Raw genomic sequence first — 115343 nt, 5'->3', positions numbered from 1 at the left:
CAAACAGGCATTGGTATAAAAATGTCAATCAAAAAGAGTTAGAATTCTATTTTTTAAACAGAAACACAAAACAAGGATTAGCCATGAAACTAATTTTAAGAGAATACAATCTAAAACTAAAACACACTTTTACGATTTCTAGAGAATCTATAGATTTTCAGCCTTCCTTAATTGTAGAATTACAAAGTGATGGTTTTTCTGGTTTTGGAGAAGCTACTTCAAATCCATATTATCATATTACGGTTCCAATGATGATCGCTGATTTGGAAAAAATTAGATCGATTATTGAAAACACAGAAAATGAAACTCCAGAAGTTTTTTGGTCAAAAATTCATCCGTATTTAAAAGAGGATATGTTTGCTTTATGCGCTTTAGATTTAGCTTATAATGATTTGTATGCTCGTAAAAAAGGAAAGAAATTATACGAATTATGGAATTACAAAACCGATCATAATCCGTTGACTGATTATACGATTGGAATTGATACGATTGAAAAAATGGTTTTTAAAATGCAAGAACTGCCTTGGCCTATTTATAAAATTAAATTGGGAACAAAGGAAGATATTGCTATTGTAAAAGAACTTAGAAAACATACCAATGCCATTTTTAGAATTGATGCCAATTGTGGATGGACGGTTGACGAAACCATCAATAATGCGGCCGAATTGAAAAAATTGGGAGTTGAATTTCTAGAACAGCCAATGAAGGCTGATAATTGGGAAGGCCACAAAGAAGTCTTTAAACATTCTGTCCTTCCTGTAATTGCTGATGAAAGCTGTATTATTGAAGAAGATGTGGCGAAATGTTTTAACCATTTTCATGGCGTAAATGTAAAACTCGTAAAATGCGGCGGACTAACCCCAGGAAAACGCATGATCGAAGAAGCCAAAAAACTAGGTTTAAAAACAATGGTAGGCTGTATGACCGAATCTACTGTCGGTATTTCTGCTATTGCACATTTACTTCCTCAATTGGATTATGTTGATATGGACGGTGCCTTGCTTTTGTCTGAAGATATTGCAACTGGTGTAACAATTGAAGACGGTGTGGTCAATTATTCAAATCTTAACGGAACAGGAGTTACATTGCTGTAAAATGATAGTCGAAAAATTTCCAGATCGAATCATTGAAATTGACCAAAAACAGTATCTGTATTTTGGAGGAACAGCCTATTTGGGACTTCCAACAAACAAGAAATTTCAAGATTTAGTAGTTCAGAACATTTTAAAATGGGGAACAACTTACGGAAGTTCGAGAACTGCGAATATTAAATTGAGCGCTTATATTGCTGGCGAAAATTTTTTAATTCAACATATTGGTTCTGAAGATGCTGTAACCGTTTCTTCTGGAATGTTGGCTGGGAAATTGGTTCTAGAAAAATTGAAAAAGCAAACCGATTGCTTTTATCATTTAAACGAAATTCATTCGGCTATTCAAATTGAGAATAGTTTTCCTGTTTTTATAAATGAAAAATTGAATGAGCGCTTATTAGATCCTAAATCAGAAAAAATAACCATTTTGACCGATGGCGTTCCTTCCTTCCAAACCAAACCTGTTGATTTATCTTTCTTAAAACAGATTTCAAATCATAAAGAAATTACCTTGGTTGTTGATGAATCACATTCGTTGGGAATTATTGGCAAAAATGGTTCTGGAATCTATTCCTCAATTGATTTTCCAATTAAAAGAAAAATCCTAGTTTCGTCTCTAGGAAAAGCTTTCGGATTGACAGGCGGAGTGATTGCTTCAGATTCGGAATTCATCAAAGAAATAAAAGAAATTGAAACTTTTACAAGCGCCGCAGGAATGAATCCCGCTTTTGTACAAACACTCTTTGATGCTTCTGAAATTTATAAAATACAGCATCAAAAACTGAAAGATAATTTGAGCTATATCGATTCTATTTTAATAAGAAACAGCAATATACTATTTGATAAAAATTATCCTTTAATTTATCTTTTATCGAATGAATTAGTTGAAAAACTAAAACAAGAAAAGATCATTATTGCGAGTTTTAGATACACAAAAGAATCCGAACCATTAAATCGAATTGTAATTACAGCCAATCATCTCGAAGAAGACTTAGATAAAATTGTAAACGTTTTAAATGATTTTAATTCTCGTTTTTAATCATTTTAAAAAACTACCTTTGCAAAAAGTAAATAATGAGTTTTAGATTCAAGTAAAGATTTGAAAACTTGAAACTTTAAACATGAAACAAAAATTATGACAAATAACGATATACTTAAAAAACTTCGCGTGGCTTTGATGCTCCGTGATGACCAAATAATTGAAATTTTAGAATTAGTAGATTTTAGAATTTCAAAATCAGAATTGGGCGCTTTTTTTAGAGCAGAAGATCATCCAAATTACATGGAATGTGGCGATCAGGTTTTAAGAAACTTCTTAAACGGATTGGTTATTCATTTAAGAGGAACTAAAGAAAATCCTAAAAACCCTACTGATGTTTTAGCAAAACATAAATCTGAAATTCCAAAGAAGGAAACTTCTAAAGAAAGACCAGAATTTAAAGCTGCTCCAAAAGATTCAGAAAAATACAGAGGTGATCAAAGTTCATCAAAGTCAGGTTCATCAGCTGGAAAACCTAAAAAGAAAGCATTCCCAAAAGGAAATGGAAAACCAGTTGTGGTAGAAAAAGTAGTTTTCAAAAACGGCAATAAGAAAAAATCGTAATTGAGGATTTAACCGCAAAGAACGCTAAGATTTACGCAAAGTTCGCAAAGTTTTATTCACAAAGCTTTGCGAACTTTGCGTTTGAAATAGATTCTAATTACGGTCTGACTCTCAAATATAGCCAGCGGTTTCAACCGCTGGAACGCCCAGAAATACATTTTATGATATACGTTGCGTCCCCGTGGTTGAAACCACGGGCTATGCTGAAATAAAAACTCGTAAAATTTTATTGATTTAGCTTAGCGAACTTTGCGTTTGTATTCACAATACTTAGTCAAAAATCCTTGCGGACTTTGCGGTTAAAAAAAATCAAATTTTATTCTCTTCTATTTTATCAAAAAAAGCATCTTTAAAAGTAGCTCCAATTGGCAATTCTTTTCCATTTATAAAAACCGAAAAATTATCTGTCGATTCTATATGCTGCAATGAAACCACATACGATTTATGAATCTGAATAAAGTCATTTTCTGGTAATGATTCAATAACATTTTTCAAAGATGAATGCGTTATAATCTGTTGCTTTACAGTATGAATGCAAACATAATTCTGTAAACTTTCTACGTATAAAACTTCGTTCAAAAATACTTTCTGAAATTTATTTTTCCCATCTGTTTTTATAAATAAAAAATCTGGTACGGTGCTGTTACTGGTGCTCGAAACTTCTATTTTCGGTTCAGAGTTTAATTTAGAAACAGCTTGATAAAAACGTTCGAATGCAATTGGTTTTAATAAATAATCGACTGCATTCAACTCAAATCCTTCTAAAGCAAAATCTGGATAAGCCGTTGTAAAAATGACTTTTATATCTTTAGAAATAATTTTAGAAATCTGTAAACCTGTTAATTGAGGCATTTGAATATCTAAAAAAATAACATCTACAGATTGTGAGTTTAGAAATTCTAATGCTTTTAACGAATCATTAAAAACGCCAACCTTCTCCAGAAAATTCACTTTTCCGATGTAATTTTCCAATATTCGAGTTGCAGGCGGTTCGTCGTCGACAATTATGCATTTAAAAGTCATAAATTATTTCTTTAGCGGTATTTTTAAGTAAGTTTTAAAGATATTATTTTCTTCTGTTTTTTCCAGAATAAATTGACCTTTATAAGTGTATTCCAGCCTTTTTGTCAAATTATCAAAACCAATTCCTGTTGAAGAATAATTTTCTCCTTCAATGAAATAATTGAAAGTTGAAATTTCTAGAAAATCGTCCTTTATTCGAATAGAAATAATGGCTTTTTCGTCTTCATTATTAAATTTTCCATGCTTGAAAACATTCTCAACAAAGTGAACCAAAGCCGACGAAATGATTTTTTCGTTTGAATAATTTCCCTCAACCGAAAAATCTAAAAACAACTGATCTTCAAATCTTTTCTTTTGCAAATGAATATAGTTTTGAATGAATTGAATTTCTTTTGAAAGGATCGCTTCATCTTTGTCTGTTTCTGTTATAACATATCGAAGTAAATCAGAAAGAACCAAAATATCATCAGCCATTTCATCTTCCTTTAAAACCAACTGGCTATAAAAAGAATTCAGCGTATTAAACAAAAAATGAGGGCTAACTTGTGCTTTCAACATTTGAAACTCTGCTTTTTTATTCTCCAGAAGCAATTCCTGATTTTGATGTTGCGTAGTATGAAACTGCCAAAATAAAAAAGTCAGTGCGCTTAAAAGTACAGCTGGTAATCCGAAGAAAAAATTGTCTTTTATGTAATAACCTATTTCTCTGGCTTCTTCGTAGTAGTTGTGCATTCCGGTAATATTAAACATAACCACTTCTTGCAAAAAATAGCGAACAGCTGCAAAAAGCAGTAACGAAACTGGAATTGTCAGAATATAAAAAACTAGTTTCTTCCTGTTTAAAAACCATTCACAGAAGTAATAAAAATTGAGAATGTAAATACAAAATATTGCTAACAAATGAGTTGGCGTAATTCCATAACATATTGCTTTTATTACAATTTCTATTTTTTGATCATTAAGTCCAATATCCCAGAAAATATACGTTAGAAATAATAATAAGAAAAAGACAATGTGATAGTAAAAAGGGATTCTTGATTTCATAGTTTTATGATAATTGGCTCAAAAATACAATTAAGCCTGCAATCGAAAATGACATTTATTTAAAACATGCTTTTTTAGGGATGAACTATCAAAAACGTTACACGAAATTATTACTCTGCAAATTTCAGGTGTTTATAAAATGAAATCCTAGGTTCATCAAAAACAAAAAATAAAGGTGAAAAGACGGAATACATTTGTCATGAATTTAAAAACAAAACGTCATGCACAAAATCATTTTATTACTCGCAATTATTACATTAAACTTAACTTCTGCTCAAACTAAGAAAAAACAAATTTTATTAATTGGAACTTTTCATTACGCCAATCCTGGTCTTGATGTTGCTAAAGTAAAAACTTTTAATGTAATGTCTGAGAAAAGCCAAAAAGAGCTCGAAATTATGAGTGACAAAATCAAGAAATTTGGACCAGATAAAATATTTGTAGAATGGAAATTTAGCAAACAAGCTGAGTTAGACAAGTATTACAGTAAAAACACCGACAGTTTACTTAAAAAAGATCTAAATGAAATTACTCAATTAGCATTACGTACAGCTAAAAAACTGAATCATAAAAAGATGTATGGAATTGATTATCGTACCCGTTTTCCTTATGATAGCTTGATGATGTCAATGGAAAAAGCAAATCAGAAGGATTTAATGAAAAAAAATACGGAGTCAACAGAAAGGTTTGTAAAAGATAATAACGAAAGAATGGCTAAAAGTTCTTTAACAGATCTTATGCTTTACTACAATGAAAAAGCGTCTAATGAAGATAACATCCAATGGTATTTGGAAGTAGCAAACAGAGCTGGAAATCCAGATGATTTTACTGGTGCTTCTTTAGTTTCAAATTGGTACAAAAGAAACTTATACATGTATTCTTTAGTTCAGAAATTAACCGAAAGCTCAGATAATAAAATCATGGTTTTACTTGGAGCCGGACACGCTGCAATGCTAAGAGAATTTCTAGCACATGACCCAGAATTTGAAATCGTAGAATTATCGACTGTTTTGAAATAATACTTTTTTAACCATATCATTAAACTTTGCGTAGACTGCAGTGTGCCTCTACGATATACATTATCCATAAAAACAAAAAATCATGCAAAAAATTATTCTATTACTAGCTCTTATAACATTTAACATGGCATCTGCTCAAACTAAGAAAAAGCAGATATTATTGGTTGGAACATTTCATTACGCCAATCCTGGTCTTGATGTTGCTAAACTAAACAGTTTTGATATCTTGTCTGAGAAAAGCCAAAAAGAACTCGAAATAATGAGTGACAAAATCAAAAAATTTGGTCCTGATAAAATATTTGTAGAATGGGAATTTAACGAACAGGCCGATTTAGACAAATTTTACAATAAAAATACCGACAGTCTTTTTAAAACTAACAAAAACGAAATAACACAACTGGCACTTCGGACGGCTAAAAAACTGAATCATAAAAAATTATACGGAATGAATCTCTATACTTCTTTTCGTTATGACAGTTTAATGATGTCAATGGAAAAAGCAAACCAACAGGATTTATTGAAAAGAAATAATGAGTGGAAAAAAAGAAATGAAAAAGATCATAATGAAAGAATAGCAAAAAGCTCGTTACAAGAACTCATGCTACATTACAATAAAAAAGAAACCGAAAATAGCAATATCCAATGGTATTTGGAAGTAGCCAATAGAGCTGGAAATCCAGATGATTTTACAGGAGCGCATTTAGTTTCAAATTGGTACAAAAGAAACTTATATATGTATTCTTTAATTCAGAAACTAACTGAAAGCACAGATAACAAAATAATGATTTTAGTTGGAGCTGGTCATGCTGCATTGATAAGAGAATTTATAACACATGATCCAGAATTTGAAATTGTGGATTTGGCGACTGTTTTGAAATAGTGTTTTTTAAACCGCAAAGCACGCAAGGATTTTTACATATAAGAATCTACATAAACGCAAAGTTCGCAAAGCTTTATCCATATAGCTTTGCGAACTTTGCGTTTGTATTAAGTTTTGCAGGATAGAATCCTTGCGTGCTTTGCGGTTAAATCACAAAAAAATCCACTCCTTTCGGAATGGATTTCTATATAAATTGATTTCTTATTTAATTAAGAAAGAGCAGCTTTAACTTGGTCAGCAGCTTCTTGGAATTGAACTGCAGATAAGATTGGCATACCAGAGTTGTCAATTAATTCTTTTGCAATTTCAGCATTTGTTCCTTGCAAACGAACGATAATTGGCACTTTAATAGCGTCTCCCATGTTTTTGTAAGCATCAACAACACCTTGAGCAACACGGTCACAACGAACGATTCCTCCGAAGATGTTAATTAAGATAGCTTTTACGTTTGGATCTTTCAAGATAATTCTGAAAGCTGTTTCAACACGTTTTGCATCAGCAGTTCCTCCTACGTCAAGGAAGTTAGCAGGCTCAAAACCAGCATATTTAATTAAATCCATAGTTGCCATTGCAAGACCAGCTCCGTTTACCATACATCCTACAGTACCGTCAAGGTCAACATAGTTCAAACCAACTTCTTTAGCTTCAACTTCGATTGGATTCTCCTCACGGATATCTCTCATTTCAGCATATTTAGGTTGTCTGTATAAAGCGTTATCGTCGATGTTAACTTTAGCATCAACAGCTAAGATTTTGTTATCAGAAGTTTTTAAAACTGGGTTGATTTCAAACATAGAAGCATCAGAACCAATGTAAGCATTGTAAAGTGCATCGATGAATTTAACCATTTCTTTGAAAGCATTTCCAGAAAGACCTAAGTTGAAGGCAATTCTTCTAGCTTGGAAACCTTGTAATCCAACAGATGGATCGATTTCTTCAGTAAAGATTAAGTGTGGAGTATGCTCAGCAACTTCTTCGATATCCATTCCACCTTCAGTAGAATACATAATCATGTTGCGTCCTGTACCTCTATTCAATAAAACAGAAACATAGAATTCAGAAGTTTCGCTTTCACCTGGATAGTAAACATCTTCTGCAACTAATATTTTGTTTACTTTTTTACCTTCAGGCGGAGTCTGAGGTGTAATCAACTGCATTCCGATGATTTGTTCTGCTAACTCTTCAACTTGTTGTAAGTTTTTTGCCAGCTTAACTCCACCACCTTTTCCACGACCACCTGCGTGAATTTGTGCTTTTATTACATGCCATCCTGTACCAGTTTCGGCAGTTAATTGTTTTGCAGCAGCTACAGCTTCAACCGCATTGTTAGCCACAATTCCGCGTTGTACGCGTACTCCGTAACTCGCTAAAATTTCTTTTCCTTGATATTCGTGTATGTTCATAATATAGAATTTGTCTGGTTCTGAATTTATTTCAGAATAAAAGTGCGACAAAAGTAACAAAATACAACTTAATAGTAAAATCTTTTTCAATTAAATAAATGTTATATATAGGTATTAGCAGTTGATAATTCTTCAAAGCAAACAAATCGTTAACGGAACAATTTGTTAATGTTAACACAATTCGCATAAAACGTTTGATATTTAACAAAAAATTCATTGGTTTTATTGGCCTACCGACGATTTTTCCTAATATATTTTAAGAGTAATTATATTTTTAGCAATTCGGGATGCTTAATATCATAATATTAATAATTAAGAATGCTTTTTCTAATATTACAGCAAAAATGAAAGCAAAAGCACTAATTCACTACATTATGTTTAACGAAATCTTTATTTTTGTAAAAAAAATATCAAGAATGAGAGTTAAAGAACAAGGGCTTTATCTGCCTGAATTTGAACACGACAATTGTGGTGCAGGATTTATTTGTAATTTGAATGGTATTAAGTCAAATGATATTATTCACAAAGCATTAGACATCTTAATTAAATTAGAACATCGTGGTGCCGTTAGTTCTGATGGAAGAACTGGTGACGGAGCCGGAATTTTATTCGACATTCCTCATGATTTTTTTAAGAAAGTTTGTGACTTTGAAATCCCAGAAGCGCGTGAGTATGCAGTAGGAATGGTTTTTTTACCAAAAAGCAAAAACCAGGTTTCTTTTTGTATTAATGCATTTGAAGCTACAATCAAAGACCAAAACTTAAAAGTTTTAGGTTGGAGAGATGTACCCGTTGACGTTGAAAATCTAGGTAAAATTGCCGCAGAAAAAGAACCAACTGTTAAACAAGTTTTCGTTTCTAAAAACGGACAAGATTTAACTGAACAAGAATTTAATGCAAAACTTTTTGCAGCTAGAAAAATTGCTGAACATGCCGTAAGAGGATCAAAAACTTCTGAAAGCCACATGTTTTATTTTACTAGTTTATCGACAACTACTATAATATATAAAGGTCTATTGATGCCAGAAGACATCAGCCGTTATTATATAGATTTGAAAGATCCAGACTTGGTGACTCGTTTAGCGCTTGTACACCAACGTTTCTCTACCAATACATTCCCATCTTGGGACTTAGCTCAACCGTTTAGATACATGTGTCATAATGGTGAGATCAATACACTTCGTGGAAACGTAAGCCGTATGCGTGCTCGTGAAGAGCTTATGCAGAGCAAAGTTTTTGGCGAAGACATTAAAAAATTATTTCCAATTATCTTAGAAGGAAAATCAGATTCTGCTTCTATGGATATGGTAATTGAACTTTTATTAATGACAGGTCGTTCATTGCCAGAAGCAATGATGATGGTTGTTCCTGAAGCTTGGGAAAAACACCAGACAATGTCTGCTGAAAAAAGAGCATTCTACGAGTTCAACGCTTGTATCATGGAGCCTTGGGATGGTCCTGCTTCTATTCCTTTTACAGATGGTAATGTAATTGGAGCTTTACTAGACAGAAACGGATTGCGTCCGTCTCGTTATACTTTAACACATAGCGGATTCGTAATTATGTCATCTGAAATTGGTGTATTAGACATTGATCCAGAAGATGTAATTCAACACGGTCGTTTAGAGCCAGGAAAAATGTTCTTAGTTGATATGAATGAAGGACGTATCATCGAAGACGAAGAAGTTAAAAAAGCGATCGTTACAAAACGTCCATACAAACAATGGGTTGATGAAAACTTATTGCCATTGGCTAGCGTTCCTTACACCAACAACCCTACTCCTGTTGAAAAATTAGATTTCTTAACAAGACAGCGTTTGTTTGGTTATACTATTGAAGATTTAAAAACAATCATTAACCCAATGGGTAGCGACGGAGCTGAAGCAATTAGTTCTATGGGTAATGATACACCTTTGGCAGTTCTTTCAGATCAGCCTCAGTTGCTGTACAATTACTTCAAACAATTGTTTGCTCAGGTTACAAACCCGCCGTTGGATGGTATTCGTGAAGAAATCATTACTGATATTAGTTTAGCGATTGGTGGAGATTTCAATATTTTCGAAATTGAATCGAAACAATGTAAAAAATTAAAAATCCAAAATCCAGTCGTTTCGAATGAGGATTTGGATAAAATTAGAAATATCGATCACCCAGATTTCAAATCGGCTACTATTTCTACTTTATACAAAATAGAAAAAGGAGTTAACGGTTTAGAACGTGCGCTTGAAAAATGTGTTCAGGCAACTTTTAAAGCGGTTGAAGAAGGATGCAACATCATTATCTTATCAGATAGAGGCGTAAGCGAAGAATTAGCTCCAATTCCAATGTTATTGGCTTGTTCTTATATTCACCACTCATTAAACATTTTACAAGTTCGTTCTAAATTCGGAATCATCATCGAATCTGCTGAACCTAGAGAACCTCATCATTTTGCTTTATTGTTCGGATATGGTGCAAGTGCAATCAACCCTTACATGGTAAACGAAATCATTCACGATCAAGTTGAAAAAGGTTTCATCACAAAAGTAAAAGCTGATTATGCTGTTGTAAACTACAACAAAGCGATTGCAAAAGGAATCGTGAAAATCATGAACAAAATTGGTATCTCTACTTTACATTCATACAGAGCTGCTCAGATTTTCGAGATTTTAGGTTTAAACAAAACATTTACTTCGAAATACTTCCCTTACACTCCATCAAGAATTGAAGGTATTGGTTTAATGGAAGTGGAGAAAGAGGTTAAAAAACGTTTCCAAAAAGCTTTCCCAAATTCAAAAGTTGCTAGTTTGCTTTCTCTTGAAATTGGAGGTATTTACAGATGGAGACGTGGTGGAGAAAAACACATGTTTAACCCAACCACTATTTCTAAATTACAACAAGCGGTTCGTTTAAACAGCCCAGAAAGTTATAAAGAATACTCTAATGCAGTAAACGAGCAAAGCTCAAACTTAATGACTATTAGAGGTTTATTTGAATTCAACAACTTAGATCCAATTTCTATTGATGAAGTAGAGCCTTGGACAGAAATTGTAAAGAAATTCAAAACGGGTGCCATGTCTTACGGATCTATTTCTAGAGAAGCACACGAGAATTTAGCGATTGCAATGAACAGAATTGGCGGAAAAAGTAACTCTGGAGAAGGTGGAGAAGATCCAAAACGTTTCCAGAAAGAAATTAACGGAGATTCTAGAAACTCTGCTATCAAACAAGTTGCTTCGGGACGTTTTGGTGTTTCGATCAACTATTTGACAAATGCTAAAGAGATTCAAATCAAAATGGCTCAGGGAGCAAAACCTGGAGAAGGTGGTCAGTTACCTGGAGAAAAAGTAGTGCCTTGGATTGCTGAAACTAGAAACTCTACACCTTATGTAGGTTTGATTTCGCCTCCTCCTCACCACGATATTTACTCAATTGAGGATTTATCTCAGTTGATTTACGATTTGAAAAACGCAAACCGTGAAGCTCGTATTAACGTAAAATTAGTTTCTGAAGTTGGAGTTGGAACCATCGCTGCCGGTGTTGCCAAAGCAAAAGCAGACGTTATCTTAATTTCTGGTTATGACGGAGGAACGGGAGCCGCACCATTAACATCTTTACAGCACACAGGTATTCCGTGGGAACTTGGTTTGGCTGAAGCTCAGCAGACTTTGATCTTAAACGATTTAAGAAGCCGTGTAGTTCTTGAGTGTGACGGACAGTTAAAAACAGGTCGTGACGTTGCCATCGCTGCTTTATTAGGAGCTGAGGAATTCGGTTTCGCAACTGCACCGCTTGTAGCTTCTGGATGTATCATGATGAGAGCTTGTCACTTAAATACTTGCCCAGTTGGTATTGCAACTCAGGATCCTGAATTGAGAAAAAATTTCAAAGGAACTCCAGAGCACGTAATCAACTTCATGTATTTTATTGCTGAAGAGTTAAGAGAAATCATGGCGCAGTTAGGTTTCAGAACGTTAAAAGAAATGGTAGGCCAATCACAAAAATTAAATGTGAACAAAGCCATCAAACATTACAAAGCAAATGGTTTAGACTTGTCTACAATTCTATACAAACCGGAAAAAGCAAAAACAGAACCAATTCACAATACAACTACACAAGATCACCAACTTGAAAATGTATTGGATTTTGATATCATCAAAGAAGCTATTCCGTCTATCTATAGAAAAGAGAAAACAAGAGTAACATTTAAAATTAAAAATACAGACCGTTCTGTAGGTGCTATTTTGAGTAACGAAATCTCAAAAATTTATGGCGCACAAGGATTACCTGATGACACTATTTTAGTTGATTTTGAAGGTTCTGCTGGACAAAGTTTTGGTGCTTTTGCAACAAACGGATTGTCGTTTAAAATTCACGGAAACTGTAATGATTATTTAGGAAAAGGTCTTTCTGGAGGAAAATTAATTGTAAAAGTACCTCCTACTGCAACTTTCAAACCTGAAGACAATATCATTATCGGAAACGTTGCCCTTTACGGAGCTATTACCGGAGAGGCTTATATTAATGGAATTGCCGGAGAGCGTTTCTGTGTTAGAAATTCTGGAGCAACAGCAGTTGTTGAAGGAATTGGAGATCACGGTTGCGAGTACATGACTGGTGGTACAGTAGTAGTTTTAGGAAAAACAGGAAGAAACTTCGCAGCTGGTATGAGCGGTGGTGTAGCTTATGTTTACGATCCAAATAAGAAATTCGATTCTACAGTTTGTAACATGGAAATGGTTGCATTCGATCCTTTAGAAGAAGAAGATCTTACGAAACTAAGAAAACTGATCAAAAATCATTCATTGTATACAAGCAGCCCATTAGCAAAAAGAATTTTAGCAGACTGGGAAAACCAACAACAGCACTTCGTAAAAGTAATGCCAACTGATTACAAAAAAGCATTACAAAGAATTGCAGAAGAGAAAAAAATAGAAGAATTAATAGCGGGATAAATGATTTTAGAATTCAGATTTTAGATTTTAGATTGAAATCAACCTCAAAGCTTTGAGAACTTAAAACTCTCAAAGAATTTAAAAAAGCCTTTGCGCTCTTTGCGGTTAAAAAAATTGGAATTTGGAATTTAAGAATTGGAATTTTAATCATTTAGATTTAATTAAAATGTCATGGGTAAAATAGGCGGATTTAAAGAATATAACAGAGCCGATGAAAGTAATTTAGCAGTAGCAGAACGTGTTTCTAACTACAACGAATTTACTATTCCGGTACCAAAAGATAAATTAAAAGAACAAGGATCAAGATGTATGGACTGTGGAATTCCTTTTTGCCACAGTGGTTGTCCGTTAGGAAATTTAATTCCTGACTTCAACGACATGGTGCATCAGGAAGAATGGCAAAGCGCGTTAGAGATTTTACAATCTACTAATAACTTCCCTGAATTTACAGGACGCTTATGCCCTGCTCCATGTGAGAAATCATGTGTATTAGGAATCATCAAAGATCCAGTTTCTATCGAAAACATCGAAAAAAGCATCGTAGAAAGAGGTTTTGCTGAAGGATGGATTAAACCACAAGCACCAAAAACAAGAACTGGAAAAACAGTTGCTGTTATCGGTTCTGGACCTGCAGGTCTTGCAGCGGCTCAGCAATTAAACAGAGCTGGTCACACGGTTACTGTTTTTGAAAGAGACAACGCTATTGGAGGTTTATTACGTTACGGAATTCCTAATTTCAAATTAGAAAAAGGAATTATTGATCGCCGTGTAGCAATTCTTGAAGCAGAAGGAATCACTTTCAAAACTAACGTAAACGTTGGTGTAAACTTCAGTGTTGAAGAATTAAACCAATTTGATTCTATCGTTTTATGCGGAGGAGCAACTGAAAGAAGAAGCTTGCCAACTAAAGGAATCGAAAGCAAAGGCGTTGTTCAGGCAATGGATTTCTTAACACAACAGACTAAAGTTTTATACGGAGAATCAATTCCAGATCAGGTTAAAGCAACTGGTAAAGATGTAATCGTAATTGGTGGTGGAGATACTGGTTCTGACTGTATTGGAACTTCAAACAGACACGGAGCTAAATCGGTAACTAACTTTGAGATTTTACCAAAACCTCCAGTTGGAAGAAGCGAGTCAACTCCTTGGCCTTTCTGGCCGTTGCAGCTTAAAACATCTTCTTCTCACGAAGAAGGTTGCGACAGAAACTGGTTGATTAATACTAAAGAATTCATTTCTAACGATAAAGGCGAATTAACTGGATTAAAAACAGTTGAAGTGCAATGGAAAATGACTCCTGGTCAGCGTCCAGAACTAATCGAAAAAGAAGGTTCTGAGAAAATCTGGCCTTGCGATTTAGCTTTATTAGCTCTTGGATTTACAGGTCCAGAGAAAACATTAAGCGAACAATTAGGCATCGAAACTGATATGAGAAGCAACTATAAAGCGCATAACTATCAGACAAACGTTCCTCACATTTTCACTGCTGGTGATATGAGAAGAGGACAATCATTAATCGTGTGGGCTATTTCAGAAGGTCGCGAAGCAGCAAGAGAAGTAGATTTGTTCTTAATGGGCTCTACCAACTTGCCTACTAAAGGAAAAGGAGATCTTCCTAGCCTATAAAAACCGAATAAAAATACAACACATACTACTAACAAACCCTTGAATTAATAATTCAGGGGTTTTGTTTTTGCTATAATTTTTTTCGCCACGACCCGAGCGATAGCGAACAGGCGAAGCAATTCACGAATTACTCTAATTCATATATGATGTTAAAAACTATTCTTTCCTTTAAATTTCACGAATTTCTATTTTTTTAATTTCTCTTAATTCGTGAAATTCATGACAAAACAATTCAACAGCATTTTAGAATTAGTCAAAAATTCGTGAATTCGTGGCGGAAAAATTTTCTCATTTTAAAGCATCACAATAGGCATTTTAATAAACATGGTTCCCGCTTTCGGCTATATCTCTCCGTTCCACTGCGAGGATACCGCCTCAAACGAAGTTCACTGAACACAAATCAAAATATATTTTTAGTGAAGTAATCGGGGCTAAATCCAAACATTTGGCTTCTTTTAAAAAATTGGAATAAAAATCCATCTAATCAGTGCAATCAGTGGCAAAAAACAATTTCAACAGCATTTAAGAATAAGTTAATTCGCGAATTCGAGACAAAAAAACTTAGTAACTTAGCATCCTAGAACCTTAGCACCTTTAAAAAGGTTATAAAATCTCAAAAACAGCAACTTTTTGTTTGAAATAAAACAATTTGTTATAATTTGTTATTTTTCTACAAATTATTTGCTGATAGATAAAAGTGTAATAACTTTGCCCAAAATGATTTAAAAATGCAAGCAAAAGATTTACTGCAGTTAGCAGACCAATTTGGCAGTCCATTGTATGTTTACGATGCTGAAAAAATCCAATTTCAGTACAACAGATTAACTAAAGCTTTCTCTAAGGTAGAAAACTTAAGAGTTAATTACGCCATGAAGGCATTGTCAAACGTTGCGATTCTACAGTTATTAAAGAACATGGGGTCTGGTTTAGACACTGTATCAATTCAGGAAGTTCAGTTAGGACTTCATGCTGGCTATGAACCCGAAAGAATTTTCTTTACACCAAACGGCGTTTCTCTAGAAGAAATCGAAGAAGTTGCCGCAATGGGTGTACAAATCAATATCGACAATTTATCTATTCTGGAACAATTCGGAACAAAACATCCACATATTCCGGTATGTATTCGTATCAATCCACACGTAATGGCGGGCGGAAACGCTAACATTTCTGTTGGACATATCGATAGTAAATTCGGAATTTCTGTTCACCAGATTCCGCATATTTTGCGAATTGTTGAAAACACAAAAATGAGCATCGTAGGTATTCACATGCACACAGGATCTGATATTTTAGATATCGAAGTATTCTTGTATGCTGCTGAAATCTTGTTCGATACAGCAAAACATTTCAAAGATTTACAATTCTTAGATTTCGGAAGCGGATTCAAAGTGCCTTACAAAAAAGACGATATCGAAACAGACATCGAAGAATTAGGTAAAAAATTATCTAAAAGATTCAATGCTTTCTGTACAGAATACGGTAGAGATTTAACCTTGATTTTCGAACCAGGAAAATTCTTGGTAAGTGAAGCAGGTCATTTCTTAGTAAAAGTAAACGTAGTAAAACAAACAACATCAACAGTTTTCGCTGGAGTTGACAGTGGTTTCAACCACTTAATTCGTCCAATGTTATACGGATCTTCACACCATATTGAAAACATCTCAAACCCAAAAGGAAAAGAGCGTTTCTATTCTGTTGTAGGTTACATTTGCGAAACAGATACTTTTGCAAACAACCGCAGAATTCAGGAAATTACTGAAGGAGACATTTTATCTTTCAGAAATGCAGGAGCATATTGTTTCTCAATGTCATCCAACTACAATTCAAGATACAAACCGGCCGAAGTTCTTTGGATGAACGGACAAGGAATCTTGATTCGCCAAGCTGAAACATTTGAAGATTTACTTAAAAATCAAATTCCGTTGCCAGAAGAAGTTGCTGCTACGGTTTAACAATAGAAAAAAAAGAGAATATCACTTTAATCCCGTTTCTTAATTGAGGCGGGATTTTTTTATTTCAGATTTTTGAGTTCAGATTTTAGATTGGTTTACATAATTAAGTTAATCTTCGCTTTTCACACAAATAAAAAAGTCATCTCAATTCATTATATTTGTACGAAATTTTTTATTTAAATGAATTACTGTAAATATGACCTTACGAAAGATGAATCATCCACAATATTTAATTTTGTAAGTGTTGGAATAAAAGGAAGTTTTAGAAAAGTGGTTGCTTACACTCCAACTAAAAACCCTTCTATCTATAATCTTGGTTTTGGAAACTTAAAATACGCCCCATCAATAAAAAAGTATATTATAGATGATCAAGTTATAAATGACAATGGAGACATTAGGATTGTTTTGGCAACTGTAGCCCAAACTGTATATGAATTTACAAAGACAAATCCAGAAATAGCAGTGTTCTTTAAAGGCAGTGATGTTAGAAGAACAAATACTTACAAAAGAGCTATAATGTTAAATCTTGAGGAATTATCAGAAACTTTTGATATATTTGGTGCCCGAATAATTGATAATGAGCAGATCATAGACGAACCATTTGATTATACAAAAGACTTTGATGGATTTTTAATTAAAAGGAAAAAAATATGAAACGTATAAAAAAAATAGTGAAGCTAAAAAGGATTACAAGTAAAAATCCAAAAATTGTAATTGACCCATCACTTAATGAACTTAAAGATATTAAGTTTAAATCTGGAAAACCAGACGAAATAAGTAAACTAGAGTTTAAATTAAGTTTTTAATCTCCTTAAAATATTATAAAAATCCCGTTTCTTAATTGATGCGGGATTTTTTTTGTTCTTCAATTTTAGATATTAAAATTCATCTTCAGTATTTGATACATTTATGCTTATAAATAAGTTAATAAATCAATATCCAATATTTAAAATTAATAAGAGTAAAATTATATTTTAGCAAACAAGTTTAATTAATTCTTCAATGAAAAACATAAAATTTATTTTGATATTTGGCATTATATTAATTCTAATTTCGCCTATAATTTTTACACAAATATCTAGCTTTATTGACTTTACAAAAGCTGAAACTAACAATATTGGAGGAACAATTGGAGGAATTACAGCACCTTTTGCCAGTCTTTTAGGCTCAATTCTAGTGTATTATGCTCTTAAAACTCAAATAGATGCAAATGCATTAATTCAAGAACAGCTAAAAGAACAAAAAGAAACTGAATTTGAATCAAAAGTTATAACATATTTAAAACAACAATTAGAGATTATCCGAAATGATATCGAGAGATTCCATTATATTGAAAAAACAAAAAAAAATGTTGGTAATGAAAAGATTGATATTGAAATAGTAAAAACTGGAAGTGATGCGATTTATAAATATCTTAAAATTTACGTTGTAGTAAAATCACATCACAATAGTGAAGATTTAGAGAGTGATGTTTATCAATTAAAACAACTAAAAAATTTGATCTTTTTTATCGATGATTTTATAAAATCAGTTATTTCTGAAAACATCCCAGAAAAAGACAAAACCTTATTAACCGCAAATATCAAATATTTATATGAAAGTAAAATAAAACTTCATTTTGATTATTTAGAAGAACACAAAAGTAGCAATCTGCAGAAATGCGAATTATGTGGAAATTATCATCAGGGAATTCCTGACGAAATTTATGAAATCATCTATTCAATAAATAATAATCTAATATCAACAACATAAAAATTTTGTAGAAACAAGCGATATACTCAGTTGACTGAGTGCAAACTTTAGTATCCACTTTAAGAATTATATAATTATTAAAAAACATACATTATGCTTACACCCCAACAAATGCTTGATGATTGGTACGAACGAATAAAAGTTACACAATTAGCGCACTATGGTTCTGCCGAACATTACGGCAAAAGAAAATTCCATCTTGGTGTTCCCGCCGTCATACTTTCTGCTCTCGTAGGAACAACTGTTTTTGCTACCTTACAAAAGCAACCTGAATTATGGTTACAAATAACTGTCGGTTTAGCGAGTGTAGCTGCTGCATTATTAACTAGTTTACAAACTTTTCTAGGTTATTCTGAAAAAGCAGAAAAACATAGGATAGCAGGCGCAAAATATGGAGCTTTAGGTCGAGAGCTTGAACAATTGAGAGCAGAAGGAATAACTGACAGTGAAATATTATCTAATGTACGCGCTAAACTTGATAATCTTGCTGAAGAATCTCCAAATAATCCTAAAAGTATTTATTATGGAGTTGGTGCAGAAAAACTTATTTAAAAGCCTATAGCCAAGTAAATTTACAACATAAAAACTTTGCGGGCACGAGCGAGACGCTCGCGCTAGCAACAGAGGGTAAACTAATTTTATTCATTCACTTTGTATCAAAAACTGTAAATCCATGCTAGGAACTTTAAGAAAGTTAATCTTTATGATTTATTTTTATAAGAAAAAACATATTTTTGTTTCGATAAAAATTAAATACCTTTGAAATTATGAGCACAACATCAAAACCAAAACATATCGGCAGAAACATCAGCCGAATCAGGGAACTTCGAGGTATGAAGCAGGAAGCGCTTGCGCAAGCAATTGGTACAAATCAGCAGGCAATTTCTGGTATTGAAGGAAGTGAAGCTATTGATGATTCTAAACTTTCAAAAATTGCAGAAGCACTTGGCGTTACGGTAGAAGCGATTGAGAGTTTTTCTGAAGAAAATGTATTTAATTATTTTAATACATTTAATGATTCAGTTTCAAACAGCAATTTTGGTCATAATAATATTTGCAATTTCAATCCACTCGATAAAGTTGTAGAACTTTACGAGCGTTTGGTTCAGGCTGAAAAAGACAAAGTGGAGTATTTAGAAAAATTACTAAAAGGAAAATAATACCTTAGAAATATAAATTTTACAAAAGCACAGAGATTTACTTTGTGCTTTTTTTAAGCCCAGAAACAAAATGTCATATCTTCTTCTTGCCCTTTTTATCGTCCTACTAAATTGCTCCATTTTTTATTTTCTAAAACCTGAAAATGGCTTAAAAAAAATACTTTTGTACGCATTAGCCTATTTTGTAATTGCAATAGTTTTTACCAAAATTTATACTTTACTAAACATCGAAGGAATGCCAAATGGCTTTGCGTTTTTTATCCTTTTAATGTTTAGCTGGTCAATCGTATTAATGCATTTCTTAAAAACCTTAAATAACAGAAGAGTAAATATTGCAAAACAATTACAGATAGAAAACAATAAACTTATTAATTCTTCTGCTTATCTCACACTTATTACGGTCTCTATAACTGCTTTTCAGTTGTATTTAATTTTATCAAAAACTATTAATGTTTTTAGAAGTTAGTTAGAATTTTAAAATAAACTCGTAAATAAAAAATGCTGGCACAAACGGAACACTAAATAGTGAAGTATAAAATTGACAAGAATTAAATATTAAAAAAAAATGCTAAAAGGAAAATAATTCCTAAAAAATAAAATTTTGCAAAAGCCCAAATATCTTTTTATTTTGTTCTTTTTTTTAGCAAAAAAATCAGTTAAATGACGGATAAAAACAAACCAAAAATTTATAGTGGAAATTATATTTTAACTTCTTCTGGAATTATGCTTATCGGATTTTTTATTTTCACTTGTTTTATGATCCATCAATGCATTCAACAAGGAAATAACAAATATTGGATGATTATATTTAGCTATGTGCTACTTTTTGCATTTTTTACATATCAAATGAATTATTTTATTTTAACTGATGAAAAATTGATAGTAAAAAATCCTGTTTGGTATTCAAAACTTATAGAATTCGATTTGAATCAAATCAAAGATATTACTATTATTCAGTCTTATCGCTCACCAAGATGCTTATATATTAAAACTGAAAGCGAAACGCAACTAGTGCGCGCAAGCAGTTTAAAAGATAAAACCTGGAAAAAATTAAAAAGAGATTTAGAAAACAAAAGCATTCTTATTCATGATAAAGTAGGTTTGCTCGAGAGTCAATAACTAGCAATCCCAAATCCTAAAATAAATGAAAATTACAATTCCCCTATTTACACTATTCCTACTATTCACAACAAATTCATTCAGCCAAACCCTAGCCGATTTAAAACTAAAACCAAAAGAAATTCCAAAAGGCGGTTATATGGTAAGCGATGGTAATATTTGCATAACGCCACAAGCTTGCAGTTTTTATAATGATATTGAAACGTACAGCAACATTGTTGGAACCATAAAAAGTAAAGCCATTCAGAGTTTTAAAAGCAAAGCAGATCGCGGTTCTATTATGTATTTTGAGTTTGATCATGTTTTTAAAGGCGATAGATTTCTGCAAGGTTTACTTTGGGGAAAAGCTGGTGAACCAACGCCTGAACATCCAGAAGAATATATAGCAAAAGGTCGATTTCTAGTAATTTGGAGTCTGCAGCCAGATAGTCCGTTAAAAGAAAAATCGGAAACTAAAGTCGAAGCACTTTTAGAATAAAAAAAATCCCGTTTCAATAAAGAAACGGGATTTTTTAATATATCTTAAAAACAGTTATTATACATTTTTTCGCAAAAACTTGAACAACAAATACAACAGATAAAATAAAAAGATGCAAAATGCAATATTTAAAAACTGCCAAATAAATAACCCAAACTGAAAATCATTAATTAATTTATCCATAATTTTATCTTTTTAAAGCTTTCATTTTCTGATAAGCAAATAAACAAAAAAATCTTACACTTTTAAAAATAAAAATTACAAAAAATGAAACCACAAGTACGAATCCTGATTTACTCTATTCTTTTCTTTTTATACCTTACTTCTACGCATTTTTTTCTTGAATTAAATGAGAAATTTAAAGGTGATGGATTTGTAACTCTTGGAGCTGGCTTTGGTATCCTGAATCTTATTTATGCTTTTACAGCCCTAAAATGGAAACCTTTACTTAATGTACTTTGCGCTGTCGGAATTGCGGCTTTGGCTATGTTTCTAGCTTTACAGTTTACCAATTTGCATCTGCTTGTAGATTATGATCCGTATCAGGTAAAAACGGCCATATTTGCGAATGCTGTTCTTTCTATTATTTTTTGGGAGATTGTGTATCAGGTAAAGATTAGAAAATCTAAATAAATATATTTTTCAATTGCCTCCAGCTTTAGCTGGAGGTTAATAATAAAGTCTTTCTCATAGGGCTTTAGCCAAATCTTTTTTTGGCTAAAGCCTTTTTTACTTTTATCAAATATACCTCCAGCTAAAGCTGGAGGCAATTCATCTACAATTACTAATATTACTTAAATACTTAAAAAATAATTCATTAGATTTACCCTTAAGTATTTAAAAATCAAACCCATGAAACGACAGCCATCAATCGACATTGTCCGCGGAATTGTAATGATTATTATGGCGCTTGATCATGTTCGAGATTTGATGCATGTTGATTCTATTACGCAAAGTCCAACCGATTTAACAACTACTTCACCTTTACTGTTTTTTACGCGTTTTATAACTCATTTATGCGCGCCTACTTTTGTTTTTCTGGCCGGAACTTCGGTTTATCTTTCGCTTCGAAACAAAAATAATGTTTCTGAAACCAGAAAGTTTTTACTCAAAAGAGGAATTTGGTTAGTTGTCCTTGAATTTACAATTGTCAATTTTGGTTTATTCTTCGATATTGGTTTTCATTCTCTTTTGTTTGAAGTGATTGCAACAATAGGTTTTGGTTTTATCATTTTAAGTGCATTACTGAAAATCCGTTCACAGACATTAGGAATTATTGGACTTCTTATACTCTTTTTTCACAATCTCACACCGCTTATTCCATTTGCAGAAAATTCGATTTTAAAAACTGCTTTAACACCGCTATTTAGTCCAATAGTATTTCCGTTTTCAGGAAGAGCTTTTATAATGGGTTATCCACCGATTCCGTGGCTTGGAATTATGCTTGTTGGTTTTGCAACTGGTAAATTCTTTGAATGGACTGAAGAGAAAAGAAAACAACTATTTACAAAAATTGGTTTAACCGCATTAGTCTTATTTATCATAATTCGTTTTGTAAACATTTATGGAGATTCAGCTTTATGGACCACACAAAAAAATGTCGTTTTTACTTTTTTGTCATTTATTAATGTGACAAAATATCCACCTTCTCTCCTATTTTGTTTAGCAACTTTAGGAATTATGTTTTTGCTTCTAGCATTTGCAGAACAATTCACAAACAGAATCAAAAAAGTGTCTTTGGTCTACGGAAAAGTACCTTTATTTTATTTTGTCGTTCATTTTTATGTTATTCATTTTCTAACACTTCTTATGCTTTTTGCTCAAGGTTTCAACTTTTCGCAATTTGAATTTGCAACCGGAACTTTTGGAAGGCCAAAAGGCATAGAAAGCGGTTTATCTCTTTGGTTAATTTATCTAATTTGGATTTTTGTTGTTGTCCTACTTTATAAACCTTGCCAATGGTTTGGAAAATATAAATCGGAACATACATATTGGTGGCTACAATACATTTAAAATTTATCAAAAGTCAGCGTATAAAATTCATTACGTCATTTAAGAACTACTAAAAAACACTTTAGATTCTGTACGTATTTTTTTATATTAGCCTTGAATTTTTCAAAGCCAAAATAATAAAATAATGAAAATCCAAACTTTATTGCTTTTGTCCCTAATTGTAATTTCATGTAAAAATGAAACTAAAACCGAAACACCCTCAACTACCCAAAAAGATATTTTAGAAGTCGCATTAAAACCGAAAAATAATGCTGAAATTAACATTGAGGAAGCTGATACATTGGTAATTTCTAAAAAACATAAAACCAACCAAATAAGTTGCGATTTAGACGGAGATGGAAAAAACGAACTCGTAGAAATTATCAGAAGTACAAAAAATGACAAAAGCGGCCTAAAAATAACTTTTGGAAATAATAAAAGAACAGATTATTTCGGTTTTGGAAAAAATGTTTTAGGTCAAGGATTTGACGAAATTGACTGGGTCGGAACATTTGAGAAAGCACCAAAAGGAGAAATCGTCTGGAACAATGTAAACGATGACGGTGAAATTATGGGCGAAGAAGAAGTTAAAGAAGAAGATAAAATAAAACTTCCAAATGATGGGATTTTTATTCATGCCGAAGAAAGCTGTGGAGGCGGAATTATTTATCTAAAAAACGGAAAATACGAGTGGATTCAGCAGGAATAAGCTCATAAATATAAACTCCTAAATTATTGAATATGAAAAGTACAGTAGAAATTGCCAATCGTTTTAGAGAAGTCATTTTAAACGGAACTTGGATTGCGAACACCAATTTTAAAGATCAGCTTGAAAACCTGGATTGGAAAATTGCAGTTAGTCCCATTCAGAACTTAAATACAATTGCGGTTTTGGCGCAGCATATTCATTACTACATAAACGGAATCAATCAGGTTTTTAAAGGCGGAACATTAGATATAAAAGACAAATTTAGTTTTGATTTTGCGCCAATTCATTCTCAAGAACAATGGACTTCTTTTCTAACTCGATTCTGGAATGATGCTGAAGAATTTGCGTCTTTAGTACAACAAATGCCAGACGAAAAACTGGATGAAGGTTTTGTAGAAGTCCAGTACGGAACCTATAAAAGAAATATCGAAGCTATGATTGAACATAGTTATTATCATTTAGGGCAAATTGTTTTGATTAAAAAACAGCTTAACAACTTAACGTAAAATTTTCTTTCAAATCATTAAAAGTCATTAAATTAGAGTTCAACTTTAAAAATTTAAAAAATGAAAAAATTAATCTTAGCATTTCTGTTTTTAATTGGCTTATCTGCATCAGCGCAAACTTCTAAAGAACTTATTGGAAAATGGCAATTGGTAAAATGGACTAAAAACGGGAAAGAAAAAAGCATTGAAAAACGTTTTAAAACAGATCAGGTTTTTCAGGTTTTTAAAGAAAATGGCGATTTTGAAAGCGTTATTGGCGAAGAATCGCACAAAGCAAAATGGAAATTATCTAAAGACAATTCTCAATTGACCATTGTTTCTGTTATTCTGCCAGTTGTGTTTACGATAAATTCTTTTGACAGTCAGAAACGTGTTATAACCAATCCTGAAGTGGGTACTTTTGAATATAAAAAAGTGGAAGAATAAGTTAGTTTTTTCTTGTTTCCTCTGAAAAACAAAAGCGGTAATCTAGCCCCGATGGAAGCGGTATCTCCCGATTTAGAAAAACAAGGCTATTTCAGCCGTAGTTTTTGTTAATCGGGAATTTAGCGGACAGCGGGAGTAAACGTTCTTATGAAAATAGCTTTTTCTGCTCCTTAAATAAATTAGAAAAAGGCATAGTTGTTAAAAGTTAAATAAAATATATTTGCAACTTCAAAAGACACACTATGCAAAAAATTACTTTTCTCGTTTCTATATTGTTTTTAGCCCTTTCTTCTTGTGGGGTAAAAACAACACAATCAATGCTTAGCGACGGAAATTACGACGGCGCCATTGATCGCGCTGTTGAAGCGCTTCGCACCAAAAAAGATTCAAAAGGAAAACAAGATTATGTTTATCTGTTGGAAGAAGCCTTTGCAAAAGCCAAAGACCGCGATTTGCGTAATCTAGAAATGCTGAATAAAGAAAATAATCCAGCAAATGCTGAACGTATCTATAATACTTATGTACAGCTAAATAACCGTCAGGAAAAAATTAGACCAATTCTGCCTTTGCCTTTATTAAAGCTGGGACGAAATGCAAATTTTCCGTTTGATAATTATTCGAATGAGATTGTAAACAGCAAAAATGCACTTTCAAAATATTTATATGAAAACGCATCTACTCTTTTAAAATCAAATAACAAATTGGATTTTAGAAAAGCGTATGACGATTTTGCCTATTTGGAAAGCATTAATCCTGGCTACAAAAATACCAAAAAATTGATGGACGATGCTCAGTTTAAAGGAACTGATTTTGTGGATGTTTACGCCAAAAATGAAACCGAAATGGTGATTCCGAAAATGCTTCAGGAAGATTTATTGGATTTTAAAACCTACGGATTAAACGATAAATGGACGGTTTATCATAGCACAAGACAAAAAAATGTGTCGTATGATTATAGTTTGATTCTTAATTTCAGACAAATCGCGATTTCGCCAGAACAAATTAAAGAGAAAGAATTTGTTAAAGAAAGACAAGTTAAAGATGGCGTAAAAACGCTTTTGGACAACCGCGGAAGACCTGTAAAGGACAGTTTAGGTAAAGAAATTAAAGTGGATAATTATAAAACACTTCGTGCAACGGTTTATGAATTCAGACAATTTAAGTCTTGTTTGGTAACAGCAAAAGTGGATTATGTAGATTTAAAAAGCAATCAGCTAGTCCAGACTTTCCCGATAAGCAGCGAATATGTTTTTGAAAATGTGTATTCGACTTACAAAGGGAACAGAAACGCTTGCGATGATAATTATTTAGGGTATTTTGATAAACGCGCTATTGCTTTTCCGAACAACGAACAGATGGTGTATGATACAGGTGAAGACCTAAAAGCCAAGCTAAAAGACATCATTGTAAAGAATAAATTTAGAAGATAATTATATAACATGATTATATAGAAAAAGGTGCATTTTTGATGCGCCTTTTTCTTTTTGCTTTAAACTTTTTCAATAAAAAAATGTCTTTTTGAATTGTGCAACCAAAAAGTTGCGTATATTTGCAACTGATTAGTTGCGAATAAATATTCAAAAAAATGAAAAGAGATATTTTTCAAGCTATTGCCGATCCGACAAGAAGAGCAATATTGGTTTTGATTTCCTCAACTGCATTAACGCCAAATGCTATTGCAGAGCAGTTTCAAACTACAAGACAAGCGGTTTCTAAACACATTAAAATATTGAATGAATGTGATTTATTGGAAGAAAAGAAATTGGGCAGAGAAATTTATTATCAGCTCAAAATTGATAAAATGAAAGAAATTGATCAATGGCTGGAGCAATTTAAGGCAATTTGGGAACAGCGTTTTAGTCAATTGGATCAAGTATTACTTAACTTAAAATCTAAAGAAAATGAAGACTGATTTATTAATGAATTTTTCTGTAGACAAGGAAAATAAAAGGGTAAATGTAAAACGCGAATTCGATGCGCCATTGTCGAATGTTTGGTCTGCATGGACAGAACCTGAAATTCTTGATTTATGGTGGGCGCCAGCTCCGTTTAAATCTAAAACCAAAAATATGGAGTTTAAAGAAGGCGGTAGAAGATTATATGCCATGGTTGGTCCCGACGGTGCTGAGCGCTGGAGTTATTTTGAATATTCTTCAATTTCTCCTAAAACAAACTTTAAACATTCTGCTACTTTTTCTGATGCCGAAGGAAATCCGAATTCTGAATTTGGAAGTTCGTTTTGGGATATTACTTTTTCTGAACAGGGAACTTCTACAATTGTTGACATTGTGATAAAACGTGACAGTTTTGAAGAACTGCAAAAAATAATTGAAATGGGCTTTAAAGAAGGATTTACTTCTGCAATGCAAGGTTTGGACAAAATCTTAGCAGAAAAATAAAGTCAATTCAGCCGAATTATTATTAACGAATTAAAAATCTAAAGAAAATGAAATCAAATCTTTTAATGAATTTTACTGTTGATAAGGAAACTAAGACTGTCAATGTAAAACGTGAATTTAATGCTTCGCTTCCTCAAGTTTGGTCTGCTTGGACTGAACCTCAGATTCTAGATTTGTGGTGGGCACCAGCACCGTGGAAATCGGAAACAAAAAGTATGGAATTTAAAGAAGGCGGACGCAGATTGTATGCAATGGTTGGACCAGAAGGCGAAAAGCATTGGGCCATTGCAGATTTTACTTCAATTAGTCCGAAAACTAATTTTAAATATTTAGATGCTTTTAGCGATAGCGAAGGAAATTTAAACAAAGAATTTCCACGTTCTGACTGGGATGTGACTTTTTCTGAAAAAGACGGTTCTACTTTTGTAGATGTTGTTATTAAACATGAAAAACTATCTGATTTGGAAATGATTATCCAAATGGGCTTCAAAGAAGGTTTTACTATTGCAATGGAAGGTTTGGATGCTATTTTTGCAGAAAAAGCAAAATAATTATCCAATTACACAAAAAAGGCCAAAACAAAAGAAGAATTTACTGATATTAAAATTGTAATTTCGTTTTACATAAACATTTTTACTTTACTATCAATGAACAAATTTTTTGCTCTGGCCTTTTTGCTTTTTTCTTCTACTTTAGCATTCAGCCAAAAGAATAAAACTAAAACCATAGAAACTTCAAAGCCTTTTGTTTTAGGCGTTATCGACGAAATTCAATCGAAAGAATTAAACGAAAAAAGAATTCTAAACATTTATCTTCCGGAAGGCTATAATCCAACTGAAGCTACAAAATATCCTGTAATTTATTTACTTGACGGTTCTGCCGACGAAGATTTTATTCATATTTCTGGATTGGTGCAGTTTAATAGTTTTGAATGGATCAATCAAGTTCCAAAATCAATAGTTGTAGGAATTGCAACAGTTGACAGAAGACGCGATTTTACTTTTCCTACTACTGTTGAAAATGATAAAACTCGTTTTCCTACAACTGGCCATTCGGATCAGTTTATTGCTTTTATCGAAAAAGAACTACAACCTTTTATTGAAAAAAAATACAAGACAAATGATTCTAAAACCATTATAGGCCAATCTCTTGGCGGATTATTAGGCACTGAAATTCTGCTTAAAAAACCAGCTCTTTTTAATAAATACGTTATTGTAAGTCCGAGTTTATGGTGGAACAATGGTTCTTTGCTCGATTTGGATGCTGAAATGCTGAAAGAAAATTTTAAACAGTCAATCGAAATTTATATTGCTGTCGGCAAAGAAGGATTAGCTCCAACAGCAATTCCGCATGTTATGGAAGTTGACGCCAATTTACTGGCAGAAAAATTAAAAGCATCCAAAAGCAAAAATGTAAAAACGTACTTCGATTATTTCCCCGAAGAAAACCACGGATCGATTCTGCATACAGCTGTTTTTAATTCTTTCAAATTCTTTTATCCGAAGAATAAACAATAGAAAAGAAAAAAGAGCAGAAATTTATTGTAGAATTTCTGCTCTTTTTTCTTTTTAGGTATTAGAATAGGTATGCACGCTTTGTGCTGCAGACGGCATATAATTTACCCCAAACCAGCAAAGCAGTAATACAACAAATGCCAGCGCTAAGGATATTAAAACTGGTTTTATACTGTTTGGATATCGGTAACGCATGTGTATATAAATTAAATACCCTAGCCAAGTCAGCATTGCCCAAGTTTCTTTAGGATCCCAAGTCCAGTAATGTCCCCACGCCTCTTTTGCCCATAATGCGCCAAACAATAAACCCAACGAAAGAAAACCAAATCCAACATACACTAAATTATTAGCCAACTGCAATATGGTGTCTTTGTAATTTCCTCTATAATATTCGAATAGTCCATAACAAGCCACAATTGAAGATGCTGCAAGTAAAGCATACGAAAAGATGTAAACTAAAACATGAGGCACAAACCATATACTCTGCAAGGCAGGCATTAAAGCCTTATTATAAGTATCTGGATTGCAGTAATTAATAACTAAAAACATCGCGGCCATTGCCAAACTGTAATTCAAGAGCCATTTATATTTCCATCTTAAATAGGTGATTATTCCAATTACAGGCAGGAAAAGCGCGTACCAAAGTCTGGTTTCGCCCAGTGTACGCATGGGCGGACGGCCTAAATTCTGCCATAAATTAAAGGTAAATACGGCCATAGATAAAGTTCCCAGTGTTGCAAAGAACAACATGAGAAATGATTTATCACGAGTACCTTTTAGTACTTGAAAAAGTATACACACCAACCAGCAAACAATTGCTGCTATGGCGTAATTAGAAAAATAGATCCAGTAATTCATTTAAAATCTTTATTTAAATATCAACATTCATTTTAAGGAATAACTTTGGGGTTAAACCACAGTTCCTCTTCCTTTAAATATCAAATAAACAGCGCCAATGATCATCATGAAAATTCCAGAGTAAACAACCGAAAGCCAAGGATCTCTGACCAATTCTATAACGCTCAGCTTAGACCATTTTCCGTATTTTTCATCATAACTCAGCTGATACACTTTCCATCCGTCAACCTTATAAGGTTTATTAACTTCAATTACCGTTTTGTCGTTCTTGCCGTCTTTTACAAACACATTTACATGAGAACTGTATTTTTTTGCTTCGGGCTGCAACATTACAATTGCTTCTTTATCATTCAGTTGCAAATAAGAATATTGCGTTGCAAAACTTCCGCAGCTAATCCATGCGGTAGTATCTATAACAGCCGATTTAACTTCGATTAAAGCAGATGGCGTCGCTCCTTCTTCATTGACATGAAAATAGCCATTGCCTGTAAATTTGCTATTTTCTATATAATCAACCACTTTAATTTTATAGCCTTTATAATCATAGCTATCACCTTTAGCAATCATTCTAAGAGCATTAACTCCTTTGGTTTCAATATTATTATTTTTTATGTCTGCAAATGCCAATTTTGGTGCAAAAGTTTCCATATCAAAACTAGTAAGCTCAAAGGCTAACGGCATTGGTATCATAACTCCCTTTTCGGTTTCTGCTCCCCATACCAATTGATTTTCATACAATTTCATGGTGTAGCGTTGTAAATCTCCGCTTCCTAAAATTCCTGCGATCATTGCAATAAAAAGACCTAGATGATTCAATACAAATCCCCAATTTTTCCATTGCCAAGGCGTCATTCTGTTAAGCGTTGCAAGACCAAGTGTAGTAAGAAAATACAATTGTGCTATTAAAAAAGGCCAGCTGTTTAAAACAAATGAAAATCCAAATGCGTCAGGTTCTAATCCTTCAACAAAATTTTGCTGTGGAAGCGTTCCCATTATAACTGCCTGGATTAAAACCAAAGCAATCGCACTAACCGATGCAGGAACAGATCTTAACCATTTTACCCACGGATGTGATCTACTGGTAAAATGAAGCAAAAGCAACATTGCAATAAAAACCCCTCCAATTATATAATTTACAGGAGCACTTACTGCTTTAATGTTGGTTCTTGTTGCAATCTGCAATAAATATCCTGTAATCAGTAGTCCTATGGCAATGATAAAAGATTCTTTATAATCCCAGGGGTAATGCCAAAGCTTCTTTTTATGAAGTTTATTTTTTTCTAAATTAAATATTCCCATTCTTGTTTCGAATTTGAAAGATATAATCTGAAAAGGGGTTCTCACAAATCATTCAAAATTTGTTCGAACCCTTTTCAAGATTATTTACTATAGTTTAGCTATGTTTATTTTTTCTTTGCTTCTTCAAGCCATTTTGGTAAAACTGTTTTTTTAAATTCAGCTTTATTAGCTTTTTCTTTGGCTATATCCAAACCAATGAATTTCTGTGCTTTTTCTTTAGTTGAAATATCAGGATATTGTACCGGAGTAGTTTGTCCTAATGATGCCAATACTTTACTCAAATCAATTCTTGCTTCAGCCGCTTTGTTTAATCCATTTGTGATTACACGTGCAGTTTCAAGTGGTGCGTGGAACGATCCTCCGTGAGATGCCGCTGTAAAATCCCAACGCCACTGTGCCTGACGAATTAATTTAAGCGCACCTTTCATTTGCGCATCAGTTGCTCCTTTATCCCATGCTAATTTTGCTTCTAAATGTGCTTTTACCAATTGATTTTCAAGTTCAATACGTATTTGCTGAATCTTATCTTGACGCTCATTTACATTGGCAACCAGTTTTTTCTCTTCTTCACGGTGACAAACCTGACAAGAATTGGCTACATTATTAAGTGGCGATTGAATTTTGTGATCGGTAAACTTTTGTCCTCCTTCGCTTTTATACGGCATGTGACAATCTGCACAAGAAACATCTCTTTGTCCATGAATACCCATTTGATGAATTTCATAATCTGGGTGCTGAGCCTTAATAATTGGTGCTTTACTTAATGCATGCGTAAAATCTGAGAATTCTATATCATCATAATATTTCTCCATATCCTCTACGGTCATACCATTTTTCCAAGGAAATTTCACTCGTGCCGCTCCTTCTACTGTTTTCTTATCAAAATAGTATTCTACGTGGCATTGTGCACAAACAAGCGAACGCATTTCATTATGTGTTGCTTTGGTAATATCTTTTCCTTGCTCTTTATAAGCCTCTATTAAAGCAGGACGTGTAATTTTTAGATTCATTGTTTTAGAATCATGACAATCTGCACAACCAATAGGGTTCACAATTTCAGGCACCAAAGATGCCCAGGTTTGTTTGTAAAATTCATCTATGCCTAATTTGTCCATCATACGAGGAACATCCGGAGACTTACAAACCCAGCAGCTTGATGGCTGTGGACCATCTTGAGGACTTTTTGGCGCTCCCGTTCTTAAGGTATTGTAAATATCTTCTAAAGCATAGAAGTGCCCTCTTCCTTGATTGTAATCTTTAGCAAAAGCATAACCTGCCCATAATATTACCATTCTTGGATCATCATGAAGCATATCTCTCATCTTACTACCACCGTATTTACTAACAAAAGTAGTATCGGATGTTTCATAATAAGTTTGAAACTCACGAGGATAATTAGCTCCCCATACTTCATTTTTTGATTCAAATTCTCCTACAGGTGCTAATACCTTATTTACAAACAAGGCTTCTGTACGTCTCTCCATTACACTGTTAACCAATAAGCCTAGCATAAACACAACCAGCATTGTAATGCCAAACATGACCCATCCTAACCACGGTTTGTTTTTTATAATTTCTTTTAGTGGTGCCATAATTATATCTTTTTAATTATATCTATTTTTATTTTATTTGGTTTGATTTGTATTTTCTTTTTTTGCAGCAATACTATCGGTCTGCTTTTGAAGCCATGCTGGAACAGACGATTCCAACAGTGGAACCTGAGCATTGGGCACAGATGATAAACTGTTAACTTTTCCATGCGGTACTTCTCTATGACAATCCCAGCATAATTTTCCTTCTCCATGCTGTTTAGTTTCAAGTGTAACTCCCAGCGTGCTAACATTGGAGTTAAGATCACCATGACAACGCTGGCAATTTTTTTGTACTACATCTGTTCCCGCCTCTTTAATATGTATTACTTGAGGCTCTGCTCGCAATGTAAAAATTGTAGCATGATAGATTCCGTCTTTTGCTTTAAAGAAGTATTTGTTTAGTGCATTATTGTGTGGTACATGGCAATCATTACAAGTTGTAACCCGTGCATGCGAACTATGTTGCCATGTTGCGTAAAAAGGAGTCATTACGTGGCAGTTAACACATGTTTTTGGATCGTCTGAAAGATAGGACACCGCATTTGAGACATACAGTAAGTAGGCAAACAAGCCTGTCCCTATTCCAATTGCCATTATAACAAAGGGTACCCATTTACGAGGTGGCAATAAATAATTTAAAATCTTTATCATAACATTCCCTTATTTTTATTTCAAACTTATAAGAAAATTTTTCGGTTTTACATGATATTTATCAGATTACAAATTTTATACTGCTTTTTTTATTAATTTCTAAATAAAACAATCATTTTAAACATTCGAATAGGGCAATTCTTTTTTAAGATCTAAAGTGTTTGATAGAAATGAAGTCCATTTTTTTTACCCTAGCCACCCTTCTCTATCCAAACTTCTATATTGAATTGCTTCGGCAATATGCGATGAAACAATATTTTCTGAATGATCTAAATCGGCAATGGTTCTCGAAACTTTCAAAATTCGGTCGTAAGCTCTAGCAGATAAGTTCAATCTTTCCATGGCTGTTTTCAGTAATTCTTTTGAAGCTTCATCTAAAACACAATATTCACGAATCAATTTACTGCTCATTTGCGCATTGTAATGAACATTTTCTACCGTTTCAAATCGTTTCGTTTGAATTTCTCTCGCTGCTGTAACTCGTTTGCGAATTTCTACACTGCTTTCAGATTTTCGCTCATCTGATAATTTCTCAAACGGAACTGGAGTAACTTCTATATGAATATCAATTCTATCTAATAATGGCCCAGAAATCTTACTCATATAACGTTGCATTTCGTGCGGTGAAGAAGTATTGGGCATACTTGGATCATTAAAGAATCCGCTCGGACTTGGATTCATACTTGCCACTAGCATAAAAGATGACGGATAGGTTATAGTAAATTTTGCGCGCGAAATTGTTACCTCACGATCTTCTAACGGCTGGCGCATCACTTCTAAAACATCTCTTTTGAATTCTGGCAATTCATCCAAAAATAAAACACCATTATGAGCCATCGATATTTCTCCTGGCTGCGGGTAACTTCCGCCTCCAACCAAAGCGACATTAGAAATCGTATGATGCGGACTTCTAAAAGGTCTCTGATTCATCAATCCGACTTCTTTTAATTTTCCCGCAACACTATGAATTTTGGTAGTTTCCAATGCTTCACGCAAAGTCATTGGCGGTAAAATACTCGGAACACGTTTGGCCAGCATCGTTTTTCCTGCTCCTGGCGGGCCAATCAAAATGATGTTATGTCCACCAGCCGCTGCAATTTCCATACAGCGTTTAATGCTTTCTTGTCCGCGGACATCTGAAAAATCATGTTCAGGAAAATCGAGTGTTTTATAAAATTCCGCTCTTGTATCTATAACTGTGGGTTCGAGTGTTCCTTTTCCTGCGAAGAAATCAATTATTTCTTTTAGATTTTCAACTCCATAGACATCTAAGCCTGCTACAATAGCTGCTTCTTTTACATTCTGAATTGGGAGAAAAAAGCCTTTATAACCTTCCTCTTTGGCTTTGATTGCAATGGGTAACGCTCCGCGAATAGGCTGTAAACTTCCATCTAGAGAAAGTTCACCCATAATAATATAGCGTTCAATTTCTGGCGCTTTTATCTGGTCTGAGCCAACCAAAATTCCCATTGCCAATGTCAAATCGTATGAAGAACCTTCTTTTCGAAGATCAGCAGGCGCCATATTGACCGTAATTTTCTTTCCCGGAAAACTAAATCCGTTATTCTTTAAAGCAGCCGCAATTCTAAAACTGCTTTCTTTTATAGCATTATCTGGAAGTCCAACTAAATGATAACCAATTCCTTTATCCATATGAACCTCAACTGTAATCGTTGTGGCTTCAACTCCAAAAACGGCACTTCCGTAAACTTTTACTAACATAAATAAATTCTTATAAAAAGTAAAAGTATTTAATTATGTAGAAAAAAACATTATTTTTGTAAATATTTTATTACTTTTTTAAAATTTAAACAACATTGCAATGAAAAATTTTTCATTTATCCACTTTGGAGAAATTGATATTAATAATCTTGAAGAATATTATGATATAAGTATTGAATTAAATTCTGAAGAAGTTAAAATAGACCTAAATTTCTCCGAAAATACTATAGACCTTGATACAACAAGTATAATTAATAATTTTATTTCTAATATTGATAAGTATAATCTTGAAAATGAAATTAAAATTGAAAAAGATTATGATAACTCGGGGGACACTACAGTTAAAGATTACCTAGAATATCATGTTGAAGAATTAGATAAAAATGTATTATCAAAATTTATTGATTTCGACAATAAAACCGTTGATCCTGAAAAGCAATTGCTTAAAAAATTAAAATTAGTAAGAGTAGGTTTATATCCCCATAAAGGAGATGTAAGCGCAGTATTTGATTATACTATTGATAGGGAAATTACAGATGAACTAATTGTAGTAAATACTGACAAAAATAATGTTCTTGACAATATCACTTGGGAAAGCTAGATAGAAATTAAGTAATAATAAAAAATCGGATTAAGAAAAACTTAATCCGATTTGATTTTTAATATCTTCCACAATTACACTCAAATCCAAACTATTCTGATGCGACCAAAGTTTGCTCTCAATTTCATTATTGAGAATACAATTTTGACATTCGATTATTTCATGAGAATATCCTTTTCCTAAAGCTGGTAAAGTAAATGTGGCTTCTTTTTCTTCATTTATATATAAAGAATAGCCATCGGCAACAAACCACGGAGCGTTTAATTCTATTCGACCTTTTGTTCCTGAAATAACGGCTTTCATATCAGATTCAGAAACTATAGAAGCATGCAAAACCGATTGAGCTGTTTCGTATTGTAAAACCATCGAAGTCTGTAGATCAATATCATTTTTATGTTTGATCGCTTTAGCAGCAATCTCTTTTGGATATCCTAACAGTATATAAGACAGAAACAAAGGGTAAACTCCAATATCAAATAAAGCTCCTCCTCCTAGTTCTTTATCAAAGAGTCTTTTATTTTCTGTTTCACTTCCGTGAAAGGCAAAATCGGCTTTTATGTAATTTATGTCTCCAATTATTCCCTTGCCTATTTTCTCAAGAACATCTTGAACGGAGGGAATAAATCTTGTCCAGAATGCTTCCATAAAAAACCTATTGTATTTTTTAGAAGCATCTATTATTCTTTGCGTGTCTTTAAAAGATAAAGACATTGGCTTTTCGCAAAGCACATGTTTACCACTTTCTAAAGCTTTTATAGATAATTCGGCGTGTGAATTATGAGGAGTTGCAATGTAGACGATTTCAACTTCTGAATCTTCAAAAAGTAAATCATAAGAATTGTACATTCTTAGAGCATTAAATTTTCCTCCAAATTCCTCCGCTTTAGCTAAATCTCTTGAAGCAACTGCCTTAAGCTCAGCATTTTCTATCAATACTAAATCTGATGCAAATTGGTTTGCAATGTTTCCTAATCCTACTATTCCCCATTTAATACTTCTATTTCCCATCCTTATATTATAATCATCAAAATTGTTAAAAAGATTAAAAAATATCCATTACAGCATCCAACAGACGTTTTTTAAACAACAAATATCTATTATCCTACAAAAAATAGCAATCAATTACCCCAAAAATTATCAAAAATGATGGTAAGTGAAAAAAAAATGTTGCCAAATTGTAAATTTTAAGTTTGTTTTAAGAAATTCACGCAAAATGAAAGGGGTTAAATTTTAAATTTAACAAAAATAAAGCATACAACCCTATTTTTTTAGGGGGTATCAAATCATTTTATACTTTTATAAAAAATTTAAAACTAAATAACTATGCGAAAAATTATTTTAAGTGTGATTCTTATCACGATTTTGGTACTAACCTTTATTTCAAACTTTATTATTGCAGACAACCCAATTCCTGCAGAAGCTGTAAAATTTGATACTGGAGATACTGCCTGGATGATCGTTGCAACTGCTTTTGTATTGTTAATGACACCTGGATTAGGATTTTTCTACGGAGGTATGGTAGGTAAGAAAAACGTAATCAGTACTATGCTTCAAAGTTTTATGGCAATGGTAATTGTTACTATTCTATGGACAGTTGTTGCTTTTGGATTGGCTTTCGGACCAACAATTGGAGGAATTATCGGAAACCCGTCTGAGAATTTGTTCTTTGCTGGAGTTGGAACTAATACAGCATGGAGCCTTGCACCAACGATTCCATTTATATTATTCGCATTATTTCAGGCAAAATTCGCTATCATTACTCCTGCATTAATTACAGGTGCTTTTGCAGAACGTGTACGTTTCTGGGCTTATTTGCTATTCATGGTTTTATTTATATTATTAATATATGCTCCACTTGCTCACATGACTTGGCATCCTGATGGAGTTTTCTTCAAAATGGGAGTTCTTGACTTCGCTGGAGGAACTGTAGTACACATGAGTGCTGGATGGGCTGCATTGGCTGGAGCTATGTTCTTAGGAAAAAGAAAAGTGCAAAAAGTTAATCCTGCTAGAATTACTTATGTATTATTAGGAACAGGTTTACTTTGGTTTGGATGGTTTGGTTTCAACGCTGGATCTGCTTTAGGAGCTAATGGTCTTGCTGCTCAAGCTCTAGGAACAACTACTGTTGCTGCTGCCGCTGCTGCAATGGCTTGGGTTTTCCTTGATAAAATTTTAGGACACAAATTATCTGCTCTTGGAGCTTGTATCGGAGCTGTTGTAGGTTTAGTTGCTATTACACCTGCTGCTGGATTTGTTAGCATCCCTCACGCAATCTTCATCGGATTATTCTCTGCAATTGTAAGTAACATCGTAGTAAGCAAATTCCCTAAAGGAAAAATCGACGATGCTCTAGATGTATTTGCTTGTCACGGTGTTGGTGGTATGGTAGGAATGCTTTTAACTGGTGTTTTCGCATCAAAAGCAATCAACCCTGCGGTTGGAGATAATCAAGGTTTAATCTTCGGAACTCCAACTTTATTCATCAATCAATTGACTGCTTTAGTTATTGTTTCAATCTTTGCTTTTGTAGCTTCTTATGCTTTATTCTTCATCGTAAATAAAATTACTCCTCTAAGAGTTACTGAAGAAAAAGAAGAACTAGGATTAGACATCTCTCAACACGGAGAATTCTTATAAGAATAAATTCCCTTCTCACATTACTTGATAAATAAAAAAGCACTCTAAATTTGACTTAGAGTGCTTTTTGTTTTTGAATTAAATACCTTTTATATTTTAGATTGTAGATTGCAGATTGTAGATTGTAGATTTTAGAATATAGATCATAGAATATAGGTTTTTGACTTCTCTCAGTTCTAATCTCTTTACTCTATTCTCTATATTCTATTCTCTTTTCTCTTTAATTACTTAAAATTCGAAATTCCTTCTTTCAACCAATTTAAATATTCATCTGCGCTTACATAACTTATTGTTGGTTTAGAAGTATTCATATTCTTTCCTTCCAAATCGGTAATAACATATAAAGGCTGTGTATTCGTTTTATATTTTGAGATCATAAAATCGGTCCATTTATCGCCAACAGTAATAATTTTATCTCCTGATGCAGTTGTAAATTGCTCTTCTTTTGGCAGTTCACGTTTATCGTCAACGTAAAGAGAAATTAAAACCACATCATTTTTAAGAATTGGTAAAATTGCTGGTTCTGACCAAACATTATTTTCCATTTTTCTGCAATTTACACAAGCATAGCCTGTAAAATCAAGCATAATTGGCTTATTGATTTCTTTTGCATAAGCCAAACCATCTTCATAATCATGGAAAACCATAATTCCGTGTGGACCCAATTCAGCTCCCTCTGGAAGCCCTTTAATAGATTCTGAAGAAACTGCTCCGTTTCCTGAACCTCCAACTCCAAACGGACTTTCGCTATATTGCGGCGGTGGCGGGAATGCGCTGATTAATTTTAAAGGTGCTCCCCAAAGCCCAGGAATTAAATACATGGTAAAAACAAATGTCAGTAATCCTAAATACAATCTTCCAACAGAAATATGATTCGTTGGACTATCGTGAGGCAAGGTAATTTTTCCAAATAAATATAATGTCATTGCTCCAAAAATAGCAATCCAGATCGCAATAAACACTTCTCTTTCTAAGAAATGCAATTGTAAAACTAAATCGGCATTTGATAAAAATTTGAATGCCAAAGCCAATTCTAAAAACCCTAAAACTACTTTTACAGTATTTAACCATCCACCAGATTTTGGCAAAGAATTTAACCATCCTGGGAACATCGCAAATAACATAAACGGAAGCGCTAATGCTAAAGAGAATCCAAGCATTCCGACAATTGGTGCAATTCCTCCATTTGAAGCTGCTTCAACCAATAAAGTTCCAACAATCGGCCCTGTACAAGAAAATGATACAATCGCCAAAGCCAAAGCCATGAATAATATTCCGATTAAACCGCCTTTATCTGCTTGCTGATCTGCTTTATTTGCCCATGAATTTGGAAGCATGATTTCGAAAGCACCCAAAAATGAAGTAGCAAAAACAACTAAGATTACAAAGAAAATCAAGTTAAACCAAACATCTGTAGACAAAGCATTTAAGGCATCAGCACCAAATATTTTAGTTACAATAAGACCTAAAATTACGTAAATAGCAATGATTGATAATCCGTAGATAATTGCATTTCTAATTCCTTTTGCACGGCTTTTACTTTGTTTTGTAAAGAAACTTACCGTCATCGGGATCATTGGGAAAACACAAGGAGTTAACAATGCTGCAAATCCTGATAAAAAGGCAATAAAAAAGATAGACCACAAACTTCTTGAAGGCGCTGGTGCAGGAATTTCTTCTTTTTCAGCTTCAGCTATTTTCTCCACTTTTGGCTGTGTAGCTTCTTCTTTTTTAACGGTATCAATTGCTAGTCCCACTACTTTTGTTTCATCAGCTTTAACTTCTGACACAACTGGAACTTCATCCATTTTGAAAGTTGAAGGAACAGCAATCGAGAATTTCTTACTCGAATTGATGCAAACTTCTTTACAAACCTGAAAATCAAAATCTACATCAACCGTTTTTAAATTCGGGTTTATGATTTTTATTTCCTGCTCAATGTGTGCTTTTCCTTCAAAAAAAGTTTCATCTACGCCAAAAACATCGTTAAAAGCTGTTCTAGTTTTACCTTCTTTTGCTTTTCCAACTAATTCGTAGTTTCCTTTTTGATTTTTAAAAGTTATTTCTAAAGCCAAAGGTCCGCCGTCTGGAGTAAACTGCGAATACATATGCCAGTCTTTTTCGATTGTTCCATCAAAAATCAAAACGGCATTGTTTCCTTTTTTCTCAATTTTAGAAGTCCATTTTACCGGCTCCAATATTTGCGCATTACCTTTTGCAAAAGCAAAGAAAAATACGAAAAGTAAAATGGTTTTAGTCCAAACATTTTTTGACAAATTTGTCTGAAGATTTCGAGTAAAGTTCATTATTGTAATTCTATTTTTAGTATTTGATTTGTGGTTTTCTCTATTTTAAAACGCTCGTCTTGTCTTATTCCAACAACCCAGACTATTTCATTTTCAGAACATAAAATCCAAGTTTTTTCTTTTTCGATCAATGATAATTTTTCGTCTTTAAAAAGCTTGCTCACTTTTTTAGATTTTCCTCTCATTCCGAAAGGCTGAAAAACATCTCCTTCTTTCCATTTACGCAAAACTAATGGGAAACGGATTTTATTGGAATCGACAAATATAACCTTATTTGAACCGAATGTTGTGTGATCTACGTTACAAAGACTCATTTTTAAGGGAAAATTAACTTCTGTATCGTTTTCACTAATTTCATATTCTTCGTTTTCTGGCATTTCAGAAAACGGACTTAAAATAAGTGTTTCTCTGTTTTTTAGCAATCTAAATTCCTCCGAAAGAACTTGTTTCCCTGATTGCCCTTCAACCAAATCATAAATATCATTCCAGGCAGAAAAACCAAATTCATTTAGCCATTGGTAGAGATACGCTTTATAATTTGGAAGTTTTTTTAACTGATTTAAATCAAAATGAATATCGTCTCCCGCTTCTTTTGCCACCTGCTGATACACCATAATCGATGCATCTTCAACCATTTCTTTTGATTCTTGAAGAAAGGACTGGGTCTTCTGAAAAGCATCTAGAAAATTAGGATTGATCTCTTTTAAAACCGGAACTAAATTATGACGAATCTTATTTCTGAGATATTTTGTTGAAGCATTACTGCTGTCTTCTCGCCATTCTATTTTATTCTCCTCTGCATATCTCAGAATTTCTTCTCTGGAAAAAGGCAAAAGCGGACGAATGATTTTATCGTTTTGTTCTGGAATTCCAGTTAAACCTTCTAAACCTGTTCCGCGAGTTAGGTTAATAATAAAAGTTTCTAGATTATCATCGGCATGATGTGCTGTCAGGATATAATCGAAGTTTTCTTCTTCCAAAAGTTCATAAAACCAGCTGTAACGAAGTTCTCTTGCTGCAACTTGGGTTGATAATTTATAATCTTTAGCGAAAGCTTCAGTATCAAAATGAGTGGTAAAAATCGGGATATTATTTTGACCGCAATAGTTCTTAATAAATTCCTGATCTCCAAAACTTTCCAGTCCGCGAAGTTGAAAATTGCAATGCAAAACTGCAATTTCATAAGGCAGTTTATTTAACAAGTGTAACAAAACCATACTGTCTAATCCGCCGCTTACAGCCAGAAAAAGCTTTTTTTCGGCTAAAAAAGGAAATCTTGAAACGATATGATTTTGAAATTTTGAAAACATCTGATAAAAGTAAAGAATTAAATTTGATCTATTTTTAAACGAAATGTTAAGCGTTGTTTTTTTCTGCCACGACTCGAGCGACAGCGAACAGGCGAAGCAATTCACGAATTATTTTTGACGCAGATTGAGCAGATATTTTTTTTGCCACAGATTAAAAGATTTTCACAGATTTTATTTATCTAATTTTCAAAATTAAGTCTGCCTAAATCTGCAAAATCTGCGTGAAAGAAAAAATCATTTTTAATCCTTTAATCTGTGGCGAAAAAAAATTATTGCAAAACTTCGTGCATTGCTTTTGCCTTTAGCAAACATTCTTCATATTCTTTTTCTGGAATTGAAAGCGATGTTATAGCGCTTCCAACCGAGAAAGAAACATATTTATTTTCCTCATTGTAAAAAATACTTCTAATTACGACATTAAAATCAAAATCGCCTTCAGGTGTAAAATAACCAACCGCCCCACTATACAATCCTCTTTTGGTTTCTTCAAGATTTTCGACAATTTCCATCACCGAAATCTTTGGAGCGCCCGTCATACTTCCCATCGGGAAAGTCGTCTTCAAAACATCTACTGCCGAATATTGCGGATCTAATTTGGAAGTGATCGTAGAAATCATCTGATGCACTTGCAAAAACGAATAAATTCCGCAAAGCTCCTCGACTTCAACGGAACCCTTTTGCGAGGTATGCGACAAATCATTTCGCACTAAATCGGTTATCATGATATTTTCAGCCCGCTCTTTGGCATCTGAAACTAAAACACTCTTTGATTTTTCGTCTTCAATTGGATCTGCAAAACGCTTAGAAGTTCCTTTTATGGGTTGAGAAATGATCTTATCTCCTTCTTTTTTCAAGTAGCGTTCTGGTGAAGCAGAAAGCAAATAGTGTTTGTAATTTTTAAAGAAAACTGAAAAAGGAGCTTGTGAAATCTCATTCAACTTCTGAAATTTTTCTAACGGATTTATAACGGCATTTTCAGCATAAAATTCCATACAGAAATTGGCTTCGTACATATCACCAACATGAATATGTTCCAGCATTTTATTTACTTTCTGAACATATAATTCTTTAGAAATACGTTGCTTCACTTCGACTCCGCTCAGTGTGACAAATGTTTCGGTCTGAACTTTTATTATTTCCTCAAAATCCTCTTCTACCTCATCATCGCAAAGCATTAAATATTGAATTTCAAGTTCATTTTCTTTCAGAATATAAACTTTTTTAGGCTGAAAGAAAAACAAGTCGGGAAAGTTCAAACCATCAAAATTATTGGATTGAAGATTTTCAATACCATTCTTTAAATCATAAGAAAGGTATCCAAAAAGCCAGTCTTTTGTATTTTGCTGATATTGTTTTAGATCTTCAAAAGCATTGTAATAATCTGTTTTTAAAGAAGTAAAAGCATCTACTGCCAATATGCAGTCAAAATTAGAATACTGCTGCGGATAAGAATTGCTGTCTAAAAAAACGACTTCGCGAAATTGCTGCGCCCAACTTAAAATCTGTTCTTTAAACAGTTTCGGATTGGCAATATTTTTACGGATGGAAACTCTCAAAAATGGTAATTTTAAAGGTCAAAATTACGACAAAATTCTTTCATGAGCGGAAAGCAAAAAAAATAATGAAATGATTTGAATTACACTGTAAAACTGTTAAAAATACATTCTTTTTATAAGAAAAAATTCGTTATATTTGATATACAATTAGAATAATCCTAAAACAGCATTAATTTAATTGCAAAATCCTTAAAATAGAACCTCAAAAAAAATAATTTGCGATTCTCATTTGAGCTTTTAGATTGCATCTTTTCCAATAACTTAATTATATTTTTTAACCTTAAAAAATCCTAAGTATTATGAAAATTGCCACTATTATTGTCCGCGTTTTAATTGGCCTTTTGCTACTTTTTGCCTCTATCAGTTATTTTTTCCATCTAATGCCAGAGCCTGAAACTACAGGAAACTTCAAAGCATTTAATGTCGGTTTAATGGCTTCGACGTATTTAATGCCACTGGCAAAATCTATTGAATTACTTTGTGGAATTGCATTTGTAACTGGGCGTTACGTAACTTTAGCAAACATCTTGATCTTACCAATTACGGTAAATATTTTGTTTATCAATTATTTTTTAACTCCAGATGGTCTGCCAATTGCAGTGCTTCTATTTATAGGAAATTTATTTTTGATTTACAGATACTGGGATAATTATAAAAGTGTTTTTACTGCCTAAATCATTTTTCGACCAAAAACAAAAAGCCCGTCAAGTTTATACCTGATGGGCTTTTGTTTAATTCGCTTTATCCTGTTTTACCCAAACCAAATCGGTTACGTTATATCCAATTTCCTGAGCTTTAATAAGATAATCTGCTTTTACACTTTCTGGAATTGTTTTTTCTCTAGAAAGTATCCACATGTATTTTAAACTTTCTCCAGCCACAAGCGCGTATTTATAATCTGGATCGATTGCTACGACGTTGTAACCAGAATAAAAAGGACCAAAAAATGAGACTTTCAGCATACCAATATTGTCTTTTTTGACAAATCTAGCTTTCCCGACACTTTGTTCCCATTTGTCTTTTTTGACATTATAGCCCTTATTATCGACTTTTATAGTTTTATCTTCGTTTAAAGAATATTCGGCAGTTACGTTATCCAAATCCCTCTCCCATTTGTAATCTAATCTGGCAATTTCGTACCATTTTCCGAGATATTTATTGCTGTCAAAGTTTGTTACAGCCTGTGCATTTTTTGGAATTCCGCTTCCACAAGAGTACAATGCGATTCCAATTCCTGCTCCAATTAGAATCGGAGCGATATATTTACTTTTCATAATACTATCTTTTTAATAATCATAAAGATAACACCTGAAATACACATCTAATTTACAAAATTTTTCTTCAAGTTTATATTTTTAAGCAGCAAAAAAATAAGGGATTTTGAAAATTTCGATAAAGTTTTTACAACTTGAGTTACAAACCATTAAATTTGACACACAATAATAACTCAAAAATGAGAATCCATCTATTACTATTTTTTATTTTATTTTCTCTTACTAGCCAATCTCAAACTATACAAACAATAGATTCTTTAAATAACGAAATATGCCAGTCATTGGCTGAAAACAAAATTTTAAATAATGAAATAAGACTGCATAGCATTAATAAATCTCATGTCATACCTTTTTTGGCAAAATTTAAAGATACTATCGCACAGCGAAAAGCTTTTGAAAAAATGATTTATCGCCTTCAAAAAAACTGTAACGAATTTAATGCGCTTTTCCCTAAAGATTCTATACAAAATGACTGGGGAATGCAAAACGAAAAGCCTATAGGTCATGTATCTAAGGAACAATGCAATACTTTTGACGAAAGCAAAAAATTTCACTACTGGGAAGAAAGAGGAAAAAAAGTCGAGGTAACTATAAATGGAAATCTTTGGATAGAAAAATTCGGCGATAATACTTTCTCGAAGTTGTTGTATAGAAAAAGAGGCAATTGCGAATTTGAACTTGAGTTTATTGAAAGCAATAATTTGTCAAGAGAAAACCTAAGTGTAAAGGGCGATAAATATCGATACAAAATTTATGATGAAGAAGAAAACATTTACAGCGTTTACTCCAAAAACAAAGAAACCTATTATACTTTCAAATTAATAAAAGAATAAAAAAACCGTCAGAATCCATTTGGAACTGACGGTTTTTCTTTTATGATTAACGTAAAAATTATACGTGTAACGCTCTATTTTCTGTAGCTGCCAAAGCTGCTTCTTTTACCGCTTCCGCGAAAGTTGGGTGTGCATGGCTCATTCTAGAAATATCTTCAGCAGAAGCTTTGAATTCCATTGCCGTAACCGCTTCAGCAATTAAATCTGCTGTACGAGCTCCAATCATGTGAACTCCTAAAACCTCATCTGTTTTCTCATCAGCCAAGATTTTTACGAATCCGTCTAAGTCAGCACTTGCTCTTGCACGTCCTAAAGCTTTGAATGGGAAACTTCCAGATTTATAAGCAATTCCAGCCGCTTTCAATTGCTCTTCAGTTTGTCCAACTGCAGCAACCTCTGGCCAAGTGTAAACTACACCCGGAATTAAGTTGTAATCGATATGTGGTTTTTGACCTGCTAAAATTTCAGCAACCATTACTCCTTCTTCTTCCGCTTTGTGCGCTAACATTGCTCCACGAACAACGTCACCAATTGCGTAGATATTTGGAACACTAGTTTGTAAATGATCGTTTACTTCAACTTGTCCTCTGTCTGAAATTTTCACTCCAGCTTTGTCAGCGTTTAATCCGTCTGTGTAAGGACGACGACCAACAGAAACTAATGAATAATCTCCTTCAAGAGTAATCGTTTCTCCTTTTGCATTTTCAGCTTGAACTACAACAGCATCGCCGTTTCTTTCTACTGATTTTACTTTGTGAGAAACGTAGAATTTCATTCCTTGTTTTTTCAACACTTTAGTCAATTCTTTAGAAAGAGCTCCGTCCATTCCAGGAATAATTCTGTCCATAAATTCAACTACAGAAACCTGGGCTCCTAAACGAAGGTAAACTTGTCCAAGCTCGATTCCGATAACTCCACCACCAATAATAACTAAGTGTTTTGGAACTTCTTTTAAAGCTAAAGCTTCAGTAGAAGTAATAATTCTTTCTTTATCAATTTTGATGAATGGTAAAGAAGATGGTTTTGATCCTGTAGCAATTACAGTATATTTTGCTTCGATAGTTTCTGATGTTCCGTCAGCTTTTGCAACTGCAATGTGAGTTGCGTCTACGAAAGAACCTAAACCATTGAAAACAGTTATTTTATTTTTATCCATTAAGTAGTTGATACCACCTACAGTTTGATCTACAACGGCTTGTTTGCGCGCGATCATTTTCTCTAAATTGATTTTTACATCTCCAGAAACTTCGATTCCGTGATCTGCGAAATGAGCAATTTCAGCATAATGATGAGAAGAAGATAATAATGCTTTTGAAGGAATACAACCTACGTTAAGGCAAGTTCCGCCTAATGAATTATATTTTTCTACAATTGCAGTTTTGAAACCTAATTGTGCGCAACGAATTGCTGATACATATCCTCCAGGACCTGAACCTATAATGACTACGTCAAATGAACTCATAGTATTTTGTTTTTATTTTAGCGGTTACAAAATTAAGCAATAAAGTTCTGTTTGAGGTTTAATTTTCAATGTTTTTTGTGTGAAATTTTGGGATTAGTTTTACCGCAAAGAGCGCTAAGAATTACGCAAAGGTTCGCAAAGTTTTGTTTTTTTTTAATCTCGCAAAGACGCAGAGTTGCAAAGTTTTTGAGTTAAGATTGAATAGCGTCCAGCTTTAGCTGGATGAGAAATATTGCCAAAATGAAAGGGCTTTAGCCAAATCTGTATCAGTTTGGCTAAAGCCCTCCTCTATTCTTAATATAAAACCTCCAGCTAAAGCTGGAGGCAATTCAATAAAAAACTTTGCGACTCTGCGTCTTTGCGAGATTATAAAAAACCTTAGAATCTTAGTATCTTAGAACGAAATTACCGTTGAGTTCTTCACTTCACTAATCATAAACATACTTTGGGTGCTTCCAATATGCTGTAAACTTGTGAGTTTTGTAACCAAAAATTCCCTGTAGGCTTCCATATCTTTCACTAGAACTTTCAAAATATAATCGTAATCGCCGCTTACGTGATGGCATTCTAAAACTTCATTGAGTTTGATGACTTCGCTTTCGAATTTGGTTAGGAATTCTTTGGTGTGCTGAATGAGTTTTAGGTGACAGAAAACTACAAACCCTTTCTCAATTTTGGATTTATCGACTAAGGCGACGTAGTTTTTAATTACTCCTTCGCGTTCTAATTTTTTAATTCTTTCATATACCGCTGTAACAGAAAGATCCAGTTTTAAGGATAATTCTTTGGTTGTTTTTTTACTGTCGGTTTGAAGCAAAACCAGAAGTTTTTTATCTGTAGCGTCTAAAGTCATTTTTGTTTGTTTTTAGAAGATGAAAGAAAATCTATTGATTGGGTTTTATTAATTCAAATTTAGATTAAAAATCATTAAAAAATACTTTTTATAGTTTTAAAATCTAATTATTCATTTCATGGTTGATTAATTTTCTTATTAGATCTTATTTTGGATGGAATTTCTTTTGAAAACGAGAGTCCTAGCCCTGATAGAAGCGGCATCCTTTTGTGCCGGGGTTCGGCACAAAAGATATAGCGGATAGCAGGAAATAGCTTCTAAAAATCAACATAAGGCTCAAACAACTTGAAACTTGAAACTTGACCCAAGGCTGAAAGCCGAACGGGCGAAGCAAACAAATAAAAACTTGAAATTAACTAAAAATGAAAAACTTCAACCCAGCAGATAAAATTCAGGATTTGCAATATTTTGGGGAATTTGGCGGTGTGAATCCGTCGATTTCTGATTCTTCTACTTATACTTTTCTTTCGGCTAAAACTATGTTTGATACTTTCGAGGGAAACATGGAAGGCTGTTACTTGTATTCGCGCCATTCATCGCCAAGTAATTTGTATTTGGATCAGGCTTTGGCAGCGATGGAAGGAACGGAAACAGCAAATGTTTCGGCTTCGGGAATGGGAGCTATTACGCCTACTCTATTGCAATTATGCGGTGCAGGCGATCACATCGTTTCGAGCCGAACTATTTATGGCGGCACTTATGCTTTCTTAAAAAACTTTACACCAAGATTCGGGATTGAAACAAGCTTTGTTGACATTACAAAACTGGATGTTGTAGAAGCTGCAATTACATTGAAAACCAAAGTTTTGTATTGCGAAACGGTTAGTAATCCACTTCTGGAAGTTGCTGATATTGCTGGATTGGCTAAAATTGCCAAAAAGCACAATTTGAAATTGGTGGTTGACAATACATTTTCGCCATTATCGGTTTCTCCTGCAAAATTGGGCGCCGATATTGTAATTCATAGTTTGACGAAATACATTAACGGAAGCAGTGATACCGTTGGCGGTGTTACTTGTGCGTCTAAAGAATTTATTAATTCGTTGAAGAATGTAAATTCTGGCGCAAGTATGCTTTTAGGGCCAACAATGGATAGTTTGCGTTCTGCAAGTGTGATGAAAAATTTGAGAACACTTCATATTAGAATTAAACAGCATAGTCATAATGCACATTATTTGGCGGATCAGTTTGAAAAAGACGGTTTAAAAACGGTTTATCCGGGATTGAAAAGTCACCCGAGTCATGAATTGTACAAAACGATGATTAATCCCGAATATGGTTTTGGCGGAATGCTAACGATTGATGTTGGAACTTTGGAAAAAGCCAATGAATTAATGGAATTGATGCAGGAACGAAACCTTGGGTATTTAGCAGTAAGTTTAGGTTTTTATAAAACGTTATTCAGCGCACCGGGAACTTCGACTTCTAGTGAAATTCCGTTAGAAGAGCAGAAAGAAATGGGATTAACAGATGGTTTGATTCGCTTTTCTATTGGATTGGATAATGATATTCAACGTACTTACGAAATGATGAAAGCTTGTATGGTTGAGCTTGGGATTTTAAATTCTGCAAAGACCAACAAAGAGGTTTTCGCAGAGATACGTTAAAACTTTTCTCTCGCAGATTTGGCTGATTATGCCGATTTATTAATAGGGTTATAAAAAGGAGCTGTTAATCTGCAAAATCTGCGCGAGAAAATTACTCGCAATAAAGGCAAACATTACTCTATAAATAAATTTGCACATTTTTTATTAGATTGTTTGAATCCGCTGGAGATTTTCTCTAAGCGGATTTTTTTATCGAAAAAAAAGCCGTTTTGAATAGTCTCAAAACGGCTTTTTGTACTTTATCTTGGCTCATAATGTCTAAACGTTTGCCAGTATTTATCTTTGTAGATTTCGTAACTTATTTCGAATGAACCAGCGTGTGTTTTAATTAATTCATCTGCCACTTTTGTTGGCTTTCTAAAATCTTTGCAGGCAAAAAAGATTTCCTTCCTGTTTGCCAGTGTTTCCCTTCCTACATTTAAATAACCTTCCAGGTCTTTAAGGTCTACTACAACTTCATCTTCTATTTCGTTTAATAACTCATAAGTTTCTTTATCTGGCATTCCGTTATTATTGCTTCCATCAAAAAGAATGGTAATAATAAATACCCACGGATGAGATGCTTTTTTATCCCATTGCAAAAGATCTGTGTTCATTAATCCGATAATGCCACTTCCATCTTTTGCAGTTGCTTCAAAACCTGAATAGTTATCATTTTCTGTATTATGTCTTGTGCCTTCGTATTTTTCTACAAATTCTTTTTCTCTCCAGATCAAATAATCTTTTAATTTTTCGATCGGAATTAATTCTTCTGAAATACTATTTGGACCGTCTATTTTCATGTTATCAATCAAAGTAACAGAATGCAGTTCTCCTAAATAATTGTCTAAGAAAATATAAACACCGTTGGTTATAACTTGTTTTTTTCCTTCTACAAAATCATCGTAAATAACCGTTAAGTCAATTTCATCTGGATATCCGTCATGAATGTTTGGATAAAATTTTAGATTGTCCTTATTAAATTGGAATCCTTCATAATCAATACCAATATCCTGAATGTCTGATGCTGGTTTTAATGCCGTAATTTTCCAACCTTTAATTTGAGGAGCTGCATTTACCAATTCTTCAATTGCATATATATTTCTAACTGCTCCGTCTGGCGTTAAGATTAATTCTACTGTAATATCATCTAACATTCCCGTTAGAAAATAAATCCCGTTGTGAATTTCATCCAGTTTTGGAGCCAATTTTTCAAAAAAACCTTGGTGTATGTTTTGTCTGTTTTTAACTATTGCAAAGAACTCTTTTTCATTTTTTAAAAACCAATTCCAGAAATCAGTATTAGATTGTATTGCAGCTTCTTTTTTGCCCAATATTTTATCGAGAAAACCCATGTATTACTAATTAAATTTAAAATTTTACTGAAAACAAACTTAAGGAAAAGCACTCTTAAAACATAAGAATATTTCTATAAAATATTAAGAATGCAAAAAGCCGTTCTGAAGTACTCAGAACGGCTTTTTGTAGTATATAATTTTACTTTTATCCTATATTTTCAGTATTCAGCTTACTGTTTTTTCTACTGTATGTAAAATATATCAGTAATCCGATTATTAGCCAGATTGTAAAATAAATCCAGTTCCAAACGCTTAATTCGGCCATCATATACAGACAGCAGATTAATCCTAAAAGTGGAATTAAAGACAGATTTTTTCTGAAAGCCCAAACAGCTAATCCAACCAAAACGAATAGGAATATCCACATTGGGATTTTGTGTTTGAATAAACTGAAACCTGACTCATATTTAGCAGAATCTGCAATTGGCAATCCTTTTACAACTTCAGCATATTTAGCTTCGTCGTCTTGATATTGTCCCAATAAATGCTCTAAATCTGATGTTTCAGCGGTTTTATTGTTTGCTTCAATGCTTTCTAAATATTTGAAAACCTGCTCTGATTCTGATTTATCTAAAGAGGTTACGATTGAAGTTGCATCGTAAATCTGCGGATCGTTATTGATAAAAGCCATTGTTGCTTTGCTGTTGAAAGCAAAAGCATAATACAATCCAGCAATCATTAAAACTGGCAGAATAAATTTTGAATTAATATAAGGCGTTTTGAATTTTCCTCTTGGAATTTCAGGTTTGTTTTGCAAAACCAAAACTCCAGCACAAACTAATACAAAGGCAAATAAAGTCCCGATACTGCATAAATCAGTTACCATTGTCAGATTCAAAAACAAAGCCGGAATTGCAACCACAAAACCTGTTACAATAGTGGCAAAAGAAGGCGTTTTGAATTTTGGGTGAACCGTTGAGAATTTCTTTGGCAATAACCCGTCGCGACTCATACTCATCCAAATACGAGGCTGTCCCATTTGGAAAACCAATAAAACACTCGCCATTGCCACAACTGCACTTACGGCAATAATTCCAGACATCCATTTTAAATCTAATTTATCGAAAACAAATGCTAAAGGATCTCCAACATTTAATTCGTGATATTTTACCATTCCGGTTAAAACCAAGGCAATTGCAATATAAAGAATGGTGCAAATAATAATTGCCCACATCATTCCGCGTGGTAAATCACGCTGCGGATTTTTACATTCTTCTGCCGTTGTCGAAATAGCATCAAAACCAATATAAGCAAAGAAAACTGCAGATACTCCTTTTAAAACCCCTCCAACTCCATTTGGTGCAAAAGGATCCCAGTTTGCTGTATCTACATAAAATACACCGACAGCGATCACTAAAAGAACTACACAAAGTTTTACAACCACCATTAAATTACTCGCATTACGAGATTCTTTCATTCCTCTGTAAACCAAAGCAGTAATCAAAATAATAATGAATAAAGCTGGAATATCGGTAACAAAATGAAATGACCCTAACGTAGGCGCCGTTGTCCAAGCTGTATGCGCTTGCTGTAAAGCTGTGCTTAAATTTTCGAATGATTTTCCGCCGCGCATTAAAGCTTCGGCATCATTATATCCGTTTGAAGCGGTTAAGTAATCCATCTGAATCCATTGCGGTAAATGAATGCCGCCACTCTGGAGAAGTCCTGTAAAATAATCACTCCACGATATGGCCACGGTTATGTTTCCGACGGCATATTCCATGATTAAAGCCCATCCGATAATCCAGGCGATTAGCTCTCCAAAAGCCACATACGAATACGTATAAGCACTTCCAGAAACGGGAACCATTGAGGCAAATTCGGCATAAGCAAAAGCTGCAAAACTACAGGCAAGAGCAGTAAAAAGGAACAAAAATATTACGGCTGGCCCTCCATCTGCACTTGCTTTTCCGATGGTGCTGAAAATCCCCGCACCTACAATTGCAGCAATTCCGAAAGCAGTTAAATCTTTGGTTGTAAGGTGCTTTCCTAATGCTCCATGTCCATCTGCTTCATTTTTTGCAACCTGTTTCAGAATATCCTGCACTGTTTTTTTTCGGAATAAACTTGAAAATGCCATATATGTTTTTGCTATTATTAATTGATTTAATTCAGTTGTTCTGGTTTTATTTTGCAAATAATGCAAAAAATATCCTGATTTCAAATATATAAAACCATTTTGTTTTTCTGGCGTTTTTTTTCGCCACGAATTCACGAATTATTTTTTCAAATCTTTGTCTTATAAATTTTCTCACGCAGATTTCACAGATAATGCAGATTTTTGTTGTGATGAAAATATTTATGTAGATTTTAAAATCAAATCTGCGAGAGAAATAAAATCTTTGTGAACTTTGCGTAATTCTTTGCTCTCTTTGCGGTTAAATCTATTTTAAAACACAAATGTAACATTTCTCAAAATGAGCTTACTAATACAAGTAGTATTTAATTTTTAAAGAATCATTTTTATGGAAAAAATCACGAGACGTTCTTTTGTAAATAAATTTGGACTTGGTGTTGGCGCTTCGGTTGTGATGACTACACTTCCTTCTTTTATAATCGAAACAGAAAAGGTTCACAAACCCTACACCGGAAAAAAATTAAATATTGCCTTGTGCGGTTTAGGAAACTATGCGTCATTATTAGCTGAAGGTCTTCAGGTTTCTGAATACTGCCAGCTTACTGGAATTGTCACAGGAACGCCTTCTAAAGCTGAGGCATGGAAAAAGAAATATAACATTCCTGAAAAGAACATCTATAATTACGAAAACTTCGATTCAATCATAAAAAACAAAGACATTGATTTGGTGTACGTTATAACTCCAAATGCACTTCACAAAGAATTTACTGTTCGCGCTGCAAAGGCAGGAAAACATGTTATTGTCGAAAAACCGATGGCAATTACTGCTGAAGATTGCGAAGAAATGATAAAAGTTTGTAACGATAATAATGTACAACTGGCAATGGGTTATCGCTTGCATTACGAACCTAATCATTTAGAAATAAAACGTCTCGGACAAGAAAAAGTTATGGGACAAGTTCGTTATATTGAAACTGGTCTGGGTTATAGTACTTATGATGTTCGTGACATAAATAAACCTGTTGATCTAAACGCCCGCAAAGAATGGAGACTGACTAAAAAATGGGCCGGCGGCGGTTGTTTGATTAATTTAGGAATTTATTGCATTCAGGTTTCGCGTTATGTTTTAGGCGAAGACCCAATTGCTGTTACAGCACAATTTGGACATGTCAATAACAAAAATATGTTTTCTCAAGTTGAAGAAAACATAACTTGGCAAATGGAATTCCCGAGTGGTGCTGTTGCCAATTGCAGCAGTTCGTGTGGTTTTGGAATTGATCGTTTTTACGCTGCGGCAGATGAAGGTTTCTTTGAAATGAGTCCTGCTGTGAGTTATGGCCCATTTGTGGGTAAAAGATCTGATGGAAAACCATTTAATTTTCCAGTTATAAACCAACAGCAAACCCAAATGGATGAGATTTGTAAAGTGATTTTAGCAAACCAAAAACTCCCCAATCATATTACTGGAGAAGAAGGAATTAAAGACGTTCGAATAATTAATGCCATTTATAAGGCTGCTGAAACTGGGAAGAAAGTGAGTTTGAAATAGTTTTTTTTTTGCCACAGATTAAAGGATTAAAAAGATTTTTATTTCACGCAGATTTTACAGATTTAAGCAGATAATCGCAGATTATTAGTTATCTCTGGTTTAAAATTAAATCTGCCTAAATCTGTAAAATCTGCGTGAAAAATTATTTAGATAAAGATTGGAAAAATCTTTTTAATCCTTTAATCTGTGGCAAAAAAATCTTAGCGCTCTTTGCGTAATTCTTTGCGACCTTTGCGGTTAATTTACTTCAAACAGCTACGCAAAATACTCACTGGATGCTGCGCTTCACGTTTTGTTCCATCATAAATTTGATGACGACAACTTGTTCCTGCAGCGGCGATTTTTACATTTTCGGCAGTGTTACGCACTTTAGGAAATAACGTATCCTCACCCATTTGCATACTCACTTCGTAATGTTCTTTTTCATAACCAAAAGAACCCGCCATTCCGCAACAACCTGAATTGTAAATTGTAACCGTATTATTTTTTGGAAGATTCAGCATAGCAAAAGTTGCCTCAACAGAACTCAACGATTTTTGGTGGCAATGTCCATGAATCTTAATTTCTTTACTTTCCTCTGAAAAAGAATCGGCTGTGATTTTTCCGTCTATGATTTCTTTTTTGAAGAATTCCTCAATTGTAAAAGCATTTCTGGATAATTTCTCCGCAGCTTCTTTATCATCGGCTAAACGAAGATATTCATCTCTAAAAGTCAAAATAGCCGAAGGTTCAATTCCGATTAAAGGTGCGTTTCCTAAAACCAGATCTTTGAAAACACTTACATTATGATTGGCAATTTTCTTCGCTTCTTCCAAAAATCCTTTTGAAAGATACGTTCTTCCACTTTCTTCATGATCAACAACCAAAACCTGATAGCCTAATTTTGTCAATAATTCGAAAGCATCGATTCCGATATTGACATCATAATAATTCGTGAATTCATCTACAAACAAATACAATCTTCCGTTTGGAAAATCGGTTTGTGACGGTTTATTATTAGCATACCATTTTCTAAAAGTCTTTTTCGCCAATAACGGAACTTGTCTTTCTGGCGCAATTCCCATTGTTTTTTTCACCAAAGACTGGTTCGAAATAAAATTCGTAATCGACGGGAATTTGCTTCCCATTTTGTTCAGTTTGGCGTTGTTGGCAAAAATCTTATTTCGAGTAGAAAATCCGTTTGCTTTTTGATATTGGTATAAAAATTCTGCTTTTAGAGTCGCTACGTCTACGTTACTTGGACATTCGCTTGCGCAGGCTTTACAGCTTACACATAACTCAAAAACTCCGTATAATTCTTTCTGGTCAAATTTATTTTCTTTTTCAGAATACGTTAAATATTCTCGCAAAGCATTGGCTCTTGCGCGAGTCGTTTCTTTTTCATTTCGCGTTGCACGATAACTCGGACACATCGCTCCTCCGCCAGATGGCAGTTTTCGACAATCGCCAGAACCGTTGCATTTTTCGGCGGCACGTAAGATTCCTAAGCTGTCTGAGAAATCCTGAAACGTTTTAATATCCGGTTCTAGTCTTCCTGAAATAACACGATGATTCTCGTCCATCTTCAAAGCATTTACAATCTTCCCAATATTCAAAACCGAATTTGGATCGAATGCCAATTTGATTCTTTTCAAAAGTTCGTAATTCTTATCGCCAATCATGAACGGAATAAACTCTCCGCGCACAATTCCGTCGCCGTGTTCACCACTTAGCGAACCTCTGTATTTTTTCACCAAATGCGCTACTTCAGTCGCAATGGTTCTGAATAATTTTAAATCAGAAGTTTTCTTTAAATTCAAAACCGGACGAAGGTGCAATTCTCCTGCACCCGCATGCGCATAATAAATCGCTTCCTGCCCATGACGCAACATCATTGCCGAAAATTCAGCAATATACGCTGGCAAATCGCTCAATTCTACCGCCGTATCTTCAATCGAATCTGCTGCTTTATCGTCGCCTACAATACTTCCTAAAAGTCCAAGACCTGCTTTTCTCAATTCATTGGCTTTGTCAATATCATTTCCGTAGATTTTTACGCGAGCGTATCCAAAATTGTTTTTTTCTAAATCGGCAATTAAAGCATCGGCTTGTTTTTCTGCATCTTCTAAAGTATGCGATGCGACTTCAAACATCATAATTGCTTTCGGTTCTCCAACCAAAAAGAAACGATTTTTAATGTGTTCGCGATTCGTTTTCGTACAATCTAAAATCGTGTCGTCGATCATTTCGCAAGTGTACAAATGATGTTTCATCGCCACGACAACAGATTCTAAAGATTCTTGAATCGTATGATAATGTCCCACAACCATAATACTATGCGGCGGAGGCAAATCATCAACTTTCAGCGTCACTTCGGTTGTAAAGGCCAAAGTTCCTTCACTTCCGCAAAGTAATTTTCCGAGATTTATTGTGGGTTCAGTTCCGCCAAATAATTCCGATTTCAGCAGAATATCAACGGCATAACCTGTATTTCTTCTATGAATTTCAGGTTTCGGAAACTCTTTTACAATTTCTTCCTGAGCTTCTTTTATAGTAAGCTCGTCGTAAATCGTTTTGTATATTTTATTTTCTAAAGAATCACCTTTTGTTTTTTCGATAAATTCAGCCGAAGTCAGATCTTTAAAAACCACTTCAGAACCGTCACTTAAAAGTGCTTTTACCTCAGCAATTTTATCGCGCGTAACACCATATCGAATCGAAGTTGTTCCCGAAGAGTTATTTCCCACCATTCCGCCAATCATGGCGCGATTTGATGTTGATGTAATGGGAGCAAAAAATACGCCGTGAGGTTTTAAGAATAAATTCAGCTCATCGCGAATTACGCCAGGCTGAACCGTAACCGTTTTCTTTTCGGCATTGTATGAAATAATTTTTGTAAAATGCTTCGACACATCAACCACCAATCCGTCTCCTACTGCTTGTCCTGCCAGCGAAGTTCCCGCAGTTCTTGGCGTAATCGACAGCTTATGTTTTGCCGCGAATTGAATCAGTTTGGCAATATCTTCAGTCGTTTTAGGAATTGCCACCGCATTAGGCTTAATTCGGTACACCGAAGCATCTGTAGAATAAAGCGTTTTATGAAGCTCATCGAATAAAAGTGTGCCTTCGAGACTAGCGGCTAATTGCTCTAAATGAGATTGGGTCAACATGTAAATGTGCTTTTTATAAAAATATTTCCTGAAAAAACTCAGACGACAAAGATAAAAATATCACAGGGCAAAACGATTCTATTTTATGAATTTATCTAACAACTCCATCATATTTTATAAAATTCTGAGAGAATCCTACAATGAGTTTGTAGTGAAATAGATATTCAAAGATTTAGAATGTCAAAGATTTTTTTACTTGTTTATTTTATTCGTAATATTATCTTCAAATTCAAAAACATCTAGATGGAAGATCATTTTTTTGACATTCAAAAAGACAAATTATTCAAAAGAATTTCTTTTTTTATTTTGTTTGGAATACTACTAAACCTGCTCTTATTTTTCGGAACCTCTTATCTAGAAAACAAAATAACAAATAGGTCTTTTATTAATTCTTATGTAATTTATTGCACTTTTTTAGGCATTTTTCATTCTTGTATTTTTAGAAATTTTATTCGCAATTTTCTAATCATGACTTTTATGTTCTTTTTTATAGGTCTAGCATTTTGTATCTTTTATTTCGTAATGCTAATATTCAGTTTCGGAATCGAGGTCTTTGCTTTTCTTGCAGTTTTACTTATCTATCTATCCATTCAACTAATCACTTTAAGACTATGCTTTAATCTAAAACCCACTGCTAGTTTAAGTTTTATAACCATTTTAATTTTCATCGCAGGTTTTAGCATAACCTATATAAAAAAAGACTATGACCTTTATTATTATGGATTTTCATTTATCTGTTCTGTCTGGTGTCTAAATATTATCTTATCGGCATTACTTTTCTCTGATTTTGTATTTGACAAAAAACAAGAAAATGTATCAAAAGATCGTTCTATTACAGGAGAAATAAATGTAGAAAATTTCAAGGATTACTTAAAAACCATATTTGGATCACAAATAACCTTTTACGAAGCTTTCAACGAATTTCAGATTTATGAAATTGATTGCTTTCCCGAAAATTTCGAACATAAATTAGCAATCGAATTTTCAAATGAAAACATCAAATTTGCAACCGTTACAAAAGAACCCAGTGTTGATTTTTCTTTATATGATTATGTAATCGAAACCAACAAAGAAGCCGAAGACTTTGTACAACATATTTTAAAATTTGGCTGGCCAATCAAATAAGATATTTTTCAGAAGCTACTCCTGCTGTCCGCTATATCTTTTGTGGTGAACCCCACTACAAAAGGATGCCGCTTCCATCAGGGCTAGGGCACTTGATTTCATTAGAAGATTTACTGAATAAAAAAAGACTCTTCTACAACTCTATAACATTTAAAGACACATCCAAAAGCTTTGCCTTCAACTCCTTCAATAGTTATCCAATTTAAAAGTCCTTTGTTTATAAGCTGAAACAATTCATACTCGATATAATCTTCACTATAATTTAATTTCTGATATTCCGGATGAGTTCTTATAAGTTCAGTAAGATTCCATTGAGAAAATTCGATTATATCCTTTTCAAAAATTGAAATATCGTAAGCATAAATAACTCCATCTTTTTTTGCAGTGCATCCACTTCCGTGAAAATAATATTCAATATCATCTATTGAACCTACTCTTTCAAAAAAAGTAATTGAAAATAAACATGGATTTATATCTTTTTGATATTTATCTTTTAATAAAGCTTCGAAGCTTCTGATAAATGTAATGTAGTCTTTTAAGATTTTTTCGATCATAATTTGTAGTTCAAATCTAAATCTAATAATTCTATTTTCAAAAGAAATCCCTCAATCTTGTCATTTCGACCGAAGGGAGAAATCACACTCGTAACCACATAGATTGTCGATTATGTTTGCGGAATCCCGCGTGTGATTTCTCGTTCCTCGAAATGACAAACTGCGTGGAAATCTTACTGAGTTTACCTTTTCTCAAAATAACGTTTTATATTTACCTTTTAAAGATGATTTACTGAGTTTAGCTCGTTTTCAAAGAATAAAAAAAAATATATTACTTTTCTTACTTTTTATTGTTTTTTTTGATATTTTTACAATTCTTAAACTACAACATTAAGAACGAAATAAGATTTGCCCTTGTATTATGTGTGCGGTATCGGAAACGACCGTAAGCGCTGTTGTAGGCGTTAGAAACACTAATCTACAAGGGTTTTTTACTTCTAAAACTACAACATTTATGAGTACCAACACAATTTCAAAACAAACCGAAATCAAGCTTTTGAATTTTTTCAACGACAGAATCGATCCTGTAGAAATGGCTAAAACTTTAAGACAAGTAAATTTCACACTCGCTTTATGCGTTTTGAGCGAACATGAAACGTTTCAAAGCGAAATCATCAAATTAAGAGACAGCTTTTACTGGCTCAATGAATTGGCTGAGACTTTAAATCCTTATTTGGAGATGGAGTAAAGCTTTAAAAAGAAAAACCTCGACTTAAAAATCGAGGTTTTATATTATTTAATAATAAACTTTTAAATCACCATTATTCCGAATAAAAATAAAAAATACTATAATCAAAACAACACAAAAAACAAGAGATCCTGATCTTAAAAATTTATTCATCTCGTTTGGAATCTCAACGGTAAGTGTAAATAAATATAGAAAAAGTCCAACAAAAAATAAAACCAAAGTTGAAACACCCATAAAAACGATTGCTTCACCTACAGGAGACTGAGCAAGTCTAAAAATCTCGCTTATGGTGTAAAAGAAAAAAAGAACAAACCAAACCCAATACAAAAATTGAAAAATATAAGCTAAAGTTGTTTTCATAAACATTATAGTTTAATTACTCCTTCCCCCAAATCCTAGTATTCAAATCCAATTCATGAACAATATCCTGCATAAACTGAACAATCGAAAGATCATCAGTAAGTAAATCAGAAGCTAAAAGCGATGAATGAATTGGTGCTTCAAAGTAATTGTGAGATAGCGGAAAAGCGATATACATTTTAGAATGTATAAACGAGATCGAAATCGTTTCATCACATTTGTTATTTAAATCCAAAATTCTTTCCATCATGGCAGGCGTCAAAATGTATCGCGCTTCGATTTGATTTTTAGAATAAGTAACAAATATTTCGTCAAAGACTGTATTTTCTAATTGTACTAACTCGGAGTTACCGAAACTGAAAACGTTTTTCGAAAACCATGAACCAATGGCATCTGCTATACCTTTTGGACGTACAACAGTCGAAACATTAAAATTTTTATTAAAATCAGCTACAAAAACAATTCCTTTAAAAATCGTATGCCAAGTTGTTTTTGTTCCATTTTTAGTTCGAGTTTCCGTTTTATACTCGGCGTGAACTTCGGCAAACCAAAAAGAGGTTTTATCGACTATTCCGCTTATTAAATCCTGTGTTTTATAGCGATCTGGTCTTGTTGTAAAAAGTTCCGAACTTATAAATTCATATTCTGGAAGTCCGCTTTGCGGCGTTATAGTCAGCGTCTCGTTAATGTCTTTTAACGCCGCTCCAACAACGTTCATTTTATAAGACAACTTGTATTTTACAGCATCGTCTTCTATTCTGAAATACATTACAATGGCAATAATTACAGGAACCAAACAGCCAATAATCCCCAAAGGAACAAATCGAATGATTAATCCAATAACCAAAATCAACACTGCAAGTCCAATTAAAATGTAACAGGTTTGATAGGTTTCGGCTATTTTTTTTCGATCAACTTCTAAGCTATTCAGAATGTCTTGCAACTTTGCTTTCGAATTTATTTCTGAATCCATTAATTATTAAATAGTTCTTTTGCACTAATATTTTTACGTTCTTCTTCTGGTGTTTCTAAAACATCAATTTTAGTGTAACCCAACATTCCCGCAAACATATTACCAGGAAACATCATAATAGCGTTGTTATAATCTGTTACAGAAGCATTATAAGTCCTTCTTGCTGCTGCAATTTGCTCTTCGCTTTCTGTCCAAGTTGTTTGAAGATTTAAGAAATTGGTATTGGCTTTTAAATCAGGATAATTTTCAACTGTTACCATTAAACCTTTTACAGCCGAACTTAATTCAGTATCCAAACTCGCTTTTTCTTCATCTGTTAAATTCCCAGAAGTTGCTCTAGCACGAAGCTCAACGATTTTAGTTAATGTGCTTTGTTCGTAATTTGTGTATTGTTTTACAACTTCAACAAGATTCGGAATCAAATCGAAACGTTTTTTCAACATTACATCAATCGCCGAAAACGCATTGGTAACTTGATTTCTTTTTCCGATAAGTGAATTGTAGATGACAATTCCAACAATAAGAAGGAATACGATAAGTCCTAGAATAACAATCATGGTGTATTTTTTTTGAATTGGTTATGGGCAAATATATAAAAAGAGATGTAAGTTTTATCTGCTAGTTATCATTTTGTTTAAACACATTTTTTTAATATAGCCAGTGGTTGAAACCACTGGAACACAATATAATTTACGATACGTTTCCAGTGGTTGAAACCACTGGTTATGTTTGTTTAAACAAGCTAAACGCCTTTTACCGTAAAACAAACTATGTTTCTATGTGTTTAAAATAAAATTTCACAATTTTCTACATTTATATCCGAAATAATCCCATTTTAGCGTTATCAATAAACTGACTACTATAAAACCTCATTTTAAATGAATAAAAACATAACCGCACTCTATACTATAGCTCAAAAAGAAACCCGAAAAATATTGGGTTTAATGTCTGGAACTTCTCTCGACGGACTTGATATTGCTTTGTGCGCTATTTCGGGTTCTGGCGAAAATACGAATGTGAAAATCCTAGAATTTGAAACGATTTCTTATTCTGAAGACATTAAAAACGAGATTAGAAAAGTATTTGCACAGAAAACTATCGATTTTCAGCATTTGGCTTTATTAAACGAATGGATTGGAATATTGCACAGCGGCATGATTAACAATTGTCTTTCAAAATGGAATATTTCGTCAAGCGAAGTAGATTTAATTGCTTCTCACGGGCAAACCGTTTTACACGCTCCGAAGTTTTTGCATCAGCAGGAAAAATTTCCAAACGCAACTTTGCAAATTGGAGACGGAGATCATATTGCGGTAAAAACGGGAATTATCACACTTTCAGATTTCAGACAAAAACACGTGGCGGCGGGTGGTGAAGGCGCTCCCTTGGCTGTTTATGGCGATTACTTATTATTCGGAAAAAAAGGCGAAAACCGAATTATGCTCAACATGGGCGGAATCGGGAATTATACTTATCTCCCAGCCTCTCTGAACGCCGAGGAAGTTTTTGTAACCGATACTGGAACCGCAAATACGTTAATCGACATTTTTACCAAACATTATTTCCCTGAAAAAAGCTACGATAAAGATGCCGAAATTGCACAACAAGGAACTGTAAATCAAGAACTTTTAAACGAACTTAAAAAAGATGATTTCTTCCAAAAAAGTTTTCCAAAATCAATTGGTCAAGAGCTGTTTAATTTAGATTTTGTGCAGTCGGCTTTGGTAAAATGTAGCTTAGAAAATATTTCGGCATCAGATTTGCTAGCGACTTTAACGCGTTTAAGCGCTGAAACTATTGCAGAAGCAATTTTTTTCAACATAAAAAACACTCCTGTTCCAGCAGAAGATTTTCATATTTATATGTCTGGAGGCGGAACGAATAATCCGTTATTGGTAAAATGGCTAAAGGAATTATTGCCTTGCCAGTTTCACACCAGCGACGATTTGGGCATTTTAAGTGATGCCAAAGAAGCGGTTTTATTTGCGCTTTTGGCCAACGAAACCGTTTCTGGAGGAGATTACAATTTTGGAAACAGCAAAGGAATTCCATCGGTAACAATGGGGAAAATTTCGTTTCCTGATTAAGATTACAGCCACGAATTCACAAATTAGCGCTAATCTATGCGAAATAAGCGCGATTAATTACACGGAATATGCCGATTGGATTATCTTCAATCATTAAAAAAATAATTCGTGAATTTGTGGCGGAAAATACACAATCCTAAAAAAAACAATTCGTGGCGGAAAAACACACAATCATTAAAAAAAATAATTCGTGAATTCGTGGCGGAAAAAAACTATTTTTGATTCCTGTTAAAAAACATTGAAATGCATAAAAATCAGCACTTAATATTCTTTCTTTTAATTTCATTTTTCATTACTTCGATTTCTAATGCACAGGAAAAAAACATGCATCCTAAAAACGAATTCAGAGGTGTCTGGATTGCAACGGTTGTAAACATTGACTGGCCGAAAACAAGTACAGATAATGTAGAAAAAGAAAAAGCTGATTACCTTGAAATTTTAGAGGCTTATAAAAAACTGAATTACAACGCTGTAATTGTTCAGGTTAGAAGTGTTGGAGACGCTATTTATCCCTCAGAATTTGCGCCTTGGTCTCGATTTTTGACTGGGAAAGAAGGTTTGGCTCCAAACCCTTATTACGATACATTGGCGTGGATGATTGAACAGGCGCATAACAGAGGTTTTGAATTTCATGCGTGGCTGAATCCGTATCGTGCGACTTTCGATTTGAATAAAAATCTTTTAAGTCCAAACCACGATCTTTTTAAACATCCAGAATGGATGATTGAATACGGTGGAAAATACTATTACGATCCTGCATTGCCAGAAGTACAGGCCCATTTAACCAAAGTGGTTAAAGAAGTCGTTGATAACTATGATATCGATGCAGTTCATTTTGATGATTATTTCTATCCTTATGCTGTTCCAGGAAAAGTGTTTAACGACAATGCTTCTTACCAAAAATATGGCTCAGGTTTAAGCCGTGCTGACTGGCGCCGTGCCAATGTGAGCAACTTTGTACATTCTATTTCAAATACAATTAAAGAAAGTAAACCTTGGGTTCAATTCGGAATTAGTCCGTTTGGAGTTTGGAGAAATAAATCTCAAGATCCAAAAGGTTCTGAAACACAATCTACATCTAACTACGACGATTTGTATGCTGACCCTATGTTATGGATGGATCAAAAATGGATCGATTATATTTTACCTCAATTGTATTGGAGTATGAATAATCCAAGAGCTTCTTATTCTAAATTGGTAAAATGGTGGTCGGAAAACTCCAATAATACCGCTATTTACATCGGTCACGCCACATACAAAATTAGAGCTGACGGCGATAAGAACTGGAATTATATTACCGAAATTCCAACTCAAATTGATTTCTTAAGAACTTTCAAAAATGTATCAGGTAGCGCTTATTTCAGCTCAAAATGGTTCATGGGGAAAAACTTCGATGTGGTTCGCCATTTAGAAGAAAATCAATACAAATATCCTGCACTTCCAGCTGCAGTTCCAAATTTAAGACACGTCATAATCGATACGCCAAAAGTATTAGAATACAGTAAAGACAGCATTAAATATAATTTCACTTTCCAAAGTCCGCTGAATACGAAAGTTCGTTATATGGTAGTTTATGGAGGCGAGCATGTTTCAAAAATTGACATTAATGATGCTACAAAAATCATCGAAAAAGTAACGGTTAAAGAAGTTGACGGAAAAATTACTTTCGCAATAGCGGCCGGAAAACTGAATCTTTACAAAGCTTGCGCTGTAACTTTTATTGATTATTATGCCAACGAAAGTTCTCCAACTGCAATAGATTTAAAAAAGCCTTTAAAAAACTATATACCAGCTCAGCCAAATGAAAACAGATAATAAACCGTGGTTTTGGATTCCGCTTCTTAACTTCGCTTCTGGATTACCGTATGCTATAATTATCTCTGTTTCGGTAATTATGTATAAAAATCTAGGAATTACAAATGAAGATATTGGTGTTTACACCAGTTTACTTTATCTGCCTTGGGTTATTAAACCGCTTTGGAGTCCGCTTATCGAATTAATCGGAACCAAAAGAAAATGGTTTCTGCTGATGCAATTAATAATTTCGATTGCCTTTCTGCTGGTTGGTTTCACCATTCCGCTCAACGGATTCTTTATCATGACACTTTCCATATTCTGGGTTGCGGCTTTTGCATCGGCTTCTAATGATATTGCCAGCGATGGTTTTTATTTATTGGTTTTACCAGAAGACAAGCAATCTTTCTTTATTGGTATTAGAAGTACTTTTTACAGACTTTCAATGCTGGCAGGAAACGGATTAGTAGTGCTTTTTGCAGGTTATTTAGAACATAAATTTGGAGATAATACAAAGGCGTGGTCTTATACCATGATTTGTGTTGGTTTATTAATGGCTTTCATTACCGTTTATAATTTCATTTTCACACCAAAAAATGAAGTTAATGCAGTAAAAAATCACAAAGAAATACCAAATCAAAGTTTCGGAACCATATTTGTCAGCTTCTTCAAGAAAAAACAAATCGGGTTAATTCTAACTTTTATCTTGGTTTTCAGATTAGGAGAATCTCAATTGCTTAAAATGCTAAGTCCGTTTTTACTGGATCCAAAAGAATTAGGCGGAATGGGATTAGACACCGAAGCGGTTGGAATTATTTACGGAACTTGCGGAGTTGCAGCCTTAACTATCGGCGGAATTTTAGGCGGAATTGCAATCTCAAAACAAGGATTGACCAAATGGATGTTTCCTATGTTTTTGGCCATGCACCTTCCAATTTTAGGATTTATATTATTGGCTTTCTTTCATCCTACATCAATTTATTACATTTATGCCGTTGTAATTGTAGAGCAATTCGGTTACGGTTTTGGCTTTACCGCCTTCATGATGTATTTAATTCATGTTGCCGAAGGAGAATCAAAAACAGCACATTATGCACTGGCAACTGGTTTTATGGCATTAGGAATGATGCTTCCAGGAATGTTAAGCGGTTATATTCAGAAATTTTTAGGCTATCAAAACTTCTTTATTTGGGTTCTAATAGCTACAATTCCAGGTCTTATTTTATCACGTTTTTTAACTTTCCCAAAAGATTTTGGGAAGAAATCAGAAGAAGTTTAACCCCCAAATCAAACTTTACCTATGGAAATCAATGAGAATTTGCAGAACGAACGCAATCTGAAAGGAACTGAGTTCGAGAAAAATGGAAATCTAGAAAAAGCGATTGAGTTGTATGAAGAAAATGTTGCAGAAGGCTTTAAAGGAAATCACCCTTATGATCGATTGGCAACGATCTACAAAAACGAAAACGATCTGGAAAATGAAATCCGCGTTTTAGAAAAAGCAATTGTGGTTTACGAAATAATCACCATTGAAGACCGATTAGAAGGACTACCAAAGCTTTTCCGTTTTAAAAACAGACTGGAAAAAGCTCTTGAAACCAAAAAACAATTGGCTAAACAAAAGAAGGCAAAGTTGAAATAATTTTTACCATTAAGACATTAAGTAATTTAAGCCAAGCTTTATGAACTTTCTTATTGAAAAGAAGAGAATAAAGTAAAACTAAGGCGCTAAGCTTAATTTTTTCACCTCGAATAGATTAAGCGATTTAAGCCATAGCTTTATGAACTTAATGCCTTAATGGTAAAAACAAGATAACTAAATTTATTTGACATGGTTACTTTAAAACGTACGAATTCAGACGATATCGATTTTATAAATCTGGTCGCTTTATTAGATCAAGATTTGGCGATTAGAGACGGTGAAGATCATGCGTTTTACAATCAGTTTAACAAAACGGATAAGATAAAACATGTGCTCGTGTATTATGATAACGGAATTCCTGTTGGCTGTGGCGCTTTTCGCGAAAAGGAACCAGAAACAACAGAAATCAAACGAATGTATGTTCATCCTGATCACAGAAAAAAAGGTATTGCATCGGCAGTTTTAGCAGCATTAGAAATCTGGGCAAAAGAAGTTGGTTATACTTATACCATTCTCGAAACTGGAAAAAATCAGCCCGAAGCCATCAACTTATATCAAAAATTAAATTACACCATAATTCCCAATTATCCACCTTACGAGAAAATGGATAATAGTGTTTGCATGAAAAAGACTTTATAACAATGAAAATCACAGCAGAAGCATTACGACAAAAAATAGGACAATTTTTCTTTCCAGCAGTATTCATCAACGATACCGAAGAAAATATTCAGGAAACGGAACGTTTAATTGCAACACATAATATAGGAGGATTGACCTTTTTTCATAGTCGTGCGAGTGCTGCAACGAATTACGAAAGCAAGAAAAAAGTGGTTTTCAACGATGACAGTTACGAAAAAATCAAAGTACTTATTGCTCGTTATCAAAAAGCAGCTTCTACTCCACTTTTAATCAGTATTGATGCAGAATGGGGTTTAGCAATGCGTATCGAAAAAACACCTCAATATCCGTACGCCATTACGCTTGGCGCTTTACCAGAAAATAAATCAAGTTTAATTTACGAAGTTGGAAAACAAATTGGTTTAGATTTAAAAGCAGCTGGAATTCAGTATAATTTATCGCCTTTGGCAGACATCAACAATAACCCAAACAATCCTGTAATTGGTTATCGTTCTTTTGGTGAAAACAAAGAAAAAGTAGCCGATTTTTCGATTGAATATTTAAAAGGAATGTCGGAAGTTGGTGTTTTAGGCTGTCTGAAACACTTTCCTGGACACGGAAATACCAATGTCGATTCGCATTTAGGCTTGCCGGTTTTAAAGGAAACGCTGGAAGAATTAATGGAAAACGAATTATATCCGTTCATTAAAGGAATTGAAAATAATGTTGATTCGATTATGATTGGACATTTGGCGGTTCCGAGTTTAAATGACGGAAAAGATACTTCTGCAACTTTATCAAAAGGCGTTATTCAAGACCTCTTGCGTGATCAATTAGGTTACGATGGCTTGGTAATTTCTGATGCTTTAAATATGCACAGCGTTTCTAAATTGTACGAAACAAAAGGCCAATTAGAATGGGAAGCTTTCAATGCTGGAAATGATGTTTTATGTTTCGCAGAAAATGTTCCCGAAGGAATTGAAGCGATTTATAAAAATGCTTCTCCAGACCGTATTTTCGAAAGTTATAATAGAATCATGAAAGCAAAAGAAAAAGCAGGAATCCTTTCTGGAAATACTGCAATTTCAGGCCAATTAAACTTCGAAAAAACATCTCAATTAAATCTTGAAATCGCTCAAAATGCAATTACAAAAATAATTGATAATGGCACTTCAGATTTAGCGTTTGAAGCGCAGAAAAACAACAAATTAGCCAAACTGAGCTTATATAAAAATACCGAAAATACATTCTTCAAAACTTTAAATACAAAATTACCTTCACCAGAATTTGCTTTTGAAAGCTTAGAAACTTCAGACATCAATTTGATCAAAAGTGAGTTAAAGAAATTCGACACGATCATTATTTCCTTATTTGTTCCAAAAGCAAAACCATTAAATAATTTCGAAGTAAACAATGAAGTTTTAGAACTACTTTCGGATTTGCTGCAAACCAAAAAATGCATTGTTTACGTTTTTGGAAACCCGTACGTTTTACCACTTATTCCGAATCTAAAAAAGGCTTCGGGATTAATTCAGGCGTATCAAGATTTTGAAGAATTTCAAAAAACAGCAGGAATTCAATTTTTAGAAAAAAATAGTTTCAATGGCATTTTACCAGTAAATATTGATATTCAATAACTTAAAATAACTAATAGTCAAAATTTATCAACTTATAAATTTTTATAATCACATCTTATTGTAAGAACCTGTACTTATGCCCTATTTTTGCAGCAAATAAATATTAAACGTAAAACGAAAATTATGTCTTTAGTAGGAAAAAAATTCCCAAGTATTGCAGTAGATGCTATCTCAGAAATGGGTGACAATTTAAAAATCAACATTTTTGAAGAAGCAGTAAACAACAATAAAAAAGTACTTTTATTTTGGTACCCAAAAGATTTTACTTTTGTATGTCCAACTGAATTACACGCCTTTCAAGCTGCATTACCAGAATTCGAAAAAAGAAATACTATCGTAATTGGTGCTTCTTGCGACACAAACGAAGTTCACTTTGCTTGGTTAAATACTCCAAAAAACAATGGTGGAATCGAAGGTGTTACTTACCCAATCTTAGCTGATACAAACCGTAATTTAGCTAACATTTTAGGTATTCTTGATATCGAATCTACAAGCTATAGCGAAGATACAGATTCAGTTATCATCGAAGGTTCAAACGTAACTTACAGAGCTACTTACCTTATTGACGAAACAGGAAAAATCTTCCACGAAAGCGTAAACGATATGCCATTAGGACGTAACGTAAACGAATACTTAAGAATGGTTGACGCTTACACTCACATCCAAACTAAAGGTGAAGTTTGTCCTGCAAACTGGGAAGCTGGTAAAGAAGCTATGTCTGCAGACAGAATCAGTACAGCTGAATACTTAAGCGCTAACTAAGCTGCTAAGATACTAAGGTTCTAAGTTGCTAAGTTTTTTAACTTAACTTTTGAATCTTAAATACAATCTACAATAAAAGTCAAGAGATTCTAAGATCAAACTTAAATCTTAGAATCTCAACGACTTAAAAATCTATCAAATAAATCCACACAAAGTTATTTGGTTCGAGAGCAAACTTAGCATCTTAGAACCTTAGCAACTTAGTGTCTTAAAAATAAAACTTATGTTAATCGACTTAAACGAAGATACGTTAGCAGATTTAGTTGCTAAAAACGAAAAAGTAGTAGTGCAATATTCAGCTTCATGGTGTGGAAATTGCCGTATTATGAAACCAAAATTCAAAAAACTAGCGACAGAAAATGAAGCTATTACTTTTGTTTTGGTTGATGCAGAAAACTCTCCTGAATCAAGAAAATTAGCTAATGTGAGCAACTTGCCAACATTTGCAACTTTCGTAAACGGACAATTAGTTGGCGAAACGCAAACCAACAAACAAGAAGTTTTAATTGACTTGGTAAACGCAATTGCTTAATTTTAGATCGTTAGACTTACTTAGATTTTAAGACAACTTAGATGTTGTAAAAAATTATAGAAAGTCTAAGAAGTCTAAGCAAGTCTAAAAATCTAAGAAATCTAAACTATGAAATTACCAGTAATTAAACATTTAACGCAATTCATCGAAGAAAACGATCAGGATTACATCATTGAAACGATCGAAGTTCTAGAAGCAATGACCGAAATTCCTTCTCTAAAAGATGAAGAATTAGACGTAATCGGTGAATTGATTTCGAATATGTACGGCGCCCTTGAAGTACAAAAATTGGTTGCTCAAGGAACAGATAAAAAAGAAGCCTTAAATACGTTTATGAAACGTGTTTTAGGATCAATCGATAAGTAAATCGGCTTCCTCCCAAAGGATAAATAAAAAAACAAAGCTGAGAAAGCGTTTCTATCTGGAGACGCTTTTTTTAGTTTACAGTGTTCAGGTTTTTAGTATTCAGTCGCAGTATTTAGTCACAATTTCTCGAAATCTTTGTCAGGCTGAGCGAAGTCGAAGCCCACGTAAAGCAAATCGACAAAGATTATCAATTTAAATTGAAGAGTTACTTGTGTGGGCTTCGACTCCGCTCAGCCTGACAAGCGCAAAAAATCTAAAATCTACATTCTAAAATCTAAAATCTAAAATCTAAAATCTAAAATCTAAAATAATCAGGGCGAGACAGTATTTGAAAAAACGGGCAAACATACTTTATCTTTATTCGCCCGCTTTCCCAAATACTGTCGGGCTATCCGCGCTACTTCGGTAGCTTGCTCCTATCCCTCTCGCGACTAAACGGTTTCAATAGACACCTAATAATTATTGACCAAAATTGTTAGGCTGATCGAAGTCGAAGCCCGCCCAAAGTGCTTCCCTAAAGATCATTGACTTAGTTTTCGGAGCCGCTTGCGTCGGCTTAGACTTGCCTCAGCCTGACACGCGTAACAAATCTAAAATCTACCCTCTAAAATCTAAAATATTTAAAAAAAATCGTGAATTTGAAGCCACCCAAAAACCTATCTTAATCTCTCCTTAAACCCATAACAAATACTTTTAGATTCAAATATTAATCCTTACTTTTGAGCCTCATTAATTTTAAACAAAAATCATGGCATCTATCACATTAGGAGGAAATCCAGTTCATACATCAGGCGAATTGCCAGCAGTTGGATCACAATTAGCTGACTTCAAATTAGTTCAAAACGATTTATCAGTTGCTACATTAAGCACTTTTGCTGGTAAAAAATTAGTTTTAAATATCTTCCCAAGTGTTGACACAGGAACTTGTGCTGCATCTGTTAGAAAATTCAACCAAAGCGCAAGCGGATTAGAAAACACAACTGTTTTATGTATTTCTAGAGATTTACCTTTTGCTCAAAAACGTTTTTGTGGTGCTGAAGGTTTAGAAAATGTAGTAAACTTATCAGATTTTCAAACTGGTGCTTTTGGAAAAGCAAACGGATTAGAAATCGTTGATGGTCCTTTAGCAGGTTTACACTCAAGAGCAATCATTGTTGTTGATGCTGATGGAAAAATCGTTCACACAGAACAAGTTGCAGAAATTGCAAACGAACCAAATTACGAAGCAGCTTTAGCAGCACTATAATATTTTCCTTTAAATGGAGTTTCAAAAAGATAATACATTTGTTACAGGTAGGTTAAAAAGCATGACTTATGCTTTTAACGGAGCTGTAAAATTGATTAAGACAGAACACAGCATCATGGTACAATTCTCTCTGGGAATTATCATGACAATTGCTGGATTCTATTTTCATATTTCTCAAACCGAATGGCTGTGTCAGACACTGGCCATTGGTTTGGTTTTAAGCATTGAAGGATTAAATACGGCAGTTGAAAAAATTGCCGATTTTATCCATCCTGATTACAGCAAACGAATCGGTTTTATTAAAGATATTGCTGCCGGAGCGGTATTTTTTGCCGCAATGACTGCAATTGCAATAGGCTTGATTATTTATATCCCAAAATTTATTTAGGCAAAGGAAAACGCAAGAATGGCAAAAAATAAAAAAGAAACTGTAGATAAAAAAAACGAAAAACAGGAAGGAGTTAAAAGATCATTTAAGATGTCTAAACAGCAAAGATTTGTTTTAGGCTGTCTTTTGGTTCTTTTTTCTATTGCACTATTGGTCGCATTTATTTCTTTTTATGTAAACGGACAATGGCAAAATGACCAAAGTGTCGTAAATCAGCTCGGTGATCGTGCCGAAGTTGCTGAAAACTGGCTCGGAAAGTTTGGAGCTTATCTTGCCGATTTAATTATCTATAGAGGTTTTGGACTTGCCTCTTTCATTTTTGTACGCTTGTTTTTCCTTACCGGAATGTTTTTAGCATTGGAGCTTTCGACCCAAAAACTAAAAAACACTTGGTTCTGGGACATTTTTGCTATTATCGTTGTTTCTGTACTATTTGGTTTCTTCGCTACTTCTGCACCAGAACTTGGAGGAACAATTGGTTACGAATTAAATTTATTCCTTCAAGATTATATTGGAAAAACAGGTACACTGCTTACACTGCTTTTTGGTTTAATTATCTATTTGATCTTCAAAATCAAATTATCGCCAGAAAAAATCCAATCGTATTTTGATTCTACTAAAAAAGAATTCAAATCAGAATTAGACAAGTTAAAACCAGCTGTAAATCAGCCTGAAAGTGCTTATAATCTGGAAGAATTTGCTATTAAAGAAGAAATTGAAAGCGACCCTGAAATAGATGATATCCACATCAAAACAGTTGACACACAATTTGAACTGAACAAAGAAGCTTTAAAGCCAACTATTTCTCATTCATCAGAAATTGAGCTAAATCCAATTTTAAAGCCAATCGCCCCAAAACAAGAACTACCATTAGTTTCTCCTGATGAAGCCTTTGTAATTGAAAAAGCAGAAGAAGAAGATATTATAGAAGAAAACTTAGCTTCTCGCCTAGTTGCCGATTTCGGATTATTTGACCCAACTCTGGATTTATCCAATTACAAATTCCCAACCATTGATTTATTAAAAGAATATTCGACTGGCGGAATTACAATCAATCAGGAAGAATTAGAAGAAAATAAAAACAGAATTGTAGATACACTTCGTAACTACAAAATTGAAATTGCACAAATCAAAGCAACCGTTGGACCATCGGTTACTTTATATGAAATTGTGCCAGAAGCAGGAATCAGAATTTCTAAAATTAAGAGCTTAGAAGATGATATTGCTTTATCATTATCAGCATTAGGAATTCGTATTATTGCGCCAATTCCAGGAAAAGGTACGATCGGTATTGAGGTTCCGAACAAAAACCCTACTATGGTTTCTATGAAAAGCGTTATTGGAGCTGCAAAATTCCAAGAGGCCGAAATGGAACTGCCAATTGCTTTAGGAAAAACCATCTCAAACGAAACTTTTGTTGTCGATCTTGCCAAAATGCCTCACTTATTGATGGCTGGAGCAACAGGACAAGGAAAATCGGTTGGATTAAATGCGGTTTTAACTTCGCTGTTATACAAAAAACATCCAGCCGAAGTAAAATTTGTTTTGGTCGATCCGAAAAAAGTAGAGCTTACGCTTTTTAACAAAATCGAAAGGCATTATTTAGCTAAACTTCCTGACACTGAAGATGCTATTATTACTGATAACGCAAAAGTTGTCAATACTTTAAACTCACTTTGTACCGAAATGGACAATCGTTATTCTTTATTAAAAGATGCGATGGTTCGTAATATTAAAGAATACAACGATAAATTCAAGTCTAGAAAATTAAATCCAGAAGCTGGTCACCGATTTTTACCCTATATTGTTTTGGTTGTCGATGAGTTCGCCGACTTGATTATGACTGCAGGAAAAGAAGTTGAAGTTCCGATTGCTCGTTTGGCTCAATTAGCCCGTGCCATTGGTATTCACTTAATTATTGCAACACAAAGACCATCGGTAAACGTTATTACCGGTTTAATTAAAGCCAATTTCCCTGCCAGAATCGCATTTAGAGTAACTTCTAAAATTGACTCTAGAACGATTTTAGACACACAAGGAGCCGACCAGTTAATTGGACGAGGAGATTTATTATACACAAACGGAAACGACGTAATTCGTGTGCAATGTGCTTTCATTGACACACCAGAAGTCGAAAAAATTACCGATTTTATTGGCGGACAAAAAGCATATGCCACAGCTTATTTGCTTCCAGAGTTCGTTGGAGAAGAAAGTGGCATTAATCTTGATATAGATATTTCCGAAAGAGATACTTTATTTAGAGAAGCGGCAGAAATTATTGTCAATGCTCAGCAAGGTTCTGCTTCTTTATTGCAACGAAAATTAAAATTAGGATACAACAGAGCTGGTCGTTTGATCGATCAACTTGAGGCAGCAGGAATTGTTGGTCCGTTTGAAGGCAGTAAAGCGCGCAGTGTAAACATCTTAGATTTAAATGCTCTTGATCAATTTTTTAATAATGAACAAAATTAATCCAATCATGAAAGCAAAAATTCAAGAAATCAACAACAATTCTATCACAAACATGACTAAAAAGTGTTTTCAAATGGCCGTTATTTTGCTTTTGAGCTTCACTTCTATTCAGGCTCAAGATAAAAAAGCGAAAGATTTATTGAACGAAGTAACTTCTAAAATAAAAAGCTACGACAATATTGTTATCGATTTTAAATATTCTTTGAATAATGCCAAAGAAAATATCAATCAAGACAGTAAAGGAAACGTAACAATGAAAGGAAATCAATATGTTTTGAATTTTATGGGCGTTACCAAGATTTTTGACGGTCAGAAAACCTACACTATTGTTCCTGAAGACGAAGAAGTTACTATTTCTAAAGTAAACGAGAAAGATGATAATGCTATCACTCCTTCAAAAATGCTTACTTTCTTCAATTCTGGCTACAAATATAACATGGACATTGTTCAGAATGTAAAAGGAAGAAAAATTCAATACATCAAATTAGTTCCTACAAGTGGAAAAGACCAAAGAAAGGAAATTTTGTTAGGTATTGACGTTCAGACAAAACACATCTACAATTTGATTGAAACTGGAAAAAACGGAACAAAAACAACTTTAACCGTTAATTCTTTTAAAACCAATCAGCCATTATCAAAAAATCAATTTACCTTTGTAGCGAGTAAATACCCGAAATACTACATCAATAAATTAGATTAATCAGAAGGTTGAAAATACTAGACAAATACTTATTAAAAACATTCTTATTTACATTTACTACGGTATTTGTAATCTTATTTTTCATATTCATACTTCAAACAGTATGGCTATTTATTTCAGAACTAGCAGGTAAAGATCTCGACTTAACATTGGTCGTGAAATTCCTGCTTTTTTCTATGCCACGAATTATACCGCTGGTTTTACCCTTATCAGTTTTATTAGCCTCTATTATGACTTTCGGAAATCTTGCCGAAAATTATGAGTTTGCAGCCATGAAATCTTCAGGAATCTCACTGCAAAGAGCAATGAGAGTACTGATTATTTTTATTTTCGTTTTAAGTATTGTGGCATTTTGGTTTGCAAACAACGTCATTCCGTATGCCGAATATAAATTTGTCAACTTTAGAAAAAACATCGCACAAGCCAAACCTGCGATGGCTATTGCCGAAGGTCAGTTTAATGATGTCGGCACTTACAACATTAAAGTAAACAAAAAATCTGGCGAAAATGGTAATCATCTAACTGGTGTAACTATTCACGAGAAAGCGAATAATATGGGGGAAAACAAAACCGTAATTAAAGCTAAAACTGGTGAATTAGTCAGTAACGAAAAATCTAGTATTTTAAAGCTAGTTTTAAATGATGGCTATTACTACCAAGATGTTACGCCAAAGAAATATGAAGATCGTGCAAAAATGCCATTTATAAAAGGTAAATTTAAAACACAGATCATCAACATCGATTTATCTGAACTTAACAAAGTTGATGACAGCAAAGAAAGCATTGCAGGAACAAATGCAATGTTGAATGTTAATGAATTGCGCTATACTCTAGACTCCTTGAGTAAAAATTTAGATAACGAAATTGTTTCTTTTTCTGAAAACATTAATCAACGAGTTGGCTTTAAAAAGTTTTTTACAGATTCGCAAAAAAACATCAAGAAGAAACCACTTCCAAATGATCTTTTATCTATTTATTCCAACAAAGAAAAAGTAGATGTTTTAAAAATGGCCGGAAGCAATGTTACGAGCAGCATCTATTCAATCGAAACTACTCAACGAGATTTAAAAGATAAACAACGAGAAATCAACAAGCATTTGACTGCATTGTACGAGAAATTTGTAATTGCCTTTGCTTGTTTCTTAATGTTCTTTATTGGAGCTCCGCTTGGTGCTATTATTAGAAAAGGGGGACTTGGACTTCCTATTGTATTTGCAGTTTTAATCTTTATTACTTTCCATTTTATTAATACTTTCGGAAAAAGAGTATCTCAAGAAGGCGGTATGACTCCATTTTTAGGATCGTGGATGTCCTCTTTTATTTTGTCGCCTCTTGCCATATTATTGACCTATCGTGCAACAAACGATAACGGGTTAATTAATTTTGATGCGATTACAACTCCTATTTCACAACTATTTCAGAAAATCTCTGAGCGGTTTTCACCTGCTCAAAAGCAAAAATAATTATGTCAACAACAAAAATACAACTGAATACCATTGAAGAAGCTATAGAAGATATTCGTCAAGGTAAAGTAATCATTGTAGTCGATGATGAGGATCGCGAAAATGAAGGTGATTTTTTGGCTGCTGCTGAAAAAGTGACTCCAGAAATGATCAACTTTATGGCTACTCACGGACGCGGTTTAATTTGTACACCACTTACAGAAAGCCGATGCAAGGAGCTGGATCTTCGTGCCATGGTGACCAACAATACAGATCACATGGAAACTGCTTTTACGGTTTCTGTAGATTTAAAAGGTCAAGGAGTAACAACTGGAATATCTGCAGCAGATAGATCAAAAACGGTTCAATCTTTAGTTGATCCTAATACAAAACCACACGATTTAGCTCGTCCTGGTCATATTTTTCCTTTAATCGCTAAACAAGGTGGTGTTTTAAGAAGAACTGGACATACTGAGGCAGCAATTGATTTTGCACGTTTGGCAGGATTTAAACCTGCTGGTGTAATCTGCGAAATTTTGAACGAAGACGGAACAATGTCTCGTTTGCCAGAATTGATTAAAGTCGCTAAAAAATTCGATTTAAAATTAGTTTCTATCGAAGATTTAGTCGCTTATAGAATGCAGCACGATAGTTTGATTGTTAAAAAAGAAGATTTCGATATCGAAACTCGTTTTGGAACTTTCCGATTGAGAGCTTACGAACAAACTACCAACAAACAAATCCATATTGCTTTAACTAAAGGAACTTGGAATCTTGGCGAACCCATTTTGACCAGAATTCACTCTTCTCAGGTAAACAACGATTTATTGGGCACATTGACTAATAATGCAGAACAGCAATTAGACGATATGTTTAAAGTAATTAATGAAAACGGAAAAGGCGCCGTTATTTTTATCAATCAAGATATGACCGCTGTTAATCTTTTAAACAGAATTTCTGAGCTTAAATCATTGCAGGCTAACGGAACTTTGAAAGCTCCAAAAGTGATTATTGACAGCAAAGATTACGGAATCGGAGCTCAAATTCTTCATGATATAGATATTTCTAAAATAAGATTGGTTTCGAATACAGAACAAACAAAACGCGTTGGCATGATTGGATACGGGCTTGAAATTACAGAATACGTTAATTATTAATATGGGAACAGTAGAAGAAAGAATTCAAAAATCGGAAACTCGTATTTTTAAAGCCGTTTTCCCTAGTACAACGAATCATTACGACACTTTGTTTGGAGGAACTGCTCTTCATTTAATGGATGAAGTTGCTTTTATCTGCGCGACTCGATTCAGCCGTAAAAAAGTAGTTACGATTTCTACAGGACAAATTGATTTTAAAAAAGCAATTCCTGCAGGTACTTTAATCGAATTAGTAGCAAAAGTAGACAGCGTTGGAAGAACCAGCTGTAAAATTCACGTCGATATTTTCATGGAACAAATGTATTCTGAACTTCGTGAAACGGTAGTTTCAGGAACTTTTTCGTTTGTTGCTGTCGACGAAAACAAAAAACCAACGCCAATTTTAGACGATTTAGATTAATTTCTCAAAAAACATCACTTTCGGAAATACTGATAATTAGACACTTGAAAATTATCTTAAAAAACTTCAAAAAAAAGTCCGAAAAAAGTTTTTATAACCGAAAAACCGTCTTATATTTGCACCCGCAATCAGGCAATGATTGCGACATACTGGAGAAATGGCAGAGCGGTCGAATGCGGCAGTCTTGAAAACTGTTGACTGTAACAGGTCCGGGGGTTCGAATCCCTCTTTCTCCGCAGAACTTTGAAACCCTTAACTTTGTTAAGGGTTTTCTTTTTTACTACAACACCCTCCAACTTTAAATTTCAGTTATATATTCAAGATCTATTCTAAGTGGAACTTCTAAAACCAAACTACTTAGCCAACGCAAATTGTTTATATTAGCTCAAGAAATAAACGAATACCAATCACCGGTTCCCAAAATCCAAATCTTAAATAAACGAATGACCCAAAGAGAAACTGATTTACTTGAAATAAAAAGGCTTTTAACAGAGAAAGACAGCGACGGAGTATATGAAGATGCTCTTTCTTTTATTTACACTTATGAAAAAGATGAAGAAATTCTTTTACTTCTTTGTCAACTGTTCGAATCGGAATGGCATAAAGCTCACGAGGATATGGCTAGCGCTTTTCAATATATTTCAAACCCTATTACAGCAGAAACTTTATTTAAAGTAGCATTCTCAGATTATGAATATATTAGTTGGAATGAGTATTTTCCTTTGCAGAGAAAATGTACTTGGGCGCTCGCAGATATTGGCACCAAAGAGGCTAAAAAGTATTTAGAACAAATAGAACAGCAAGCCAATGAAGTAATAGCTGCATACGCAACCAAAAGACTGGTGCAATGGGATTTTGAATTCAGAAGAAAAGTTCCTGTGTTGGGCGAATCAAAATATAAGGGTTTTGCAATAGCTCTTGAAAATTATTCAGATAGATTAAAAGAGTTGCCTGAAAACGGACAAAACATAATAGGTTATGTAATGAAAAACCTTGACATTCTTGACAATCCTCCATATGATGGCATAGTAAAAGAATTTGTCGTGTTGTATCTGCTTAATACGAAAACTATAGCTATCTCTATTATAGAAAGCCAAGACCTTGGAAAGCCTGATTACAGCGGTTTGAAAGCAAATTCAATACAACTAAGTTTTCTATCCATAATGCATCATTACCAATTGAGCGAAAAAGAAAATCAGGAAAGCGCATTGGCTGTTTGGATAAGAAAAGAAGCTTTTGAAGAGATTTTACAAAAAGTAAAACCAGAATGGAATACTGATTACGATTATTTTGGAAAAGAAATCGAAAGACAAACCATACAGCTGGATTTGACAGAAGAAGATTTTGAAAAACTGGTGAAAGAAAAAATTAAATTTGTATTAGATGCTTCTGATTTCATCAAAGAGCAAAAGCAATATATAGATCAAAATCAGATTGAAAAATTGATGATTCCTAAAGAGAGAATAATTGATTTTGAAAAACCTGGAATTATTGATGAGAAATGGGCATAAATTTCCAGATACTTTGAAAATGAAAAAATCATCTTTTTCGCATGGCTCTTATTAGTTTTTCATTACGTCTGTCGGCTCTTGAATTCTGAAGCGATATGACAGCCCATATAGCAGCAGGTAACCAGCCGATTAAAGTAAACTGTAAAATTAAACAAAGTAAAGATGTTAAAATTTTACCTCTTAAAAGAAAGGAGATACATGGAAAAAATATTGCTATAAGTGTCATCATTTTTATCTGGTTTAAGTTATATGTCGCAAATCTTCTGATTTGTTACTTAAAACCTCATCACAAATTAAAAATTATCTTAAATTGAAATATTTCACAAAGCAAACTAAAATGCCTAAATTTTACTTTTTCTGTTTTTGCCTCACTTTTAAATCTTTAGCTTTCTCAGGGATTTTCTTTTTTATGTGTCGATCATTTTCTTTGTAAATAGTTTCAAAAAAATTTTCACAATTCAAAAAACACCTTATCTTTGCACTCGCAATCAGAAAATGAGAGCAACATACTGGAGAAATGGCAGAGCGGTCGAATGCGGCAGTCTTGAAAACTGTTGACTGTAACAGGTCCGGGGGTTCGAATCCCTCTTTCTCCGCCAGATGAAGTTTCAGAAGAAACTAAAAAAGTAAAAAGCCTTTGAACATTGATGTTTAAAGGCTTTTTTATTAGCTATAAAATCGAACCCCGCTTGAAAAATGGTACCTTATTAAGTACCCATTCTTTTTTAGATGTTTTTCTAAAATCTAGGAAACTGATTAAATATTAAGTTTTGGTTCATTGCTTCTCATTATTTTTTCAATCTTATTGCTGTCATACAAGAAAATATCTTTGAGTGGTTTAAGGTACAATATGATTCTGCCTTTATTTATAATCTCATTTTTTAGACAGTCAAATATCTTTTTTAATCTTCATTTCTTTAGAATAGACCTTAGGACTACCCCCAAAAGACAGACCTACATCTCCAGTTATTCAATCATCTAAATCTTTATCCAATTAAAAATATTTTTAATTGGATAAATCGCTAATACGTTATTAGAATTAGACTATTCACATTAACAAAAGTTTAAATTTTATAATATTATAAAAAATACCACGCCAACTCTAAAAACATTCAAAACATAATTTTTCAAACGTTTAAATAAAAAATACCGTACAAATACCTAATAAAATTCATTAAACAATTGTTAAAATTGTTATCACAATCCGATAATAAACTTTAAAACCAAACTAACATGAATTTTATAAAAAAAACACCGAAGATCATTTTAGTATTACTACTAATTATTAGAGTATCGAACTCTGGCTTTGCACAGGTAAGTCCAACCCTAGGTGTTGGTCTGAGCGAACTGACTATGAAAAAAGGCACCATCGATGTCGAAGTCTTAACGCAGATTATTATTGAAAAACAAAAAGAGCTTAAGAAAGAAGCCTTGAAACGTTTTTTATTTGACAGATTCCCTTCGGGAAATTTCGCAACCAAATACTACATTCAAAATTGTCTTTATACATTGATGAATGAGAAAAATCCTGTGGTAATCAAAAAGGAAATTATGGAATTAACGACTAATTATTCAATTGCCTTGGGACTTGCGGCTGTATATAAAATGGACTCCCCAAAACACTATCTTATCGATGCCGAAATTCGTTTCCTTATTATAGATGTAAATGAAGATATCATCAAACTACAAAACAGCGATCCCAACACTAAAAATCTGGATTATAAATTAATGGTCGATGTTGTCTCGCTGTCTCTCAGCAATTCACAGCAGATGAAGACTAAAGGTTTTTTCAAAAATGCAATCAACTACCAAACCGGAACATATTATGCAAACCTGATTGATACAATTCATGAGAAAGACAGCAATAAAAGAGCTCTCAAAGTAAAACTCCATAAAGACATTACCAAATTATCCACTCGAATAACAAGCCAAATAGAGAATTATGTAAAAAATTATGATGTTATAAAAGAATTTTACTCACGCTATAATTCCGAAAAACCTGAAGGCATAAAAAAGGCTCTACTGGAAGACTACAATAAAGAAATCATGGAATTATACTCCTCATCCGGCATCTCTAATGTATTAACAAGCATCAAGAATAAAGAAGACTTTAGTGCCGCATTTAAGAAATATAACAAGGATATTGAAAATTATAACATAGAAAAAACAAGAATTGAGAATTTAAACAAATCAAAGTCTGCACTGGAAACAATGAAAAAAATAATTCCAGACTATCTAAACAGTAACAAAACCCTTGCAACCTCATCGCAAAAGCTAAAAAATCAGAAAATAGAGGTTACAGCTGACAGTTTGGTGAATCCGAATACAGTCTTAAGAGCTTTACCGCAGGCTGAAAATTCCACGGCAAAAGAAGAAATTATAAAAAATATAAGCCAGTACAACTACGACAAAAGCACAAATTTGACATTGAAAAATAAATTTTTGGAAGCATACAACAATTTATCTATTGCCTATCAGCAGCTTGATTCCAAAATAGTGATAGATACTTTAAAATTAAAAGACAATTTTGACTTTCAATTGAAAATAGACAGTATCTCACAGATTATAAATACTGATTCGAAAATTAAAATGGAAAAAGCAGAGAATGAAATCAACTCCGATATAATTTTCATTACCCAAAGCAAAGGTTTCTTACAAGTTTATTTAAAATACCTTCTTGATAATCTACTAAATAAAAACGACTTAAATCTGGGACTAGACATAAAAAGCGAAAATGGACTGAAAATAACGCAGGAATTCTCCGATACTGTTTCACAGTTTTACATTCAGATCAAAGAACTTGCAGACAAGAATTCGGCAACCATTGCCGATGTATATAATTTGGAAAACAACATAATCCCTCAGCTTCTAAAATTTTCTTTTTATGCTCAAAATCAAGAAGTGAAAGGCACCATTACAAATTTCCGAATTCTAAGCACACTGCTAAAGGCTAAGATCGTATTGGAGGCAAACAAAGATGGAGACTTAAAATACAACGAAAACCTAAACAGCATTCTTACCTTTGTCTCTAACTTGGATAAACTAGATAAAGCCCAGACTTATCAAAGTGTAATTGACTTTATTCAGGAAAACAATGAAAATGTAGCACAATGCCTTCCCGATAATTTTCAGCCAATCTATACCCTTTTTATAAATGGAGTTAAAAAATATACGGTACTTAACACCAATGAGCAATATATAGAAGTTGATGTCATTTCATTTCTGAACGATCTGCAGCAATACTACAACAAGGAAAACAAATCATGGTTCTCTTTATATTTCACACTTGGAATCAGTGAAAATTTCTTTCCCAAAAAAACAATACTTCCTGGGTCAACCGAAAGTATCTCCAGTGTTGGACTGGCATCTGAGAAGATCGGCGTTCAGTTTACCTGCTACACGTTCCAAAAAGAAGAAGGCTTTAAAAATCTGGTGAAAGATAAAGTATATACCAATTACAAAAATCCATTTGTAAACAAAATTTATACAATAGTTTATGCATCCGGTCTTCTGTATTCCTTAGCCAATACTACAACCAACGAAAACTTTGATTTTCCGCACGTTGGCGTAGGAGGCGGACTTCGCTTTTATAATGCCTTGGATTTTAACTTATCCTATGCCCTTCCTTTTATAGATGGACAGAATTTTGGGAAAAACGGTTTTATCAGTGTTGGTCTTGACATACCCCTTGGAGAATATCTAGAAAAGCTGGGCAAAAAATAAAAATGCAAAAAGACTCTACACGATAATAGATTAATGTGAACAGCTTGAGAAATACTATCTCAAGCTATTTATTGAAAATTCAAATATTCCTACATTTACAGAGGTTAATGAAACCAAGGATTTCAAGAGTGCCCTATTGGTGTCCTTCTTTTTTTAAAATAACGTGACTTCCAGTATTCGCTGATGCTTACGATACAGGTTGCGGAGCCTCTTTCTCCACCAGATGAAGTTTCAGAAGAAACTAAAAAGTAAAAGCCTTTGAACATAAATGTTTAAAGGCTTTTTTATTGTGTTTAATTTAAGAATATTATCAGACGACATAACTTGTTTTAAAAAAACAAAAACGGATGAGTCCAATACCTCATCCGTTTTTATTTTTAATCACAAAGGAAACTGACGGCTCCTAATAATGCTGCCACTTCGTTGTCATTTGAAATGGAAACTTGAATTTCAGAACCAGATTCCTGAATTGTTTTGTTAAATGAAGACAAAAACAAATCGCTTGCATTGGCAATTTTTCCACCAATAATAATATGATCTGCTGTAAAGTTGGTAATCCACGGAATTGCAACTGTTGCTAAATCCTCTCCCATTCTTTCAAATACCTGAATAGCCTTCTGATCTCCATTTTTCGCTAAATTATAAAGTTCTAAACCATTATTAAGATCGCTACCGCTTAAAGATTTGTAATGCGATAAAAGACCTCTAACCGAAACATAATCTTCGGCAATTCCATCTTTATAAGACAGATTGTATATTTCACCATCAGTAGGAACAGAATTACCTGAACTAATTGACGTTCCTTTATCAATAAAACAAGCTCCTAATCCAGTTCCTAATGTTACGGCCATTACTTTTTTAGAAAGATTTTCCTGATGTTTAAAAACTTCTCCTTTTCCAAAACAAACAGCGTCATTTTCAAAAAGAACTGGAAAATCTGTAGGAAAATCTAGAGTTTCCAAAAGCAATTCTCGAATGTTTAATCCGTAAAAATGTTCGTATTTCGACTGATCTTTAATCCAGCAAATTCCGTTTTTATAATCAAAAGGTCCAGGCATGCAAATTGCAATTCCTGTAATATCTTTTACATTAGAATTTTCTATTGCGGTGCTGATTACTTTTTTCCAAATGCTCATAACCTGATCTGCTGGCATATTTGAATCAAAAGATTCTTTACAAAGCGAAACGTCAAGAACTTTCATTTCTGCTTTATCAATAACCGCAGCTGTAATATGCGTTCCTCCTATATCCAGCCCAATGGCGTGTGATGTATTCATTTTTAATTATTTAGCTTTAGTACTAGATATTTTTGTCTTTTAAAATTTGAGGATAATGAATACTGGTATGTACAATCATTTCACCAAATAATGTATTTGCCCAAGCAAACCATTTACGTGTAAATTTGGTTACATCGTCTTTATGAAATGATTCGTGCATAAATCCTGTATCGGCGTTTGTTTTAATTAAATTGCTGATACAAGCCTTTATTTCTTTTTCGTCTACACTTGTAATCGCTCTCAAAACAATACTCATAGGCCAGATCGTATCAACTCCCGTGTGCGGACCGCCAATACCTTCGCCTGCTTTTCCTTTATAGAAAAACGGATTATTTTCAGACAGCACCACTTTTCTTGTATTAAGATATAAAGGATCATTTGGAGCAATAGCGCCTAAATATGGTAATGATAATAATGACGGCACATTGGCGTCATCCATCATATGGAAACTGCCGTATCCGTTTACTTCAAAAGCTATAATTTTTCCGAATTTCGGGTGATTGATGATTCCGTGTTCATTAAGTCCATTTTGAACCTCATCTCTCAGTTTTGTGGCTTTCGCAACCAAATCATTGTCTTTTAAAGCTGGAAGAGAGAAAATTTCAATCAGATAGCCCAATATTTCAATAGCGAACATATTACTTGGAATCAGATAACCAAACAAAGTAGAATCGTCACTTGGTCGGAAAGTCGAGACAATTAATCCGCAAGGTTTTACAGGATAGCCATAACCGCCTAACGGAACTCCATCTGTAGCCCAAGCCGTCTGACGCTGAAAACTATATGGCCCGCCTTTGCCGTCCATTCGCTGCTGTTCTTTAAAAGTCTGAAGAATTAAAAGCATGGCTTCTTTCCATTTGGCATCAAATAAACTGATGTCTCCTGTTTCCTTCCAATATCCGTGTGCTAGTCGAACAGGATAACACAAACTGTCAATTTCCCATTTTCTTTCGTGAATTCCGGGCTGCATTTTAGTAAGGTCATTTTTCCATTCGCTTTCCTTCGTAAAATCTTTATAAAAAGCATTCGCATACGGATCCAGCAGAATACATTTCGCTTGACGATTAATTACTCCTTTTACCAGTTCTGCCAGTTTCGGATCTTCTTTTACAAACGGAATATAAGGCCAAATCTGTGCCGTACTGTCTCTAAGCCACATGGCATCAATATCTCCTGTAATTACATACGTATCTGGTTTCCCATCAATAATCTCAAAATCGACTGTGGTATCTAATGTGTTTGGAAAACAGTTTTCGAATATCCATGCTAACTCAGGATTGCCGATTTGTTTTTTAATGCGTACGATAGCGGCTTCAATTGCTTTACTCGTAAATTTTCTTTCGGCAACAGGAGGTCTTTTAGAAACAAAATCTTTTAGCGGAAAGGGAAAAGCATCTGAATTAAATCCGAAAGCTTCTGTTTGAAGTGCCAGTAATCCTGCTGAAAAAATGCCTGCATTTCTTATAAATTTTCTACGTGACTGCATATATTTTTATTTTGAAGTTGAATAAGAATATGGGAATGATTCCTTTGTTGTGCCTCTTTTAAAATTAGGAGAACTTGTCATATCAAAATTTAATTCGCCTCCTTTCAATACATCAAAATGGTTGATGTAATTTTTAGTATGAAGAGCATTATCCCATTTTAATTCGTTTACATATTTGTTAGTTTCTGAATTATTTGGTGCATTGATAATAAGCTGTTTTCCGTTTTCTAACTGTAATGTCGTTTTCTTAAACAAAGGTGCCCCCAAAACATATTCTTCTGTTCCTGGACAAACTGGATAAAATCCCATGGCTGAAAAAATATACCATGCAGAAGTCTGTCCGTTGTCTTCATCTCCGCAATAACCATCTGGAGTTGGTTTGTACAAACGATTCATGACCTCTCTTGACCAATATTGTGTTTTCCAAGGTTCTCCTGCATAATTGTACAGATAAATCATGTGTTGAATTGGCTGGTTTCCGTGCGCATATTGCCCCATATTCATAATCTGCATTTCACGGATTTCGTGAATAACAGCACCATAATAGCTGTCATCAAAAATTGGAGGTGTAGTAAATACAGCGTCTAATTTTGCTGTGAAATTTTTCTCTCCGCCCATCAAATCAATCAGCCCTTGGATGTCGTGAAAAACACTCCAGCTGTAATGCCAACTGTTTCCTTCGGTAAAAGCATCTCCCCATTTAAACGGATTAAAATTGGCTGGAAAACTGCCGTCTTTATTTCGTCCGCTCATTAATCCTATTTCTGGATTGTAAAGTTTTTTGTAATTCAGCATTCGTTTTTCGTACAGACTGATTTCTTTTTTCGGACGATTTAATGCTTTTGCCAATTTCCAAATCGCAAAATCATCGTAAGCATATTCTAGTGTTCGCGCTGCATTTTCATTGATTTTTACATCATACGGAACATATCCTAAAGTGTTGTAGTACTGAACTCCTTTTCTTCCAACAGCATCCATCGGACCTTCATTATTGGCACCATGAAGTAAAGCTTCGTATAAAGTATTGATGTCATAACCGCGTAATCCTTTCATGTAAGCATCAGAAACTACAGAAGCTGAATTATTTCCAACCATTACATTTCTAAAACCTGGACTTGACCATTCTGGCAGAAATCCGCCTTCTTTATAATCATTTATCAATCCTTCCTGCATTTCTTTATTAATAGAAGGATAAACCAAATTTAGCAATGGATATAAAGCACGGAAAGTATCCCAAAATCCTGTTCCTGCGTACATATATCCAGGAAGGGTTTTTCCGTTGTATGGACTGTAGTGCACAATTTTTCCGTCTTTATCAATTTCATATTGTTTTTGAGGAAAACAAACTGTACGATATAAACAAGAATAAAAAGTCCTTAACTGATCTATATTGTTGTCTTCCACAGCAATTTTTCCTAGAACTTTATTCCATTCTGCTTTAGATTGCGCAACTGTTTCTTCAAAAGTTGCTGTGCCTAATTCATTTTTCAGATTCAGCTCTGCTTGTTCTGGACTTATAAAAGAGGATGCCACTCTAACATTTACTTTTTCTCCTTTTTTGGTTTGAAACCCGATAACCGCACCTACATGATTTCCTTCTTCTTCTAATTTATCAGCAGTCAAAACTCTATCAATCCAAGTTGAATTGGTTAAGAACTTTTTGTCAAAAACCAGCACAAAATAGTTCTTGAAATTTTGAGGAACTCCGCCGCTGTTGCGCGTTGTATAACCTATTATTTTATTTTCTGAAGGGATTATTTTGATAAAAGAACCTTTATCAAACGCATCGATTACAATAGAAGATTTTTCATTTTCTGGAAATGTAATCTGAAAATACGCAGCTCTTTCTGTTGTGGTAATTTCGGTTGTCACATCATGATCAGCCAGATAAACGCTGTAATAATACGGTTTTGAAACCTCAGCTTTATGGCTGAACCAGCTCGCGCGCTCGTCTTCGGCGAAAACCAATTTACCAGTAACTGGCATAATCGAAAACTGACCGTAATCGTTCATCCAAGGTGAAGGCTGATGCGTCTGCTTAAACCCTCTGATTTTTTCTGCGGTATAAGTGTATGCCCATCCGTCGCCCATTTTTCCGGTTTGTGGCGTCCAGAAATTCATTCCCCACGGTCTGCAGATTGCGGGATATGTATTTCCGTTGGAAAGATTATGCAAAGACTGTGTTCCCATTAACGGATTTACATATTCTACTGGCTCTTTAACTTGTGCATTTATAGAAATGCAGCAGTGTATTAATCCAAAAAAAATTAAACTTTTTATTTTCATACTATGTGTTGTTATCCTAACAGGTTTTTTAAACCTGTTAGGTATTTTTATTCTTTGTAAAATGCCAATCTCGTTTGCCTAAAGCTTTGTCAAAGTTTTAAACTTTGACAAAGCTGCCGTAAATCTAAACCTTAAATTATACCTAACAGGTTTTAAAAACCTGTTAGGAAACTGCTCACTAAAAACTGAACACTGAACACTACTTACAACGGTCTATCTTCTTTCTTAACTCCAAATGTCATTGACGGTTTGCTTCCCATATATAATTTCAGTTCTCCTCCTTTTACGATCATTTCTTGTGTGATATATGATTTTGCGTATGGTTTTCCGTTATATTCTGCTTTTTGGATATAGATATTTGAGGCATTGTTATTAACCGCATTTATCGTAAATGAAATATCTTTTTTATGATGAATAACAGCACTGTTTACCAACGGACTTCCTAAAACATAAATTCCATTTGCTGGATTAACGGAATAGAATCCCATAGAAGACAAAATGTACCAAGCCGACATTTGCCCCAAATCTTCATTACCGCATAATCCGTCTGGTTTTGTTGAGTAGAATTTCTCGTCGATTTCTCGAATTAATTTTGCTGTTTTCCAAGGCTGTCCCACATACGCATACAAATACGGAATATGATGATTAGGCTCGTTTCCGTGAGCGTACTGTCCTATTAAACCGCTAATATCTGGTGAAACATCCTCACCTTCTACTTTATCAGTCAGCAGGAAAAGTGAGTCCAATTTTGCGATAAATTTATCTTCGCTTCCAAATAAATCAATTAAACCGTACGGATCTTGTGGCACCAGCCAAGTATATTGCCATGCATTTCCCTCAACATAATCGTCTTTACGATGTGCTGACGAAAGCGGATTAAATGGCGTTCTCCAATTTCCATTTGTTAATTTACCACGCATAAAAGTGGTTTCTTTATCAAAATACAATTTGTATAAATTGGCTCTTTTGGTGAAATAATTATAATCGTCTGTTTTATTTAAAGATTTCGCCATCAAAGCAATACAGTAATCATCAATTGCATATTCTAAAGCATTTCCAACAGATTCTAACAGTTTATCAGCAGGAATATATTCTAGTTTCTGAACATAATCCATTCCGTCTCGTGTTTGCATGGCCGTTTTTTTAATAGCTTCGTATGCTAAGTTTATATCATAATCACTATATCCTTTTAAGTAAGCATCGACAATAACCGCTATAGAATGGTTTCCGTTCATCGTATTGGTTTCATTACCCATTAAATGCCAAACCGGTAATCTGCCCTGCTGCTGATAAATCGCTAAAAACGATTTTACAATATCATTGATTTTTTCTGGCTGCGTAATAGTGTATAATGGATGCAGTCCGCGGTAAGTATCCCAAAGCGAAAAAGTAGTGTAATTGGTAAAATTGGCTTTTTCGTAGATTTTTTTATCCGTTCCCAGATAATCTCCATTGGCATCATTAAAAATAGAAGGCGCAAACATAGTGTGATACAATGAAGTATAGAAAACTTTCATTGTTTTTTCGTCTGCTTTTATCTGAACTTTATTTAGCTCCTTGTTCCATTTTGAATCTGCTAATTTTACGACAGCTTCAAAATCCCAATTCGGGATCCCTGCTTTTATATTGGTAGATGCATTTTCGACGCTAACTGGAGAAATTCCGACTTTTACCAGAATCTGTTTCTTTTTTAAAGCTTTAAAATCTAAAATCGCTTTTATTTTTAAGCCCTCGCCTTCTGTTCCTTTAACCACAGTTGTACTATCATAAACCTTTATATTGGCAATTGGCTCAGAGAATTCCATTGCAAAATAAATGCGCTGATCTGCTGCCCAACCTGCCGAATAACGATAGCCTTCAATCTTAGTTTCGCTTATTTTTTTTATGAACGTTTTTACGGGTCTGTCCCAGCCAATTCCGTCAGCTAGATCAATTAAAATGTGTGAATCGTTTGTGTTCTCAAAAGTATATTTATGAAAACCAACTCTTTCGCTGGCTGTTAATTCGGCTTTGATTTTATATTTATCCAATAAAACGCTATAATATCCTGGTTTTACCACTTCGTTTTTATGAGAGAAATACGAACCGTAACCGTTTACCATATCTTCTTTTGTTCCTTTGGTTAAACCGACTTTTCCACTAACAGGAAGTACCAGAATATCATTTAAATCTCCAATTCCGGTTCCGCTTAAGTGCGTATGTGTGAAACCTAAAATGGTATTGCTGGCATAGTTATAACCGCTGCACCAATCCCATCCTTCAAAAATATTTACAGGTCCCAACTGTACCGCTCCAAAAGGAACATTTGCCCCCACAAATACGTGGCCATGCCCCGCCGAACCAATAAGCGGATCTACATATTGTGTATAATTTGTATCGGTTTGTTTTTCCTTTTTTTGCTGCGAAATTATCGGGTTAGCAAAAAGTAAATTCAAAGCCAAAAAACCGCTAAATACTATTCTCATATATTTTTATTTTTGATTGCGTCTGTTTAAGTTTGACGCAAATATTTTTAAATTCTGTATGTTAGACGCACTGCAGTGCGTCTCTACAAAAAACCTTTGTCCCTTAGAACCTTAGCATCTTAGTACCTTTTAAGAACATCAAACAAAGAATAAATCTTAATCTCGGGCTTTGATATTTTCCCTTCAAACGAAATTGTTTTTTCTTCTCCTGCTTTTAGATCAAAATAATTATCGCTCCATTTTCCATTATAACCTTTCATTGAAACGCAAACATATTTTGCCATTTTCTGAGCTTTTACAATTACCTTATTCCCTTTTATTTCCCAGCTGATTTTTGGGTCTTCTAATGCCAAATCTTTTGGATGCGTAAAATCGATTTCTGGTTTTATGTCATCTCTGTAGGCTTCTTTTATGGCATACCAAGCTGCTTTTGGCTGTCGGTTATGGTAATCGGTAATACTCCAGCTTGCGACAGGCCAGCAGTCGTTTAATTGCCAGACTAGATTTCCCATATTATAAGGCGCTTTCGAACGATGAATCCCAACAATATTTTTGATGGAATAATAATGCATGCACTGACTCAAATAGGCATAATCTTCTAGATTCATCTTTTTAATTTTAGAGGCATCGATGAAATATTTACCTAAATAGGCATCTAATTTCTCAAAACCTTTGCCTGCTTTTAAATGTACTTTTAGTATATCTGAATATAAATGACGGTCTTCTGGAGAAGTAAAACTTTCAACTGAAGAATAATTCGGTAAAGACAGCATTCCGTATTCGCTCACAAAGCGTCCTGTTTTTTTCTGAACGGCTTCAATATCTTCCAATCCCCACCAGATTCCCCAATAGTGGCTGTCTCCTTCGTTAATACTTTTAGCTTTCGACCAATGGTGTAAAGGCGACGAACTTAAATACGGACGTTTATCATCGACTTCTTTTACCCATTTTGGTATACTATCATGAAATAAACGTGTATAATCTTTCCACAAACGAATGGAATCTTGTTTTGAAATTTTGAAACTTTTCATCCAGCCCCAATTTTTAAAGGCTTCGTCAGATTCGTTATTTCCACACCATAAAACGATGCTTGGATGATGACGCAGTCTCTTTACCTGATACTGAACTTCTTTTTTTACATTGTCAAAAAAAGCATCGTCTCCAGGAACCATTGTGCCTGCGAACATAAAATCCTGCCAGACATTTATACCGTATTTATCGCATAAATCGTAGAAATAATCATCTTCGTAAATACCACCGCCCCAAACGCGAAGCATATTCATATTGGCTTCTTTGGCAGATAAAACTATTTTTTCATATTCTTTTTTATCTACTCTAGAAAGAAAAGCATCTGATGGAATGTAATTGGCTCCTTTCATGTAAACTGGTTTTCCATCAATTTTAAAATAGAAAGATCTGCCTAAACTATCTGGCTCTTGTATTAATTCAATCTTTCGATTTAAAACATAAGATTTCTCGGGATTTTTTTCGTTGTAAGATTCCAATCTTGGCATTTTCCATATTCCGCAGGTTGTAAATTTTGGTCCCCAATCCCAACCAAAATGGTATTGTGCTTTACGTACATAGGCACGCGAATTATCTGGAATTACAAATGGATAATCTTTTTTAGCCAGAGAATCAACCACATTTTGTGCCGATTGAAATACGATTCTCAAATCATTATTTCCTGATTTCAAGACTTTTTTAACCTTAACACGCCATTGACGAAACATATTATCGGCTTTTAAAACCAGCTGATTGTTTACATAAACAGATGCATAAGTATCTAATCCGTCAAAAACTAAATCTGTGTTTTTCTTTTTCAGCATATTTGCTGTAACCTGAAAAGTGGTTTTGTATTCCCAGTTCTTGCGTTCTATCCATTGCAGTTTTTCTTCATTATCACGGTAAAACGGATCTGGTATTAATTTGCTGTTTAGCAAATCTGTGTGAATTTCTCCCGGAACAGTCGCCGGATACCATTTTTGCGTTTTCTCTTCACGGTATGCCCAATTGTTTTTTAAATCAATTTGCTGTGCAAAGGCAATTGATGTAAAACCTACCCAAAATAGGCACATGAAACAGTGAAGTTTTTTTTGATAATTCATTTTATGGAATACTATATTAATACCTTCTAAAATTAGTAAAAAGGTAACTAATTTGGCAGTTTAGAGAAGGAAAGAAATGACCAAGTTTATTCCTTCTCTTTAGAATTTATTCTTTGTTAGTAACTCTAAAATACAACTAGAAATATCTTCTTTACCACTGCCTTATGCTTTATTTTGGTTTTAATGTGGATTGTTTTAAATTCAAATAATGAAACAAATTCTTAAATATCGCTTTTTGAAATCTTTTAAATACAGAAAGTAAATCCATATTTTTCAGCAGAATCTCTCTTAGTTTGCTGCGAAAAAAAAGGTATTTGAATCTGTAAAGTAACTTCTCAAATTGCTTGATTTTTAGATCAATTTATTATATGATTTTAAAAATAAGCCGGGTATGCTCATTACCCGACTTATCTTAACTAACCAACCACTTTAAAAATTATTTATCCCACCAGATTCTTGTGGTCATTAAATCTAAACCTTGACGTTGAATGGCTTCTTTATAATTAGCCTCGTTTGTAATAAGTTCTGACTGATCATAAATTAATCTTCTCGGGATTGTTCCTTTTGTGTCTCCTGTTGGATCATTCACAGGAACTAAAACTGGATAACCTGTTCTTCTGTATTCTGAGAATGCTTCAAAACCGTTGAACAACAATACAATCCATTTTTGAGTAATAATCTGCTCGATTTTTTCTGCTTCTGTTCCTCCAGATTTAAATGGATAAGTAGTAATATAAGTGTTATATTCTGCTAATGTAACTGCAGGCACTTTATCTCCAAAAATGGTTAAAATATTCATAGCTGCTCTTACTCCATTCTCATAATAAGTCTGAGCCGATCCGCCAACGTTCCATCCTTTTACTGCCGCTTCTGCCAATAAAAACTGAACCTCAGCATAAGACATAATTAATGTTGGAGCATCTAAACGCAATACTGTTGAAGTATTTGGGTCTGAGAACAATTTTTTATCTCCTCCCGGAAATTCTTTTGCATCATTTGCCAAACCTTGCTGACTTGCTGGGCTATTATCTCCTGTAGCTTCTAGTTTTGCATAAATTCGTAAACGCGGATCGTTTGTATTTTTCAATAAATCGATGAAAGTTTTACTGAATTTAATGTTTGATTCTCCTCCATTTAAATCATTTCTAACCCAAGAAGAGGTAATTGGATTCGTCTTAACCCCTGCAGGACCGGCATCGTGCTTTAAAACCAAACTGTCATCATTTGAAGTAAAAACTCCTTTAGCATAGGCTTTTTCAACAAACTCTTTTGCTTTTGCAGGATTTACTTTAGACAAACGCATTGCTACTCTTAACATTAAAGAATTTGCCAATTTCTTCCATCTTGCAACATCACTTTGATAATACAAATCGGCATTTCCAACAAAAGGTTTTCCAGCATCTAGTGCTGTTCCAGCCTCGTCTAATTCTTTTAAAAGATCGTTGTAAATAGCTTCTTGCGTATCATATTTCGGAGAAAAAACGTTTCCGTTGTATCCTTTTCCTGCTTCAAAATAAGGAACTTCACCATAAGTATCTGTCAATTTTTGAAACAAGAAAACTTTCATGATTCTACAAGCCTGAATCATATTTGTATTCTCTGGCGTATCCTCGACTACAGATAATAATTGGAAAATCTGATTTAAACCTTTTCCGTAAGTTTCACCAAAAAGGGCAGCCGAATACTCCGAAGAATAGGTGTATTTTGAACCTGGTCCTCCAAGGGAAGAAAATTGCTGTACAATTTGTGCTGCGTATAAGTTATTTCCTCTTGTGTTAGAGAAATCCTGTCCGTCTACATAAATCTCTGCAAGTGTAAACATTGATTTTACAGCTGGATCTGTTAAGGCGTTCGGATTCTTATTCATTTCTTCGAATCCTTTATCGCATGAAGCCAATGTCAAAGCACCAACAATTGCGACACAAAATATTTTGATATATCTATTTTTCATCTTTTTTAGAATTAGAATTTGACATTAAGTGCAAAACCATAGTTTCTTGTCAAAGGCATAGAAGCTCTTTCCATACCTTGCGCATTACTGTTTGAGTAATTTGACTCCGGATCGATGTTTGGAACTTTGTCATAAATAGTCCATAAATTATGAGCTGAGAATGCTAAACTAACAGACTGAAATGGTGTTCTTTTTAAATATTCTTTTGGGAAATTATAAGCAAATGAAATTGCTCTAAGCTTAACAAAATCAGCATCATAAACAAAGTTTGATGTCACATCACTGTAGCTTCTCCAGTAATCGTATGCCGAAACTGTCGTGTTTACAGGATTTCCGTTAACATCTGTTCCGCTTACTGCTACACCACCTTCACGACCAGGAAGCGTAATTTCAGATAATCCATAACGTGTTCCTAACTGATTTGTAGCTGAATAGATTTCTCCTCCAAATTTAGCATCAACAAAAACTGAAAGTGTAAAGTTCTTATATGAAAAATCATTTGAAAGTCCCATAGATGTTGGTGCAACACCTTGTCCCGCAATAATTAAATTTCCTCTTAAGAATTTTCCATTTGTATCTAATACAATGTTGCCATTGGCATCTCTTAAATAATCGTATGCTTTAATAACTCCAAAAGGCTGTCCTTTTTCTAAAACTACATTAGCTCTTCCGTCTCTATTTCCTTCTAATGTTTTTGTTGTGATTTTATCAGAAAGATTTAAAACTTCACTATCGTTATAAGCAAAATTATAACCTACGTTCCAAGAGAAATTTTCAGTCTTAATTGCTTTTACATTAATAGCAAACTCCACCCCTTTATTTAAGATTTCTCCAACATTGATTTTTGTGGTTCTATATCCTGAAGCTTGAGAAACATCGGCATCTGTAATATCATTCGTTGTTTTTTTGCTGTAGAAAGTCAAATCTGTACTTACTCTGTTGTTGAAAAATGTGTTTTCAAAACCAAACTCAATTGTGCTTACATTGTATGGTTTTAAAGTTCTGTTTGGAATTGTTTCTCCATTTACACCCAAAATTGGCTGTCCTAAAGAATCTGTCTGTCCGTCTGGCGTTGTATAAGTCAATGCTAAAGCATAAGCTTCTGGCAAAGCTCCTCCAACGTTACCCCAACCCGCTCTAATTTTACCATAAGAAATCCATTCAGGAAGACCGATAACTTCTGAGTAAATAAAACTTGAACTTACAGAAGGATAAAAAGTGCTATTATTTGACGGATCTAAAGTAGAGAACCAGTCTTCACGACCTGTTAAGCTAAGAAACAAGTAGTCTTTGTATCCAAGATCTGCTGAATAGAAAAGAGAGTTTACTTCACTTTCAGAGAATAATTTTTCAGTCTTATCTGGCTGTGTATTTCCGTAGAAATATTTGAACGGAACAATGAAGTTATTTCCTTTCATCTTAATACCGCTATATCTGTTATGCTGACGGTTTGCCCCAATAAAAGCATCCAAAGAAAGGTCTTTAGCAATATCTCCCTTATAGCCTAAAAAACCAGAAGCATTTACTTCAGAACGCGTTTCAATTCTGTTTTCGATAGATCCACCTGGACTATAATTTATTCCAGTAGGCTCAATTTCAGTATATTCATAATTAATATCGTCAATACCAATAACAGCTTTAGCATAAATTTTATCTGTAATGTTATAATTTACTTTTGCAGATCCGATAAAACGTTTTCTCAGGTCGTCGTTTAAAGGAGATTTGGTAGCAAAATAAGGATTTGTATGATATACGTTTGCTCCTAAAAAGTCTTCCTCTCCGCCGTTCGCGTCATAAGGATTGCTTAACCATCTAATATCTGTTCCCGGAGTCATGAAAGTTGTTGGGAAAGATGGGTTTCTCGGCGAATCATTTAAATACGGGCGGTTATGGCTTTTCTCAGAAATATACTGAGCGTTACTTTCTATACTGATTCTTTTATTTGGAGCCGAAATTAAACTCAAAGCCACATTGTTTCTACCAAAAGTAGTTTCTGGCAAAATAGATTCGTCTTTTGTATTTCCAAAAGATAATCTAAAGTTTGTTGATTCATTTCCGCCAGAAATTGCTAAAGTATTGCTGAAAGAATATCCAGTTCTGTAGAAATTCTCCACATTATCTTTTCCATAAGCTTGATAAGGTCTTGTTTTACCATCAAGTGATAATGAAGGTGTTCCGTCATATTTATCTCCCCATGCAAAATAGTACGAATCTCTAAGTTCTTGTAAATTGTTAAATCTAGTTGGCACACCACTCGCATTTGGAGCACCAGCACCATATTGATCTTGCCATTTTAAAAGGCTTGCAGGTGTATTAAAAGAAGAATTGGTACTAAAATCTACTCCTATTCCTGTTCCGTTTTTACCTTTTTTAGTTGTAATTAAGATAACACCATTTGATCCTCTGTACCCGTAAAGAGCAGAAGCGGCACTACCTTTAAGCACAGACAGCGAAGCAATATCATCTGGATTGAAAGAAGACATACCATCTCCTTTATCTGCTCCACCCCACATTCCTGCATTTCCTTGCTGCGTATTGTCAATCGGGATTCCGTCTACGACATACAACGGCTGGTTCAATCCTGATGCAGAAGTTGCACCACGAATAACCACTCGGCTTGAACCTGATGGCCCTGTAACTGGAGCCGAAACGTTTACACCGGCAATTTTACCTTGCAAAGCATTTCCTAAATTGATTTCTTTATTTTTTGTCAGATCATCGCCTTTTAGTTCTCCTACAGCGTAACCTAAACTTTTCTTCTGTTTTTTAACTCCAAATGAAGTTACCACAACATCCTTTAATTCTTGAGTATTCTCGGCAAGTGTAACAGCAACTCTAGTTTCTTTTTCTTGTAATACAACTTGTTTTGACTGAAACCCTATAGAAGAAATAGTAAGGGTAATTTTACCTTCTGGAACATTCATTTTAAATCGTCCTTCAGCATCTGTAACAGCGCTAAATGGTTTTCCTTGAACTTCGATTGATGCAGCAACAACTCCCTTGTTTTCTGCATCTGTAACTATGCCGGTTATTAATCGATTTTGCGCGGCAGCACTTAAACTGCTAAGCAATATCACTCCTAACACTGCTAATATTCGTCTCATAAGCTTTTTTGTTTGGTTATTGGTTTTGATTTCGTTTGTGTTTTGTTGTTACGTGTTTGTTTTTTAAATAATTAATAAAAATTGGTACTCTACTTTCAATTATGACAACAAGAAGCCTTTGCAAGTCTTGCTGTTTTTGGTTTTTACTAAATCGTTTTAGTGAAATGGTTAAAAAATTTTTAAACTGATTCTCTTATTATTAAAGAGCCTTTCTTGAGAATTTTTTCAATTTTATAGTCTTCAAAGTTGGTCATCTGGCTCATTAGCAATTGTATGGACTTCACCGCTATATCTTCTATTGGCTGAGCAATTACAGATATTGTGGGCGTATGCAGTTTGAAACTGTCGTGATCATCAAAACTGATCACCGAAATATCGTCTGGAATTTTATATTTTAAATATCTAAAAGCTTGCAATCCCGCAAGTCCGAGATAATTTGCTAAAAAAAGAACAGCATCTATATCCTTATTTTTTTCAAAGAAATTTATAATGGCTTCTACTCTGCTTTGTTCGCTTGCATGATAATCTAAATGGAGCGTATAATTTTCGTTATAGATTCCTTCTTCTTTTAACGCTTCTACATATCCTTTTTCTCGCAATTTCATCTGAATCATTCCAGACTCGTTGTTTACAACAGCAATATTTTTTCTTCCTTTATCAATCAAAAACTTAGTAGCCGAGTAAGCTCCCTCATGATTGTCCATTACCACATGACTTACTTTTTGATTGGCAAAATATCTGTCGATTAGCACAACAGGTTTTTGCAATTTTAAAAGCTGGCTGATTGTTTTTTCGAGATTTCGAGTCGGTGTAATAATAAAACCTTCAACATTTGCCTGTAAAAGACTCTGCACCAATTCTTCCGAACGATTGTTATCGTCTCCTGTGCTGCAATAAAAAACCCTATAATTAATATTTTTTGCTTCGTCTTCGATCACTCTTGCCAAATCAGCAAAGAACTGATTGGATATATCTTCTACAATAAGTCCGATTGATCTTGTTTTTCCTGTTCGCAGACTGCTCGCAATCATGCTTGGTTTATACTGCAGTTTTTGTGCTACATCCTGAACTTTTTTAATCACCGACGGACTAATAGCCATTTTTTCGCCTTTTCCATTGATAACAAAAGACACAGTAGAAATAGAAACTTCTGCCTGTTTAGCAATATCTCTAATTGTAATCTTTTTCATCTAGTAAAAAATTTATTGTTGAATATTTTAGTACATCACAAATATATGTAAGCAAAACTTACAAAAACGTTTTAGTAAAATTTTTTTTCAATAAATCTCTTTTTTAACAACAAAATAAAGCGAAATATTCAGCAAATAAAGCATTTTGATTAGTTATTGTCATTTTGACTTTTAATATTGATTTTGTAATTTTTATAAAAATTAAATTCAGTTTTGAGGTATTTATTAATCATTTTTCAGTGTTATTTTTCAAAAAAAAGTTGAAAAAAAATCTAAAATTCTGTAAAAAGACTTTTTGAGAAAAAACAAGAACAAAACCTCAGCCAACTAAAACCAAGATGTCCTACGTAAGAAAAAAATCACTATTTTTAACTAACTTCATTTTTGCATTATGACCGATAAATCACAACTCTTAAGTTCCATCTTCAGGCATCTTGACGGCTTGGTTACTGCTCCTGTAGCAGTCGCACTGAAAAATAAGTCTGTATTAGAATTTATATTAAATAAAAAACAGACCTCGATAGCTGAACTTACTGCTGTTTTTAATGCTAACGAAGGATATCTGAATGTGGGTTTGCGAGTTTTGGCTTCTCAAGGATTTTTAGAATATGAAATTGATAATAAAACGCAGGTAATCACAATTGCTGTAAATGAGAAAACTGAAACTGCTTTTTCGCTTTTTCATCTCTACGAAGATGTTGTCGAATTACTTCAGTTATCTATACATTTTCATCCCCGTTTGTTTGAAGATACACCGTTTGAAAAGCTCAATACTATTTTTGAAAAATATAAAAAAAGATACGGAATTGAGTCTTCCAGCGACCCTTTGACCAAGAACATTCAAGAGCAAATTTTAAAACATATTGAAGGTTACCTCATCGGACCAACTATTGTTCGATTGGCGATGAACGGAATGTTTCACAAGTATTTTATGGAAACTTCTTTTAGACCCGAAGAGTTTCATAAATCACCCGAAAATTTTAAAAAGATATTAGACTTTTTTGTGCATTTGGGCTGGTTTCTGGAGAAAAAAGGAAATTATCAATTTACCGAAGCTGGTTTATTTTTTGCTAAAAGAGCCAGCGCATATGGCGTTACAGTTTCTTATCTTCCGACATTTGCCAAAATTGAAGAATTAATTTTTGGCAATCCAGACGCTTTAAGAACTGCAGAAGGCAAAAACGAAATTCATGTCGATCGCGAAATGAATGTTTGGGGAAGCGGAGGCGCGCATGATACTTATTTTAAAGTGGTTGATGAAATTCTTATTAAACTTTTTAATCTTCCTATCGAAGAACAGCCTAAAGGAATTCTAGATATGGGATGCGGAAATGGCGCTTTTCTACAGCATATTTTTGAAGTAATCGACAGGCAAACTTTACGTGGAAAAATGCTCGATGAATATCCGTTATTTTTAGTCGGCGCCGATTACAATCAGACGGCACTGAAAGTCACCAGAGCCAATCTTATCAATGCAGACATTTGGGCCAAAGTAATTTGGGGTGATATCGGACGTCCTGATTTACTAGCAGATGATTTGAAAGAAAACTACAATATTGATTTGAAAGATCTTCTAAATGTGAGGACTTTTCTCGATCATAATAGAATTTGGCAAGATCCGAAGCATAGTAACAAAAATAGAGTCAGTACCTCAACAGGAGCATTTGCTTACAGAGGAAAAAGAATTAGCAATAATCTGGTTGAAGATAATCTTTTGGAACATTTAAAAAAATGGTCTCCTTATGTGCGTAAATTTGGTCTGCTACTCATTGAACTTCATACTATAAACCCGAAACTTACGGCCAGTAATTTAGGTCGAACTCCAGCCACAGCTTACGACGCCACTCATGGTTTTTCGGATCAATATATTGTTGAAATTGATGTTTTTAATGCCATTGCCGCAGAAGCCGGATTGTTTCCAGATCAATCTATTTTTAAGAGATTTCCTGATGCCGATACCGCAACAGTTAGCATCAATTTATTGAAGGGAAAATAAATAAAATGTGAAATGCAGAATGTGAAATGTGAAAAGTAGATAAACTATATTTTTTACCCCGCTGGGATTTTTGCAGAAACATTTTCAAGCTCTGGAAGAGCGAAATATTTATAGATAAAATTTAAAACACAAATTAAAAAAGCTCCAGCGGAGCGATATATTTTAGATAAAAGCAAAAAGGAGCTCCCTTTTAGAAGCTCCTTTCATTTGAATTTATTTAAGAAATTATTTCTTTTCAATCAATTCCATAATCTTGTCGTAAATTGCTGTATTCTGATAAACTCCCATGAATTTTTCAGAACCTGGGCCGTAGGCAAAAACAGGAACTGGAATTGCCGTATGATCGTTCGTGCTGAAACTTCCGTGAACGTAACCTTTTTCAATGCTACCATCAATTAATGATAACCCACCAGTTTCGTGATCTGCGGTTACGATTAAAAGTGTTTCTGGATTTTTATCTACAAATTCCATTGCTTGGCCAACCAATTTGTCAAAATCAAGCATTTCTCTCACAACATATTCCACATTATTCTGATGTCCTCCGTAATCAATTTGAGCGCCTTCGGCCATAATAAAAAACGGATTCTTTGTTTTTGAAAAAGTGTTGGTCGCTTTCGCTAAAGATTTCGTTAGAAAATCTCCTCTTCCATTTTTTATAGAAACTACCGCCGCGTCTTCTAAAACAACAAATTTGCTGTTTTTAATCGTATCTAAACTCGAGAATTTATCTGAGAAAGTGTATCCTTTTTCAATTAAAGTTTTAGACAAATCTTTGCCATCTTTTCTAGAAATAAATTCTTTCTGTCCTCCTCCAATTAAAATATCTGACGAATTCGAAAGAAAATCGTTCGCAATTGGTTCACTTAAACTTCTTTTTGGCTGATGCGCATAAAACGCCGCTGGAGTTGCATCTGTAATATTTCCAGCAGAAATAATTGCCGTTTTATAGTTTCTCTTTGCCAGTTGTTCTGCAATCGTCTGAAGTGGTTTTCCTTGTTCATCAACGCTTATAAAACGGTTATTGGTTTTATGTCCCGTTGCCATTGCCGTTGCTCCTGCGGCAGAATCTGTAATATAACTATCTGAAGCTTTTGTGATCGAGAATCCTTGCGTAGGAATGTTAAATAAACTCAATTGCCCTTTATTGGCTGTGTATCCAGAATAAATTTGCGCTAATCCCATTCCGTCTCCAATTAAAAGAATAACATTTTTTGGACGTTTATTCTTGAAAACATTTTTAGGAGCATAAGCTTGATGAAATTCTGTATTCTGATAAAATGTCGTTTTGATACTATTAATAAATTGAGTCAGTTCGGCTACTTTATCCGTTCCGATGAAATCCACTTTTAAATTCATCAAAGTCATGTACGTGTTCACGTTATCTTGTGTAGCCCAGAATCTTACTTTTTTCTTTTGATCGTGGACTTTTTTAATAATTGCCTGAATTTTTTCTGCATCTGGCTGCGTCAAAATACCTTTTCCGTTCCAAACTGTGATTTCATGCAAATCTTCGCTAATCATTTCAACTCTCGCCAATTGATCTGGAGTATAATTTTCATTCAATCTTCCATCAAAATAAATAAAATCTGGATATGCTGCCCAAAGCGATGGCAAAGGTCTGTTTCCAGAAATAACCACTTTTATATTTTTATTTGAAATGATATCTGGAAAAGTCTTTAGCTGCTGTGTAATTGCTTTTAGAGTCGAATCGGCATCTGACTTAATATCAATCATTAAAATCAATGGCTTATTGCTCGGATACGCTTTTCCTTCCAACGTTTTTAATTTGTTAGAAAGCGGTTCCAAATACATGCTTTTAAGTGTATTGTGAGAAGCGATTTCTTTAGAAGTATGCGCCACAAATAATTCGTTATTCACTAAAAAAACATCGGCTTCTATAACTCCCGTTTCGTTAGAATAAGCTCCATAAAATGGTAACTTACTTTCGTAATCGTTATGCGAATGAATGTTGGAAGAACTGTATTCTTGCGCTTGCGCGAATAAGCAAAATTGAAGGCAAAAAAGGGTGATTATTTTTTTCATCTAAAATGATTTATATTCTTTTAAAGCTGTAGGTAACTTTATTAGAAATGGGTTTATGCTGTTTATTTTTTAACACATAGAAACATAGTTTTTCTTTATGTGTAAAGACGTTTCACTTGTTTAAATGCATATTAAAAAGTAATCTTGTCGTTCCTCGGAAAGACAAACTTTACTCTGTTTTTTTTACAACTGCAGTCTCCTGACTAAGACTGCAGTATAAAAAACTAAAAAAACACAATGAAATTAACTTATTACCAGCCTTGGTTTTGAGTCAAAGCTCCTTTACTTACTGCGATTTCATCTGGCGGAATTGGCCAAACGTGGTGAATCGCTGGGTTGAAATTACGAGCAGGATAAATTACGCTTCCATCATAATGGTGCAATGGTTTTGCGTATGTTTCTTTTGCATCTCCCCAACGCACTAAATCGAAATGGCGATCTGTCCATTCTCCTGCCAACTCGCATCTTCTTTCTCTTTTTAAATCTACCATTGTTGCACCAGCAATATCTGTAAGACCTGCACGGTGGCGAATCATATTGATTTCTGTGTCTGCATTTTGTCCTTTCATTAGTTTCGCTTCCGCTAACATCAAAATCACATCAGCATAACGTAAAAGAGGCACATTTAAAGCAGTTGAAGGCTTGTCCCCGTTTGCATTGACATAACGAATATCTACTCCGCCCGATGATGTTTTTGGATAACTGAACGGCTCCATATATTTTTTAAACTGATAACCCGTTCTGTTACTTGAACTTACTACGTGATTTCCTTCGTTAAAAGTTACTGTTTCTCCGAAATAAACAAATTTGTCTCCTTTTTGTAAAATCGTAGCGCTTCGTCTTTTATCATTAGCTACGTAAGTATCGAATAATTCTTTTGTTGGATAAAAATTTCCCCATCCATTGTAAACTCCCCAACCTTTATCTTCTAAACAAACTCCAGGAAAAATAGAACCCAAAGAAGTATTTTCTGCACTTGAAGTTACCGACCAAATATATTCTGAAGACCAGTTGTTGCTGATTTTAAATACATCTTCAAAATTGTCTAATAATTTGTGTTTTCCGCTAGCCACGATCATGTTTGCATATTTGATGGCGTTATCCCAATCTTTTGCATACAAATACGTACGAACCAAATAAGCCCAAGCTGCAGTTTTGTGCGCGCGTCCGTAATTGTCTGGCGTAAGCTGATCAAAATAAGGCAACAAATCTGCCGCTTTGATTAAATCTGCTTCAATATAAGCGTAATTTTCGGCTACATTTTTAGCACGAGGCACAAAAACATTTGTTGGATCTTCTCTATCTTGAATCGGAATTCCTGCACGATCGTCTCCATAGTGGTAAGCCAATTCTAAATGCATTACTGCATGGTTAAAATAAGCTTCTCCCAACATTCCGTTTTTTGTACTTTCTTCCAATGCAATCTTTGGAATATTGCGAATCACATCGTTGCAACGTTTCATAATTTCGTAGTGAATTCTCCAAATATCCTTAGTATCCGATTCTGATCCGTCTACAATAAAATTTTTGATTCTTTCTGCATTTTGTCTTGGTTTTGTTCCAATATCATCGCTGGCATTATTTAACCAGAAGAAACCACGACCATACATATTATCATCAGAATATAAAGCATAAATTGCATTTACTCCCGCTTTTGCATCTGCTGGCGTTTTCCAGAAATTTCCGCTTGACGGAGCTCCTTGTGGCACAACATCAAGTTCGCTTTCGCAAGCCGAAGTGCTTACCAAAAGCACGAAACTCAATAATAAAAGACTTATTTTTTTCATTTTAATTGTTTTTTATTTTTTAAAAAGTTGCGTTAACACCTGTCATGTAAATACGAGAAAGCGGATAACGTCCTAAATCCATTCCGAAGTTTTTAAGACCAACTTCAGGATCCATTCCAGAATATTTCGTGATTGTAAATAAGTTTTGTCCAGAAATAAAGAATCTCAATTTTGCTTTTCCGTTCAGCCAGCTTTCTTTAATTGTATACCCAATCGAAACGTTTTTCAGTCTTAAGAAAGAAGCGTCTTCAATGTATAAATCAGAAATACGTCCGAAGTTGTTATTGTTATCTGTTGAGGAAAGAACCGGAACATTGGTATTGGTGTTTGTTGGAGACCAAGCTTCTTTAGATTCAGACAATAAATTGTACCCTGGGAAAGAAGCATTTAAACCGGTATGTTTTACCGCATTGAAAACACTATTTCCTGCAGCTCCGCTGAAAAAGACATTCATATCGAATCCTTTGTATCTGAAATTGGCATTCAAACTATACGTTGTTTTTGGGAAAGGGCTTCCTAAAACTACTCTATCACTATTGTTGATTACACCATCTCCATTTTCATCTTTAAATTTAATATCTCCAGCAACGGCATTTGGCTGATACATTACGCCATCTTTATTTACAAAAGCTTTGACCTCATCATTGCTTTGGAATAATCCATCGGTAGCATATCCGTAGAAGGCTCCAACTGGGCTTCCAACTTGGTAAATATTGGCTAACGGCAAACTACGAACTCTGCTTAAACCAAGTGGTTCTAATGAATTTAAATCGTCTTTAATAGAAACAATTCTATTGCTTAAGAATCCAGCGTTTGCCGTAACATCAAATTTAAATTCTCCGCGAGTTTTTTGGTAGGTTAAACTCACCTCGATTCCTTTGTTTTCAACATCTCCCGAGTTAACGATTCTTCCTTGTGGCGTTCCAGAAACTCCTGGCAATTGGTCACGAACCAACATGTCTTTGTTTTTCTTTACATAAGCATCAACAGATCCAACCAAACTATTATTTAGCATAGTGAAGTCTAAACCAATATTAGTCTGCTCAGAACTTTCCCATTTTAAATTTGGGTTTGATAATTCGCTTTCAGCATAACCATAATTGATTGATGGCACTGCTCCAATTAAAGCTTGAGTTTGCACCAAAGGCACACTAAATTGATATGGCCCAAGGTTTCCTAAGTTTCCAATTTGCCCCCAGCTTGCACGAAGTTTTAAGTTGCTGATGATTGGCTCGATGCCTTTCATGAAATTTTCTTCAGAAATTAACCAACCTGCAGAAACAGAAGGATACACTTTCCATCGGTTATTTTCTAATAATTTTGAAGTTCCGTCGCGACGAACAATTCCCGAGATTAAATATTTCTGATTGAAATCGTAATTGATTCTTCCCACATAAGAAGAAATAATTTCATCTGATCTTCCTGCTGCTGTCTGCTGAATCAATTTTGCATTCAATAAATAACGCTGCGATGGATCTTCGTTATCAAAACCAGTTCCTTCAACAGTATAAAAATCTCTTTTCGTTTCTTGATACGTATATCCAGCCAAAGCTTTCAAATTATGTTTTCCAAATGATTTCTCATAAGAAATAGTCTGCTCGCTCAATAAATCTGTAATTGTTATGTTTTTTAGCGTCAATCTGTTGAAATCGAAGATTTTTCCTGGCTCGGTAACTTTTACTGTAAAGTCTGATGCATTATCTTGAATTCTAGTATAACCCCAGTTCGATTTTACTTTTAACCCTGGAACAATTTCCCATTCTGCATACGGATTGATCAAAATGGTAGAAATTGGATTTTTATTGTCTAATCTTTTCAAATACGCTACCGGATTGATAACGTCTCCGTAAGAACCAATATATTTTTCTGGAACACCGCCAAATTGCCCTGAACCATCTTCTCTGTAAATCGTTGCGTTTGGCGGATACAAAATCGCTGCTTGAATTGCTCCTGTATACGAACTTGACGTATTAGCAGTCTGACCATCAGTTAACGAGTACGAAATATTTTCTCCAATTGTGAAATTATCAGCCAATTTAAAAGAAGAATTTGCTCTTACCGTATAACGTTCTCCATACGTATTTAACAAAATACCTTCGTTTTTTCTATAACTTCCAGAAAGAAAGAAATTAGATTTTTCTGTTTTCCCGTTTACCGAAAGCGATAGATCTTGAATTTCTCCTGTACGGAAAATTTCATCCATCCAGTTTGTTTTTGTTGTTCTTGCAGTTGGTTCAAATGCAGGATCGAAAGCAGGAATTCTAGGCAAACCTGCGTTATCTCTTGCAAGATTCATAGCATCAGCATATTCTGCAGCGTTTAAAACCTCTAGTTTTTTGGCTACATTCTGAAAACCTCCTTGGTAGTTTACATTTACATTAATTTTATCTGAAACTCCTTTTTTAGAAGTAATTAAAATTACCCCACCAGAAGCTCTCGCACCGTAGATTGCTGCAGAAGCCGCATCTTTTAAAACGTTTATCGATGCTATATCATTTGGATTTATGGTATTTAAAGAACCGCTGTAAATAATTCCGTCCAAAACAATTAGAGGCGTTTCAGCATTCAAAGATCCAATACCACGAATGTTAATTGTTGGCGATGCAGTCGGATCTCCACCATCATTAATTACCGTAACTCCGGCAACTGTTCCTTGCAATAATTCGGCAGCGTTGTTGTACGTTCTGCTTGAAGTTTCTTTCATAGAAACAGAACCAACAGCTCCTAAAACTTCATTTTTTTTCACGCTACCGTAACCCATTACCACAACTTCTTGAAGCTGTTTTACATCGGCAGCCAATTTTACATTAATGGTTTGCGTACCCGTAACTTTTACTTCTTGCGTTACATATCCAACGTAAGAAAAAATAAGCGTTGCTTCAGAGGCGTTTACTTCCAATTTAAAAGTTCCATCAAAATCTGTTGCTGTTGCGGCATCCGAACCTTTGTCTTTAATCCCGACACCTGGCAAAGGCATATTATCGTCTCCTGCTATAACAGTTCCCGAAACAATAATTTTGTTTTGATCTGCCGAAGCAACTTTCTGATTTTTCTTGATTACGACATTGTTGCTAACAATCTCATATCTAAGTACATTACCGCAAATTTTATCCAACGCTTGTTCTAGCGTTACATTATTCAGTTTTAAACTTAATTTCTGATTGGCATTTACTTGGCTGCTTTCGTACATAAAATGCACATCAACCTGATTCTCAATTTTTTGAAATATATTTTTTATACTCTCATTGTCAACTTTTAAAGTCACTCTTTTGTTAATGTCAACATTCCCGGCTTTTACTGTTAGTGCAGCAAAAAACAAAGTCATAAACAGGAATAATTTTGCTCCTATTGTCCTTATGCTCTGCCATTTTGCGGCATACCGCATTTGTTTTTCATTCATAGTTTTTAGATTTAGTGTAATTGTTTTGTTTATTAGTTTGCTACGTAGTTTTATTTTTATTGTTTAAAGAATTATTCGATTTTGTAAACCCCTGAGTCCATTTTGTATTGGGCATTGATTATATTGCACACCAATCCAATTACCTGATCGACAGGCAGTTCTTTAAAATAGGCGCTAATCTTTAAAGCGTTTAAGTTTTTATTTTTGACTTCTATTGAAACATTGTAATTGCGATTAATTGTGGCCACAACTTCTGGCAAAGGCGTTTCTTCAAAAACCATAATATTTTTTCGCCATAACGAAATGGCATTTACCGGAATATCTTTAAAAGCCTGAAGCTTATTGTCTTGAGATTTAAAAACCACTTTCTGTCCCGGAGTTACATACACATTTTCTTCTGTAACAGTCGATTTCACATTTACTCTTCCTGTAGCAACCGAAACTTCTTGTGTGGTCTGATCTGGATACGCTTGAACATTAAAACTGGTTCCGAGAACTTTGGTATCCATTTTATTGGTATGAATAATAAAAGGATGTTTCTTGTCTTTGGCTACATCAAAAAAAGCTTCTCCGCTTAAATACACTTCTCTGGTATCTCCTTTAAATTCTTTTGGATATTTAAGTACACTTCCAGCATTTAACCAGATTTGTGTTCCATCACTTAATTCTATTTTAGCATGCTCTCCTAGTTTTACGGCAAATTGTTTGCTTTCAACGGCATTTGATGTTTGATAAAAAAACACCGATAATCCGATTAAGAAAACCAATGAAGCCGCAATAGCCCAGTTTTTGTATGGAAGGGCAATAACTTTATGAGCATTTTTTATTTGTCTTAATTCCTTTTTAAGTTTGGAACGGTCTGATTGAACCATTTCCATATTATCAAAAAAATCATCTGTACGATCGTACCATTTATTCCACATTTCTTGTCCTTTCGGAGAATACTTTCCTTCTAAAAAATTTTTGATTTCGTTATTTGAATTTTCAGGCATTATAATTTCTTTATGTCTTTAATAGTATGTCTTGGGAATTGTAATTTTAGGTAGGCGCAAAAGGTTACGCTTCTGTTAAGAAAAAAGCTGAGTTCTTAATCTGAAGTTTACTTTTAATTGAATTCGCCCAAATAAGTGCGCATGAATTTCAGCGAATATGTAATATGGTATTTTACAGTTTCAATGGAAACATTCAATTCTTCAGCGATTTCTTTATTGGTGTAATGTTTTACGCGACTAAGAATGAAAACTTCTTTTGATTTTTTAGGAAGTAATGATGCCGCTTCATCAACCGCTTTTTTCAACTCGTCATAATAAATAGAATCCTCGATCGCATTATAACTGGTTTGCGAAACAGTATTTTTATCTAAAACTTCCTGAATGTATTGGTCAGTAACCTCATGTGATTTGATGTAATCTAAAGTCATGTAGCGAACCGAAGTGTAGATGTAGGCCGCAAAACTTTTTTGGATCACAATTGTTTTGCGTCTTTCCCAAATAGTGGTAAAAACTTCCTGCACAATTTCTTCTGAAATGGCAATCGATTTCATTCGGAGATATACGAATCGAACTAACAGATCTCGATATCTAAAATAAAGTTCATCAAAAGCTTTATCCTTGCCCGATTTTAATAATTCGACAAGTTCTTCGTCTGTAAACTTCTTATACATGATTCATTATTTTATGATTAATCAAATGAAAAGCGTGAGCCAAAACACTTTTTCTGATTTCGTTTTGATAATGATCCTGCTGTTTAAAAATTGGCATATACAAAGTATTGGGTTCTTCTTATATGTCTCCAAAATTAAACCTAGGGGTAGGTTGATTAGGTTACGTTTACATTAATAAAACCCCTGTAAAACGAAACATATTATTAACATTTGAAGTCGAAAATTAGCCACGAAATAAAGCTTTACAGCATTTGGAGCAAAAACTCAGAAACTTTGTCTGAGATAAACAGTCTTTCTCTTATAAAAAGCAGAATTGGAGCGAAAAAGTGCTTAACAAATAATTAATAGGAATGCCTTAAAATGAGTTTTATTCTATTGAAAATTCTTTTCAAAAAAAATGAATGAAGAGAATAAAATTTTTATGTTCACAACTATTTTTAACACCTCATGTAAAAAGCATCTAATTTTTTCTAAATTAGTCTGACATTTTTTATTTTCGATCAGCAAAAATAAATCCGAACTATGATTAAAAAACTACTCCTGATTTTATGTCTTTTCCTTTCTGCGAATACAATTTTATCCCAAACAAATTGGGAATTATTAAATCCTAAACCAACTGTCAACACAGGAAAAAAAGTAAAGTTTGTATCCTCAACCGTCGGCTACATACTTACATCTGACGAATTACTACAAACCGAGGATGCAGGTAATTCTTGGAAAAAAAAGCTTACACTTACCGCCTCAAGCAATGATATAAACTTTTTTAATAATCTTGGATTTATTGTTGGTGACCTTGGATATGTCTTAAAAACAGCAGACTCAGGAAATTCATGGACAAAAATTTCAACGGGTTTCAATGTTTCTTTCAATACCGTTAATGTAATTAATAACACTACCATCATACTATCAAGTTCTAATAGTATTGTTAAATCTACTGATGGTGGAATTACTTGGACGAGCTTAAGCATTCCTAATGCGGATGTGAATAAAACTTTTTTTAATTCTGAATTAATCGGACATGCTGCATGTAAAAACGGAAGAATGTTAAAAACCATTGATGGCGGACAAAACTGGTATGTTACCCAAAGTACAAATGTTTTTCCCTCAGATTTTTTCACCGTTTATTTTATCAACGAAAAAGTTGGTTTTTCATCACAACAACATAGCAAAGTGTTTAAAACAACTGATGGAGGAGAAACATGGATTGAAATTACAGGAATTAGTCAGGCCATTTATGATTTCTATTTTTTAAATGAAAATATAGGCTTTGTAACAGGAGATAGTGGTGCAACATTTAGAACAGAAAATGGTGGAATTACATGGAGTCAGATATTTTTTCAGAAAGGATACATTTACAATACCTCGATGTATGGAATTTACTTTGAAAATAGCGATATCGGTTATGCAACTGGTGCCAGAGGTAGAATAATCAAAACGGTAGATGGCGGCAAAACCTGGAAAGAAAATTCTTTCACTTATAACCTTATCAAAAAAATTCAAATGTTTAATGATGGAACTGGATACTTTGAAACAGGTCAGATTTTTTATAAGACAGTCGATAACGGAAATTCTTGGTCACAAGTTGGAAGTGTAAAACATTATGAATATTGCAGTGGTTTTTACTTTGTTAACAAAAATGTAGGGTATTCTATCGGAGGAGGAACAACCAGCATTTCCGGAGACGTTTACAAAACTATTGATGGTGGACTTACTTGGAATAAACTAAGCATTTCTGTAGACGAAGGATTGAGTTCTGTTTTTTTTACAGATGAAAATACAGGTTTCATTTCTGGAGGCTTTAATAGAAAAATAGCATTAAAAACCATTGATGGCGGAATTACATGGAGTCAGGTTTCTAATAACGAATATGGTAAAATTCAGTTTGTTAATAGTCAGATCGGGTACGGAAACAGGATAGGTTATTCTACTGGATTTATGTACAAGACAACAGATGGAGGAAATACATGGAAGCAAAGTATAGAAGTAGAAGATGATATTGTAGATTTTGACTTTGTTGATGCAGACAATGGTTACTTTACAGGTGACCAAGGATTATTATATAAGACGAATGATGGTGGAAAAACATGGAAAAAACTAACTCTTCCTTTTGCATATTACACCATCATTAAATTTTACTCAAAAAACGTAGGTTATGTGGCAGAGGATTACGGAAAAATATATAAAACCGTTAATGGAGGGGAAAGCTGGGAACTATTAACTACCCAATTCGGAATCAGATCAATAGAAATTGCATCAGATAAAATTTTTAGGAGTGGTGAAAATGGAAGACTTTACAGAAGTGATGTAGAATATGATGATGTTTCTTTAGAGGCATTAACTCCTGTTGTAAAAAATTCAATTGTTACTTTAAATGGAAATGTTACATCAAATAAAGGGGAAATTTCCAATATCCGTTTTGAATACTATAATGCTGATTATTCCTCTTACAAAATAATGAATGCAATACCAGAAAAAGTAGATGCAAATGAGTCGTTAAATGTATTCGCAGATATAACAAATTTTGCTCCTAATACAACATATTATTTTAGAATATTAGCAGACTACAACTCAAAAACTTACACTAGTAAAATTTTAAGTTTTACTACTTTGCCTAATTACACTATTACAGATTTATATCCTAACTGCACAACAAATTCAGCTCAACTTACTGCAGAAATTACTTCAAATTATAACGATATAAGTTCTATAGAATTTCAATATGGACTACAAAATAATGTTTTAGATAAAACAATTAGCGCCAATCCATCATTAGTCCATAAAGAATCAACAGAAAGCATTACGGGCAACCTAACTGATTTAAAACCCAATACAGCCTATTTTTACAGAATAAAAGCCAAACATCAAGGAGAAGTTATTTACGGAAATACCGTGTCTTTTACAACAAAACCTGAATATACATTCTTTTTGTATGGTCCTTATATACAAGAGAACACAGTTACTTTTACCAGTTATATTACTGCCAATACTTACGATATTACCGATCTTGTTCTTGAATATGGAACATTGAATTATGAAAAAAACGTACCTCTAAGTTTATCTAAAATTACAGCCAATAGTACAGAAACTGTAACTGCACAAATCTCAAATTTAGATCCAAATTCGTTCTATTATTTTAGACTAAAAGGCAATTATAATGGCAATACTATTTATAGTAATGAGGCTGTATTTAACATATCTGGTAAAGTTATAATGGCATCTGGAAAAATAGAGAACAAAAATGAATCGATAGTTTTAAAGGGGTTGGTAAATAGCAACGGATATTATTTAACAAATATACAATTTGAATATGGTCTTACGGATAGTTTTGGTAATTCAATTGCTACAAATCCATCCTTTATTTATGGAAACGGAACAACTATAGTGACCTCTTCTATTAATAATCCACTTCCAAACCAAACTTATTATTATAGAATAGTAGCAAATCAATATGGCACTAAAATTTACTCAGACACTTATCAATATAAAACTTCATCTTTAAATGTTGGTGATTTCTCTAATCAGAAAAATATAATTATTTATCCTAATCCTGTAGCTGACTTTTTAACCATAAAACTCAATAATGAAGAAAAAATAGATACTCTCGAAATGTACAATTTAAATGGTCAAAAAGTAATAATCAAAAACAAAGTCGTAAATCCTGATGACATTAAAATTGATGTTCGTCATTTTACAAAAGGTTTATATATACTCAAATTAAACTTTGAAAATAATAAAGTTTCTTATAAAAAAATAATTGTGAATTGATATGAGAAAAATGCTAGAGTATTACTAGGCTTTCATAATTATTTGATCCGCACTAAAAACTCCAAAAGTCAGATTTTGGAGTTTTTTTTTATAATATTCTTGCATGCTTTTTCAAAAATAGCTTCTAAAAAATTGGCGAACTCATAAAAAAAACAAATCTAAAAATAGTTGACAAAAGCAACTAATTTTATATATTTGTACCTCAACAATACAATTTCAAATCATGACTAGTACGACTTCAAAAATTAGAAGTTTCAATAGATTTTATACTGCGCATTTAGATATTTTAAGTCAGCATTATTTAGACAGCGAATATTCTTTGACTGAAATACGAATCCTTTATGAAATCAGCGAAAGCAAAACTATAACAGCTCAAAAAATCACTGAAATTTTAAATCTGGATAAAGGATATTTAAGCCGAATTTTAAAACGTTTTTTAAAGGAAAATTTAATTGTGAAAATCGCTTCAGAAGAAGACAAACGCGCTTTAAACATTAAACTGACCGATTCTGGCAATGAATTATTAAGTGTTTTAAATACTAAATCTGAAAACAAGATTGAAGGTAAAATTGAGAATCTGAATTCTTCGCAAAAAGAAATTTTGATTGATTCAATGAAAACGGTTAGAAACCTGCTGACAGAAAATAAAATAGCTCGAGAAGCTATTACGTATCGTCATGAAATTACGCCTGGAGATGTTGGCTATATTATTCATTTACACGGCACGATTTATGGCAAAGAATACAATTTTTCGACCGATTTTGAAAAGTATGTCATCAAGACTTTTTACGATTTCTTAGAAAAATATTCCCCAGAAAATGACCGAATTTGGATGGCCCAATACAACAACAAAATTGTAGGTTGTGTTGCAATCGTACATCAATCCAACGAAGAAGCGCAATTGAGATGGTTTCTTCTAGATCCTGCTTTTAGAGGTCTCGGAATTGGCAAAAGATTATTGACTGATGCTGTAGATTTTTGTAAAGAAAAGAAATTTAAAAATGTTTTTCTGCTTACCACAAACATGCAAGACAAAGCGCTTCAAATGTATAAAATGATGGGATTCGAGCTCACAAAATCGGAACAAGTTCAGGAATGGGGAAAAACGTTTTATGAGGAGCGATATGATTTGAGGTTTATTGAATGATAGGGCATTGATTATCAATACAAAAGATTCCTTTTCTTTCTAGAAAATCGTGTTGAAAGCTTTGGGTTCTAGTTTTCACCTTAGTTTGTTTTTACAAAAAAGCCTGCAAACTCAATGAACATGCCCCAAAAAGTTAGACACTATTTGGGGCATTTTTTATGGAAAGAAAAACAAAGTATGACTATGCATTTA

The 115343-nt window shown here is 33.9% G+C and carries 91 protein-coding genes, 2 tRNA genes and 1 pseudogene (1 of these 94 running past the window's edge); 58 read left to right on the top strand and 36 right to left on the bottom strand.

Annotated features, from left to right (window positions below; translation table 11 throughout):
- The 4 genes from AC3Y25_RS09820 to AC3Y25_RS09805 all read left to right on the top strand — a co-directional run.
- Positions 1 to 42: the 3' end of a hypothetical protein gene (locus AC3Y25_RS09820; protein WP_489902620.1), read on the top strand. Its footprint begins 1188 nt before the window's first position; only the last 42 of its 1230 coding nucleotides appear in the window; its start codon lies beyond the left edge, outside the window; the stop codon is at positions 40 to 42.
- Positions 43 to 83: 41 nt separating this feature from the next.
- Positions 84 to 1094, top strand: a complete 1011-nt coding sequence (locus AC3Y25_RS09815) for a dipeptide epimerase (RefSeq protein WP_095931357.1) — start codon at positions 84 to 86, stop codon at positions 1092 to 1094.
- 1 nt (position 1095) lies between these two features.
- Positions 1096 to 2130 (top strand): aminotransferase class I/II-fold pyridoxal phosphate-dependent enzyme, encoded by a 1035-nt coding sequence (locus tag AC3Y25_RS09810; protein ID WP_489902619.1) that lies wholly within the window; start codon positions 1096 to 1098, stop codon positions 2128 to 2130.
- A 96-nt stretch (positions 2131 to 2226) separates the two neighbouring features.
- A complete protein-coding gene (locus AC3Y25_RS09805) occupies positions 2227 to 2694 on the top strand; it encodes a DUF1456 family protein (RefSeq protein WP_489902618.1) in 468 nt (155 codons plus the stop codon).
- A gap of 309 nt (positions 2695 to 3003) precedes the next feature.
- On the opposite strand, the gene AC3Y25_RS09800 is transcribed toward AC3Y25_RS09805, so the two are convergent.
- Both AC3Y25_RS09800 and AC3Y25_RS09795 read right to left on the bottom strand, forming a co-directional pair.
- Positions 3004 to 3717, bottom strand: coding sequence for a LytR/AlgR family response regulator transcription factor (locus AC3Y25_RS09800; RefSeq protein WP_489902617.1), 714 nt, complete (start codon positions 3715 to 3717; stop codon positions 3004 to 3006).
- 3 nt (positions 3718 to 3720) lie between these two features.
- Positions 3721 to 4761 carry a sensor histidine kinase gene (locus AC3Y25_RS09795; protein WP_320493913.1) on the bottom strand — a complete coding sequence of 347 codons (1041 nt, stop codon included), beginning with the start codon at positions 4759 to 4761 and terminating at the stop codon, positions 3721 to 3723.
- Positions 4762 to 4982: 221 nt separating this feature from the next.
- Here AC3Y25_RS09795 and AC3Y25_RS09790 point away from each other — a divergent pair, with 221 nt between their 5' ends.
- Together AC3Y25_RS09790 and AC3Y25_RS09785 are read left to right on the top strand one after the other, a co-directional pair.
- On the top strand, positions 4983 to 5780 hold the full coding sequence (locus tag AC3Y25_RS09790; RefSeq protein WP_489902616.1) for a DUF5694 domain-containing protein: 798 nt from the start codon (positions 4983 to 4985) through the stop codon (positions 5778 to 5780).
- An 82-nt stretch (positions 5781 to 5862) separates the two neighbouring features.
- A complete protein-coding gene (locus AC3Y25_RS09785; protein ID WP_489902615.1) occupies positions 5863 to 6660 on the top strand; it encodes a DUF5694 domain-containing protein in 798 nt (265 codons plus the stop codon).
- 209 nt (positions 6661 to 6869) lie between these two features.
- Here AC3Y25_RS09785 and sucC read toward each other — a convergent pair whose 3' ends face one another.
- Complete coding sequence (sucC, locus tag AC3Y25_RS09780) at positions 6870 to 8063, bottom strand: ADP-forming succinate--CoA ligase subunit beta (protein WP_095931350.1); 1194 nt, start codon at positions 8061 to 8063, stop codon at positions 6870 to 6872.
- Positions 8064 to 8479: 416 nt separating this feature from the next.
- Here sucC and gltB point away from each other — a divergent pair, with 416 nt between their 5' ends.
- From gltB to AC3Y25_RS09675, 21 genes and pseudogenes are all read left to right on the top strand, one after another.
- Entirely contained in the window at positions 8480 to 12997 is a 4518-nt protein-coding gene (gene gltB / locus AC3Y25_RS09775) for a glutamate synthase large subunit (protein WP_489902614.1), read from the top strand.
- Positions 12998 to 13168: 171 nt separating this feature from the next.
- A complete protein-coding gene (locus tag AC3Y25_RS09770) occupies positions 13169 to 14623 on the top strand; it encodes a glutamate synthase subunit beta (protein ID WP_012024227.1) in 1455 nt (484 codons plus the stop codon).
- A 725-nt stretch (positions 14624 to 15348) separates the two neighbouring features.
- A pseudogene (gene lysA, locus AC3Y25_RS09765) lies at positions 15349 to 16575 on the top strand (diaminopimelate decarboxylase); the annotation flags it as partial.
- Between the two features lie 180 nt (positions 16576 to 16755).
- Positions 16756 to 17229: a DUF6934 family protein gene (locus AC3Y25_RS09760; RefSeq protein ID WP_489902613.1), complete on the top strand. Its 474-nt coding sequence runs from the start codon at positions 16756 to 16758 to the stop codon at positions 17227 to 17229.
- Positions 17226 to 17381: a hypothetical protein gene (locus AC3Y25_RS09755; RefSeq protein WP_379797463.1), complete on the top strand. Its 156-nt coding sequence runs from the start codon at positions 17226 to 17228 to the stop codon at positions 17379 to 17381. Before AC3Y25_RS09760 ends, AC3Y25_RS09755 begins: the two co-directional genes overlap by 4 nt.
- 196 nt (positions 17382 to 17577) lie before the next feature.
- Entirely contained in the window at positions 17578 to 18327 is a 750-nt protein-coding gene (locus AC3Y25_RS09750; RefSeq protein WP_489902612.1) for a hypothetical protein, read from the top strand.
- Positions 18328 to 18420: 93 nt separating this feature from the next.
- Positions 18421 to 18879: an SLATT domain-containing protein gene (locus AC3Y25_RS09745; protein WP_489902611.1), complete on the top strand. Its 459-nt coding sequence runs from the start codon at positions 18421 to 18423 to the stop codon at positions 18877 to 18879.
- Between the two features lie 215 nt (positions 18880 to 19094).
- Entirely contained in the window at positions 19095 to 19487 is a 393-nt protein-coding gene (locus tag AC3Y25_RS09740) for a helix-turn-helix domain-containing protein (protein ID WP_489902610.1), read from the top strand.
- Positions 19488 to 19650: 163 nt separating this feature from the next.
- The gene (locus AC3Y25_RS09735) at positions 19651 to 19953 is read left to right on the top strand and encodes a hypothetical protein (protein ID WP_489902609.1); all 303 of its coding nucleotides are present in this window, start codon (positions 19651 to 19653) and stop codon (positions 19951 to 19953) included.
- Positions 19954 to 20147: 194 nt separating this feature from the next.
- Positions 20148 to 20606, top strand: coding sequence for a hypothetical protein (locus AC3Y25_RS09730; RefSeq protein WP_489902608.1), 459 nt, complete (start codon positions 20148 to 20150; stop codon positions 20604 to 20606).
- A 25-nt stretch (positions 20607 to 20631) separates the two neighbouring features.
- Positions 20632 to 21084, top strand: coding sequence for a hypothetical protein (locus tag AC3Y25_RS09725; RefSeq protein WP_489902607.1), 453 nt, complete (start codon positions 20632 to 20634; stop codon positions 21082 to 21084).
- 267 nt (positions 21085 to 21351) lie between these two features.
- A complete protein-coding gene (locus AC3Y25_RS09720) occupies positions 21352 to 21717 on the top strand; it encodes a hypothetical protein (RefSeq protein ID WP_489902606.1) in 366 nt (121 codons plus the stop codon).
- 219 nt (positions 21718 to 21936) lie between these two features.
- On the top strand, positions 21937 to 23097 hold the full coding sequence (locus tag AC3Y25_RS09715; protein ID WP_489902605.1) for an acetyltransferase domain-containing protein: 1161 nt from the start codon (positions 21937 to 21939) through the stop codon (positions 23095 to 23097).
- A gap of 124 nt (positions 23098 to 23221) precedes the next feature.
- A complete protein-coding gene (locus AC3Y25_RS09710) occupies positions 23222 to 23785 on the top strand; it encodes a hypothetical protein (RefSeq protein WP_489902604.1) in 564 nt (187 codons plus the stop codon).
- Between the two features lie 32 nt (positions 23786 to 23817).
- On the top strand, positions 23818 to 24291 hold the full coding sequence (locus tag AC3Y25_RS09705) for a DUF1572 domain-containing protein (protein ID WP_489902603.1): 474 nt from the start codon (positions 23818 to 23820) through the stop codon (positions 24289 to 24291).
- 60 nt (positions 24292 to 24351) lie between these two features.
- A complete protein-coding gene (locus AC3Y25_RS09700) occupies positions 24352 to 24717 on the top strand; it encodes a hypothetical protein (RefSeq protein ID WP_095931337.1) in 366 nt (121 codons plus the stop codon).
- 242 nt (positions 24718 to 24959) lie between these two features.
- Positions 24960 to 26147 carry a hypothetical protein gene (locus AC3Y25_RS09695; RefSeq protein WP_428237933.1) on the top strand — a complete coding sequence of 396 codons (1188 nt, stop codon included), beginning with the start codon at positions 24960 to 24962 and terminating at the stop codon, positions 26145 to 26147.
- Positions 26148 to 26302: 155 nt separating this feature from the next.
- Complete coding sequence (locus AC3Y25_RS09690; RefSeq protein ID WP_095931335.1) at positions 26303 to 26629, top strand: ArsR/SmtB family transcription factor; 327 nt, start codon at positions 26303 to 26305, stop codon at positions 26627 to 26629.
- Positions 26619 to 27116, top strand: coding sequence for an SRPBCC family protein (locus AC3Y25_RS09685; protein ID WP_489902602.1), 498 nt, complete (start codon positions 26619 to 26621; stop codon positions 27114 to 27116). The genes AC3Y25_RS09690 and AC3Y25_RS09685 overlap by 11 nt, the downstream gene beginning before the upstream one ends.
- A 47-nt stretch (positions 27117 to 27163) precedes the next feature.
- Positions 27164 to 27667, top strand: a complete 504-nt coding sequence (locus AC3Y25_RS09680) for an SRPBCC family protein (RefSeq protein WP_489902601.1) — start codon at positions 27164 to 27166, stop codon at positions 27665 to 27667.
- Between the two features lie 96 nt (positions 27668 to 27763).
- On the top strand, positions 27764 to 28633 hold the full coding sequence (locus AC3Y25_RS09675; protein WP_489902600.1) for an alpha/beta hydrolase: 870 nt from the start codon (positions 27764 to 27766) through the stop codon (positions 28631 to 28633).
- Between the two features lie 51 nt (positions 28634 to 28684).
- Here the strand turns inward: AC3Y25_RS09675 and AC3Y25_RS09670 are convergent, their stop codons facing one another.
- The 5 genes from AC3Y25_RS09670 to AC3Y25_RS09650 form a co-directional block, all read right to left on the bottom strand.
- Entirely contained in the window at positions 28685 to 29488 is an 804-nt protein-coding gene (locus AC3Y25_RS09670; RefSeq protein WP_489902599.1) for a cytochrome c biogenesis protein, read from the bottom strand.
- 51 nt (positions 29489 to 29539) lie between these two features.
- Complete coding sequence (locus AC3Y25_RS09665) at positions 29540 to 30787, bottom strand: cytochrome c biogenesis ResB family protein (protein ID WP_489902598.1); 1248 nt, start codon at positions 30785 to 30787, stop codon at positions 29540 to 29542.
- Positions 30788 to 30891: 104 nt separating this feature from the next.
- The gene (gene nrfA, locus AC3Y25_RS09660; protein ID WP_489902794.1) at positions 30892 to 32358 is read right to left on the bottom strand and encodes an ammonia-forming cytochrome c nitrite reductase; all 1467 of its coding nucleotides are present in this window, start codon (positions 32356 to 32358) and stop codon (positions 30892 to 30894) included.
- 54 nt (positions 32359 to 32412) lie between these two features.
- Complete coding sequence (gene nrfH, locus AC3Y25_RS09655) at positions 32413 to 33030, bottom strand: cytochrome c nitrite reductase small subunit (RefSeq protein WP_489902597.1); 618 nt, start codon at positions 33028 to 33030, stop codon at positions 32413 to 32415.
- 186 nt (positions 33031 to 33216) lie between these two features.
- Positions 33217 to 34752, bottom strand: a complete 1536-nt coding sequence (locus AC3Y25_RS09650) for a YifB family Mg chelatase-like AAA ATPase (RefSeq protein ID WP_489902596.1) — start codon at positions 34750 to 34752, stop codon at positions 33217 to 33219.
- A 100-nt stretch (positions 34753 to 34852) separates the two neighbouring features.
- Here AC3Y25_RS09650 and AC3Y25_RS09645 point away from each other — a divergent pair, with 100 nt between their 5' ends.
- Complete coding sequence (locus tag AC3Y25_RS09645) at positions 34853 to 35353, top strand: DUF2004 domain-containing protein (RefSeq protein ID WP_489902595.1); 501 nt, start codon at positions 34853 to 34855, stop codon at positions 35351 to 35353.
- Between the two features lie 30 nt (positions 35354 to 35383).
- Here the strand turns inward: AC3Y25_RS09645 and AC3Y25_RS09640 are convergent, their stop codons facing one another.
- Positions 35384 to 36361 carry a Gfo/Idh/MocA family protein gene (locus AC3Y25_RS09640; protein WP_489902594.1) on the bottom strand — a complete coding sequence of 326 codons (978 nt, stop codon included), beginning with the start codon at positions 36359 to 36361 and terminating at the stop codon, positions 35384 to 35386.
- Positions 36362 to 36676: 315 nt separating this feature from the next.
- On the opposite strand from AC3Y25_RS09640, the gene AC3Y25_RS09635 reads away from it, so the two are divergent.
- The gene (locus tag AC3Y25_RS09635; RefSeq protein WP_095931329.1) at positions 36677 to 37993 is read left to right on the top strand and encodes an ammonium transporter; all 1317 of its coding nucleotides are present in this window, start codon (positions 36677 to 36679) and stop codon (positions 37991 to 37993) included.
- 224 nt (positions 37994 to 38217) lie between these two features.
- Here AC3Y25_RS09635 and AC3Y25_RS09630 read toward each other — a convergent pair whose 3' ends face one another.
- From AC3Y25_RS09630 to AC3Y25_RS09620, 3 genes are all read right to left on the bottom strand, one after another.
- Complete coding sequence (locus tag AC3Y25_RS09630) at positions 38218 to 40299, bottom strand: protein-disulfide reductase DsbD family protein (RefSeq protein ID WP_489902593.1); 2082 nt, start codon at positions 40297 to 40299, stop codon at positions 38218 to 38220.
- A complete protein-coding gene (tilS, locus tag AC3Y25_RS09625) occupies positions 40299 to 41609 on the bottom strand; it encodes a tRNA lysidine(34) synthetase TilS (protein ID WP_489902592.1) in 1311 nt (436 codons plus the stop codon). Before tilS ends, AC3Y25_RS09630 begins: the two co-directional genes overlap by 1 nt.
- Before the next feature lie 269 nt (positions 41610 to 41878).
- Entirely contained in the window at positions 41879 to 43165 is a 1287-nt protein-coding gene (locus AC3Y25_RS09620) for an anthranilate synthase component I family protein (RefSeq protein ID WP_489902591.1), read from the bottom strand.
- Between the two features lie 299 nt (positions 43166 to 43464).
- Between AC3Y25_RS09620 and AC3Y25_RS09615 the strand changes: the two genes are divergently transcribed.
- Positions 43465 to 43839 (top strand): DoxX family membrane protein, encoded by a 375-nt coding sequence (locus AC3Y25_RS09615; RefSeq protein WP_095931855.1) that lies wholly within the window; start codon positions 43465 to 43467, stop codon positions 43837 to 43839.
- Positions 43840 to 43896: 57 nt separating this feature from the next.
- On the opposite strand, the gene AC3Y25_RS09610 is transcribed toward AC3Y25_RS09615, so the two are convergent.
- A complete protein-coding gene (locus AC3Y25_RS09610) occupies positions 43897 to 44439 on the bottom strand; it encodes a lipocalin family protein (protein WP_379797346.1) in 543 nt (180 codons plus the stop codon).
- A gap of 179 nt (positions 44440 to 44618) precedes the next feature.
- On the opposite strand from AC3Y25_RS09610, the gene AC3Y25_RS09605 reads away from it, so the two are divergent.
- Positions 44619 to 45272: a hypothetical protein gene (locus AC3Y25_RS09605; RefSeq protein WP_489902590.1), complete on the top strand. Its 654-nt coding sequence runs from the start codon at positions 44619 to 44621 to the stop codon at positions 45270 to 45272.
- Between the two features lie 58 nt (positions 45273 to 45330).
- Here AC3Y25_RS09605 and lpdA read toward each other — a convergent pair whose 3' ends face one another.
- On the bottom strand, positions 45331 to 46734 hold the full coding sequence (lpdA, locus tag AC3Y25_RS09600) for a dihydrolipoyl dehydrogenase (protein ID WP_489902589.1): 1404 nt from the start codon (positions 46732 to 46734) through the stop codon (positions 45331 to 45333).
- A gap of 394 nt (positions 46735 to 47128) precedes the next feature.
- Complete coding sequence (locus tag AC3Y25_RS09595; protein ID WP_095931859.1) at positions 47129 to 47587, bottom strand: Lrp/AsnC family transcriptional regulator; 459 nt, start codon at positions 47585 to 47587, stop codon at positions 47129 to 47131.
- A 362-nt stretch (positions 47588 to 47949) separates the two neighbouring features.
- On the opposite strand from AC3Y25_RS09595, the gene AC3Y25_RS09590 reads away from it, so the two are divergent.
- Positions 47950 to 49194: an aminotransferase class I/II-fold pyridoxal phosphate-dependent enzyme gene (locus AC3Y25_RS09590; RefSeq protein WP_489902588.1), complete on the top strand. Its 1245-nt coding sequence runs from the start codon at positions 47950 to 47952 to the stop codon at positions 49192 to 49194.
- A gap of 239 nt (positions 49195 to 49433) precedes the next feature.
- On the opposite strand, the gene AC3Y25_RS09585 is transcribed toward AC3Y25_RS09590, so the two are convergent.
- On the bottom strand, positions 49434 to 50528 hold the full coding sequence (locus AC3Y25_RS09585) for a DUF695 domain-containing protein (RefSeq protein ID WP_489902587.1): 1095 nt from the start codon (positions 50526 to 50528) through the stop codon (positions 49434 to 49436).
- A 148-nt stretch (positions 50529 to 50676) separates the two neighbouring features.
- Positions 50677 to 52611, bottom strand: coding sequence for an amino acid permease (locus tag AC3Y25_RS09580; protein WP_095931867.1), 1935 nt, complete (start codon positions 52609 to 52611; stop codon positions 50677 to 50679).
- A 385-nt stretch (positions 52612 to 52996) separates the two neighbouring features.
- Here AC3Y25_RS09580 and AC3Y25_RS09575 point away from each other — a divergent pair, with 385 nt between their 5' ends.
- Positions 52997 to 54157, top strand: a complete 1161-nt coding sequence (locus AC3Y25_RS09575; RefSeq protein ID WP_489902586.1) for a Gfo/Idh/MocA family protein — start codon at positions 52997 to 52999, stop codon at positions 54155 to 54157.
- Positions 54158 to 54399: 242 nt separating this feature from the next.
- Here the strand turns inward: AC3Y25_RS09575 and AC3Y25_RS09570 are convergent, their stop codons facing one another.
- Positions 54400 to 57306 carry an FAD-binding and (Fe-S)-binding domain-containing protein gene (locus tag AC3Y25_RS09570; protein WP_489902585.1) on the bottom strand — a complete coding sequence of 969 codons (2907 nt, stop codon included), beginning with the start codon at positions 57304 to 57306 and terminating at the stop codon, positions 54400 to 54402.
- Between the two features lie 477 nt (positions 57307 to 57783).
- Here AC3Y25_RS09570 and AC3Y25_RS09565 point away from each other — a divergent pair, with 477 nt between their 5' ends.
- Positions 57784 to 58431: a hypothetical protein gene (locus AC3Y25_RS09565; RefSeq protein WP_489902584.1), complete on the top strand. Its 648-nt coding sequence runs from the start codon at positions 57784 to 57786 to the stop codon at positions 58429 to 58431.
- Between the two features lie 110 nt (positions 58432 to 58541).
- Here the strand turns inward: AC3Y25_RS09565 and AC3Y25_RS09560 are convergent, their stop codons facing one another.
- A complete protein-coding gene (locus AC3Y25_RS09560; protein WP_489902583.1) occupies positions 58542 to 58985 on the bottom strand; it encodes a DUF6896 domain-containing protein in 444 nt (147 codons plus the stop codon).
- 454 nt (positions 58986 to 59439) lie between these two features.
- Here AC3Y25_RS09560 and AC3Y25_RS09555 point away from each other — a divergent pair, with 454 nt between their 5' ends.
- A complete protein-coding gene (locus AC3Y25_RS09555) occupies positions 59440 to 59673 on the top strand; it encodes a hypothetical protein (protein ID WP_427872539.1) in 234 nt (77 codons plus the stop codon).
- Positions 59674 to 59721: 48 nt separating this feature from the next.
- Here the strand turns inward: AC3Y25_RS09555 and AC3Y25_RS09550 are convergent, their stop codons facing one another.
- The 3 genes from AC3Y25_RS09550 to AC3Y25_RS09540 are packed head-to-tail and all read right to left on the bottom strand — an operon-like array spanning position 59722 to position 61563.
- A complete protein-coding gene (locus AC3Y25_RS09550) occupies positions 59722 to 60033 on the bottom strand; it encodes a hypothetical protein (RefSeq protein ID WP_427872538.1) in 312 nt (103 codons plus the stop codon).
- A 16-nt stretch (positions 60034 to 60049) separates the two neighbouring features.
- On the bottom strand, positions 60050 to 61006 hold the full coding sequence (locus AC3Y25_RS09545) for a DUF3137 domain-containing protein (RefSeq protein ID WP_489902582.1): 957 nt from the start codon (positions 61004 to 61006) through the stop codon (positions 60050 to 60052).
- A complete protein-coding gene (locus AC3Y25_RS09540) occupies positions 61006 to 61563 on the bottom strand; it encodes a LemA family protein (RefSeq protein WP_379797314.1) in 558 nt (185 codons plus the stop codon). The genes AC3Y25_RS09545 and AC3Y25_RS09540 overlap by 1 nt, the downstream gene beginning before the upstream one ends.
- A 321-nt stretch (positions 61564 to 61884) precedes the next feature.
- Between AC3Y25_RS09540 and AC3Y25_RS09535 the strand changes: the two genes are divergently transcribed.
- The 18 genes from AC3Y25_RS09535 (at position 61885) to AC3Y25_RS09450 (ending at position 79760) form a co-directional block, all read left to right on the top strand.
- Positions 61885 to 63093, top strand: a complete 1209-nt coding sequence (locus AC3Y25_RS09535) for an anhydro-N-acetylmuramic acid kinase (protein WP_489902581.1) — start codon at positions 61885 to 61887, stop codon at positions 63091 to 63093.
- 243 nt (positions 63094 to 63336) lie between these two features.
- Entirely contained in the window at positions 63337 to 64908 is a 1572-nt protein-coding gene (locus tag AC3Y25_RS09530) for a glycoside hydrolase family 10-like protein (protein WP_489902580.1), read from the top strand.
- Complete coding sequence (locus AC3Y25_RS09525) at positions 64895 to 66166, top strand: MFS transporter (RefSeq protein WP_379797310.1); 1272 nt, start codon at positions 64895 to 64897, stop codon at positions 66164 to 66166. Before AC3Y25_RS09530 ends, AC3Y25_RS09525 begins: the two co-directional genes overlap by 14 nt.
- Positions 66167 to 66187: 21 nt before the next feature.
- Positions 66188 to 66529, top strand: coding sequence for a hypothetical protein (locus tag AC3Y25_RS09520; RefSeq protein WP_379797308.1), 342 nt, complete (start codon positions 66188 to 66190; stop codon positions 66527 to 66529).
- A 189-nt stretch (positions 66530 to 66718) separates the two neighbouring features.
- Positions 66719 to 67168 (top strand): GNAT family N-acetyltransferase, encoded by a 450-nt coding sequence (locus AC3Y25_RS09515; protein ID WP_489902579.1) that lies wholly within the window; start codon positions 66719 to 66721, stop codon positions 67166 to 67168.
- A 2-nt stretch (positions 67169 to 67170) separates the two neighbouring features.
- A complete protein-coding gene (locus AC3Y25_RS09510; protein WP_489902578.1) occupies positions 67171 to 68784 on the top strand; it encodes a glycoside hydrolase family 3 protein in 1614 nt (537 codons plus the stop codon).
- Between the two features lie 123 nt (positions 68785 to 68907).
- Positions 68908 to 69546, top strand: coding sequence for a peroxiredoxin (locus AC3Y25_RS09505; RefSeq protein ID WP_012024184.1), 639 nt, complete (start codon positions 68908 to 68910; stop codon positions 69544 to 69546).
- 223 nt (positions 69547 to 69769) lie between these two features.
- Positions 69770 to 70078: a thioredoxin family protein gene (locus tag AC3Y25_RS09500; protein ID WP_007805605.1), complete on the top strand. Its 309-nt coding sequence runs from the start codon at positions 69770 to 69772 to the stop codon at positions 70076 to 70078.
- Between the two features lie 108 nt (positions 70079 to 70186).
- Entirely contained in the window at positions 70187 to 70444 is a 258-nt protein-coding gene (locus AC3Y25_RS09495; protein WP_008462029.1) for a DUF6952 family protein, read from the top strand.
- A 748-nt stretch (positions 70445 to 71192) separates the two neighbouring features.
- On the top strand, positions 71193 to 71690 hold the full coding sequence (gene tpx, locus AC3Y25_RS09490) for a thiol peroxidase (protein WP_095931755.1): 498 nt from the start codon (positions 71193 to 71195) through the stop codon (positions 71688 to 71690).
- A 13-nt stretch (positions 71691 to 71703) separates the two neighbouring features.
- A complete protein-coding gene (locus AC3Y25_RS09485; RefSeq protein WP_095931756.1) occupies positions 71704 to 72078 on the top strand; it encodes a diacylglycerol kinase family protein in 375 nt (124 codons plus the stop codon).
- A gap of 18 nt (positions 72079 to 72096) precedes the next feature.
- On the top strand, positions 72097 to 74550 hold the full coding sequence (locus tag AC3Y25_RS09480; protein WP_489902577.1) for a DNA translocase FtsK: 2454 nt from the start codon (positions 72097 to 72099) through the stop codon (positions 74548 to 74550).
- A 73-nt stretch (positions 74551 to 74623) separates the two neighbouring features.
- Positions 74624 to 75250, top strand: coding sequence for an outer membrane lipoprotein periplasmic chaperone LolA1 (gene lolA1, locus AC3Y25_RS09475; RefSeq protein ID WP_465254288.1), 627 nt, complete (start codon positions 74624 to 74626; stop codon positions 75248 to 75250).
- An 8-nt stretch (positions 75251 to 75258) separates the two neighbouring features.
- Entirely contained in the window at positions 75259 to 76713 is a 1455-nt protein-coding gene (locus tag AC3Y25_RS09470) for an LptF/LptG family permease (RefSeq protein ID WP_250835139.1), read from the top strand.
- Between the two features lie 2 nt (positions 76714 to 76715).
- Positions 76716 to 77849 (top strand): 3,4-dihydroxy-2-butanone-4-phosphate synthase, encoded by a 1134-nt coding sequence (ribB, locus tag AC3Y25_RS09465; protein WP_160783599.1) that lies wholly within the window; start codon positions 76716 to 76718, stop codon positions 77847 to 77849.
- Position 77850: 1 nt separating this feature from the next.
- Entirely contained in the window at positions 77851 to 78249 is a 399-nt protein-coding gene (locus AC3Y25_RS09460) for an acyl-CoA thioesterase (protein WP_125721663.1), read from the top strand.
- Positions 78250 to 78400: 151 nt separating this feature from the next.
- Positions 78401 to 78485, top strand: a tRNA-Ser gene (locus AC3Y25_RS09455).
- Between the two features lie 207 nt (positions 78486 to 78692).
- Complete coding sequence (locus AC3Y25_RS09450; protein WP_489902576.1) at positions 78693 to 79760, top strand: DUF4291 family protein; 1068 nt, start codon at positions 78693 to 78695, stop codon at positions 79758 to 79760.
- A 28-nt stretch (positions 79761 to 79788) separates the two neighbouring features.
- On the opposite strand, the gene AC3Y25_RS09445 is transcribed toward AC3Y25_RS09450, so the two are convergent.
- Positions 79789 to 79986 carry a YqaE/Pmp3 family membrane protein gene (locus AC3Y25_RS09445; protein ID WP_489902793.1) on the bottom strand — a complete coding sequence of 66 codons (198 nt, stop codon included), beginning with the start codon at positions 79984 to 79986 and terminating at the stop codon, positions 79789 to 79791.
- A gap of 285 nt (positions 79987 to 80271) precedes the next feature.
- Here AC3Y25_RS09445 and AC3Y25_RS09440 point away from each other — a divergent pair.
- Positions 80272 to 80359: transfer RNA gene (locus tag AC3Y25_RS09440), tRNA-Ser, on the top strand.
- A 634-nt stretch (positions 80360 to 80993) separates the two neighbouring features.
- Complete coding sequence (locus AC3Y25_RS09435) at positions 80994 to 83483, top strand: hypothetical protein (protein WP_489902575.1); 2490 nt, start codon at positions 80994 to 80996, stop codon at positions 83481 to 83483.
- 377 nt (positions 83484 to 83860) lie between these two features.
- Here AC3Y25_RS09435 and AC3Y25_RS09430 read toward each other — a convergent pair whose 3' ends face one another.
- From AC3Y25_RS09430 to AC3Y25_RS09395, 8 genes are all read right to left on the bottom strand, one after another.
- Positions 83861 to 84760 carry an ROK family protein gene (locus AC3Y25_RS09430; RefSeq protein ID WP_489902574.1) on the bottom strand — a complete coding sequence of 300 codons (900 nt, stop codon included), beginning with the start codon at positions 84758 to 84760 and terminating at the stop codon, positions 83861 to 83863.
- A gap of 22 nt (positions 84761 to 84782) precedes the next feature.
- The gene (locus tag AC3Y25_RS09425) at positions 84783 to 86246 is read right to left on the bottom strand and encodes a glycoside hydrolase family 125 protein (protein WP_489902573.1); all 1464 of its coding nucleotides are present in this window, start codon (positions 86244 to 86246) and stop codon (positions 84783 to 84785) included.
- A gap of 6 nt (positions 86247 to 86252) precedes the next feature.
- Positions 86253 to 88532 carry a GH92 family glycosyl hydrolase gene (locus AC3Y25_RS09420; RefSeq protein WP_489902572.1) on the bottom strand — a complete coding sequence of 760 codons (2280 nt, stop codon included), beginning with the start codon at positions 88530 to 88532 and terminating at the stop codon, positions 86253 to 86255.
- Positions 88533 to 88735: 203 nt separating this feature from the next.
- A complete protein-coding gene (locus AC3Y25_RS09415) occupies positions 88736 to 90997 on the bottom strand; it encodes a GH92 family glycosyl hydrolase (RefSeq protein ID WP_489902571.1) in 2262 nt (753 codons plus the stop codon).
- A 119-nt stretch (positions 90998 to 91116) separates the two neighbouring features.
- The gene (locus AC3Y25_RS09410; protein WP_489902570.1) at positions 91117 to 93105 is read right to left on the bottom strand and encodes a beta-mannosidase; all 1989 of its coding nucleotides are present in this window, start codon (positions 93103 to 93105) and stop codon (positions 91117 to 91119) included.
- 436 nt (positions 93106 to 93541) lie between these two features.
- Positions 93542 to 95056 (bottom strand): SusD/RagB family nutrient-binding outer membrane lipoprotein, encoded by a 1515-nt coding sequence (locus AC3Y25_RS09405; RefSeq protein WP_489902569.1) that lies wholly within the window; start codon positions 95054 to 95056, stop codon positions 93542 to 93544.
- Between the two features lie 11 nt (positions 95057 to 95067).
- Complete coding sequence (locus AC3Y25_RS09400; RefSeq protein ID WP_489902568.1) at positions 95068 to 98160, bottom strand: SusC/RagA family TonB-linked outer membrane protein; 3093 nt, start codon at positions 98158 to 98160, stop codon at positions 95068 to 95070.
- 179 nt (positions 98161 to 98339) lie between these two features.
- Positions 98340 to 99350 carry a LacI family DNA-binding transcriptional regulator gene (locus AC3Y25_RS09395; RefSeq protein WP_489902567.1) on the bottom strand — a complete coding sequence of 337 codons (1011 nt, stop codon included), beginning with the start codon at positions 99348 to 99350 and terminating at the stop codon, positions 98340 to 98342.
- A 391-nt stretch (positions 99351 to 99741) separates the two neighbouring features.
- On the opposite strand from AC3Y25_RS09395, the gene AC3Y25_RS09390 reads away from it, so the two are divergent.
- The gene (locus AC3Y25_RS09390) at positions 99742 to 101346 is read left to right on the top strand and encodes a class I SAM-dependent methyltransferase (protein WP_489902566.1); all 1605 of its coding nucleotides are present in this window, start codon (positions 99742 to 99744) and stop codon (positions 101344 to 101346) included.
- A 225-nt stretch (positions 101347 to 101571) separates the two neighbouring features.
- On the opposite strand, the gene AC3Y25_RS09385 is transcribed toward AC3Y25_RS09390, so the two are convergent.
- The 5 genes from AC3Y25_RS09385 to AC3Y25_RS09365 all read right to left on the bottom strand — a co-directional run bounded on the left by AC3Y25_RS09385 (position 101572) and on the right by AC3Y25_RS09365 (position 110239).
- Entirely contained in the window at positions 101572 to 103389 is a 1818-nt protein-coding gene (locus AC3Y25_RS09385) for an alkaline phosphatase (protein ID WP_489902565.1), read from the bottom strand.
- A gap of 251 nt (positions 103390 to 103640) precedes the next feature.
- Positions 103641 to 105176, bottom strand: a complete 1536-nt coding sequence (locus tag AC3Y25_RS09380) for a RagB/SusD family nutrient uptake outer membrane protein (RefSeq protein WP_489902564.1) — start codon at positions 105174 to 105176, stop codon at positions 103641 to 103643.
- Between the two features lie 19 nt (positions 105177 to 105195).
- Entirely contained in the window at positions 105196 to 108576 is a 3381-nt protein-coding gene (locus tag AC3Y25_RS09375) for a TonB-dependent receptor (protein WP_489902563.1), read from the bottom strand.
- A gap of 71 nt (positions 108577 to 108647) precedes the next feature.
- Positions 108648 to 109568 carry a FecR family protein gene (locus tag AC3Y25_RS09370; RefSeq protein WP_489902562.1) on the bottom strand — a complete coding sequence of 307 codons (921 nt, stop codon included), beginning with the start codon at positions 109566 to 109568 and terminating at the stop codon, positions 108648 to 108650.
- Between the two features lie 113 nt (positions 109569 to 109681).
- Positions 109682 to 110239: an RNA polymerase sigma-70 factor gene (locus tag AC3Y25_RS09365; RefSeq protein ID WP_095931264.1), complete on the bottom strand. Its 558-nt coding sequence runs from the start codon at positions 110237 to 110239 to the stop codon at positions 109682 to 109684.
- 522 nt (positions 110240 to 110761) lie between these two features.
- On the opposite strand from AC3Y25_RS09365, the gene AC3Y25_RS09360 reads away from it, so the two are divergent.
- Both AC3Y25_RS09360 and AC3Y25_RS09355 read left to right on the top strand, forming a co-directional pair.
- Positions 110762 to 114004 carry a YCF48-related protein gene (locus AC3Y25_RS09360; RefSeq protein WP_489902561.1) on the top strand — a complete coding sequence of 1081 codons (3243 nt, stop codon included), beginning with the start codon at positions 110762 to 110764 and terminating at the stop codon, positions 114002 to 114004.
- 223 nt (positions 114005 to 114227) lie between these two features.
- Positions 114228 to 115151, top strand: a complete 924-nt coding sequence (locus AC3Y25_RS09355) for a bifunctional helix-turn-helix transcriptional regulator/GNAT family N-acetyltransferase (RefSeq protein WP_489902560.1) — start codon at positions 114228 to 114230, stop codon at positions 115149 to 115151.
- Positions 115152 to 115343: the final 192 nt, after the last annotated feature.

Source organism: Flavobacterium sp. LK-23 (genome assembly GCF_058135255.1).
This window is presented reverse-complemented; position numbering and strand designations above follow the sequence as displayed.

Excerpts from the sequence above, each read along its gene's own strand:
- AC3Y25_RS09685 (WP_489902602.1), top strand. The coding sequence starts at position 26,619 with ATGAAGACTGATTTATTAATGAATTTTTCTGTAGACAAGGAAAATAAA.
- AC3Y25_RS09505 (WP_012024184.1), top strand. The coding sequence starts at position 68,908 with ATGTCTTTAGTAGGAAAAAAATTCCCAAGTATTGCAGTAGATGCTATC.
- AC3Y25_RS09445 (WP_489902793.1), bottom strand. The coding sequence starts at position 79,986 with ATGACACTTATAGCAATATTTTTTCCATGTATCTCCTTTCTTTTAAGA.
- AC3Y25_RS09485 (WP_095931756.1), top strand. The coding sequence starts at position 71,704 with ATGGAGTTTCAAAAAGATAATACATTTGTTACAGGTAGGTTAAAAAGC.
- AC3Y25_RS09560 (WP_489902583.1), bottom strand. The coding sequence starts at position 58,985 with ATGATCGAAAAAATCTTAAAAGACTACATTACATTTATCAGAAGCTTC.
- tilS (WP_489902592.1), bottom strand. The coding sequence starts at position 41,609 with ATGTTTTCAAAATTTCAAAATCATATCGTTTCAAGATTTCCTTTTTTA.
- AC3Y25_RS09770 (WP_012024227.1), top strand. The coding sequence starts at position 13,169 with ATGGGTAAAATAGGCGGATTTAAAGAATATAACAGAGCCGATGAAAGT.
- AC3Y25_RS09755 (WP_379797463.1), top strand. The coding sequence starts at position 17,226 with ATGAAACGTATAAAAAAAATAGTGAAGCTAAAAAGGATTACAAGTAAA.
- AC3Y25_RS09645 (WP_489902595.1), top strand. The coding sequence starts at position 34,853 with ATGAAAAATTTTTCATTTATCCACTTTGGAGAAATTGATATTAATAAT.
- AC3Y25_RS09395 (WP_489902567.1), bottom strand. The coding sequence starts at position 99,350 with ATGAAAAAGATTACAATTAGAGATATTGCTAAACAGGCAGAAGTTTCT.
- AC3Y25_RS09640 (WP_489902594.1), bottom strand. The coding sequence starts at position 36,361 with ATGGGAAATAGAAGTATTAAATGGGGAATAGTAGGATTAGGAAACATT.
- AC3Y25_RS09355 (WP_489902560.1), top strand. The coding sequence starts at position 114,228 with ATGACTAGTACGACTTCAAAAATTAGAAGTTTCAATAGATTTTATACT.
- AC3Y25_RS09720 (WP_489902606.1), top strand. The coding sequence starts at position 21,352 with ATGAAACCACAAGTACGAATCCTGATTTACTCTATTCTTTTCTTTTTA.
- AC3Y25_RS09500 (WP_007805605.1), top strand. The coding sequence starts at position 69,770 with ATGTTAATCGACTTAAACGAAGATACGTTAGCAGATTTAGTTGCTAAA.
- AC3Y25_RS09555 (WP_427872539.1), top strand. The coding sequence starts at position 59,440 with ATGAGTACCAACACAATTTCAAAACAAACCGAAATCAAGCTTTTGAAT.
- AC3Y25_RS09670 (WP_489902599.1), bottom strand. The coding sequence starts at position 29,488 with ATGAATTACTGGATCTATTTTTCTAATTACGCCATAGCAGCAATTGTT.
- AC3Y25_RS09535 (WP_489902581.1), top strand. The coding sequence starts at position 61,885 with ATGAATAAAAACATAACCGCACTCTATACTATAGCTCAAAAAGAAACC.
- AC3Y25_RS09740 (WP_489902610.1), top strand. The coding sequence starts at position 19,095 with ATGAGCACAACATCAAAACCAAAACATATCGGCAGAAACATCAGCCGA.
- AC3Y25_RS09510 (WP_489902578.1), top strand. The coding sequence starts at position 67,171 with ATGAAAATCACAGCAGAAGCATTACGACAAAAAATAGGACAATTTTTC.
- sucC (WP_095931350.1), bottom strand. The coding sequence starts at position 8,063 with ATGAACATACACGAATATCAAGGAAAAGAAATTTTAGCGAGTTACGGA.
- AC3Y25_RS09385 (WP_489902565.1), bottom strand. The coding sequence starts at position 103,389 with ATGAAAAAAATAATCACCCTTTTTTGCCTTCAATTTTGCTTATTCGCG.
- gltB (WP_489902614.1), top strand. The coding sequence starts at position 8,480 with ATGAGAGTTAAAGAACAAGGGCTTTATCTGCCTGAATTTGAACACGAC.
- AC3Y25_RS09595 (WP_095931859.1), bottom strand. The coding sequence starts at position 47,587 with ATGACTTTAGACGCTACAGATAAAAAACTTCTGGTTTTGCTTCAAACC.
- AC3Y25_RS09650 (WP_489902596.1), bottom strand. The coding sequence starts at position 34,752 with ATGTTAGTAAAAGTTTACGGAAGTGCCGTTTTTGGAGTTGAAGCCACA.
- tpx (WP_095931755.1), top strand. The coding sequence starts at position 71,193 with ATGGCATCTATCACATTAGGAGGAAATCCAGTTCATACATCAGGCGAA.
- AC3Y25_RS09370 (WP_489902562.1), bottom strand. The coding sequence starts at position 109,568 with ATGCCTGAAAATTCAAATAACGAAATCAAAAATTTTTTAGAAGGAAAG.
- AC3Y25_RS09695 (WP_428237933.1), top strand. The coding sequence starts at position 24,960 with ATGCAAAAAATTACTTTTCTCGTTTCTATATTGTTTTTAGCCCTTTCT.
- AC3Y25_RS09590 (WP_489902588.1), top strand. The coding sequence starts at position 47,950 with ATGAAAAACTTCAACCCAGCAGATAAAATTCAGGATTTGCAATATTTT.
- lpdA (WP_489902589.1), bottom strand. The coding sequence starts at position 46,734 with ATGAGTTCATTTGACGTAGTCATTATAGGTTCAGGTCCTGGAGGATAT.
- nrfH (WP_489902597.1), bottom strand. The coding sequence starts at position 33,030 with ATGATAAAGATTTTAAATTATTTATTGCCACCTCGTAAATGGGTACCC.
- AC3Y25_RS09425 (WP_489902573.1), bottom strand. The coding sequence starts at position 86,246 with ATGCAGTCACGTAGAAAATTTATAAGAAATGCAGGCATTTTTTCAGCA.
- AC3Y25_RS09435 (WP_489902575.1), top strand. The coding sequence starts at position 80,994 with ATGAATTTTATAAAAAAAACACCGAAGATCATTTTAGTATTACTACTA.
- AC3Y25_RS09375 (WP_489902563.1), bottom strand. The coding sequence starts at position 108,576 with ATGAATGAAAAACAAATGCGGTATGCCGCAAAATGGCAGAGCATAAGG.
- AC3Y25_RS09405 (WP_489902569.1), bottom strand. The coding sequence starts at position 95,056 with ATGAAAAATAGATATATCAAAATATTTTGTGTCGCAATTGTTGGTGCT.
- AC3Y25_RS09715 (WP_489902605.1), top strand. The coding sequence starts at position 21,937 with ATGAAACGACAGCCATCAATCGACATTGTCCGCGGAATTGTAATGATT.
- AC3Y25_RS09680 (WP_489902601.1), top strand. The coding sequence starts at position 27,164 with ATGAAATCAAATCTTTTAATGAATTTTACTGTTGATAAGGAAACTAAG.
- AC3Y25_RS09785 (WP_489902615.1), top strand. The coding sequence starts at position 5,863 with ATGCAAAAAATTATTCTATTACTAGCTCTTATAACATTTAACATGGCA.
- AC3Y25_RS09800 (WP_489902617.1), bottom strand. The coding sequence starts at position 3,717 with ATGACTTTTAAATGCATAATTGTCGACGACGAACCGCCTGCAACTCGA.
- AC3Y25_RS09795 (WP_320493913.1), bottom strand. The coding sequence starts at position 4,761 with ATGAAATCAAGAATCCCTTTTTACTATCACATTGTCTTTTTCTTATTA.
- AC3Y25_RS09390 (WP_489902566.1), top strand. The coding sequence starts at position 99,742 with ATGACCGATAAATCACAACTCTTAAGTTCCATCTTCAGGCATCTTGAC.
- AC3Y25_RS09530 (WP_489902580.1), top strand. The coding sequence starts at position 63,337 with ATGCATAAAAATCAGCACTTAATATTCTTTCTTTTAATTTCATTTTTC.
- AC3Y25_RS09635 (WP_095931329.1), top strand. The coding sequence starts at position 36,677 with ATGCGAAAAATTATTTTAAGTGTGATTCTTATCACGATTTTGGTACTA.
- AC3Y25_RS09540 (WP_379797314.1), bottom strand. The coding sequence starts at position 61,563 with ATGATTGTTATTCTAGGACTTATCGTATTCCTTCTTATTGTTGGAATT.
- AC3Y25_RS09525 (WP_379797310.1), top strand. The coding sequence starts at position 64,895 with ATGAAAACAGATAATAAACCGTGGTTTTGGATTCCGCTTCTTAACTTC.
- AC3Y25_RS09750 (WP_489902612.1), top strand. The coding sequence starts at position 17,578 with ATGAAAAACATAAAATTTATTTTGATATTTGGCATTATATTAATTCTA.
- ribB (WP_160783599.1), top strand. The coding sequence starts at position 76,716 with ATGTCAACAACAAAAATACAACTGAATACCATTGAAGAAGCTATAGAA.
- AC3Y25_RS09585 (WP_489902587.1), bottom strand. The coding sequence starts at position 50,528 with ATGGGTTTTCTCGATAAAATATTGGGCAAAAAAGAAGCTGCAATACAA.
- lolA1 (WP_465254288.1), top strand. The coding sequence starts at position 74,624 with ATGGCCGTTATTTTGCTTTTGAGCTTCACTTCTATTCAGGCTCAAGAT.
- AC3Y25_RS09710 (WP_489902604.1), top strand. The coding sequence starts at position 23,222 with ATGAAAATCCAAACTTTATTGCTTTTGTCCCTAATTGTAATTTCATGT.
- AC3Y25_RS09605 (WP_489902590.1), top strand. The coding sequence starts at position 44,619 with ATGAGAATCCATCTATTACTATTTTTTATTTTATTTTCTCTTACTAGC.
- AC3Y25_RS09745 (WP_489902611.1), top strand. The coding sequence starts at position 18,421 with ATGCTTACACCCCAACAAATGCTTGATGATTGGTACGAACGAATAAAA.
- AC3Y25_RS09615 (WP_095931855.1), top strand. The coding sequence starts at position 43,465 with ATGAAAATTGCCACTATTATTGTCCGCGTTTTAATTGGCCTTTTGCTA.
- AC3Y25_RS09610 (WP_379797346.1), bottom strand. The coding sequence starts at position 44,439 with ATGAAAAGTAAATATATCGCTCCGATTCTAATTGGAGCAGGAATTGGA.
- AC3Y25_RS09565 (WP_489902584.1), top strand. The coding sequence starts at position 57,784 with ATGTTCTTTTTTATAGGTCTAGCATTTTGTATCTTTTATTTCGTAATG.
- AC3Y25_RS09580 (WP_095931867.1), bottom strand. The coding sequence starts at position 52,611 with ATGGCATTTTCAAGTTTATTCCGAAAAAAAACAGTGCAGGATATTCTG.
- AC3Y25_RS09675 (WP_489902600.1), top strand. The coding sequence starts at position 27,764 with ATGAACAAATTTTTTGCTCTGGCCTTTTTGCTTTTTTCTTCTACTTTA.
- AC3Y25_RS09420 (WP_489902572.1), bottom strand. The coding sequence starts at position 88,532 with ATGAAAATAAAAAGTTTAATTTTTTTTGGATTAATACACTGCTGCATT.
- AC3Y25_RS09495 (WP_008462029.1), top strand. The coding sequence starts at position 70,187 with ATGAAATTACCAGTAATTAAACATTTAACGCAATTCATCGAAGAAAAC.
- AC3Y25_RS09430 (WP_489902574.1), bottom strand. The coding sequence starts at position 84,760 with ATGAATACATCACACGCCATTGGGCTGGATATAGGAGGAACGCATATT.
- AC3Y25_RS09360 (WP_489902561.1), top strand. The coding sequence starts at position 110,762 with ATGATTAAAAAACTACTCCTGATTTTATGTCTTTTCCTTTCTGCGAAT.
- AC3Y25_RS09515 (WP_489902579.1), top strand. The coding sequence starts at position 66,719 with ATGGTTACTTTAAAACGTACGAATTCAGACGATATCGATTTTATAAAT.
- AC3Y25_RS09480 (WP_489902577.1), top strand. The coding sequence starts at position 72,097 with ATGGCAAAAAATAAAAAAGAAACTGTAGATAAAAAAAACGAAAAACAG.
- AC3Y25_RS09520 (WP_379797308.1), top strand. The coding sequence starts at position 66,188 with ATGGAAATCAATGAGAATTTGCAGAACGAACGCAATCTGAAAGGAACT.
- AC3Y25_RS09700 (WP_095931337.1), top strand. The coding sequence starts at position 24,352 with ATGAAAAAATTAATCTTAGCATTTCTGTTTTTAATTGGCTTATCTGCA.
- AC3Y25_RS09410 (WP_489902570.1), bottom strand. The coding sequence starts at position 93,105 with ATGAATTATCAAAAAAAACTTCACTGTTTCATGTGCCTATTTTGGGTA.
- AC3Y25_RS09570 (WP_489902585.1), bottom strand. The coding sequence starts at position 57,306 with ATGTTGACCCAATCTCATTTAGAGCAATTAGCCGCTAGTCTCGAAGGC.
- AC3Y25_RS09690 (WP_095931335.1), top strand. The coding sequence starts at position 26,303 with ATGAAAAGAGATATTTTTCAAGCTATTGCCGATCCGACAAGAAGAGCA.
- AC3Y25_RS09810 (WP_489902619.1), top strand. The coding sequence starts at position 1,096 with ATGATAGTCGAAAAATTTCCAGATCGAATCATTGAAATTGACCAAAAA.
- AC3Y25_RS09545 (WP_489902582.1), bottom strand. The coding sequence starts at position 61,006 with ATGGATTCAGAAATAAATTCGAAAGCAAAGTTGCAAGACATTCTGAAT.
- AC3Y25_RS09815 (WP_095931357.1), top strand. The coding sequence starts at position 84 with ATGAAACTAATTTTAAGAGAATACAATCTAAAACTAAAACACACTTTT.
- AC3Y25_RS09730 (WP_489902608.1), top strand. The coding sequence starts at position 20,148 with ATGACGGATAAAAACAAACCAAAAATTTATAGTGGAAATTATATTTTA.
- AC3Y25_RS09450 (WP_489902576.1), top strand. The coding sequence starts at position 78,693 with ATGACCCAAAGAGAAACTGATTTACTTGAAATAAAAAGGCTTTTAACA.
- AC3Y25_RS09575 (WP_489902586.1), top strand. The coding sequence starts at position 52,997 with ATGGAAAAAATCACGAGACGTTCTTTTGTAAATAAATTTGGACTTGGT.
- AC3Y25_RS09790 (WP_489902616.1), top strand. The coding sequence starts at position 4,983 with ATGCACAAAATCATTTTATTACTCGCAATTATTACATTAAACTTAACT.
- AC3Y25_RS09725 (WP_489902607.1), top strand. The coding sequence starts at position 20,632 with ATGAAAATTACAATTCCCCTATTTACACTATTCCTACTATTCACAACA.
- AC3Y25_RS09630 (WP_489902593.1), bottom strand. The coding sequence starts at position 40,299 with ATGAACTTTACTCGAAATCTTCAGACAAATTTGTCAAAAAATGTTTGG.
- AC3Y25_RS09415 (WP_489902571.1), bottom strand. The coding sequence starts at position 90,997 with ATGAGAATAGTATTTAGCGGTTTTTTGGCTTTGAATTTACTTTTTGCT.
- AC3Y25_RS09380 (WP_489902564.1), bottom strand. The coding sequence starts at position 105,176 with ATGAAAAAAATAAGTCTTTTATTATTGAGTTTCGTGCTTTTGGTAAGC.
- AC3Y25_RS09365 (WP_095931264.1), bottom strand. The coding sequence starts at position 110,239 with ATGTATAAGAAGTTTACAGACGAAGAACTTGTCGAATTATTAAAATCG.
- AC3Y25_RS09400 (WP_489902568.1), bottom strand. The coding sequence starts at position 98,160 with ATGAGACGAATATTAGCAGTGTTAGGAGTGATATTGCTTAGCAGTTTA.
- AC3Y25_RS09550 (WP_427872538.1), bottom strand. The coding sequence starts at position 60,033 with ATGAAAACAACTTTAGCTTATATTTTTCAATTTTTGTATTGGGTTTGG.
- AC3Y25_RS09760 (WP_489902613.1), top strand. The coding sequence starts at position 16,756 with ATGAATTACTGTAAATATGACCTTACGAAAGATGAATCATCCACAATA.
- AC3Y25_RS09665 (WP_489902598.1), bottom strand. The coding sequence starts at position 30,787 with ATGGGAATATTTAATTTAGAAAAAAATAAACTTCATAAAAAGAAGCTT.
- AC3Y25_RS09705 (WP_489902603.1), top strand. The coding sequence starts at position 23,818 with ATGAAAAGTACAGTAGAAATTGCCAATCGTTTTAGAGAAGTCATTTTA.
- AC3Y25_RS09460 (WP_125721663.1), top strand. The coding sequence starts at position 77,851 with ATGGGAACAGTAGAAGAAAGAATTCAAAAATCGGAAACTCGTATTTTT.
- AC3Y25_RS09805 (WP_489902618.1), top strand. The coding sequence starts at position 2,227 with ATGACAAATAACGATATACTTAAAAAACTTCGCGTGGCTTTGATGCTC.